Origin of the sequence: Agarivorans sp. Toyoura001, from assembly GCF_005405585.1 — a bacterium.
Classification (GTDB): Bacteria; Pseudomonadota; Gammaproteobacteria; order Enterobacterales; family Celerinatantimonadaceae; genus Agarivorans.
This window is the reverse complement of sequence record NZ_BJEQ01000014.1, coordinates 1-110,138: the sequence shown is the minus strand read 5'-3', so window position 1 is coordinate 110,138 and position 110,138 is coordinate 1. Positions and strand designations below refer to the sequence as shown.

The window sequence follows — 110,138 nt, the reverse complement described above, 5'->3', positions numbered from 1 at the left end:
CGGGCTTGTGCTTGTTTGTACGTCATTTCGCCTTTTTCGATGCGCGCTACAACACCTAATTTAAAGGCTAAGGTGTAATCTCGTTGTGTGCGCTTACGGCTTGAGTTAATGGGTGTTGTCATAAAGACGTCCTCTTTATGTCAACCTATTTCCGGACGGGACATACTGACACAAAAAAGCCTATCAATAGATAGGCTTTTTATTTCGCTAGCATCTACTTAACGATAAGCGCAGCTAGTAGTAAGAGTGCTCACCTGCTTGGTGCTCTGTTACGTCTCTCACCCCGGTTAACTCACCTGGGAAAGCTTCAAGCAATTGCTTTTCAATGCCTTCTTTCAGGGTTACGTCAACCATGCTACAGCCGTTACAGCCGCCGCCAAATTGCAGTACAACCACACCTTCTTCAGTGAGTTCCATTACGCTAACTTTACCGCCATGTGAGGCAAGGTTAGGGTTTACTTGGCTTTCGATAACGTATTCAACACGTTCGATAAGTGGTGCGTCATCTTCAACTTTACGCATTTTAGCGTTTGGTGCTTTAAGGGTAAGTTGCGAGCCCACTTTATCGGTGACAAAATCGATTTCCGCTTCATCTAAAAAGGGCGCGCTTGCGGTATCTACCATGGCTTTAAAGCCATCAAATTGCAGTGCAGTATCGTCGTCTTCAACCGATTCTGGTGGGCAGTAAGATACGCCACACTCTGCACTAGGGGTACCTGGGTTGACCACAAATACACGAATGTGGGTGCCTTCAGGCTGTTGTTCTAGCAGCTTAACAAAGTGTTGTTGAGCCGTTTCTGAGATCGATACCATCTGCTTCCTCGATACCTGACTAAATTACTAAGGTTTATTGTACGGCTTTTTTGTGAGCTCTGCTAGTGTTGCTGGCTGGCGATTTTTTATGTTTAGGTTTATCGGTTCGGGCAATTGCCCAAACATCGACTTGTTCGGCCCCCGCTTGCTTGAGCATCTTGGCTATCACGTTGGCAGTGCTGCCAGTGGTCACCACGTCATCTACTAATACCCAATGTTTAAATTGGATTTTGTTTTTAAGGCTAAAACTGGCGGCTAAAGCATGCTGGCGTTGTTGCCGATTAAGACTTGCTTGGCTTATACCATAGTGTTTACGTACTAGCGGTGTGCACATCGGTTTATTTAGTTGCTTAGCAACACTGCTGGCGAGCAATTCACTTTGATTAAAGCCTCGTCGCCATTTTTTTAACCAATGTAGAGGCACTGGTAAAAAAGCTTCAGGCAATCCTGAGCTTTGTTGCTTGGCGTGATTCAACAGTAGCCGACTTAAGGGTTTTGCTAGGTATTGTTGTTTGCCGTATTTGTAGGCTTTGATGACAGGTTCAAGCGGCCATTGGTAATCATTTAAACAAATGACTTGGTCGAAGTGGGGCGGCTCTGTTTGGCATTCTCCGCAAATACCTGGTTCTGCCAAGGGCAAATAACAGGTTTGGCAACGTTCACCATGCTGCCCACGTAATATGGCGTAGCAGCTCGAGCAACAAGCTTGCCTAGTGTTTTTACATTGTAAGCAAAAAACACATTGGGTTGATTGCAGCAACGGATGGTTTAAAGCCTTGGAAAAACTGGTTAACATTGGCTCCCCTTATAAACAAGTAGTTAAGTGTAGATGAGCAAATTGCATTTTGAGCGGCAAGGCAGTGGGCCAGCGTTAATTCTTATTCACGGTTGGGGTTTAAACGGCGCTGTTTGGCAGCCTGTGAGTGAATTATTGAGTCAGCACTTTACCGTTTATCGTTTTGATTTACCGGGTTTTGGCCACTCTACAGCTATCGAAACCTTAAGCCTTGAGGGAATGGCACAAGCTATTGCAAAACAAGTACCGGAAAAAGCACTGTGGCTGGGCTGGTCGTTAGGCGGCTTAGTGGCAAAACATGCCGCTATTCATTTGCCTGAGCATGTTGCCGGCTTGATTACCGTTGCCAGTTCCGCCCACTTTGTCGCGGGGGAAGATTGGCCGGGCATTCAAGACAAGGTGCTAAGCGGTTTTGCTCTAGGGTTGCAGCAAGACTTTAATAAAACGCTACAACAGTTTTTGGCTATTCAAGCCATGGGCAGCGCTCACGCTAAGCAAGATATCAAACAATTGCGTGACCTGTTGGCCGATAAACCTTTGCCTAAGTTAGACGCCTTGCAGCAAGGTTTAGCCTTACTGCAGAGCCAAGACTTACGAGCGCAAGTTGCTCAAATAAACATGCCATGGTTACAACTTTATGGGCGCAGTGACGCTTTAGTACCAAAAGCCGCTATGGAGCAACATGCCGCATTACATAGTGAGGCTCAGCAGTACCAATTTGAAAGCTCATCACATGCTCCATTCATCTCTGAAAAAGTTTTGTTTGCAGATAAGATTATCGAGTTTGGGCAGTCAGTAGTGGTGTAAAAGTGTACGATTTGCTAAAATTAGCTTTAATCACAGGTGGCTTTTTGCGGATTTAGTTGGAGGGCATATGCAAGTTGGAGCAGCGAACAGCGGTTATCAAATTATTGCTAACGCAAATCAACAAGTTAGCGAAAGTGCCCAAACCTTGGCTGAGGTCGCAGCAAAGCGGGAACCTCAGCAAAATGAAGTGGTGGATGCGCTAGTCAGTTTGAGCCAAGCCGAACTTTACGCCAAAGCGGGCGCTAAAGTGATTCAAACAGAATCAAAAATGTTAGGTACTTTATTGGATATAGAGGCCTAATATGAATATCAATGTTAGCTTACCTAATGTGTTCCCCAATACGCTTTCGCCGCCCACAGATGCGGCGCGTCGCGACAACCAGTTGCGCCAAGTTATTGCCCAACCTAAAGAAGTTGCTAGTTTTGCCAAAGAGCCAGAGGTAGGCGCAGAAAAAGATCGCTCTAAACCACAAGTTACTGCTCAATACCCACAAGTTCAAGAACAGCAAAACGCTAAAATTAGCGAGCGAGAAACTCAGCAAGGTCGCGAGCAACAGGGTGATCAGCAAGGTAAACAGGGCGATCAAGCCAAAGACGGTGAGCAAGCGGGGTCGGGTCAATCAGGATCAGAGCAGCCAAGCGCCAGGCAAAAAAGTCAAAATGAACTTAGCGAAGGCGAACAAAAGAAGGTTGATGAGCTCAGTTCTCGTGACCGTGAAGTGAGAACCCATGAAGCTCAACACCAAGCTGTGGGTGGCCAATACGCCAGCGCCGCTTCTTTTGAGCTAGAGCGTGGCCCTGATGGTAAACAATATGCGGTAGGTGGCGAGGTATCAATTGATGTCAGTGAGATTCCTGATGATCCTCAAGCAACCATTGCTAAAATGGAACAAGTTCAGCGCGCAGCCTTAGCGCCAGCAGAGCCGTCGAGTCAAGATAGGCAAGTTGCCGCACAAGCTCAACAAAAGGCCGCTGAAGCGCAGCAAGAGCTTAACCATAGCCAACCTCCTGGCTTGTTAGCCTCGGACGAACAACCGTCGGCATTTGAAACAGGTTTAAGTCCAACCGTTGAAGAGCGACAGTCTGCACAAGCTCTGCAACAACAAAATGCGCAAGTCTTGCAGCAACGTTACCCCGACATTGCGCAACAAATGGCGCAACGCAATGACCACATTCAGCAGCGTTATGCTAGTGCTGCAGCCTTTCGGCCGCAGTCTCAGTTAAGTTTACAAGCTTAAACCAAGTAAGCGTAAGTCTACTTAGTCTTCCCATGTTACTTTTTAGCTTTAGCAAAGGCATCTGCAAAGGCACTATTAATAGGCGCTGTTTTTTGTGGTTTAGCTTCGTGCCTAGGTGTTGCTCTGCTGGTGGTTGCTTGCTTAGGTTTGCCCTGATGGGTATTTCTGGGCTTGTTGTTATTTGCTGCAGTTTGAGGAATGTCTTCATCCAAACGCATGCTAAGGGCAATGCGTTTTCGCTGTGGCTCTACTTCCAGTACTTTCACTTTTACAATATCACCGGCTTTTACGACTTGGTGAGGGTCTTTTACAAAGTGATTGGCAAGACAAGAAATATGCACCAAACCGTCTTGATGCACGCCTACATCAACAAAAGCGCCAAAGTTAGTCACGTTGGTCACCACGCCTTCTAGCAACATTGCAGGCTTTAAGTCACCGATGGTATTCACACCTTCTTTAAAGTTAGCCGTGGCAAACTCTGGGCGTGGATCGCGGCCGGGTTTTTTCAGCTCAGCGATAATGTCGGTTACGGTCGGCAAACCAAATTTATCGTTAGTGAACTGTTTTGGGTCTAAGTTACTTAAGCGCTCGTTATTGGCAATTAATTGGCTTACTTGGCACTGGCTGTGTTTGGCTATCGCTTCAACCACCGGGTAGGCTTCGGGGTGCACAGCTGAGCCATCTAAGGCATTTTTTGCTTGATGGATACGCAAGAACCCGGCGGCTTGTTCAAAGGCCTTAGGCCCTAAACGCGCTACTTTTTTAATGGCTGCGCGCGATTTAAACGCTCCATTTTCATCACGATAAGCCACAATGTTTTGCGCGATGGTGGTGTTTAGCCCTGCCACAAAACTGAGTAAAGGTGCCGATGCCATATTGATATCAACACCCACTGCGTTTACACAGTCTTCTACTACGCTATCCAGTTGCTGCGATAGTTTGCTTTGGCTTACGTCGTGTTGGTATTGACCAACACCAATGGCTTTGGGTTCAATTTTTACCAACTCAGCGAGAGGGTCTTGTAGGCGGCGAGCAATAGATACCGCGCCACGAATCGATACATCTAAATCAGGAAATTCCAAAGCGGCTAGTTGTGAAGCCGAATACACCGACGCACCCGCTTCACTTACCATTACTTTTTGAATACCTCGCGGAGGTAACATGTTAATGAGGTCTGCGGCTAGTTTGTCGGTTTCACGAGAAGCCGTACCATTACCCACACTGATCAGTTTTACATCATACTTAGTAACTAAACTGGCCAAGGTTTTTAGCGAGTCTTGCCACTGATTACGTGGCGCGTGAGGGTAAATAGTGTCGTAGGCCAGCATTTTTCCGGTAGCGTCTACTACGGCGACTTTCACACCAGTGCGTAAGCCGGGGTCTAAACCTAAGGTCGCTTTAGCGCCAGCAGGGGCGGCCATTAGTAAGTCGTTTAGATTTCGAGAAAATACCGTGATGGCATCATCTTCGCCGTGTTCACGAATTTGGTTGAGTAGCTCAGTATCTAGCTGTAATTTTAGTTTTACTCGCCATGTCCATTGCACTACAGACGCCAACCAACGATCACTGGCAACACCCTTGGGATTGAGTTGTACGTAGTCTCGAATAATTTGCTCTGCTGGGTGGCTTAAGGCCTCGTCTTGTTCGACTTCAACGCTAAGGTTTAGGATACCTTCATTACGGCCTCGAAGAATCGCTAAAGCGCGATGCGATGGAATTTTGCCTATCGCTTCTTGGTAATCAAAGTAGTCTTGAAATTTTTGGCCGTTTTGTTGCTGGCCTTCTATTACCTCGGCTTTAACCACGGCGTTCTGCTGCAGAAACACTCGTAAGCTGGCAAGTAAAGGCGCTTGAATAGCAAAGCGTTCCATTAGTATGAACTTTGCGCCATCTAATACCGCTTTACTATCGGCAAAGCCAGCCTCTACATTGATATACTTTTCAGCTAAAGATTCCGGCGCGGTATCGGGCTGTAGAAGCAAAGCCTCGGCTAAAGGCTCTATGCCTGCTTCAATGGCTATTTGACCTTTAGTGCGGCGCTTTTTCTTGTAAGGCAGGTATAAATCTTCTAATTCGGTTTTGCTGGTCGCGGCATTAATGGCTTGCTCAAGTTGTGGAGTCAATTTGTCTTGTTCGGTAATTGACTTAAGAATGCTGATTTTGCGTAGCTGCATTTCTCGCAAGTAACTTAAACGCTGCTCTAGCAAACGCAGTTGCCCGTCATCGAGTCCGCCAGTGGCTTCTTTTCGGTAGCGGGCAATAAAAGGTACTGTAGAGCCTTCGTCGAGCAGTGCAATAGCAGCGCTAACTTGCTGTGCATTAGCATTAATATCTATGGCAATTTGTGGTTCAATATTTGACATGTGCTTGCTTATCTCAAGACGCCGCATCCTACGGCGGTGGTGGCACTATCTTATTCAGTTATTGTGTGGCTTCAAGAAGAAATTAACTGTTTAAAAAGTTAATAATGTGAAAACAATTTCACAACGTGAGTTTTTTTTCATAACTGGTTCATAGATATGTTTGGTTGCATCCATTTGGTCATGGATATGTGAGCTCAAGCCTTAAATAAACAAAGTTTACTGATTACAGTGATAGTGATTTTAATGCCTCAGTTCAAGGAGAGCGAAATGAGCGCGAGCAGAAAGCCCCTATTCAGTTTAAACGTTAGTTCTTTAAGCCAAGGACTCATCTTGGCGAGTTTAGTTAGTACCTCAGCCCATTCAGCGGGTGATGAAATGTTGCAAAATGCAGCGTTTGGCGGTGGCACCAATGGTTGGTGGTCTACTGGCGCAGAGCTTGTTATTAAAGATGGCGAAGCCTGTATGGATATTAAACGTGCCGGGTCTAACCCATGGGATGTTATTTTAGGTCAGCGTGGTTTTGGTTTGGAGGAGGGCGAAAGCTATTCGATTGATTTTACCGCCCGAGCCAATAAAAACACTGCCTTTACTACGCTTATTCAACATGAAGGTGCACCTTACACTCAATACTTCAATCAAGCTATTGAGGTATCTACCGAGCCAAAAGCCTTTAGCTTTACGTTTACTCAAGAGGTTTCCAGTGATGCGAAAACAGAGTTTCAATTTCAGTTAGGCGCTCAGCAAGAAGCCAATGTCTGCTTTAGTAACATTTCGGTGAAGGGCAAATCCTTTGTCATTGTGAACAATATCCCCAAGGTGCGACTTAATCAGTTGGGCTTCTTTCCAACATCTGAGAAGTTTGCCGTTATTAACAGTGACTCGCAGCAACCTATTTTTTGGCAGTTGAAAGATGCTAAAGGGGAAGTACTGGCGAACGGTAAAACACAAGTATTTGGAGAGAACAAAAGCTCTGGAGAGAATGTGCACCGGGCTGACTTTAGCCGAATCAACACACCACAAACAGGTTTAACCTTAGAATCTGCTGGCCAATCAAGCCATCCCTTCAGTATTACCGAGGATCTGTACGGTAAATTAAAACATGACGCATTAGCTTACTTTTACCAAAACCGCAGCGGTATTGAGGTAAAAGCTGATTTCGTACAGCGCGCTAATCTAGCGCGCCCAGCGGGTCACCCCTCAGATGTTGTGAGCTGTTTTGATAAAGCCGATGACAAAGGGAATCAATGGCCAGGCTGTGATTTTGATATGGACTTAACCGGCGGTTGGTATGATGCTGGCGACCATGGCAAATACGTGGTGAATGGTGGTATTAGTACCTGGACCTTAATGAACCTTTACGAGCGTTCGTTATGGATTGATGACGCACCAGAGCCCTTTGCTGATGGCAAACAAGCCATTCCAGAAGCTGGTAATGGAGTAAATGACCTCTTGGATGAAGCTCGCTGGAACATGGAATTCATGTTGGCAATGCAAATTCCTGAAGGCAAAAAAGTATTTGTGCCGGTCGGTAACCAGCAAGATAATTTAAGTGCCTTAAAGCTGACTGAAATTGATGCCTCAGGATTAGCCTTTCATAAAGTGGCCGATGAAAAGTGGACCGGCATGCCGCTACCTCCACATAAAGATACTCAAAAGCGCTATGTTGGCCAACCAAGTACAGCTGCCACACTTAACTTAGCGGCTACCGCTGCCCAGTGTGCGCGTATATGGAAAGAGATTGATGCTGATTTTTCTGCGCAGTGCTCAACTGCCGCTAGCCGCGCATGGCAAGCCGCAGCTAAGCACCCAGAAGTGTACGCTTACGATAACTTTACCGGTTCAGGCCCATATGGCGACACGGAATTAGCCGATGAGTTTTACTGGGCAGCCGCCGAGTTATTCATTAGCACTGGCGAAGCTCAGTATCTAGAAGCCCTAAAAGCATCGCCTGCTTTCTTAGCGGCTCCTCTAGGAGATGAAACCGCTAAAGGTGATTTGTTCTGGCAGGATTTAAGCTCGGCCGGTACTTTAAGCCTTGCGCTCGTGCCAAGCAAATTAGATGAGGCCACCCGTGATAAGGCACGCGCTAAGATCATTGCTACAGCCGACGGTTATTCGGCGCAATTGGCAAAAGAGGGTTACCACATTCCCTATACTGCCGAACAATACCCTTGGGGATCTAACTCCAATTTAGTGAACCGTGGCATATTCTTAACTTATGCTGCAGATTACAGTGGTGACAGCAAGTATATGCAAGCTTTAGTGCATGCCATGGACTACATTCTAGGGCGTAATCCTTTGGATCAGTCTTACATTACTGGCTACGGCAGTAACCCACTAAAAAATCCTCACCATCGTTTTTGGGCGCATCAAGCTGATGAAAACTCGCCAAAACCTGCTCCAGGAGCATTGTCGGGTGGACCAAACTCTATTAGCTTTAGTGACCCTGTTGCGGCCGGTATGAAAGGTAAATGTATTGGCCAAACGTGTTTTGTTGACGAAATCGGTGCTTGGACATTGAACGAAATTACCATCAACTGGAATGCACCATTAGTCTGGGTAAGTAGTGTGTTAGATGAGCACCGCTTAGCGAAATAAGCTCAATAAAAGCAAGTAACTAGGCCAACCTAAGGTTGGCCTTTATTTATCTTTTACTAAAGCAAATGCTTTAACTAAGCGCTGGTGCGTTCAGATAATGTGATCTGCGACGTCGTTTTGGGGCTCAAATTCATTCAAAGCAAGTTCTTAGCTAAGTAGACGTATATAGTGGGGCAGGAATTTTGTCTCTTTGGTATACCACCATATGACCTGGCAAAGAGGAGATAAAATGCAAACTCGGGTTAGTTGTCAGAGAATAACAGTGAAAGATAAAAGCAAATTGGAACAACGCTCTACAGTATATGACGTTGCAGCGTTAGCGGGCGTTTCGCCGAGTACCGTGTCTCGGTTTATGAACCAGACTACCTATGTGTCTGATGCTAAACGTAAACAAATTCAAGCGGCTATGGTTGAACTAGGTTACAAGCCTGGCCAGCAAACAGGTGCCAGTGCTAGCAGCCGCACCATGACGATTGGGGTATTGGTACAACATCCAGATAGCCCATTTTATGCCTCTATTTTGCGCGGTATAGAAGAAGTATTACTGGCTCAAGGTTACTCACATATTATTGTTACAGGGCACTGGAATACCGAAGAAGAAACCGAGTCGATGCAGCTATTACTGTCGCGTTCGGTAGACGGTATTATTATTGTTACAGGTGGTTTAAGTGATGATCAGGTGCTTGAGTTTTCTAAGAAGCGCCCAATTGTGGCCCTAGGCCGTGAACTTGAAGCAGCACGCTTACGTTCAATCAAAATTGAAAATTCGGTGGGCGCTTACATGGCCACCAATCACCTGATTCAATTAGGCCATCGAGAAATTGTTCATATCAAAGGTAATGCCGATCATCCTGATGCTCAACAGCGTTACGAAGGTTATTGCCAAGCGATGGAACATGCAGGTTTGCCAGTTAAATTGCAGCTGGTGGAGCAGGGTGACTTTACCGAGCAATCTGGTTTTGATGCTGTGCAGCGTTTATTGGCCAACAAGCGCCAGTTTAGTGCAATTTTTGCCGCCAACGATTTAACCGCCTACGGTGCTATGCAAGCCTTGTATCAAGCTAAGCGGCCAGTGCCAGAACGTGTTTCTGTGATTGGTTTTGATGATGTGCCAAGTTCGGCGTTTTTCATTCCGCCTTTAACCACGGTTCGCCAACCTATTTTTGATACTGGTTATGCCGCAGCGCTAGCCATATTGGATATGTTAAACGGCGGAGCTAATCAACAATTTAGGTTACCGCCAGTGGAATTAGTGAAACGCGAAACCACTCAAGCCCACATCATGTAACAAACTCTTGCCGTTATCCTGCCTAAGTCGTTTATAATTACCGGCTTAGGCAGAGACTATAAAACACCATGAAAACCAACTTAATTACCCGCGCCGGCTGGCACAAATTAGACAAAGAACTTAAATACTTATGGAAGGTAAAACGACCAGAAGTCACTCAAGCTGTTTCGGAAGCCGCTGCGCTTGGCGATCGCTCAGAAAATGCCGAGTATAAAGAAGGTAAACGCGAGTTACGCCGTATCGACTCTCGGCTGCGGTTTTTAAATAAACGTCTCGACGCATTAGAGATTGTTGATCATTATCCACAGCAAATTGGCAAAGTGTTTTTTGGCGCATGGGTCGAATTAGAAAACGACGATGCTACCGTGGTGCGCTACCGTATTGTTGGCACCGATGAAATAGACCCTAAGTTGGGTTACATCACTATCGACTCCCCCATGGCTCGCGCATTAATTGGTAAGCAAGTAGACGATGATGTGTTTGTAAAAACGCCTGAAGGCACCAAAGAATGGTGGATTAATCATATTCGTTACACGCCTTTTGATAGCGAATAAAGAGGTAAATAGTTACCACTTCTCCCTCTGCTAAGGTTTTATTTACGGGTTAGTTTTAGATAAATCATAGATATTAATCGTTAAGCGGTGATTTACTTGATGTTGAAAATATTTCATCTAAAGCTAAGTACAACATGAATAGCGTTGACTTCATTAGCCATCTCTTTAGTATCTAGCGGTATAGACGTCTAAAAGTCTTTAACGGAGAAGGTCAATGGGATTTCACAACGCGCAACAAATCGAAACACTGAATCAAAGCTTAAGCGAGCTTAACCGCGATATTAACGTGTCCTTTGAGTTCTTTCCGCCTACCACAGAAACGATGGAGCAAACGCTTTGGTCGTCTATCGAGCGTTTACAAACCTTAAAACCAAAGTTTGTATCCGTGACTTATGGCGCCAACTCGGGAACACGAGATCGCACTCACAAGGTAATCAAAGCCATTAAAGATCGTACCGGCTTAGCGGCGGCGCCGCACTTAACCTGCATTGATTCTACGCCCGATGAGTTGCGCCAAATTGCTCGTGACTACTGGAACAGTGGTATTAAAGATATTGTTGCTTTACGGGGAGATTTGCCAGAAGGTTCGGCTAAACCGCAAATGTACGCGAGTGATTTGGTGGCGCTACTTAAAGAAGAAGCTGACTTTGATATTTCGGTGGCGGCCTATCCAGAAGTGCACCCAGAAGCAAAAAGTGCTCAAGCTGATTTGCTTGCGCTTAAACGTAAAATGGATGCGGGCGCTAATCGCGCGATTACGCAGTTTTTCTTCGACGTTGAAAGCTATTTACGCTTTCGAGATCGCTGCGCGGCCATAGGCATTGAAGGCGAAATTGTACCGGGAATTTTGCCGGTATCGAATTACAAAACTCTGAAAAAGTTTGCTTCGTTTGCCAATGTAAAAGTACCTAGTTGGCTACATGGACAGTTTGCAGGTTTAGATAACGACCAAACAACCCGTAACCTAGTGGGAGCGAGCGTTGCCATTGAGATGGTGAAAGTATTGTCTCGCGAAGGAGTGAAAGACTTCCACTTCTATACACTTAATCGCTCTGAGTTATCTTATGCTATTTGCCATACGCTAGGTGTGCGCCCGGCAGAGGCAATCCCAGCTTAAGTATTGGCTCTGATTTATCTATTAAGGCTTAGCAAACGCTAAGCCTTTTTTATTTTGAGCAACTTGGCTGGCTACATTAACAAGGCATTTACCGCGGAACAAATCAGCCACATACTCAACGCGTAATACCAGTTGTTTTTTAGGATTTGCGAAGTTGAAAACTGATAACGCCCAATCATAGTTAAGCCTACACCCGACAAAGGACTGCTACCGGTAGAGATTGCCCAAGAGCTAAGGAATAAAAAGCCTAACTGGCTTGGTTCTGGGTTAAGGGGTAATAACAATGGGCTGGCTAAAGAGATACTAATCACTGGATGAATACCAAACATGCAGGCCACAATCATCAGAGCCAATACTACTGCAAAGGTTTGATGTGAAAATTCAATGTTATGTAAGCTCAAGGTTTCAGGATAGGCCAATAACAAGGCTTTAATGCCAGCAGAGAATACCCCCGCCGCTAAAAACAGCACATATTGGCTACCTACGTTAGATAGGCGGTGCGTAATGAACTGCCGAGCGATAATTACCTTCGACTTACCTTTGGCAAAGGTGAGCGCTGCAATAGGCGCTAAACAGGTAATCATCAAAATAATACTGACATCAGGAAAGGCAAAATGTAGCCCGATAACCGTGACCGCCAATACAAAAGGAATGGTTAAACTCTCGCGGCGCAATGGGTAGCCGGCAAAACTGTCTTTATCGCGTAGCGAAACTTCTGCGGTGGTAAAAATAAGTGCAATCAAGGCCATTAAGGCCCCTGGCAATAATACATCTAACCACTGCATGCCTGGCGCGTAGGTAATGGATACTGCGGTGGCAATGAAAAAAGGAGACCACCAGGCAGCCGCACAAAAGCAACGCATAAGTACCTTTTGCTGAGCGTTGGTGAGTTGCTTTTGCTTCGCTAATCGGTCGCCAACAATAAAGATTATCGACAGGTTGATTATAGCGCCAAGCAAGTTCACCCCTAAGGCGGTAGAGGCGATGCTGCGTTTACCGGTGGGTAGTGGGTTTTGCTGGTTTTCTGGATTGGCTAAGGCGAGGAAAGACACCGCACTAAACATGGCTAATAAGGGGAGGTTAATAGACAAAACGTCTATTGGGCTTAGCAAGGTATTTTGGCTAGCGGCGAGCAACAACAAAACAATGCCTATACTTAACAAACAGCCCGCCTGAATGCGTATTGCGCGGCTTAACTGTGGCAAGTACGCCAGTGCCGCCGCCCAAGTCACTACAGTGGCTAAGCCAACGCCTATTACTTCAAAAGCATGCAGTAGATAAAGCAGTAATGAGGCGAGAAATAACCATCCTTTGTATTGTTGCATTGAAGACATCCTAAGGATCAATGAGCGACGCCGTGAAGCCTAGCGGCTTCTTGCTGTAAATAGTTAAATAGAGTGTTAGCTTAGCCTAAGAACAAACAACCCCGCGTAAAGCGGGGTTGTTATTACTCAAGTTTATTACTTAGCCGGTATTACGCATGCCGGCTGCGATACCTGCAATACTCACCATCAAGGCTTGGTCTACAACTGGGCATAGTTCTTCGTTGGCACGAGAACGATTAAGCAGTTCAACCTGCAATACATGTAGAGGATCAATATACGGGTTACGTAAATTAAGCGATTCTACTACCCAAGCTTGATTCGCTAACAAGCGATTATCTGGTGCTAGCGACACAATAGCGGCTTTGGCTGTTTCTAGCTTAGTACGTAGTTTTTCACCAAGTACTTGCAGCTCTGGCTCAACCAAGCGGTCATCATAGATTTTAGATAGCCAAGTATCAGCTTTCATAAATACCATTTCTAACATTGCTAGGCGATTATCAAAGAATGGCCACGCGCGCATCTCGGTTAATAATTCACTCTTACCGTCTTTAATCAAACCTTCGAACGCTGCACCACTGCCTAACCAAGCAGGAAGTAGCAAACGGTTTTGACTCCATGAGAAAATCCATGGAATGGCGCGTAAGCTTTCTACACCACCGTCGGAGCGGCGCTTCGCAGGGCGACTACCTAATGGCAGTTTAGCCAGTTCACGTTCTGGAGTGGCTGCGCGGAAGTAAGGCACAAAATCTTCTTCGCCCCAAACAATGCCACGGTAGGCTTCGCAAGAGGTCTCAGCGATTTGGTCCATCACGCCGCGCCATTCATCCTTTGGCTCCATCGGTGGAACTAAGTTAGCTTCTAGTACCGCACTGGCGTAAAGATTTAAGCTGTCTAAGGCTACTTTTGGTAAACCAAACTTAAAGCGAATCATCTCGCCTTGCTCGGTCACACGTAAGCCACCTTTTAATGAACCCGGAGGTTGCGACAACAGTGCGGCGTGTGCCGGAGCACCACCACGACCAATAGTACCGCCACGACCATGGAACAAGGTTAAACTAATAGAATGGCCTTCGCAGATAGAGACTAGGGCCTCTTGTGCGCGATACTGTGCCCATGAAGCAGCAAGTACGCCAGCATCTTTAGCGGAATCAGAGTAACCAATCATTACATGTTGCTGACCCGAGATATAACCGCGATACCAGTCAATAGATAACAGCTTGCTCATAGTCGCTGGAGCGTTGTTCAAATCGTCTAGCGTTTCGAACAATGGGGCAACAGGTAAACGGAATGGACAACCAGCTTCTTGCAGCAATAGTTGAACCGCCAATACGTCTGATGGCTCACTGGCCATAGAAATAATGTAAATACCTAAGGCTTCGCGTTCTTGCTTGGCAATAACGGCACAGGTATCTAGTACTTCTTGAACCGACTCACTAGGCTCCCAAGCGCGCGGGAATAATGGACGTTTTGAATTCAATTCTTGTAATAAAAAGTGCTGTTTATCGGTTTCGTTCCAATGTGCGTAATCACCCATGCCTAAGTAGCGAGTGATTTCCGAAAATACTTCCTCGTGACGACCGCTATCTTGGCGAATGTCTAAGCGCAGTAAGTTGATACCGAAACAGGCAATACGACGCAGTAAATCTAGCAAGGTACCGTCGGCAATAATGCCCATGCCACAGTCTTGTAGCGAATAGTAACAAAGCTCTAAAGGCTCGCGCAGTTGCTCGGTATTGGTAATAAGGTCACGGGCTTCGGTGTATTGGCCTTTTAATTTAGCCGTTAAGTAGTCGTGAGTTTCTTGCAACTCGCTACGTAATACTTTTAGTAGCGCGCGGTAAGGTTCGCTTTGGTCGCCAGTTTGCTCAAGCAGTGCTTCATTGGCATCGCTCATCGACAATTCGCTAACCAAGGTTTGTATTTCTTTTAAGTACAAATCTACCGCTACCCAGCGGCTAGAAAGCAATACTTCTTCGGTAACATTTGCGGTAACAAAAGGATTACCGTCGCGGTCACCACCCATCCACGAAGAAAATACTACTGGCGCAGCATCGAGTGCCATACGCATGTCAAAGTGTTGGCCTAGTTTGTTGTCCAGCTGGCGAACAAAATCAGGTACGGCATGCCATAAAGAGTTTTCGATTACTGCGAAGCCCCATTTAGCTTCATCTACGGGAGTAGGGCGTTGCTGGCGAATCTCATCAGTATGCCAAGCTTGATTAACCAATTGCTCTAAGCGGCCAAGTAATTGGCTACGTTCTCGGTCAGGCAGATCTAGTTCCAACCAATCTAAGCAATTGTTAATGGCAACGTGTTTGTTAATTAAGGTGCGGCGAGTTACTTCGGTAGGATGAGCAGTAAGTACTAGCTCTATATTCAGTTGCGCTACAGCATGATGAATTTCAGCTTCGCTCAAGTTTTCGCTTTTTAGTTTTTGAAACACCAAGTCGATAGGATCTTGTGCGCAGGTACTGCCTTCGCAATTGCGCGAAATAGTGTGAAACTGTTCGGCAATATTGGCAAGATTCAAAAATTGGCTAAAGGCGCGGGTTACCGGCAGTAGCTCGTCATCACTTAGGTTACGCAATAACTCTAGTAGTTGCTCGCGGGCTTGGTCATCATCATTTCGTGAAGCTTTAGCTAGCTGGCGAATGGTTTCTACTTTTTCTAGAAACGCTTCTCCCATGTGGCTCTTAATGGTGTTGCCAAGTAGTTGTCCGAGTAAGTTAACATTTCCTCGTAACGACCCATTGATTTCTTGAGGCATTGTTTGGCTCATTCTTTTTCCTTCACTTGTGTTTGCTAGCGATTATTGAAATTTTTTTACTAAATCACCCTAGTCCTGATGCAAAAACATACCTAAGACTGGCCATATAGTCAAAATACATGTAATTAAATTACAGTTAACGACGAATCCTTTGCTTAGGATCAAGCGCTTCCCCATAGATTATTGTCGATATTTGTAGAACTGCGACTTTGTTTTCGCTTCTTTTTAGTCGATGTTTATAAAATCAAAGGTAAATAAAAATTCATTTTTATTGCATAAAGAATTGCCTGTGGTATGCTCCGCTTATAGTAGATAAGCACCAAAAAAATTGTGCTTAAAAAAGTGACTTTTTGTTTAATTGGTCAGTAAAATAGCCTCTTACAAAAAACACTATGCCATAAGATTTCAAGGGAACAAGAAACGATGTTAAAGGCTGCGATTGTTGGAGCAAGTGGGTACACCGGTGCAGAGTTAGCGGCTTATGTTAGTCGCCACTCTCAATTAATGCTTGCGGGTTTGTACGTATCAGAGCGTAGCTTAGACGCAGGCAAGGCACTGTCTGCCTTGCACGGTAAATTACGCGGCGTGGTAGATGCGCCGGTACAACCGTTAATTGTTGCTGATATTGCCAATACCTTTGCCGATGTTGACATTGTTTTACTGGCGACCGCACACGAGGTAAGTCACGATTTAGCCGAGGCGTTTTTGGCGGCCGGCTGTCAGGTGTTCGATTTGTCGGGTGCCTTTCGTGTTCAAAGTGCAGAGTTCTACGAAAAATTCTATGGTTTTACTCATCAATTTCCTGAGTTATTAGAAAAAGCCGTATACGGTTTAGCTGAATGGAACGCCGAGCAAATTAAGCAAACCGATTTAGTGGCTGTTGCTGGTTGTTACCCTACCGCCTCTCTTACTGCACTTAAGCCTTTGGCCGAGGCAGGGCTGATTGATGAAAGCAGCAAAGCGATTATTAATGCCACCAGTGGGGTGAGTGGGGCTGGGCGTAAAGCATCTTTAACCAGCTCATTCTGCGAAGTTAGCTTAGCGCCTTACGGCGTATTTAATCATCGTCATCAGCCAGAAATTGCTGCGCACTTAGGTCACCCGGTTATTTTCACTCCTCATCTCGGTAACTTTAAGCGCGGTATTCTAGCCACCATTAATGTTTGCCTAAAAGTGGGAACTACCGAAGAACAAGTTAATGAGGCTTATCAGCAAGCTTACGCCGGACAAAACATTGTGCGTTTGCTAAGCGGTGAGTGGCCATCAATCGCTAAAGTTGAAAGCACGCCATTTATTGATTTAGCTTGGCAGCAACAAGGCGATGACTTAATTGTGGTATCGGCCGAAGACAACTTATTGAAAGGGGCCGCTAGCCAAGCCATTCAATGTTTAAACATTCGTAACGGCTTTGCCGTTAGCGAATCGCTAGTTTAAGGGCTAATTATGAAACCATTAGTGATTAAATTAGGCGGCGCGGTATTGAATAATGCTCAAGCCTTGGATAACTTGTTTGCTGCGCTTCAGCAAGTTTCGCAACCTATTGTATTGGTGCATGGCGGTGGCGTGGTGGTTGAAGACGTATTGGCTAAAACCGGCTTTGTATCAGAAAAGCTAGACGGCTTGCGTATTACCCCAAAAGAACAAATCCCTTATGTGGTTGGTGCCCTTGCAGGTACCAGTAACAAATTGCTATTAGCCCAAGCTTTAAAAGCAGGTTTATCGGCTGTGGGTTTATGTTTAAGTGACGCTGGCAGTTGCAAGGTTGTGCAAATGGACCCACGGTTGGGCCATGTAGGTGAAGCATCACCAAGCAACCCTGCTTTGTTAAGCAGCTTAATCAGCTTAGGCCATGTGCCAGTGTTGAGTTCCATTGGTATTGGTGAAGACGGCGAGTTATATAATGTAAACGCTGACCAAGCGGCTTTAGCTGTGTGCAAACTATTACAAGGCCAATTGGTATTGTTGTCTGATGTTGCTGGTGTGCTTGACCAAAATAAGCAGCTGGTGGCTGAGTTAAATAGCCAATTAGCTGAGAAATTAATTGCCGACGGTGTGATTACCGATGGCATGACGGTAAAAGTGAATGCCGCTTTAGATGCTGCAGCATTTTTACAAACACCAGTAGCGCTAGCATCATGGAAAGATCCAGCGAAACTGGCCAGCTTGTTAGCTGGACAAACACACAATGGTGAGTCGGTAGGGACTCAGGTTACCGTTTAAGGAAAGAAGATGAGTGATTTTAAACACCTGCTGAGCTTGCAGGACTTAACTCAAGAGCAAATTTTAGGGCTACTGGAATTGGCCGCTAAAATTAAGAAAGCACCAAAAGATTACGGCCAAACCTTGGCCGGGAAAAGTGTGGTAACCCTTTTCGAAAAACCGTCGTTACGTACTCGCGTCACCTTTGATATTGGCATTAACCGCTTAGGCGGCCATGCGGTATACCTAGATCAACAAAACGGTGCCATGGGCGAGCGTGAAAGTGTAAAAGACTTCGCATCAAATATTACTCGCTGGGCCGATGCCATTGTTGCACGCGTGTTTTCGCACAAAACATTACAAACCCTGCGAGATAATTCGTCGGTGCCTATCATCAATTCCCTGTGTGATTTATACCATCCTTGCCAAGGGCTTGCCGATTTTCAAACCATTAGCGAGCAATACTCAGATTTAAGCAAAGTGAAGTTAGCTTATTTGGGTGAAGGTAATAACGTCACCCATTCGTTGTTATTGGGCGGAGCCATTTTAGGGATGGAAGTCGCTGCTGTGTGCCCACTGGGCGCAAGCCCAGACGCTCAAATTGTACAAAAGGCCAACGAGCTAGCTAAAATCCACGGTGGCAAAATTATTGTTACCAACAATGTGGAAGACATTAAAGGCTACGATGTGGTTTACGGCGATACTTGGGTATCGATGGGCGACGATACGCCGCTGCAATCTGTAAAAGATAAGTACATGGCTTATCAGATTAACCAAAATTTGATGCAATCATGTGGCATTAACCACGTACTGCATTGCCAACCTGCTCACCGCGAGTTGGAAATTACTTCGGAAGTGATGGATGGGCCTCAGTCGTTGATCTTTGATCAAGCTGAGAACCGCATGCATGCACAAAACGCCGTATTAGTGAGTTTATTAAGTTAGTGGCTATTCAGCTAAAAGCTGAGTTGAACAAGGAATTTTAAGAATGTCAGATATCAAAAAAGTTGTATTAGCATACTCAGGTGGTTTGGACACGTCGGCCATCATTCCGTGGTTAAAAGAAACCTACAACGATTGTGAAATTGTTGCCTTTTGTGCCGATGTAGGCCAAGGCGAAGAAGAGTTGGTTGGGCTTGAAGAAAAAGCCTTAGCGTCTGGTGCTTCAGAGTGTTACATCGTTGACCTTAAAGAAGAGTTTGTTGCTGACTACATCTACCCAACTATCGCTACTGGTGCTGTATATGAAGGTACTTACTTGTTAGGCACTTCAATGGCGCGTCCTATTATTGCTAAAGCCCAAGTAGAAGTAGCCCGTAAAGTGGGTGCCGATGCGGTATGTCATGGTTGTACTGGTAAAGGTAACGACCAAATTCGTTTCGAAAGCTGCTTTGCAGCCCTTGCTCCAGAGCTAAAAGTGATTGCACCTTGGCGTGAATGGGAAATGGAAAGCCGTGAAGATTTGCTCGATTACCTAGCAGAGCGCAACATCGAAACCACTGCTTCTGCTACCAAAATCTATAGCCGTGACGCTAACGCGTGGCACATTTCACATGAAGGTGGCGAGCTAGAAGACCCATGGAATGAGCCAAGTAAAGGTGTGTGGACATTAACGGTTGATCCAGTAGATGCGCCAAACGAGCCAGAATACGTAAACCTTAAAGTTGAAAATGGCCGTGTTGTTGCAGTAAACGATGAAGCATTAAGCCCTTACCAAGTAGTCATGAAGCTGAACGACATTGCCGCAGCTCATGGTGTTGGCCGTATCGACATTACCGAAAACCGCACCGTAGGTATGAAGTCTCGTGGTTGTTACGAAACGCCAGGCGGCACGGTAATTGTGGCTGCTTTACGTGCGATTGAAGAACTAGTACTCGATAAAACGTCACGTGTTTGGCGTGAAAAAGTGGGTCAAGAAATGGCACACTTGGTGTATGACGGTCGTTGGTTCACGCCTTTATGTACTTCACTAATCGCCGCTTCTGAAGCAATGGCTGCAGATGCTAACGGTGACGTAGTGATTAAGTTATACAAAGGCCAAGCGGTAGCGGTACAAAAACGCTCACCAAATAGCTTGTACTCAGAAGAGTTTGCCACTTTTGGTGAAGACCAAGTGTACGATCAAAAGCACGCTGAAGGCTTTATTCGTTTATACTCTCTAGCCAGCCGGATCCGTGCTTTAAATAGCAAATAAGATTGGCCGACGTATAAGCAGGAAATACACAGACCTCAGAGGCAATTTGCTCTGGGGTCTTTGCAATAATAAATGGAGAGTAAAATGGCATTGTGGGGTGGGCGTTTTAGCCAAGCTGCAGATACCAGATTTAAGCAGTTCAATGATTCGTTACGTTTTGATTATCGTTTAGCGGAGCAAGACATAACCGGATCAATTGCATGGTCGAAAGCATTGTTAAGTGTGGGCGTAATTACCGCCGACGAGCAACAGCGCTTGGAATCGGCCTTATTGGATTTGGGTAAACAAGTTGCTGAAAACCCGCAACAGATTTTGGGCAGTGATGCTGAAGATATTCACTCATGGGTAGAGATTCAACTTATCCAACGAGTGGGCGACTTAGGCAAAAAGCTTCACACAGGCCGTAGCCGTAATGACCAAGTTGCTACCGATTTAAAATTGTGGTGTAAAAGCCAAGGTGTTGAATTACTCGAGCACCTAGACAAGCTGCAACAAAAACTGGTTAAGTTTGCTCGCCAACAGCAAGACACTGTGCTGCCAGGTTACACTCACTTGCAACGCGCTCAACCGGTTACTTTTTCTCACTGGGCAATGGCCTACGTAGAAATGTTTGAACGTGATTACTCTCGTTTGCAAGATGCCCTAAGCCGTTTAGATGTATCACCACTTGGTTGTGGCGCATTAGCCGGTACTGCCTACCCAATGGATCGTCAGCAAATTGCTAAAGATTTAGGCTTTCGCCGTGCTACGCGTAACAGCTTGGATTCAGTGTCTGACCGCGACCACGTGGTTGAGCTTATCTCAACTGCCTCTATTAGTATGATTCACCTAAGCCGCATGGCTGAAGATTTAATCTTTTATAACTCGGGTGAGTCGGCATTTTTAGATTTGTCAGACCAAGTGACCTCTGGCTCATCATTGATGCCACAAAAGAAAAACCCAGATGCACTAGAGCTTATCCGTGGTAAAACCGGCCGAGTATACGGAGCATTGTCGGGCATTATGATGACCCTTAAAGCATTGCCTTTGGCTTATAACAAAGACATGCAAGAAGACAAAGAAGGTTTGTTTGACGCGCTAGATACTTGGGGTGACTGCTTAGCCATGGCTGAGTTGGTGCTTGATGATATGGATGTGCATGAAGAAACCACTACTGAGGCCGCTAAAGGTGGTTACTCAAATGCTACTGAACTGGCCGATTACTTAGTGGCTAAAGGTATTCCTTTCCGCGAAGCGCACCATATTGTGGGCATTGCAGTGGTTAAAGCCATTGAGAAAGGCGTTCCGCTTGAAGACTTAAGCCTAACTGAATTTAAAGAGTTAGCGCCAGAGATTGAAGATGACGTTTATCCAAACTTGTCCCTAGAATCAACGCTAGCTAAACGCCAGGCCTTAGGCGGCGTAGCGCCAGAGCAAGTTGAGCATGCCTTAACCGAAGCCGAAACTCGCTTGTCGAAACGTAACGTAAAAGGTTTATACGTTCGCTCTGCTCGAATGACCGACTTAGATACCATTGAAACTATGGTTAACTACTGGGCGCAAGCGGGTGAAAACTTACCGCGACCACGTCCTGAATTAGTACAAGCCGTTGGAGATTTCACGGTAAGCGAGCAAGCTGGCAAGGTGACTGGGTGTGCATCGCTATACTTGTACGATACTGGCCTAGCAGAGATTCGTTCATTAGGCGTTAACCCTGGCTCACAGCGTGCTGGCCAAGGCCGAGCCATGGTGCAACACTTAATGAAGAAAGCCAAGAAGATGGAAATTGAGAAGGTATTTGTACTGACTCGTGTTCCAGAATTCTTCATGAAGCTTGGCTTTAGCCCTACCTCTAAAAACATGCTGCCTGAAAAGGTAATGAAGGATTGTGATATTTGTCCTCGTCAGCATGCTTGTGATGAAGTGGCATTAGAATTTATTCTGGATAACAACACCCTTATTCATAAGCAAAATGTTGCTTAGTTAAGTGCATCCACTGATCATTAAGCCTCGTTTAACGAGGCTTTTTTATTGGCTGGAATTTAGTGTTTCACTCAGCTTTATCAGGCTGATTACTGGGCGATGATCACTAAGGGTATTTGGGCCCAGCTCATAGTTAATAAATTGGAGGTCTTTACTGATAAATATCCAATCTAAGCGTTTGTTTTTATAGCTGGCAAGTTGAGTGCTTTGCGGTTGATAAACACGATAGCGGCTGTTGTTTTCAAACTGGCTAACTACGCTTTCATCTTTTTCCCACTCACTATTAAAGTCACCCATTATAATGGCGCTACCTTCATGCTGGTTAAAACGCTCTCTTAGTTCCGCCATCTGTTGGCGCCTTTTGCTAGCGCGAGAAAAATCTAAGTGCAGTGATACTACATCCACGCTTTGCGTAGCAGTAATGTGTATTTTGGCTGCGGTAAAACCCTTAGTAGTGGTAGGGGGCGTTGGCATAAAGTGATAAGCATAGGCTTCGCTTATTGGGTATTTAGATAAAATGGCAGTACCGTAATTGGCAAGTTTTCCGTTGCTATGTAAGCTGTGTGCGTGCCACGAGTATCCAGCGTGCTGTGCGATATATTCAACATGGTTGAAAGAACCTGACCAAGCAGATGAGGCATCGGCTTCTTGCAGAGCAACTACATCAATGTTTTGCTGTTTTAAGTAGGCCGCAATATCTAGCAAGTTTTGCCGAGTAGTTGTACTACTTACTAGCAGTTGGTTTAAGACATTTTTTCGGCCGTGGGCAAGGTTAATACTTGCAACTCTAAGTTGTGGAAGCGGCGTTGTTACTACGTTTGAGTGAGGCCAATAATCTACTTTTAAAGGCACCGCTTGAGAGTTTTCTGTGAGGGCGTTGTTGGCACAGCCACTTAGCATCAAACCTAATAAAAGTAGAGTCAGTAAACGAACAGTGCTGGTGGTGCGCAATGCACTGTTCCTAAGTGTTTTCTTGGGCTGCAAGGAGTTCAGTTTGGGCTTTTTTGCTCATGCCTTTAACCACTAACTCGAAAGAATTATCGATTAAGCGAAACGCTTCGTTTTCTGCATCGCTGCCATCAAAGTGAATAGTGAGCCAATGGCGTTTGCTCATGTGGTAGCCACGAGTAATCGCGGGATAGATATCGATAAGCGCATCTATTTGCTCAGGCTGGCATTTCAGGTTCATACTCATCTCGCCCTCTTTCCAACTCACTAGCGCGAACATTTTACTACGAACCTTAAACACTGGTACGTCAGGCGCGAAGGGCAAATCCTGAGTTACCTCTGGTTTCGCCATTAAATAATCTTTTAGTTGCTGATATTCCATATCATTGCGCTTCAGTTGATTTGCTTATGCTCAATAGTAGCCAGAAAATACAACTATGCGAATACTTTGCTGCTTGGTATCAGTTACCGATATCCATGCGATGCTGTGACACATGGCTAAATATTCGTTCGCCGTCTAATACTTGAGCAAAAGGCATGGGGTTGCCGCAATGTTCAAGCACATAATCGGTGAGCTTCTCTTTAACAATGCTTAATAGTTGATCTTCTGACCAAGGCTTGGCTAGGTAATAATTGAGTCCGCCGCGATTAATGGCCTCAATGGTATCGTGCAGGCCAGCTTGCCCTGTGAGCAGAATTTTTTTAGCTGCTTCGCTATTGTCGGCGTGATTAAGATCGATAAGAAAATCGATGCCGAGTTCGTCGGGCATGATGTGATCGGCAAGAATGAGGGCGAGTTGACCACCTTGCGCTTCAAAGTCTTTTATCACTTCGCGGGCTTCAGCTACGCTCTCGGCACCGTCGATGGTAAAAGGTGGGCTTAAAGAGGCGATATCGTGTAGTACACTGTCGAGCACTTCGCGTTCATCATCAACACATAAAATCAATAATTGTTCCATGGTGCGGCTCCTTAAAGTCCTAGGTCTGATTCAATGGTAAGGTAATTATGAAACGGGTAAATTGTCCTAGCTCAGATTCCACTTCGATTCTGCCTAAATGCTGTGCAACTATTTGTTGGCACACCGTTAAACCTATTCCCAAGCCGAAGTTACTTTCATGCTTGGTGGTGAAATTAAGTTGGAATATCTTTTCTATAATCTCTGGTTTGATGCCGGGGCCATTATCTTCAATACAAATGGAGATATAGCTGGGTGAGGCTTCGATATATTGGCTGCTTACGCTGAGTTTTCCATGAGTCCCCATTGCGTCTAGAGCGTTGGCAATAAGGTTTGTCCACACTTGCTGCAACGCGATAGGGTGGCAGCGGTAAACCGGTAACAGGCCGTAACTACACTCAACCTCGAAGCCACGTAAACGATTCTCTAAAATCACAAGGGTTTCTGCTATGCCTTCGTTCAAGTCGGCCAGTACTGGTTGCTCAGGATCGCGACCTGCATAGTGTTTTAAGCCTTTTACCAGTTCAGCTATTCGTGAAGCGCAAACTTGAATATTGCGAAGGAAGTTACCGATTTGATGGTAACTCGCCAGCGTTGCGATTAACTGAGAATTATCTACTGTGTCGCTGCACTCCAAATATTGTTGGCGCAAGCTGGGGCCGTCTAGGCCTATAGTTACCGCTTTTCTTGCAGTAATGGCATCACCAAAAAGTTCTATCGAGTTTTTGCTGTGCTGGCGTATCTCGCTGGTGGACATAGGTTTTAAAGTAAACGCTGCCTTGAGCAATTCATGGCCAAGTTGCTGTTGTGGATGGGTTAACTCATTGTTTAATACGGTGGGTAATTGCTTGGCGATGGTGTCGCTACCGCGAATGATTGCGGCCACAGGGTTGTTTAACTCATGAGCAATGCCGGAAATGAGCTGGCCAAGCACTGCCATTTTCTCTTTTTCTATAAGCTGTTCGTGAGCGGAGTCTAGAGAATTAAGGGTACTCTGCAAGGTAAGTTTGGTATGAATGCTCTTTTGCAAACGTCGGTTAAAATGGCGCAATAGCAGGTTAGTAAATAGAGGCAGCAATTGACTGCTCGAATCGAGTACTTTGGCAAAGGTTGCCCGGTCAAGTTTTATCACGTCGGTTCGCTGCGTGGTGACCGCACTGGTAAAACCAAGCTCACCGGTAACAAAAGACATACCTCCCACTAATGAACCGGCTTGCATGCGGGCTACTTCGAGTATGTGTTGACCCTGTTGCTTCTTAAGCACCACTTCACCTTTAGCGATAAACCATAAGAAGCGGTTGGCTTGGCCTTCTTGTGTTAACACATGATTTGCGCTGTAAGTACGACAGAGGTGGTCTTCATCATTGTCTTGGAAAAAACCATACAGTGCCGAAATCACTTTATCTGAAAGTTGTTGGTCGCTTAAGGCGGTATAGTCAAAGAAGTTAGCCCTAATCTGTGCAACTTGTGCTGCTAGCTGTTTTTCTAACCAACGTTGTTGAGCGGTTTGCTGTTGGTGAATAGGCCATTTGTTGTGCATTAGCTGCGTGATTTCGCTGTCACTGCTGTTAGGGGGGATTATCGCATCTGGGCTAAACTGATTTATCCAGTGGAACACTTGTTCGGCACTGGGCATTTGCTGAGTATGATGCAATACCAGCTTAAGGTTTTCGTAAACGGGCTGCTGTAATAAGGCCTGTAAGGCTAATGCATTGTTCGGCTGGGCTAGTCGCTCTGTATCAATCACAATCAGTGCTACATGGTGAAGTTGCAATTGCGAGTTATCGGGTACGTCTTCACTGCACCAGTATCGCCAAGGGGCATTCGCTTGCTCAAGCATTGTTGACCAAGGCTGCTGGCTTATGATTAACAGGCTGTGGTGCTGAGTCATGGCAATCCAAGTTAACGCTTGTTGTTGAATATTATAGACTTACAATGATTAAGGTTTTGCGAGCTATCTAACGCTTGGTGAGACTTCTTTTGCTGTGGGTGATTACCTATTGAACAATTATTTTGGTTTAACTTGTTTTTTAACCTCGCTTGAGTATAATACGCCAGCTCACTAATTTAGTGGGTTGAGTTGTTTAGGCAATTCATTTAGTTAGCTTGGTTTAAGTTAACTACTAACAGTGTTTCCGATTTGGAAGCAAACGTTACTCGTCGCATGCACTACCATCCCCAAATTTTGGATAAGGATGTCGTTGGTGTGTGTTAGGTTCTTTAATTTTTTATTTGGAGCTCTGTCAATGCAGAACCAAAGAATTCGAATCCGCTTGAAAGCATTTGATCACCGTCTGATCGATCAATCTACTGCGGAAATCGTAGAAACTGCCAAACGCACTGGCGCTCAGGTTCGTGGTCCTATTCCACTGCCTACTCGTAAAGAGCGTTACACCATTCTGGTATCTCCGCACGTTAATAAAGACGCGCGTGATCAGTATGAAATTCGCACCCACAAGCGTCTAGTAGACATCGTTGAGCCAACTGATAAAACAGTTGACGCTTTGATGCGCCTTGACCTTGCTGCTGGTGTAGATGTGCAAATCAGCTTGGGCTAAGCCTGAGTCTGACTAATAAGAGGTTTTTACAATGATTGGTCTAATCGGTCGTAAAGTTGGAATGACTCGCATCTTCACTGAAGATGGCGCATCAATTCCAGTTACCGTAATCGAATGTGAGCCAAACCGCGTTACTCGTGTTATCACTGAGGACAGCGACGGTTACCGTGCTCTACAAGTGACCACCGGCGCTAAAAAAGCAAGTCGTGTTAGCAAACCAGAAGCGGGTCAATTCGCTAAAGCTGGTGTTGACGCGGGTCGCGGCCTGTGGGAATTCCGTCTAGCAGACGGTGAAGGTGAAGAAGTTAACGTAGCTGATGAGCTAAAAGTTGACTTGTTCAATGAAGTTAAAAAAGTAGACGTTACTGGTACTTCTAAAGGTAAAGGTTTCCAAGGCGGTGTTAAACGCTGGAACTTCGCTACCCAAGATTTTACTCACGGTAACTCTTTGAGCCACCGTGCTCCTGGTTCTATTGGTCAAAACCAAAGCCCAGGTAAAGTATTCAAGGGCAAGAAGATGGCCGGACATATGGGTGCTGAGCGTGTAACTACGCAAAACCTAGATGTTGTACGTGTTGATGTTGAACGTAACCTAATTTTGGTTAAAGGTGCCGTACCAGGTGCTACCAATGGTAACGTGATCATTAAACCTGCTGTTAAAGCGTAACGCTAGGAGATAGTAATGGAATTGGTATTGAAAGACGCGCAAAGCGCTCTTGAAGTTTCCGAAACTACCTTCGGACGTGACTTTAACGAAGCGTTGATTCACCAGGTAGTAACTGCATACGCTGCAGGCGCTCGCCAGGGTTCACGCGCTCAGAAAACACGTTCTGAAGTATCAGGTGGTGGTAAGAAGCCATGGCGTCAGAAAGGTACAGGCCGAGCTCGTGCCGGTACAATTCGTAGCCCAATTTGGCGTAGCGGCGGGGTAACCTTTGCAGCTAAGCCACAAGATCACAGCCAAAAAGTTAACAAGAAAATGTACCGCGGCGCAATCCGCAGCATCTTGTCTGAACTTGTTCGTCAAGAACGTTTGATTGTGGTTGAGAAATTCAGCGTTGAAGCGCCAAAAACTAAAGAATTAGTTGCTAAGTTGAAAGACTTCGATTTGAACGATGTATTAATCGTTACGCCTGAAGTTGATGAAAACTTATTCTTGGCCGCACGTAACCTCTATAAAGTAGACGTTCGTGATGTAGCTGGTATTGATCCAGTTAGCTTGATTGCTTTTGATAAAGTGTTGATAACTGCTGATGCAGTGAAACAAATTGAGGAGTGGTTAGCATGATCAGCGAAGAACGTTTGTTGAAAGTACTAGTAGCTCCACATATCTCTGAAAAGAGCACTATGTCTGCTGAAGCCGATAACACTATCGTATTCAAAGTTGTTTCTACAGCAACTAAAGCAGAAATCAAAGCTGCAGTTGAAAAACTATTCGAAGTTGAAGTGACTGGCGTTACTACCTTGAACCAAAAAGGTAAAACTAAACGTCACGGAGCTCGTTTCGGTCGCCGTAACGACGTGAAGAAAGCGTATGTAACCTTAGCTGAAGGTTCAGACATCGACTTCACCGGTGCCGCAGAGTAATAGGAGTATTCTTAAATGGCTATTGTAAAATGTAAGCCTACATCTGCTGGTCGTCGCCACGTTGTTAAAGTGGTTAACACTGACCTGCACAAAGGCAAGCCTTACGCTCCTTTGTTGGAAAGTAAGTCGAAATCTGGTGGTCGTAACAACCGCGGTGTAATTACCGTGCGTCATATTGGTGGTGGTCATAAGCAACACTACCGTATGATTGACTTCAAACGAAATGATAAAGATGGCATTCCTGCGAAAGTAGAACGTCTTGAATATGATCCAAACCGCAGTGCTCACATTGCTTTGGTATTATTTGCAGACGGTGAACGCCGTTACATTTTGGCACCAAAAGGTGTTAAAGCAGGCGCAGCTATTGCTTCTGGTGTTGATGCACCAATCGAAGCAGGTAACTGTTTGCCAATGCGTAACATGCCAGTAGGTTCTACTGTTCACGCGATTGAAATGAAGCCTGGTAAGGGTGCCCAAATGGCACGTTCTGCTGGTGCTTACGCTCAAATTGTTGCGCGTGATGGTGCATACGTAACTCTACGTCTACGTAGTGGTGAAATGCGTAAGATATTATCTGATTGTCGCGCTACATTAGGCGAAGTAGGTAATGGCGAGCATATGCTACGTAAACTTGGTAAAGCTGGTGCAACGCGCTGGCGTGGTGTTCGTCCTACCGTTCGCGGTGTGGTAATGAACCCAGTTGATCACCCACATGGTGGTGGTGAAGGTCGTACATCTGGTGGCCGTCATCCAGTTACTCCTTGGGGTGTTCCAACCAAAGGTTACAAAACTCGTAAAAACAAGAGTACGGATCAATATATCGTACGCCGTCGTTCTAAGAAATAAGGGGAATCGCCATGCCACGTTCTCTCAAGAAGGGTCCATTCATTGACCTACACTTGTTGAAGAAGGTAGAGAAAGCGGTGGAAAGCGGGGACAAGAAACCATTGAAAACTTGGTCTCGTCGCTCAATGATCATTCCACAAATGATCGGTTTGACCATCGCTGTCCATAATGGTCGTCAGCACGTTCCAGTATTTGTTACCGATGAAATGATCGGTCATAAACTGGGTGAATTTGCGCCAACTCGTACTTATCGCGGCCATGTCGCAGATAAGAAAGCGAAGAAGAAGTAGGAGTATAAATTATGGAAGCTTTAGCTAAACATCGTTTTGCTCGTGGTTCTGCGCAGAAAGCTCGCCTGGTTGCAGATCAAGTACGTGGTCTACCAGTAGAAAAAGCACTTGTTACGTTGCAATTCAGCAGCAAAAAAGCAGCAGGACTTGTTAAAAAAGTTCTAGAGTCTGCTATTGCTAACGCTGAGCACAACGAAGGTGCTGATATTGATGAGTTGAAAATTACCAAAATCTTCGTTGATGATGGTCCAACTCTAAAGCGTATTCGTCCTCGTGCTAAAGGCCGAGCCGACCGTATTATCAAGCGTACCAGCCACATCACTGTGGTTGTATCTGATAACTAGGAGATAAGCAATGGGTCAGAAAGTACATCCTAATGGTATTCGCCTAGGTATCGTAAAACCATGGAATTCAACCTGGTATGCCGATAAAGGTGAATACGCAGACAACCTTTTCAGTGACCACAAAGTACGTCAGTTCTTAACTAAAGAATTGAAAAGTGCTTCTGTGTCTCGCATTACAATTGAACGTCCTGCTAAAAGCATTCGTGTGACTATTCACACTGCTCGCCCAGGTGTTGTAATTGGTAAGAAAGGTGAAGATGTTGAGAAACTTCGCAAGAACGTAGCTAAATTAGCTGGCGTACCTGCGCAAATCAATATCTCAGAAGTTCGTAAGCCTGAGTTAGACGCGAAATTAGTAGCAGACTCTATCTCTAGCCAACTAGAGCGTCGTGTTATGTTCCGTCGCGCTATGAAGCGTGCCGTGCAAAATGCAATGCGTCTAGGCGCTAAAGGTATCAAGGTTCAAGTTAGTGGTCGTTTAGGCGGAGCAGAAATTGCTCGTGCTGAATGGTACCGTGAAGGCCGTGTACCTCTACACACTTTACGTGCTGACATCGATTACTCAACTTCAGAAGCGTTGACTACTTACGGTATCATCGGCGTTAAAGTTTGGATCTTTAAAGGCGAAGTTCTTGGCGGTATGCCATTGGCTGTAGCTCCTGAAGCTCCTTCTAAGCCGAAGCGCGGCAACAAGCGCAACGCTAAATAGGAGAATCGGGAATGTTACAACCAAAACGTACTAAATTCCGTAAGCAGCACACTGGTCGTAACCGTGGTTTAGGCAAAGGACAAGATGTGTCTTTTGGCGACTTCGGTCTTAAAGCGACTGGCCGTGGCCGTCTTACTGCTCGTCAGATCGAAGCAGCACGTCGTGCGATGACTCGTCACATTAAACGTCAAGGTAAAATCTGGATCCGTGTATTCCCAGACAAACCTATTACTCAGAAGCCTCTTGAGGTTCGTATGGGTAAAGGTAAAGGTAATGTGGAATATTGGGTAGCCCAAATTCAGCCAGGCAAAGTCCTGTATGAAATGGACGGTGTATCAGAAGAACTTGCTCGTGAAGCGTTTGAACTAGCTTCTCGCAAGTTGCCTATTAGCACTACTTTTGTAACGCGGACGGTAATGTAATGAAAGCTAACGAACTTAAAGATAAAAGTGTTGAAGAGCTTAAAGCTGAGCTACTAAACCTGCTTCGTGAGCAATTCAACTTGCGTATGCAAGCAAGTACTGGTCAATTAGCCCAATCTCACTTGCTTAAAAACGTACGTCGCGACATCGCGCGTGTGAAAACAATTCTGAATCAGAAGGCAGGTGCGTAATGAGCGATATCCGTACATTGCAAGGCAAAGTAATTAGCGACAAAATGGACAAGTCTATTGTTGTTGCTATTGAGCGTCAGGTTAAACACCCTATTTACGGTAAATACACCAAACGCACTACTAAGCTACATGCACATGATGAAGCTAACGTTGCCGCTGAAGGCGATGTAGTAACTATCAAAGAATGTGCTCCAATTTCTAAGACTAAGTCTTGGACTTTGGTAGACGTAGTAGTTAAAGCCTAAGCTTTAAAAACGAATGAAAAGGCTCCTGTTTAGGGGCCTTTTTTCTATAATTAGCTTATAAATACTAATGTTATTAGTTGATTTTGTAGCACAATTACTCAATTCCCCCCTCAATTTCTATATTTCCCAATTGCATGTCCTGGCATGAGCTGGCAATATCATTTAGTTATATGAGTTTTAGATCTAATGGAGCAGTCGTTTAGGTTCATGGAAGAGCAGAAGCCGTCACAGTCTAGAGAAGGAAAAGAAGTCGATTTACGACAGCTTTTTGTTACCTTGTGGCAAGCCAAATTAAACATAATCCTTGTAGTGATGGTGACATTACTGCTGAGTATGCTTTATGTAAAAGCACTGCCTTCTTTGTATCAAGCCTCCTCAAAATTGATGATAGGTTACAGCCAAGCAAAAATGGTGGCTGTAGAAGATGTCTATAATTTTGATACTCAAGCAGAGTCTTACTTTAATACTGAAATGGAGATTTTACGTTCAGAACGTATTGCTCTAGCAGTGATTAACAAGCTCGATTTACAGCACCACCCCGAATTTTTGCGCGCCCCAATCGCACCTTGGCGATACTGGTGGCAAGTGGTTACTCTCGGCTACAGCAGTCAGTTTAGCCCTTCTGCAACCCCAAGCGAGGCGCGGCTACTGAGGGTATTTAAGCAGCGCCTTTCGGTAACCCCTCTTCCTAAAAGTCGCTTGGTTGAAATTGGTTTTAGAAGCTGGGATAGATTGTTAGCGCAGCAAGTATCGATTGCTGTCGCCGAGGCCTATATTGAATACCATCGCAGCTCTAGTGAAGCAGCCACCGACCAAACTATTGGTTGGTTATTGCAAGAACTGAATCGCTTAAAAACGGCATTGCAAAGCTCAGAAGTTGAATTGCAGCTTTACAGAGAAGAAGAAAATTTAGTAGACCAAGAAGGTATTCTTGGACTTATTGGTAAAGAGCTACAACAGCTCACTACCCAACAATTAGAAGCCCAGCGTCTAAAAAGTGAAGCCAGTGCCTTATGGTCCATCGTTAAACGCGCTTCAAAAGGGGACTTGGATAAACTTACTTCTTTAAGCGAAATTCAACGGGACCCGATGGTGCAGAATATTAAGCGCCGACGCATTGAACTAGAGCTTGAACAAGCTGATCTCGCCAAGCGCTATGGCCCTAAACACCCTAAACGGGTGTCGCTGTCTGGAGAAATAGCTCGAGTAGAGTTAGAGCTTCGTAGCCAAACTAATTTTATCATTTCAGGTATCGAGAAAAGCTATCAATCGGCAGTCGCTCGCGAAGCCGCTTTGGCTGAGTCTTTACGTTTAGCTAAAGTTAAGTACCAAGACCTTAGTCGAAAAACCACCCGTTTTAATCAGTTAACTCGCGAAATAGACAGTAATACCCGTTTATACAATACTTTCTTAGAGAAGTTCAAAGAAGCTGAAGCTGCCGAGGGCTTCAATCGTGGTTATGCTCAGTTAGTTGATAGTGCTCGTTTGCCCGAGTCAGCCATTAAGCCGAAGAAAGCGATTATTGTTATTTTGGCGGGAATGTTAGCGGGCATACTTAGTGTTGTGTTTGTATTATTGAAACAAGCGATGTCGAGAACTTTCGCAACTGTTGAAGAGCTAGAAACAGCAATGAGCGTCGAAGTCATTGCTGAAGTACCTAAAGTGAAAGTACGCAGTAATAAGTGGTTACGGCAAGGTGTGCACCCTTGGTTGGGCGAGCCTTTGCGTTCCTTGAGGGCACGTTTGCAAATGCGCCCAAATCGCGGGCAAGTGGTATTGTTCACATCTGCTTTAGAAGGCGAAGGTAAAACCAGTTTAACTATTCAAACTGCAGCAGCTTGTAGTGACGTTGAAAAAGTACTGCTAATTGATGCCGACTTGCGTCGCGCGTCGGTTTCTACTTACTTGAATTATCCCTTAACCCAGCCGGGTTTAACTCACCTGTTATCTAGAACTCATACGGTATCCCAGTGTATTTATCGTGATAACCAACTCGGCTTTGATGTGCTTACGGCCGGTCTTATCGACCGCCATTCAACTTCCCTCTTAGCCTCTAAGAAATTCAAGCTCTTGCTTAAAGGTTTGCGCCAGCATTATGACCGTATCGTGATTGAAACAGGTCCTTTGATGCAAGTAACTGATGCTGTGATGGTTGCGCCTGTAGTAGACGCCACGTTAATGGTGGTACAAGCTGAGCGCACAGACGGAAAATCGATAGAAAGCGCATTAAACAAGTTGTCTCGTATGGACATAGAGATTGCCGGGGTTGTGTTTAACAAGGTTGCACGTAATCGTCGTGCCTATGATTACGACCTACCGTCAGTGCATCTTGTAGAGCGCAGCCCTAAAGTTGTTCCTATTCACGAAGATAAGTTTCGTCAGCATGGCTAATTCCTGCCGGAAGGTGGAGAGTTAAACAGTTTTGGTATATGGTTGTGCCGCACTATATAGGAAGGGCCCATGCCAGCAACACAAAGCACCACGCAGCATGCATTTAGTTACTTAGATTTTGAACGCGAAGCTTGGTCAACACTCCGAAAATCTGTACCACTCACCTTAACTGAAGATGATCTAGAGAGCATTCGTGGTATTAACGAAGCGCTATCATTGCAGCAAGTGTGCGATATCTATTTACCCCTATCGAGATTACTTAATCTTTATGTGAAAGCACGACAAGATCGTCGTGAAGTACTGGCCAATTTCTTAGGCAGTAATAAACATGTTCCATACATTATTGGTGTTTCGGGCAGTGTCGCAGGCGGCAAAAGTACCACGTCGAGAATCTTGCAGGCGCTATTACAACGTTGGCCAGAACATCCTAAAGTAGACATTGTTACTACCGACGGCTTTTTGTACCCCAATGAAGAGCTTGAAGCTCGTGGTTTGATGCAACGAAAGGGTTTTCCAGAAAGTTATGACCAAAAGGGACTGGTAGAGTTTGTGTCTGCACTAAAAGCAGGCGAAGCTAAAGTGTCTGGCCCGATATACTCACACCTTTCGTATAACATTGTTAAAGACAAACAAGTTGTGGTTGAACAACCCGATATTGTTATTTTGGAAGGTTTGAATGTACTGCAGTCTTCTGGGGATTACCCCAAGCAACAGGCTAGGCAAGTATTTGTTTCTGATTACTTAGATTTCTCAATTTTTGTGGATGCTAAACCAGATCTTTTAGAAACGTGGTACGTTGAGCGTTTTCAAAAGTTTAGGGCGAGCGCCTTTACTAATCCCAATAACTATTTCCACCATTATGCCGGCTTAGACGAACAACAAGCTGACCAAGTGGCTAAACAAATCTGGTCGAGCATTAACCAAGTTAACTTGATGGAAAATATTTTACCTACTCGGGAGCGTGCTGATCTCATTTTAGAGAAAGGGCAAAACCACGAAGTTAGCCGAGTTCGCCTACGAAAATGACCTTACCTTTTCCACTTCTAGAAAACGTGTGTTTACGCCGTTATAACAGCTTTGGTCTTAACGCCAACGCTCGTTACTTATTTGAATTGAATAATGCGCAAGACCTACCACAGTTGTTTACTTGGATAAACCAACAACAGTTACCATGGATAACTATAGGTAGCGGTTCAAACTTATTATTACTCGAAAATTTTAAAGGGGTGGTGATCGTAAACCAACTCCAAGGCATAGAGGTTGAGGAGCAAGCGCAACACTTCAACATTAGTGTTGCTGCTGGTGAGGACTGGCATGAGTTTGTAAAGTGGACGATTGAGCATGGATACTTCGGGCTAGAGAATCTCGCCCTCATACCTGGCACCTTAGGGGCTTCTCCAGTACAAAATATCGGTGCTTATGGACTGGAACTGGCTGATGTGTGCAGCGAGGTAGAGTTTTTTCACTTAGAGACTCAATCATTAAAGCGCTTGAATAGTGAACAATGTGAATTCAACTACCGAGACAGTATCTTTAAGCAAAGCCTAAAGGGAAAGGTTGTTATTACTAATATTACCCTTTGCTTAGCTAAACAGTGGTCAGCTAAGCTTAGCTATAGTGGTCTTAATCAGTTGCCTGTTACAGCAAGTGCTAAACAAGTCTTTGATAAGGTCTGCGAGCTTCGCAATAGCAAGCTACCAGATCCAAGTAAGCTAGGAAATGCCGGAAGCTTCTTTAAAAACCCGATAATCAGTCGTCTGCGCCTAGAAGAATTGTTGACGCGGTTCCCAGCTCTTCCTCATTATTCAACTACAACGAGCGATGTTAAGGTTGCTGCAGGTTGGTTAATTGACCAATTAGGACTAAAAGGGCATCGCATTGGCGATGCAGCAGTACATCAAGAACAAGCCTTGGTATTGGTGAATATTCAGCAAGCATCTGCCAATAATGTCCTCGACTTATGTCGGCATATTAGGCAACAGGTTTGGCAGCAGTTCAGTATTTTACTGGAACCTGAAGTGCGCTTTATTGGAGAGCTTGGAGAGGTTCAACCAAATAGTGTTTTAGGGTTGCCCAATGCGAGAGAATAAACCTTATAAGCTTATTCAAGCATTGGCTAGCGGGCAGTTTTGTTCGGGTGAGCAACTCGCTCAACTGCTTGGGGTCTCACGCACTACTGTTGCAAGCTATTTAAACAAGTATACCCAGCTAGGTTTAGATATTTATAAAGTGAAAGGTAAAGGCTACCGGCTTGCCGCTCCTATCTCTTTGCTTGACTTAGAACGGTTAACCTTAACGTTGCCAGAAAATTCACCGGTGGTGATCGAACAAGTGGATTCAACCAACGCATGGTTGATGAAAAAACTCGATCAACTTCCTCATGGGCAGGTTGTTTTCGCTGAATTTCAAAGTGCTGGTCGAGGCCGTCGTGGCCGCACTTGGCAAACACCTTATGCTGGCCAGCTTTGCATGTCGCTGTTGTGGCGTCTACAAGATGGCATCGAAGCGGCAATGGGTTTGAGCCTTGCTGTTGGTCTTGCTGTGGTGGAAGCCCTTGAACAAGCGGGTTATTTCAACCTTGGGCTAAAATGGCCTAATGATATTTACCTCGATGGTAAAAAGCTGGGCGGTGTATTGATAGAACTGCAAGGCCATGCAAATAGTGAAGTGAGTTTAGTGGTAGGCGTTGGTGTAAATGTTCGGGTCGACGATGAAAGAGCTAAGCACATCGATCAGCTATTTACCCAATTAGAAAATGATCCGAGTCAAATACTTGATCGCAGCCAACTAGCCTGTTTAATTGTTCAATCCTTAAATCAAATGTACGCAGTGTTTCGTGAACAAGGATTTTCAGCCCTGCAAGAACGCTGGAACCGCTACGACGTATTTAAGAACCAGCCAGTGAGCCTTCGTTTTTCTGAAGACAAAGTGCTGTTCGGTCTTGCTAAAGGCGTAGACCAGCAGGGACAACTGATACTAGAAACTGACGCAGGCGAGCAAGTGTATATGGCGGGTGAAGTCTCTCTACGTGGCCAATAATTGAGCCTGCTGGCTGATTTTTGCGCGTTCAATGCTTTCCTTAGGTTTTTTTTCCATTTGCTTGTTGCATTTAATAAATGCATTACATAGAATGCGCAGCACTTAAGCGATGCCGATTTAGCTCAGTTGGTAGAGCAACTGACTTGTAATCAGTAGGTCGCCAGTTCGACTCCGGCAATCGGCACCATCTCTTAAGTGTAAGGCTTCATCTAGTTTTAGGTGACAGTGTGGGGGGGTTCCCGAGTGGCCAAAGGGAGCAGATTGTAAATCTGCCGCGAAAGCTTCGATGGTTCGAATCCGTCCCCCCCCACCATTATTTTGGTAGTAGGTCGTCTTCCAAAGGTTTGATGCGGGCATCGTATAATGGCTATTACCTCAGCCTTCCAAGCTGATGATGCGGGTTCGATTCCCGCTGCCCGCTCCACGTTGCTGATATAGCTCAGTTGGTAGAGCGCACCCTTGGTAAGGGTGAGGTCGGCAGTTCGAATCTGCCTATCAGCACCACATTCCTTTAAATTCTCCCTATTACTCTTTACCGTTTGGTAAACGCAAACCAATGGTGCTTTTGTGCCAATAACCTTTATCCAGAGGGACTATTATGTCTAAAGAAAAATTTGAACGTAATAAACCGCATGTAAACGTTGGTACAATTGGCCACGTAGACCACGGTAAAACTACACTAACAGCCGCTATTACTAACGTACTTGCAAAAGTATACGGTGGTGAAGCTAAAGATTTCGCAGCAATCGATAACGCTCCAGAAGAGCGCGAGCGTGGTATTACGATTTCTACTTCACACGTAGAGTACGATACTCCAAGTCGTCACTACGCACACGTAGACTGTCCTGGACACGCCGATTACGTTAAAAACATGATCACTGGTGCTGCACAAATGGACGGCGCTATCTTAGTAGTAGCTTCTACAGATGGCCCAATGCCACAAACACGTGAGCACATCCTGCTTTCACGTCAGGTTGGTGTACCTTACATCATCGTATTCATGAACAAATGTGACATGGTAGATGACGAAGAATTACTAGAATTAGTAGAAATGGAAGTTCGTGAACTTCTATCTGAATACGAATTCCCTGGTGATGACATTCCAGTAATCCAAGGTTCAGCGCTTAAAGCCCTAGAAGGTGAAGAAGCATGGGAAGCTAAGATTGTAGAGCTTGCAGAAGCCCTAGATACTTACATTCCTGAGCCAGAGCGTGACATCGACAAGCCATTCCTACTACCTATTGAAGATGTATTCTCAATTTCAGGTCGTGGTACAGTTGTTACTGGTCGTGTTGAGCGTGGTATCGTTAAAGTTTCAGAAGAAATTGAAATTGTTGGCGTAAAAGAAACCACCAAAACAACTTGTACTGGTGTTGAAATGTTCCGCAAGCTTCTTGACGAAGGTCGTGCTGGTGAGAACTGTGGTATTTTGTTACGTGGTACTAAGCGTGATGACGTACAACGTGGTCAAGTACTTGCAGCTCCTGGCTCAATTACTCCACACACCAAGTTTGAAGCTGAAGTATACGTACTAAGCAAAGACGAAGGTGGCCGTCATACTCCTTTCTTCAAAGGTTACCGTCCACAGTTTTACTTCCGTACAACTGACGTAACAGGTGCTGTAGAGCTTCCTGAAGGTGTTGAAATGGTAATGCCAGGCGACAACTTGAAGTTTGTTGTAGAGCTAATCTGCCCAATCGCGATGGACGAAGGTTTACGCTTCGCAATCCGTGAAGGTGGCCGTACAGTAGGTGCGGGTGTTGTAGCTAAAATCTTCGAATAAGAAGACTTAGTGCAATAGAAAGAAAGGTCGCTTAGGCGGCCTTTTTTGTTTTTAGCCGATAGAAATTAACGGCACATTGCTTGTTGATGAAAATGTAGCGGTTTTATTGCCAATTGAGTCGCGTTTTTTCGACATTCAAGGGTTACAATCTTGAAACAAAGTGCCTATAATGTCGGGCTTCGTGCTATAGGGGTGTAGTTCCAATGGCAGAACGTCGGATTCCAAATCCGAATGTTGGGAGTTCGAATCTCTCCACCCCTGCCACTATCCCTTGATAAAGGGATTTATGATTTTGTGGGATTATTTGTAGGTTGTTTGATGAGTACCAGTACTGAAAACCAAAGTGGGTCGTTAGATGGCCTAAAATGGGCATTAGCTGCTCTAATTTTAATCGCCGCTGTAGTAGGTAACTACCTATATACAGATATGTCGGTATTAGTGCGTGTTCTAGGTGTTGTTATTGCCTTGATCGCTGCATTAGGCATTGCTTCGCAAACCGCTAAAGGCAAGCAAGCCTTCGAATTTGCTAAAGAATCGCGTATGGAAGTGCGTAAGGTTATCTGGCCTACTCGTCAAGAAGCCATTCAAACTACCATGATTGTATTAGCTGCTACTGCATTCATGTCGCTAATTTTATGGGGACTAGACGCTATCTTGGTTCGTTTAGTTGCCTTTGTAACAGGGGTGAGTATCTAATGACTGAAGAGCGCAAATTACGTTGGTATGTGGTTCAAGCCTTTTCCGGCTACGAAGCTCGTGTATCTAAATCTCTTAAAGAATATATTCAAATCCATTCTATGGAAGAGTCTTTCGGTGAGATCTTAGTACCAACTGAAGAAGTGGTAGAAATGCGCGCCGGTCAGAAACGTAAGAGTGAACGCAAGTTCTTCCCTGGTTACGTTTTGGTTCAAATGGATCTAAACGACGAAAGCTGGCACTTAGTGAAAAGTGTGCCTCGTGTTTTAGGTTTTATTGGTGGAACGGCAGAACGCCCAGCGCCAATTTCTGATAAAGAAGCAAAAGCTATCCTTGATCGCCTAGACGAAACGAGTGATAAGCCAAGACCAAAAACATTGTTCGAACCAGGCGAAGTGGTTCGAGTTACCGACGGTCCTTTCGCCGACTTCAACGGTACTATCGAAGAAGTGGATTACGAGAAAAGCCGCGTAAAAGTATCAGTGTTGATTTTCGGACGTGCTACGCCAGTAGAGTTAGAGTTCGGACAAATCGAGAAAGGCTGATAAAAAATAAACAATCAGTTGTTTTTAGGGCAGGGGATCGACTATAATCCGCTGCCCTTTGTTCTATCGGGAAGCTAATCGCATTTGCGAAAGGCGTTTGAACCCACAATAAGGTAAATTTAAAATGGCTAAAAAAGTCCAAGCTTATATTAAGCTTCAAGTTGCTGCGGGTGCCGCAAACCCGTCACCACCAGTTGGTCCTGCTCTAGGTCAACATGGTGTAAACATCATGGAATTCTGTAAAGCATTTAACGCTAAAACAGATTCAATTGAAAAAGGCGCGCCAGTTCCAGTAGTAATTACTGTTTATTCTGACCGTTCTTTCACTTTTGAAACCAAAACTCCACCTGCTTCTTTCTTATTGAAAAAAGCGGCTGGCATTAAATCTGGTTCTGGTGTTCCAAACAAGAATAAAGTTGGCACGGTTACTCGCGCTCAACTAGAAGAGATTGCAAACGCTAAAGCAGTTGATATGACTGGTGCAGACGTAGACGCAATGTGTCGTTCAATTGAAGGTTCTGCCCGTTCTATGGGCTTGGTTGTAGAGGGCTAATACGATGGCAAAACTTTCGAAGCGCATGCGTGCGATCAACGAAAAAGTTGATTCAACAAAAGAATACTCAATTAACGAAGCTGTAACTCTACTTAAAGAATTAGCATCTGCTAAATTTCTTGAGAGCGTTGACGCTGCCGTTAACCTAGGCGTAGATCCTCGTAAATCAGACCAAAACGTACGTGGCGCAACTGTGCTACCTCACGGTACTGGTCGTAACGTTCGCGTTGCAGTATTTACTCAAGGTGCAAACGCTGAAGCCGCTACAGAAGCCGGTGCTGACATTGTTGGTATGGACGACTTAGCCGCTCAAGTTAAAGCTGGTGAGATGGACTTTGACGTAGTAATTGCTTCTCCAGATGCAATGCGCGTTGTAGGTCAACTAGGTCAAATCCTAGGTCCACGTGGTTTAATGCCTAACCCTAAAGTGGGTACAGTTACACCTAATGTAGCTGATGCAGTTAAACTAGCTAAAGCTGGTCAGATTCGCTACCGCAACGACAAAAACGGCATCATCCATACTACTATTGGTAAAGCTGATTTTGACGCTGACAAGCTTAAAGAAAACTTAGAGTCGTTGGTTGTAGCTCTTAAGAAAGCTAAACCTGCTCAATCTAAAGGTCAATTCATCAAGAAAGTTAGCTTGTCTACCACTATGGGTGCAGGCTTGTCTATTGATGTAAATACTTTAGATACTCAAGCGTAATTATTTACAACGCGTGAAATTTATACTAAAATTTCGCGCTTTGTAATTATGGGTAAGGGCTTCGGCCCTCATCCAAGACCGTAGGTGCTTAATCGCTTAATTCCCTACGTAGATGGTGAGGAAACCCAAGAATAAATTTTTATTCTGGAACGCCAAACCGTAACGGCCTCTAAAGCTTAATGATTTAGAGGGAAGTAAACACCAGATTTATCTGGTATTGGATCCAGGAGTAAAGCCAATGGCCTTAAGACTCGAAGACAAAAAGCAAATTGTTGCTGGCGTCAACGAAGCTGCCAAAGGTGCACTTTCTGCAGTAGTTGCTGATTCACGTGGCGTAACTGTAGATGCGATGACTTCACTTCGTGCTAAAGCACGTGAAGCTGGCGTATCTATGCAAGTGGTACGTAATACCCTTGCTCGCCGTGCAGTAGCTGGCACAGACCTAGAATGTCTTACCGATTCATTCTCTGGTCCTACTTTGATTGCCTTCTCTAACGAGCACCCAGGTGCTGCAGCGCGTCTGTTAACAGATTTCGCTAAAGAGCAAGACAACTTTGAAGTACGTGCAGCAGCATTTGAAGGTGCATTAGCAGACGTTAACGTTCTTGCAAAACTACCAACTTACGACGAAGCAATTGCCAAGTTAATGGCAACTATGAAAGAAGCTTCTGCAGGCAAGCTGGTACGCACTCTGGCCGCATTACGCGACCAAAAAGAGTCAGAAGCAGCATAACTTGCTTGTTGCTACATTATTTTATAAATTTAATTGAATTTAGGAATTTGAGTCATGTCTATCACTAAAGACCAAATTATCGAAGCTGTTGCTGAAATGTCAGTAATGGACGTTGTTGAACTAATCGAAGCTATGGAAGAGAAGTTCGGTGTTTCTGCAGCTGCAGCTGTTGCTGTTGCTGGTGACGCTGGTGCTGCTGCTGAAGAGCAAACAGAATTCGACGTAATCTTAACTGCTGCTGGCCCTAACAAAGTTGCTTCTATTAAAGCAGTTCGTGGCGCTACAGGTCTTGGCCTGAAAGAAGCTAAAGGTTTAGTTGATTCAGCTCCTGCTACTGTTAAAGAAGCAGTATCTAAAGAAGAAGCTGAGACGCTTAAAGCTGCTCTTGAAGAAGCTGGTGCTTCTGTTGAGCTTAAGTAATCTACCTATAAGTAGATTACAGCCTTTATAGGCTATGGCTGGTGGTTAATTGACCACCGGCCTTTTTGCGCTGTAAGACGCCGTCTTTTTTATCACCGTTTTAGATGGTGCGTCTAGCAAAAAACGTTGGGATGTATTTCCAGCGAAAACCGACAAACGGTATGTAAGAACTGTCCCAGATATTGAGGACAGAGTGGGTCACTTATCAGCGAGCTGAGGAACCATATGGTTTACTCTTATACAGAGAAAAAACGCATTCGTAAGGACTTTGGAAAACGTCCTCAAGTAGTGGACACGCCTTACCTGCTTTCAATACAGCTTGACTCTTTTGAGAAATTCATAGAGATCGATCCTGAAGGCGAGTATGGGCTGGAAGCTGCATTCCGCAGTGTATTCCCGATTGCCAGTTATTCAGGATATTCAGAGCTACAATATGTTAGCTACCGTCTTGGCGAGCCGGTTTTTGACGTTAAAGAATGTCAAATTCGTGGAGTCACCTACTCTGCTCCCTTGCGCGTTAAACTGCGCTTAGTGTTATTTGATCGTGAAGCTCCGGCTGGCACGGTTAAAGACATCAAAGAGCAAGAAGTTTACATGGGTGAAATCCCATTGATGACAGGTAACGGTACTTTTGTAATTAATGGTACTGAGCGTGTTATCGTATCCCAATTACACCGTAGTCCTGGTGTGTTCTACGATCACGATCGTGGTAAAACGCACTCTTCAGGCAAGGTGTTATATAATGCTCGAGTTATTCCTTACCGTGGTTCATGGTTAGACTTCGAATTCGATCCTAAGGACAACTTGTTTGTTCGTATCGACCGTCGTCGTAAACTTCCAGCATCTATTATCTTGCGCGCGTTAGAAATGACTACGCAAGAAATTCTAGAAACCTTCTTCGATACCACCGCTTTTGAACTAAAAGACGGCAAGGTAATGATGGAGTTGGTTCCTGCGCGTTTGCGTGGTGATACTGTTTCTTTCGACGTGATGTTAAACGGCGAAGTATTAATCGAAACAGGTCGTCGTGTAACTGCACGCCACATTCGTCAGTTGGAAAAATCAGGCGTCGAGCAAATCGAAGTGCCGGTTGAGTACCTAGCCGATAAAGTATTGGCTGAAGAATATATTGATGAAACTACTGGTGAAGTAGTTGCAGAAGCGAACAGTGAATTAAACCTAGAGTTAATTGCTGCGTTATCTGAAGCGGGCCACAAGGTTCTAAAAACCATTTACACAAATGATTTAGACCATGGTTCATTTATCTCAGATACCTTACGCGTAGATTCTTCAACTAACCGCCTTGAAGCGCTAGTAGAAATTTACCGCATGATGCGTCCTGGTGAGCCACCAACAAAAGACGCTGCAGAAGCCTTGTTCGAGAACTTGTTCTTCAATGGCGACCGTTATGACTTGTCTACGGTTGGTCGTATGAAGTTCAATAGCCGCGTTGGCCGTGAAGACGGTTCAGTAGCTGGCGTGCTTGATAAAGACGACATCGTTAAGGTAATGCAAACACTGATTGAAATTCGCAATGGCCGTGGTGAAGTTGATGATATCGACCACCTTGGTAACCGTCGAATTCGTAGTGTTGGCGAAATGGCTGAAAATCAATTCCGTGTTGGTCTAGTGCGTGTAGAACGTGCAGTTAAAGAACGCCTAAGCCTTGGTGACCTAGACGCGCTAATGCCACAAGACTTGATTAACGCTAAGCCTATCTCGGCTGCGGTTAAAGAGTTCTTTGGTTCAAGCCAGTTGTCTCAGTTCATGGACCAAAACAACCCGCTTTCTGAAGTAACACACAAGCGTCGTGTTTCTGCATTAGGTCCGGGTGGTTTGACTCGTGAACGTGCTGGCTTTGAAGTACGTGACGTACACCCTACGCACTACGGTCGTTTATGTCCGATCGAAACTCCGGAAGGTCCAAACATTGGTTTGATTAACTCGTTAGCGGTTTATTCGCGCACCAACGAGTTTGGTTTCCTAGAAACCCCTTACCGTAAAGTTATCGATGGCCAAATTACTGACGAGGTAGATTACTTGTCGGCAATTGACGAAGGTACTTACGTAATCGCTCAGGCGAATGCTGAAGCCGACGTAAATGGCAAAATGGTAGAAACAGATTTAGTACCTTGTCGCCACAAGGGTGAATCAACTTACATGCCTACTGACCAAATTCAGTACATGGACGTAAGTCCTCAGCAGATTATTTCTGTTGCTGCATCGTTGATTCCATTCTTAGAACACGATGATGCAAACCGTGCATTGATGGGTTCAAACATGCAACGTCAAGCTGTACCAACCCTACGAGCTGATAAGCCATTAGTAGGTACTGGTATTGAGCGAGCGGTTGCAGTTGACTCTGGTGTAACTGTTGTGTCTAAACGTGGCGGTACGGTTGATTACGCTGATGCGAGTCGCATCGTAGTTAAAGTAAATGAAGACGAAATGCTTCCTGGCGAAGCGGGTATCGACATTTACACCTTAACTAAGTACACCCGTTCAAACCAAAATACCTGTATTAACCAACGTCCAGTGGTTAAAGCTGGTGAACCGGTTTCTAAAGGCGACGTACTAGCAGATGGTCCTTCAACTGACTTAGGTGAGTTGGCGCTTGGCCAAAACATGCGCGTAGCGTTTATGCCTTGGAATGGTTACAACTTTGAGGATTCAATTGGTATCTCTGAGAATGTAGTAAAAGAAGATCGCTTTACTACTATTCATATTCAGGAGCTAAGTTGTATCGCTCGTGATACCAAGTTAGGTACTGAAGAGATTTCTGCAGATATCCCTAACGTAGGTGAGTCAGCGCTAAGCAAGCTTGATGAGTCAGGTATTGTTTATGTTGGTGCAGAAGTTAAACCTGGCGACATTCTGGTTGGTAAAGTTACACCTAAAGGTGAAACACAATTAACCCCTGAAGAGAAACTCTTGCGAGCCATCTTTGGTGAGAAAGCGTCTGATGTTAAAGATACATCACTACGTGTACCGAACTCTGTATTTGGTACCGTAATCGACGTTCAAGTCTTTACTCGCGATGGCGTAGAAAAAGACAAGCGTGCTCAAGAAATTGAGTCTATGCAGCTTAAAGAAGCGAAGAAAGATTTAACCGAAGAATTCAAGATTCTTGAAGAAGGTATCTTTGCTCGTGCTAAGTCTGTATTGATTGCAGCCGGTAAATCAGAAGCTGATTTAGATCGCCAGCAACCAGCAGATTGGCTAGAAGCAGCATTAAGCGATGAAGACGCTCAAACGCAGCTAGAGCAAATTGCTGCGCAATATGACGAAATCAAAGCTGAATTCGACAAACAGTTCGACATCAAGCGTCGTAAGATCACTCAAGGTGATGACTTAGCGCCTGGCGTACTGAAAATTGTTAAAGTTTACCTAGCGGTTAAACGTCGCATTCAACCTGGTGACAAGATGGCGGGTCGTCACGGTAACAAAGGTGTAATTTCTACCATTGTTCCACGTGAAGATATGCCGTATGACGAAACTGGTCGCCCAGTAGACATCTGCTTGAACCCACTAGGTGTACCATCGCGGATGAACATCGGTCAGATCCTAGAAACCCACTTAGGCTTAGCGGCTAAAGGTGTTGGTGAGAAAATCGACGAAATGCTGAAAGTTCAGCGTGAAATCGAAATGGATAAACTGCGTGATTTCATCCAAAAAGTGTACAACGTAGGTGATGACGCGCTTAAAGTTGACGTTGCAAGCTTCACTGATGAAGAAGTAATGACACTGGCGAAGAACTTACGTGGCGGTGTGCCTATGGCAACACCGGCATTTGATGGTGCTAAAGAAGCTGAAATCAAAGAGCTATTACGCTTAGCCGATTTGCCTGATTCAGGTCAAATCGTGTTGTGTGATGGCCGTACCGGTCAAGAATTTGAGCGCCCTGTAACTGTTGGTTACATGTACATGTTGAAACTTAACCACTTGGTTGATGACAAGATGCACGCTCGTTCTACTGGTTCTTACAGCTTGGTTACTCAGCAGCCTCTTGGTGGTAAAGCACAGTTCGGTGGTCAGCGCTTCGGTGAGATGGAAGTATGGGCACTTGAAGCATACGGTGCTGCTTACACCTTGCAGGAAATGCTAACGGTTAAATCAGATGATGTTAACGGTCGTACTAAGATGTACAAAAATATCGTTGATGGTAATCATCAGATGGAACCAGGCATGCCTGAGTCGTTCAACGTGTTGCTTAAAGAGATCCGTTCTCTTGGTATCAACATTGAGTTGGACGAGCTGTAAGCACAGGACTTCACCTGATTTAAAAGCAAGGCGGGCGTTTCATTAGAAACGCCCCAGGTTTAACTCCAACTTGGAGAGAAACGTGAAAGATTTACTTAAGTTTCTTAAGCAACAAAGCAAGACCGAAGAGTTTGAAGGCATTAAAATTGGCCTAGCTTCACCTGATCAGATCCGTAGTTGGTCTTTTGGTGAAGTTAAAAAACCTGAAACGATTAACTATCGTACCTTCAAGCCAGAGCGTGACGGTTTATTCTGTGCCCGTATTTTCGGCCCAGTAAAAGATTACGAATGTTTGTGTGGTAAATACAAACGTTTGAAGCACCGTGGTGTTATCTGTGAGAAGTGTGGCGTAGAAGTTACACAGTCTAAAGTTCGCCGTGACCGTATGGGACACATTGAGCTAGCGTCTCCTGTGGCACACATCTGGTTCCTTAAGTCGTTACCATCGCGTATCGGTTTATTACTAGATATGACGCTACGTGATATTGAGCGCGTACTTTACTTCGAATCATTTGTAGTGACTGAGCCTGGCATGACCAGCTTAGAGCGCGGCCAAATGTTGACCGAAGAAACGTACTTAGACTCTCTTGAAGAATATGGCGATGAGTTCGAAGCTAAAATGGGTGCTGAAGCTGTACTAGCTTTACTACGTCATTTAGACCTTGATCAAGAAATCGAAGTAATGCGCGAAGAGTTACAAACCACTAACTCTGAAACTAAGCGTAAAAAGACCACTAAACGTCTTAAGCTTATGGAAGCGTTCCGCGATTCAGGTAACAAACCTGAGTGGATGATTATGACCGTATTGCCGGTTCTTCCACCAGATTTGCGTCCTCTAGTTCCACTAGATGGCGGCCGTTTTGCTACGTCTGATTTGAACGACTTATACCGTCGTGTAATCAACCGTAACAACCGTTTGAAGCGTCTATTAGACCTAGCTGCTCCAGACATCATTGTACGTAACGAAAAGCGTATGCTGCAAGAAGCAGTAGATGCCTTGTTAGACAACGGTCGTCGTGGTCGCGCAATTACCGGTTCTAATAAACGTCCGCTTAAATCTTTGGCTGATATGATCAAAGGTAAGCAAGGTCGTTTCCGTCAGAACTTGCTAGGTAAACGTGTAGATTACTCTGGTCGTTCGGTAATTACCGTTGGTCCTACACTGCGTTTACACCAGTGTGGTTTACCTAAGAAAATGGCACTTGAGCTGTTCAAGCCATTCATCTACGGCAAGCTAGAGCTTCGTGGTCTTGCGACTACGATTAAAGCTGCTAAGAAGATGGTTGAGCGTGAAGGTGGTGAGGTTTGGGATATTCTTGAAGAAGTTATCCGTGAACACCCGGTATTACTTAACCGTGCACCAACCTTGCACCGTTTGGGTATTCAAGCCTTTGAGCCAGTGTTAATTGAAGGTAAAGCGATTCAATTACACCCGCTAGTATGTGCGGCTTATAACGCCGACTTCGATGGGGATCAAATGGCGGTACACGTACCGTTAACCCTAGAAGCACAGTTAGAAGCACGTTCGTTGATGATGTCTACCAACAACGTACTATCGCCAGCTAACGGTGAGCCAATTATCGTACCTTCGCAAGACGTTGTATTGGGTCTGTACTACATGACCCGTGAACGTGTAAATGCTGAAGGTGAAGGTATGTACTTGTCTGGCCCTAAAGAGGCAGAGAAGTTATACCGTGCTAAGCAAGCCAGTATTCATGCCCGTGTAAACGTGCGTATTACTGAAGTTGTGGTAGCTGAAGATGGTTCAAAAATCGAAAAGACTGAAATCAAGCAAACCACCATTGGTCGTGCCATTTTATGGTTAATCGTACCTAAAGGTCTGCCTTTCGAACTTGTTAACCGTTCAATGGGTAAGAAGCAAATCTCAGGGTTGCTGAATACTTGTTATCGTAAACTTGGTCTTAAGCACTCAGTTATTTTTGCTGACCAATTAATGTACACCGGTTTCCATTATGCAACCTTGTCTGGTGCCTCTGTAGGTATTAACGACATGGTTATCCCTGATGCTAAGAAAGACATCGTGGAAGAAGCCAGTGACGAAGTAAGCGAAATCCAAGAACAGTTCTTAGCTGGTTTGGTTACCGCGGGTGAGCGTTACAACAAAGTTATCGATATTTGGGCTTCGGCCAACGAAAAAGTATCGAAAGCGATGATGGACAATCTGTCTACTGAAACGGTACTAAATAAAGACGGCGAAGAAGAGAGTCAAGACTCTTTCAACAGCATCTTTATGATGGCCGACTCTGGCGCACGTGGTAGTGCCGCTCAGATTCGTCAGTTAGCGGGTATGCGTGGTTTGATGGCTAAACCGGATGGTTCGATTATCGAAACTCCGATTGTGGCTAACTTCCGTGAAGGTTTGAACGTACTTCAGTACTTCATCTCTACTCACGGTGCGCGTAAAGGTTTGGCCGATACTGCATTGAAAACAGCGAACTCGGGTTACCTAACTCGCCGTTTAGTGGACGTTGCACAAGATTTAGTTGTTACCGAAACCGACTGTGGTACCGAAGAAGGTATCTTGATGACGCCTCATATCGAGGGTGGTGATGTTGTTGAGCCACTACGTGAGCGTGTTCTTGGTCGTGTATTGGTTGGTGATGTCATTAAGCCTGGTACAGACAATGAAGTACTGCTTAAAGACAAAACCTTGCTTGACGAGAAACTGTGTGACCTTCTTGAAGAAAACTCAGTGGATACCGTTAAAGTTCGCTCAGTAATTAGCTGTGCTAACGACTTCGGTGTTTGTGCACTTTGTTATGGTCGTGACCTAGCTCGAGGCCACTTGGTTGGTCGCGGTGAAGCGGTAGGTGTTGTTGCAGCTCAATCTATTGGTGAGCCAGGAACACAGCTTACCATGCGTACCTTCCACATTGGTGGTGCGGCATCGCGTGCGGCAGCCGAGAACAGCATTCAAGTTAAAAATGCGGGTTCAATCAAGCTACATAACGCTAAAGTTGTTACCAACAACGCTGGCAAGCTAGTAGTTACATCGCGCTCTACGGAATTGACCATCATTGATGAAATGGGTCAAACCAAAGAAAGCCATAAACTACAATACGGTAGTATTTTAGAAGTGATTGATGGTGGTGCAGTTAAGTCTGGTGACGTTGTTGCCAACTGGGACCCGCATACACACCCAATTATTACTGAAGTACCTGGTAGTCTTAAGTTCGTAGATATGGTTGAAGGCATCACTGTAAGCCGTCAAACCGATGAACTTACCGGCCTTTCAAGTATTCACGTACTGGACCCTAACGAGCGCCCAGGCGCTGGTAAAGAAATGCGTCCAATGGTGAAACTGGTTGACGGTTCTGGAAACGATGTACTGATTGCTGGTACTGACATTCCTGCTCAATACTTCTTACCGAGTAAAGCCATTGTTAACTTGGAAGACTCTGCAGAAGTGGGTGTTGGTGATGCGATTGCTCGTATCCCTCAAGAATCAAGCGGTACTAAAGATATTACCGGTGGTCTACCTCGCGTAGCCGACTTGTTTGAAGCGCGTCAGCCTAAAGAGCCTGCTATTCTTGCCGAAGTCAGCGGTACCATTAGTTACGGTAAAGAAACTAAAGGTAAACGTCGCCTGGTGATTACTCCTAGTGATGCCGACGCTTATGAAGAGATGATTCCTAAGTGGCGTAACTTGAACGTGTTTGAAGGTGAGAAGGTTCAAAAAGGTGAAGTTATCGCCGATGGTCCTGAGTCTCCGCACGACATCTTACGCTTACGTGGTATTAGCCCTGTAGCAAACTACATCGTAAACGAAGTACAAGACGTATACCGTTTACAAGGTGTGAAAATTAACGATAAGCACATTGAAACTATCGTGCGTCAAATGCTTCGTAAGTGTTTGATTCTTGATGCCGGCGATTCTAGCTTCTTGCTAGGTGAGCAAGCTGAAGTAGCGCGAGTGAATATTGAAAATCGTCAATTAGTTGCTGATGGCAAACGCCCTGCGGTTTATCGCCGTGAGTTGTTAGGTATCACTAAAGCTTCTCTATCAACAGAATCGTTTATTTCTGCTGCTTCATTCCAAGAAACGACTCGCGTGCTTACTGAAGCTGCAGTGGGTGGTAAACAGGATGAGCTACGAGGCTTGAAAGAAAACGTTATTGTTGGTCGCTTGATACCTGCGGGTACTGGTTATGCTTACCACGAAGAACGTCGTAATAAAGCAGAAGCCCCTGCGCCTATCACTGCCGATGAGGCTGCTGATAACTTAGCTGCTTTATTAAACGCAGCGCCAGACGCAGAGTAACTTGCTCTAGTGAAAAAAAGGCAGCCATTGGCTGCCTTTTTTTATGCCTTTTGTTTCCGCTTCATTCGTAAAAAATTTGACAAGTTTGCTTGTTAGTCACAGACTCCGATTTTAAAAGTGATTAAAAATAAGAGCATATTATGAGCAAGCAAATTGTATCTACCGAGTCAGCTCCAGCTGCTATTGGCCCATACTCGCAAGCAACTAAAATTGATGAGTTAGTGTTTACTTCTGGCCAAATTCCACTAGACCCTGCCACTATGGAAGTAGTTGCCGGTGGAATTAGTGAACAAACCAAACAAGTGATGGAAAACCTGATGGCAGTGCTAGCCGCAGCGGAAGCTGATGCATCTACAGTGTTCAAAACAACGTGTTTTCTTAGTGATATGGCTAATTTTGCTGCTTTCAACGATGTATATGCCAGTTATTTCCCTGAAAGTGCGCCTGCTCGTTCATGCGTAGAGGTTGCTCGCTTGCCTAAAGATGTTTTGGTTGAAGTTGAAGCTATTGCTCATATTAAGTAATCCAAAATGAGCCTCTCTTATACCTTAGTTGTTACCAGCCCCCTTTATGGCAAGCAAGGCAGTGCTACCGCGCTTAACTTTGCCAATGCGCTAGTGGCCGAAGGGCATCAACTCAAAACGGTATTCTTTTATTTAGACGGCGTAACTAATAGTCTCAGTACTAGCTTGCCTGCAAGTGACGAAGTGGACATACATCAATGCTGGATTGAGCTTAAAAACAATAGTGGTTGTGAATTATTGGTTTGCAGCGCTGCGGCATATCGTCGTGGCGTAGTGGCCAAAGAAGACCTTGAAAATCAAGCTGTCGAGTCGTTTAACATGAGTCATCAGTTTACTATGTCTGGGTTGGCTGAAATGGCCACCGCTATGTTAAGTAGCGACAGGGTGGTGCAACTATGAGTAAGTCCTTGGTGTTTGTATTAGGTGCCGCTCCTCACGGTTCTAGCCTGGGGCGTGAAGCCTTAGATGCGGCTTTAGCATCTTCTGCGGTATCTGAAGATGTTGTGGTTTTCTTTGAAGGCGACGGAGTTTGGCAGCTGGTTAATAATCAAGACACTGCTGCCATTCTGCAACGTGACGTATTGCCTACATATGGCTTACTGGATTTATACGACGTAGAAGAGATCTTTATAGATACAGCCTCTATGCAGGAGCGAGGCTTAGCCTTAGATCAACTTGCTATTACAGTGAGAGCTTTAGATTCCAAAGAGTTCTATTCACGTCACTGTAACGCCCATGCAATATTGAGGTTTTAGCATGCTGCATATTATGAGACATCCTTACGCAAGTGAAGTGTTTGAGCGTTGTTTGAGCGAGCTTGATGGCAGCGGTCACCTCGTACTAACTGAAGACGCGGTGTACGCTTGGCTGCGCAGTGACCCGCGTTTGCTGGAACTAGAGCAGCAAAGTAGGTTATCGGTGCTAAGTGCCGATGTGAGTGCCCGCGGTATAGAAGTACGCGATAAAGTGTTAGTGGATTACCAAGCCATGGTGCAACTAAGCGTTACACATCACCCTGCCTTAACGTGGTGAGCGAAGCTCTCAACCATGAAAAATATTAGCCTGTAAGCTTGAGCAAGCCTTGACACTTTTCCTGCGAGCGCATAAAATTTCGCCTCCCCAAAATTGGGGTAGATTTTTCACACGTTAAAAAGTAATTTCAGGAGCTATTTAAAATGGCAACGATTAACCAGTTGGTTCGCAAGCCACGTGCAAGTAAGGTTGCTAAAAGCAACGTACCAGCACTAGCTGCGTGTCCTCAACGCCGTGGTGTATGTACTCGCGTATATACTACCACTCCGAAAAAACCTAACTCAGCACTACGTAAAGTTGCTCGTGTTCGTTTAACTAACGGATTCGAAGTAACATCTTACATCGGTGGTGAAGGTCACAACCTACAAGAGCACAGCGTAATTTTGATTCGCGGTGGTCGTGTTAAAGATTTACCAGGTGTGCGTTATCACACCGTACGCGGCGCATTAGACTGTGCTGGCGTAAGTGATCGTCGTCAAGGACGTTCAAAGTACGGCGCTAAACGTCCTAAGTCATAACGGCTCTCCGTTAAGTAAGGCCAAACATTTAGTTATAGCGAAATTTTTTTAAAATTCGTTTTGGGGAAACCTGAAGCATACCGGAGATATTCAAATGCCTAGACGTCGAGTGATCGGTCAACGCAAAATCTTACCAGATCCTAAGTTCGGATCAGAACTTCTGGCTAAGTTCATCAACGTAGTAATGGTTGATGGGAAAAAATCTATTTCAGAAAAGATTGTATATGGTGCATTAGACGCTGCCGCTGAGAAATCAGGCAAGTCTCACCAAGAGATCTTTGAAATGGCTCTTGAAAACGTGCGCCCAACGGTAGAGGTTAAATCTCGCCGTGTTGGTGGTTCTACTTACCAAGTACCTGTTGAAGTACGCCCAGTACGTCGCAACACATTAGGTATGCGTTGGATGGTAGATGCAGCACGTAAACGTGGTGAAAAATCTATGGCTTTACGTCTAGCGGGTGAAATCCTAGACGGAGCGGAAAACAAAGGTTCTGCGGTTAAGAAACGTGAAGACGTTCACCGTATGGCTGATGCAAACAAAGCGTTTGCACATTACCGCTGGTAATTGGTTGCACAGCTGCTTAACGCAGCTGTGCGGCTTTCTATGTGAGACTAAGGATGTTTCCTTAGCAAGAGGATAAGAATGGCTCGTACAACTCCTATTGAGCGCTACCGTAATATTGGTATTGTTGCTCATGTTGACGCTGGCAAAACAACAACCACAGAGCGTGTTCTTTTTTATACCGGTCTATCTCACAAAATAGGTGAGGTGCATGATGGCGCAGCCACCATGGACTGGATGGAACAAGAACAAGAGCGCGGTATTACCATTACCTCTGCGGCTACCACTACTTTTTGGCGTGGTATGAACGCACAGTTCGATGAACACCGTGTAAACATCATTGATACTCCAGGGCACGTAGACTTCACTATTGAAGTTGAACGTTCGTTGCGCGTATTAGATGGGGCAGTAGTTGTGTTTTGTGGTTCATCAGGTGTTGAACCTCAATCAGAAACAGTCTGGCGCCAAGCTGATAAATATTCAGTTCCACGAATGGTATTCGTGAACAAGATGGATAGAGCTGGTGCAGATTTTGAGCGAGTAATCGAGCAAATCCGTGATCGCTTAGGCGCAAATTGCGTGCCTATTCAACTTAACGTAGGTGCTGAAGACGGATTCGTTGGTGTAATTGACCTGATTAAAATGAAGGCAATTAACTGGAACGAAGCTGATCAAGGTACCACCTTCAACTACGAAGATATCCCTGCAGATCTGCTTGGCCGCGCTGAAGAGCTACACGAAGAACTCGTGGAAGCTGCAGCAGAAGCTAATGACGAGCTGATGGATAAGTACTTAGAGGAAGGCGAGTTAACTGAAACCGAAATCAAGTTTGGTTTGCGTACGCGCACGTTAAACAATGAAATCGTGTTAGCGACTTGTGGTTCGGCATTCAAAAACAAAGGCGTTCAAGCAGTGCTTGATGCTGTTGTAGAATATTTGCCAGCACCAAATCACGTTGCCGCAATTAAAGGTTTGGACGAAAAAGACAACGAAGTTGCCTGTCCAGCTGACGACGATGCGCCATTTGCAGCATTGGCGTTTAAAATCGCAACCGACCCATTTGTGGGAACGTTGACCTTTATGCGGGTTTATTCGGGGACGGTGGAAACCGGCACTGCGGTGTATAACTCGGTTAAACAAAAACGTGAGCGTTTAGGTCGTATGGTGCAAATGCACTCAAACGACCGTAAAGAGATCAAAGAAGTTCGTGCCGGTGATATCGCCGCTGCGATTGGTCTAAAAGACGTAACCACGGGTGACACTTTATGTGATATGAACAATAAAGTTGTTCTTGAGCGAATGGAATTTCCTGAGCCAGTAATTCAAATTGCTGTAGAGCCTCGAACCAAAGCAGACCAAGAAAAAATGGGTGTTGCTTTAGGTAAATTGGCCGCTGAGGATCCATCGTTTCGCGTAGAAACTAACGAAGAATCTGGACAAACCCTTATCTCAGGTATGGGTGAGTTACACTTAGATATCATCGTAGATCGCATGAAGCGCGAATTCAGCGTGAATTGTAATGTAGGTAAACCTCAAGTTGCTTATCGCGAAGCGATTCGCAAGCAAGTTGAAGTGGAAGGAAAGTTCGTTCGTCAATCTGGTGGTCGTGGTCAATACGGTCACGTTTGGTTGCGTATGGAACCTCTAGAGCCAGGTGCTGGTTACGAATTTGTCAATGAGATTGTGGGCGGTGCGGTTCCTAAGGAATACATCCCAGCAGTAGACAAAGGCTGTAAAGAGCAAATGGATCAGGGTGTGCTGGCAGGGTACCCGCTACTTGATGTTAAAGTCACTTTATTCGATGGTTCATTCCACGATGTTGACTCTAACGAAATGGCGTTTAAAATTGCCGGTGCAATGGGCTTCAGAAAAGGCGCATTGGATGCTGATCCAGTACTGCTCGAGCCGATGATGAAAGTAGAAGTTACTACCCCTGAAGATTGGATGGGCGATGTAGTGGGTGACTTGAATCGTCGTCGTGGCATAATTGAAGGCATGGACGATGGGGCTGCGGGCTTAAAGATTATTAAGTCTAAAGTGCCGCTGTCTGCAATGTTCGGCTATGCTACAGATCTACGTTCGGCTACTCAGGGGCGAGCCTCTTACTCTATGGAATTCCTAGAGTATAATGAAGCGCCGAAAAACGTTGCTGATACTATCGTAGAAGCAAAGTAAACTAATTCAACTATGATTGATCTGTCTCGAGTGAGGCAGGTTGGAATGGAAAAGAAGGTACATATCGTGTCTAAAGAAAAATTTGAACGTAATAAACCGCATGTAAACGTTGGTACAATTGGCCACGTAGACCACGGTAAAACTACACTAACAGCCGCTATTACTAACGTACTTGCAAAAGTATACGGTGGTGAAGCTAAAGATTTCGCAGCAATCGATAACGCTCCAGAAGAGCGCGAGCGTGGTATTACGATTTCTACTTCACACGTAGAGTACGATACTCCAAGTCGTCACTACGCACACGTAGACTGTCCTGGACACGCCGATTACGTTAAAAACATGATCACTGGTGCTGCACAAATGGACGGCGCTATCTTAGTAGTAGCTTCTACAGATGGCCCAATGCCACAAACACGTGAGCACATCCTGCTTTCACGTCAGGTTGGTGTACCTTACATCATCGTATTCATGAACAACTGTGACATGGTAGATGACGAAGAATTACTAGAATTAGTAGAAATGGAAGTTCGTGAACTTCTATCTGAATACGAATTCCCTGGTGATGACATTCCAGTAATCCAAGGTTCAGCGCTTAAAGCCCTAGAAGGTGAAGAAGCATGGGAAGCTAAGATTGTAGAGCTTGCAGAAGCCCTAGATACTTACATTCCTGAGCCAGAGCGTGACATCGACAAGCCATTCCTACTACCTATTGAAGATGTATTCTCAATTTCAGGTCGTGGTACAGTTGTTACTGGTCGTGTTGAGCGTGGTATCGTTAAAGTTTCAGAAGAAATTGAAATTGTTGGCGTAAAAGAAACCACCAAAACAACTTGTACTGGTGTTGAAATGTTCCGCAAGCTTCTTGACGAAGGTCGTGCTGGTGAGAACTGTGGTATTTTGTTACGTGGTACTAAGCGTGATGACGTACAACGTGGTCAAGTACTTGCAGCTCCTGGCTCAATTACTCCACACACCAAGTTTGAAGCTGAAGTATACGTACTAAGCAAAGACGAAGGTGGCCGTCATACTCCTTTCTTCAAAGGTTACCGTCCACAGTTTTACTTCCGTACAACTGACGTAACAGGTGCTGTAGAGCTTCCTGAAGGTGTTGAAATGGTAATGCCAGGCGACAACTTGAAGTTTGTTGTAGAGCTAATCTGCCCAATCGCGATGGACGAAGGTTTACGCTTCGCAATCCGTGAAGGTGGCCGTACAGTAGGTGCGGGTGTTGTAGCTAAAATCTTCGAATAAGAAGACTTAGTGCAATAGAAAGAAAGGTCGCTTAGGCGGCCTTTTTTGTTTTTATTGTTTACATTTATTCGACTAAGGGTTACAGGCATAAGTTATTATAAAGATAACCCAGCGCTTTTCGGGGGCGATAAAACTTCCTTTATACGAATTAATTCTTTGCTAATACTGTATTAGGTCATTTTTTTTGTATATGCTGGTTTAATAACAAACTGATTTGTAGTAGATTTCTTGGCAAATTTGTTAGTAGTTACACTTGGAACGGTGTAGCTAAAATATACAGGGAAAAGTATGTTTAAGAGCAGTAGAGCGAATTTAGCCGCGTTATTTATTATTGCATCAACTCTTGGTGCGTGTGGAGGCGACGGTGTCGACCTAGGAGGCGGAAATAGCGGTTCAGAAGGTGGTGTCCCTAAAGAAGCGGGTACAGCTGTAGCCCTATTAAATTTATATCATTCAACCGTAGAATTGCTTCCATATTATTCGTATCTTCCAAATTTATTTAACCATATTGGTGAAAAAGACAAAGGTTTAGCTTTCTATACAAGTAGTACATCAACGATTTTCTCTGAAGATATATGGAAAGAGGTTGATTCTTACCCTGTTTACTTTGCTGTAAACGATGCCAATAGTAACCAGCCCTTAGGTAAAGCTGGATCAACCTTTGATATTCCTGCAAGAAAGTTTAGCCTTATTACCACATATGGCAGTGACCGCTCTGATGAAGGGCTGAGGTTTATGCATGTTCCATTTTTGGACAGTAAGCCAGCGAATGACAAAGTGAATGTGAGATTAGCTAATACTTATAGTTCTGAAAGTTTTGAAGGTCCTGTCGATTTTTATTTGACCCCTGAAGATGGCGGGAACTTAGTATTAGTAGCCGCTTCGGTTGAAGTAGGAGAAATCAGTTCTGTTATTACTATTAACGCCCACCCAGATGGTAACAAATTAGCGCTTCTTCCCGCTGGTTATGACTACCCGTCAGACCCTCTGAATGAAGACAATTGGCTATTCTACAATGATGCAACTGACGGCCACCGTTTGAATGGTGGCAGCAATTACGTGATTTATCCAGTAAACGTTGGAGCGCCGACTATACCTACACAACCTGAAAACGAATCTCGTTTTTTGTATCCATTATTTGAATTTGTAATCGAAGCAAAATAGTGTTTAATAAATAGGTGGTTAAAGAGAGGCTTGTTGATTGAGTCTCTCTTACATAGTTTTACAAGTATGTGATTAGCTCCGCATACGGATTAAGTTAAAGAAGTATTTAAATTCCCTCTCAGCTATAGCTAATAATCATAAAGTCTTACATAGCTTCTGGTTTGTTTTACTTTCTCTCTATATTTAAAAAATCATTTCTATTCATAGGTGTTTACTCTATTCCCGTTATCAACTTATGATTGCATAGATAAGCATGGGGTTGTGGTTTTTTAGTTCTCCTGCATACTCATAAGTATAAAAGTGCCTTCCATTTATTTATCCAAGCAACCTTTGAGTAACGGCGTTAAGGAGGACGCGTTATGAAAATATTGATAGCCCTAAGTTTATTGTTGTGTACCTCTTTGGTAGCCGCTGAGCTGCCAAAACCAACCGACGAGCCTATCCTTACCATTGCCGGTTTAATTCAAAATAGTAATAGCGAAGGGGCGGCAGATTTTGATTTGAAAATGCTGCAAGCTATGCCGCAACACACTATTGTTACTCGTCATCCTTGGGTTGAAAGTCGTCATCACTATAAAGGCCCTAAAGTCTCTGATCTGCTTGAAATGGCAGGGGCTCGTTCTACTAAGCTCACTTTGGTTGCATTAAACAATTACGAAGTGGAGATTGAGTTTGACGATATTGCGGAATTTGAGCCTATTTTGGCTTGGTCTGATAACGACCGTGTGATGCGGGTACGTGACAAGGGACCGCTATGGTTAATGCTACCGATTGATAAACACCCAGAGCTTTTACAGATGCCATATAACGACTTTATGATTTGGCAGCTACGTAGCATTATTGTTAAGTGAGTTTAATTGTTGATGAATTGGCTTACTAGGCTTCCTCAAAAATACAAAAAAGGTTTAATTTCGCTGGTTGTTTCACTGTTCATTGTTAGTGCGGTGATCTGTGTTTATCAACTTAGGCAAATTATTCAGCTATTAGAGTCGCCCAAGTCCACAAGCTCTTGGTCTGTCGTCCAATTGCAAATGGAGCATCGACGCTTTGTTAATGCCTTACAGCTTTACCGCTTGAATGGCGTTAGCCAATCAGAGCTGATGCTGCGCTACGATATTTTGTGGAGCCGCTTCCCGGTTTTATTGGAAGGCCAGGAAACTGCAGGCTTTCAGAGCATTCAATCAGCTAAGCATTTAGTGCGGGAGTTGTTTCAAGAGGTGCAGCGTATCGAGCCGCTGTTGCGCGCTTTACCACCATCTCATGAAAAGTTCGAGCGTTTGGTCGAGCGCCTTGATCTGTATGCAGCTCCAATCAACACTTTGGTAAATCGTGAGTTTCAGCGTAATAGTGAATTTGATAAGAAAACCGACTTTAGGTTACTGCAGCTGCAACTGATTTTGTCCTTTGCGATTGGTGCGTTATTAATTAGCGGTTCTATTCTGATTGTAATGATTGTGCGCGAGAATCACATAAACCGTTATTTGGCTAATCACGATGTGCTTACTGGTTTGCCTAATCGCGCAGGTTTACGTGAATTTATCGATAGCCTAGAAGATAACCGCGGTGATTACGCCATTATGGTGTTGGACTTAAATGGTTTTAAAAGCATTAATGATAATTACGGGCATGAGTACGGCGATCGAATACTCAATTTGGTCGCGCAACGTTTAGGTGGCCAAATGCGCCACTGTGACTTTGCTGTGCGCTTAGGTGGGGACGAATTTGCCATCGTACAAACACGCGTGCGCTCTAATGAAGATTGTTCTGGTTTTGCTGAACGCTTAATCAATGTAATAGAAAAACCAATGTCTTTAGAAGGGCGTGAGTGTTTTGTTGGTACCAGTATTGGTATCAGCTTGGCCTTAGACAATGGCGAGGATTGGTTAACGATATTGGGACAGGCTGATACTGCGATGTATCAAGCTAAGCAGCAATTTCGATGCAGTTCTTGGCAGTTTTTTGAAGGCGAAATGCAGTTGGCTAAAGAGCGCGAACAACAATTGCTGAGCGAACTGCGAGCAGCGCTAGAACAACAAGATTTGAGTTTGTTTTACCAACCTATTGTAGATCTTACGAGTGATAAAGTAGTTGGAGCAGAAGTTCAAGCACGTTGGAAACATCCGATTTATGGCTGGATTGAGCAAGACGAACTAGTAAGCATTGCACATGCCAGTGGCTGTGTGGTCACGTTAGAGTCTTGGGTACTACGAGCTGCCACCCAACAGCTTAAACGCTGGCACCACGCGGTTGATCCTCACCTGCAATTGGCGGTGTCTATTTCCTCATCTACTTTACATACTGATTTATTAGTATTAGTGAATAAGGTACTGATAGAGAGTCGTATTCTGCCGCATCGATTAATCATTAATATCATTGATAGTGACCAGCAAATGCTGCTGGATTGTGTCGACGCTATTAGAGAATTACGCAGAATTGGTGTGAGTTTATCGCTGGATAATTTTGGCAGTGCAGAATGTCCTTTGGAGTTGCTAAATCACCTACCGGTGCAATATCTGCGTGGGGCCAAGTCTTTAATGGCTGAGTTACTAAATTCAAACGATAAACAGCCTATGTTAACGGCTACGGTGATGTTTGCTAATCGCTTAGGGGTGAAGCTGATGGTAGATGGCGTGGAGAACGAACAGCATCTAAATCAGCTTAAAGGCATTACCAAGGAAGTGTTTGTATTAGGGGCGGCCATTGCTGCTTGGGCGCAGGCCGAGGAATTTTCCCCCTATTTACGCGAAACCATTAAGCCGGCTATTGGCGAGTAAGTTGTTTAAATTCAACTAATAACTTATGCATTTGCTCAAGTTTAGCCACCATTACTTTTAGTTGAGTGACAAAGTGCTCATCGTCTTGGCATTCTTGTAACAATACCAAGTCACTGGCTAACTCTTCTACATAAGGTAAAAACTGGCGATGTTGGTCTTTAAACAAGCTACCTTTGAACAGCGCACTAAACTTGGCTTTACCTTGCTCTTGCTGCTGCTTTAACACGCTATCGGCATCAATGGCTTTATGGTAAATGTCTTTTAAGTTTTCTTGTATTTGCTCAACGAGCTTGGTTTTATCCATTGAAAAGGTCACTGTGTCTAGTTGAATGTGTGCTTGCTGGCTTAACCTAAAGTGTAGCCAACAAGCCCTATGGTTTTAGTTTAGCTCAAGCCGATGTCTATCGGTGTTTTACTGTTTTTACCGGCTTGCTCACGTGCTAAGCGTGGAACAAGAAAACCAGGTAAGCGTTGGTATAAGTCACGCATTATCAACACTGCTTGCTGTTCGTCAATATCGTAGTGACTCGCACCGGCTACTTTGTCCAACAAAAATAAGTAGTAGGGCAGAATGTTGGCAGAGAACAGTGCTTCGCTTAACGCTGTTAAGGTATCTACATCGTCATTGATGTCTTTTAATAACACCCCTTGATTCAACAGCGTTACGCCGGCTTGCTGCAGCTTGGAAAAGGCTGTTCGAAGTGGTTCGTTCACTTCGTTGGGGTGGTTAATGTGGCTCACCATAATGCTTTGTAAACGCGTATTGCTCAGCAATTCAACAAGTTCGGTGGTTATGCGGTTAGGTAACACTACCGGTAAGCGGCTATGGATACGTAATCGTGTTAAGTGGCTAATTTGCTCAAGTTGCTCTACCAGCCACGCCAATTGCTCGTCATTAGCCATTAAAGGATCGCCACCGCTCAAGATCACTTCGTTAATATTGCTATCGTTGGCGATGTAGTCAATGGCTTGCTGCCAACCTGCCTTGCTAGGGCTGTTGTCTTGGTAAGGGAAGTGGCGACGAAAACAATATCTGCAGTTTACCGCACAGCCCCCGCGTAAAATAAATAATACTCGGCTTTTATACTTGTGCAGTAATCCCGGTACGGCAGATTGGTGTTCTTCAAGCGGGTCTTCGGTAAAACCTGCGGCTTGAATAAACTCTTCTCGCTGTGGCAATACCTGCAGTAATAATGGGTCTTTAGGGTCGCCTACTTGCATGCGTTGTACAAAGCTGAGCGGTACTCGCATTGGGAATAATTTACGTGCTGCGATGTCTAACTGATAGTTTTCAGGGTCTAATTGTAAGTATTGCAGCAGATCTTTGGGATCTGTGATGGCGTTTGCCAGCTCTTTTTGCCAATTACCCTGCACAGCAGCGTCGTTTCGCGGTATTATTCGCAGCATTGAAATTGATATTACCTTGTAAGTAGAGGACCAAATGGCGTCATATAGTACCAGTGAATTCAAAGGCGGGCTAAAAATTATGCTCGACGGCGAGCCTTATGCAATTCTAGAAAATGAATTTGTAAAACCAGGCAAAGGCCAAGCATTTAGCCGCGTTAAATTGCGCCGTTTGTTAACCGGTAAAGTATTAGAGAAAACCTTCAAATCTGGTGAGTCAGTTGAAGCAGCAGATGTGATGGATTATGAATTAGCCTACCTGTATAACGATGGCGAATTCTACCACTTCATGAACAACGATACCTTTGAGCAAATTGCTGCAGATGAAAAAGCAGTGGGCGAGACGGCTAAATGGTTAGTTGAGCAAGACGTATGTGTTATTACCACTTGGAATGAAAACCCAATCTTAGTAACGCCTCCTAATTTTGTGGAATTAGAAGTAACAGAGACCGACCCTGGTCTGAAAGGCGATACCGCCGGTACGGGTGGTAAACCTGCTACGCTAACTACCGGTGCGGTAGTGCGTGTACCGTTGTTTATTCAAATTGGTGAAGTAGTAAAAGTTGATACACGCAGTGCTGAATATGTGGGCCGTGTAAAATAAGCGCTACAGTTAAGAAAAAGGGAGCCCTAGGCTCCCTTTTTTATTTGTTAATTTTTAGCAAAACTAGCGAATTTAGCTGTGTTTAAAGAACAAAATTATGTTTGCCAGTTGAATAAATCTTATGGTTCAATCGCTTTGATTTAAATCAAATTTTCACTTTGCGTAATCGCAATTTGTCTGCAATGCTTAATCTACCACATTGTTAATGATAGAAAGGTTATCAATATGAATGTAGTTGCAGATGCTCCCGTGGAACATGTAGACAGACGTTATTCGAATCGACTTCGTTTTGCTAAAGGCTCAGGAGATTACCCAACCGGTGTTTTTGAGCTATTGGCTAGTAAAGAAGCCGAGCTCGATTTATTAAAACAACGAGAACAGCAGTTAGAGCTAGAAATTAGTTCGCTAAAACGTAACTGCCAAAAAGATTTAAAAGCGGGCTAGCCTTAGCCCGCTTTTTTTTTAGATTAAGCCTAGTAATAGCAGTGTAGCGCAAGCTACCGAGCCAGCAAATGCCACCCCGTAGAATAGTGCTTTTACTAGGTTACCAGCATGGATCCCAAAGTCGTGTAAGGTATGGTAGAGGCGATGCATGCACAACCACAGCGGTAAGCTTACAATCACCCAAATTACTGCCGCGCCTAACCAGTGTTGTGAGAAGGCTAAGACTCTTTCATAAGAAAACTGCTCGGCAGGAATAATTCCCAGAGGTACCAGTAGGCCAGTGATTAATATAGCAATAGGTGTGAACAGCGCAGCTACCATGCCGCCAGCGCCAAACATTCCCCAAAACACCGGTTCGTTAGAACGTTTCATCTGTTTCTCCTAAATCAATACCAATACTAGGCCAACTACACTTATACCCGCTAACGCGCCGTACATACTGTTAACTATCCAGCTGTCTGGCACTCGCTTTTGTCCAAGCCATAAGTTGGCGGCTTTAGGCGCTAGGCTAAACCAAGTAATGCTGTGATACAGCGTCCATACTAGGGTGAGCAAGTGAAAGGCAAGCCAAGCAGGTTGGCTCATTGCGCCTAACCAGCCATTGAATGCGTCAGTCCCTTGGCTTAAGCGGAACAAGCCAAATAGCAGCACCATGCTGTAAATAGCGATGACTAAGCTGGAGCCTTCGCGAATGATGTACTTGGTATGAAACGCGTTTTTAAGCCACCAAGTTGCGCCCATTTTGCGTTCGTAAGGTTTACGTTTAGTCATGCTTACTCTCCTGGCTTGAACATGGCAATTACATAGTCTTTAGCGCTATCTACTTTTCCAAGTTGAATTGCTGCTGCAGGGTCTACGTCTTTGGGACACACTTGTGAGCAGTAACCTACAAAGGTGCAGCCCCAAGCGCCTTCTTCGGCGTTAACTATCTTCATTCGCTCTGCTTTACCAGCGTCACGATTATCTTGGTTATAGCGATGCAATATGGCTAAAGCGGCAGGACCAGTGAATGATTTATCCAAACCATACTGCGGACACGCTGCATAACAAAGGCCACAGTTAATACACATGGAAAACTGCTTGTATTGCGCCATGTCTTTAGGTGATTGAGTGTGGCAACCATCGTCTAGCGACTTAGGATTATCGTTAATGATGTAAGGCTTAACTGACTCAAGCTTCTCGATGAAGTCGCTCATATCAACTACCAAGTCACGCTCGATAGGGAAGTTGGCTAAGGCTTCAACCTTCATTCCTTTTGGGTAATCACGAAGGAAGGTTTTACAACCTAACTTAGGTATCCCATTCACCATCATGCCGCAGCTACCACAAATCGCCATTCGGCAAGACCAGCGGTAGCTTAAGGTTGGGTCTAGTTCATCTTTAATGTAAGCCAAAGCTTCTAATAGCGACATCTCGCGAGTAAAAGGCACATCAAAGGTTTGCCATACCGGTTCTTTATCAGTTTCTGGACGATAGCGTAAGATCTCAATTTTCATCACTTCAGCCATTTTACTTCGCCTCCGCTTGTTTTTTAGCTGCTTCTTGAGCATCGGCGGCGGCGCCGTATACTCGTTCTGCAGGTTGAGATTTAGTGATTTTCACATCGCTGTAGCTAATTTCGGGCGCCATATCGGGGCGGTAATTCGCTAAGGTGTGTTTTAAAAAGTTCACATCGTCTCGTTGCTCAAAGCCATCAATGCGTTGATGAGAACCGCGACTCTCTTTGCGGTTAATCGCCGAAACAGCCATCGACTCTGCCACATCTAACAAATACCCAAGCTCTACGGCATACAGCCATTCGGTATTAAATACTTCACTGTTGTCGACTAACTTAATGTTTTTATAGCGCTGTTTTAACTCGGCGATTTTATCGATAGTTGTCTGCATTGCTTCTTCGGTTCGATAAATACCTACGCCATCTTCCATGGTGCGACCGAGTTCGTTGCGAATATCAGAAGTCTTTTCATCACCTTGATTGGTTTTTAAGGCTTGATACTTCGCTAAAGTCTGTTCCGCTTGGGCAAGTAGTGAAGCGCTATCGCTATGGGTTGATACTAGCGCATTACGTGCTGCAGATTCTCCAGCGACTTGGCCAAATACGGTAATCTCGGTTAAGGAGTTAGACCCCAAGCGATTAGCGCCATGTAAACCTACCGAGGAACACTCACCAGCGGCGTATAAGCCTTTTAATGAGGTGGCACAGCGGCCGTCAGTTTCAATTCCACCCATGGTGTAATGCACAGTAGGGCGAACAGGGATTGGCTCTTTCACTGGGTCTACACCCATGTAAGCTTTGGCTAACTCACAAATAAACGGCAGGCGTTCTAATAAGTAATCTTCGCCTAAGTGAGTGAGGTCGAGGTGAACATAATCGCCATTTGGCCCTTCAATGGTGCGACCTAGCTGGGCTTCTTGCCAGAAACATTGGCTTAAGCGGTCGCGTGGGCCAAGCTCCATGTATTTGTTTTTAGGTTCGCCGACTGGCGTTTCAGGTCCCAAGCCGTAATCTTGCAGGTAACGGTAACCGTCTTTATTGGTAAGAATACCGCCTTCACCACGACAACCTTCTGTCATCAAAATCCCTGAACCAGGTAAGCCCGTTGGGTGATATTGCACAAACTCCATGTCTCGCAGTGCTACACCATGGCGATAGGCCAAAGCCATGCCGTCACCGGTAACAATGCCGCCATTGGTATTAAAGCGATACACTCTGCCTGCGCCACCGGTAGCAATAATCACCGATTTGGCTTGAATCAATTTGGCTACGCCTTCGGCGATATCAAGGGCAATCACGCCTTTTACTTGGCCGTCTTCTACGACTAAATCTAAAACAAAGTGCTCGTCGTAACGTTTAATGCTGGGGTATTTAGTCGAGGTTTGAAATAAGGTGTGGAGAATGTGAAAGCCACTTTTGTCTGCAGCAAACCAGGTGCGCTCAATTTTCATTCCACCAAAGCGGCGAACATTAACGCTGCCGTCTGGTCGGCGAGACCACGGACAACCCCAGTGCTCAAGTTGAGTCAGTTCTTTGGGGGCTCGCTCAACAAAAAAGTCCACTACGTCTTGCTCACATAACCAATCGCCACCGGATACGGTGTCGTTAAAGTGGTTATCAAAGCTATCGTGGTCTTGGGCTACACCAGCAGCACCACCCTCGGCGGCAACCGTGTGGCTGCGCATTGGGTATACTTTTGAAATGAGAGCCACTTCTAACTCGGGGTGTTGCTCGGCAACTTCAATAGCAGCACGTAAGCCTGCTCCCCCAGCGCCAACAATGGCGACATCAGTTTTGATTACTTCCACGCTTTTCTCCATACGAAATAAGCCTACAATGATTGTGCGGGTATTCGCTTTTTGATGTTTGACTAAAATCAAATATTGGCGCTACTTTGAGCAGGCTTCCGAGATAATTTGTCTTTTGAGATATAACTCCCGCTTTTGTTAGCAAAGTGGTATAAAACCTCGCGATAAAAACTAACTCAATGCAGGAAAAAATTTGCATGTCTGAAACACTTTGGCAACCCTCTGCAAGTATCGAGACTCTTCAAGCTAGAGCAGAAATCATTAACAAAATCAGATGCTTTTTTGCTGCGCGAAAAGTGATGGAAGTAGAAACGCCAAGCATGAGCCAAGCGTGCGTGAGTGATGTTCATTTACATAGCTTTGCCACTACCTTAACTGGGCCGGCTGCGCCTCACTCCATGAGCTTGTATTTGCAAACCTCGCCAGAGTTTCATATGAAGCGCTTACTGGCGGCAGGTAGCGGCTGTATTTATCAAATCGCTAAGGCATTTCGCAATGAAGAAGCTGGGCGCTTTCACAACCCAGAATTTACAATGCTGGAGTGGTATCGCGTGGGTTTTGACCATTTCGCTTTAATGGACGAAATGGACACGCTGATAGACTTAGTGCTGGCTTGTGGTAGCGCTGAACGGTTAACTTATGTTGAGGCCTTTGAGCAAAGCCTAGGCATTAACCCATTAGGTGCTAGCCATGCCGATTTTGTTGAAGTAGCGAAGGGTTTGTCGGTAGCCGATTTAGTTGAGCAGGAAACTGATCGAGACACGATTTTACAATTGCTATTCTCTTTAGGAGTAGAGCCGTATATCGGCCAGCAGCGGCCTTGTTTTGTTTATCACTTCCCTGCTTCGCAAGCTGCTTTAGCTAAAATTTCAGCTACCGATCCCCGAGTGGCTGAGCGCTTTGAGCTTTATTTTAAAGGCGTAGAGCTAGCCAATGGTTTTCATGAACTAACCGATGCAGAAGAACAAGCACGGCGTTTTGCTAAAGACCAGCAAGTGAGAGAGCAACATGGTTTAGCCCCCGCGCAGATAGATAAACGCTTTTTAGCTGCCTTGGCTGCAGGTTTGCCAGAGTGTGCTGGCGTGGCCTTGGGCATTGACCGTTTATTGATGCTAGCGCTAGAAACCGACAATATTCAGCAAGTGCAAAGTTTTAGCATCGAGCGAGCTTAGTATTTCGCAGGGAGAGCAGGGAGCAATCGCTCCCTTTTTAGTTGGGCTGTTACAAAATAACCATCATGGCAATGTATAGCAATGCCAAGCCGGTGGTTCCCATAACCCCGCCAATTTTGATCAAATCTTTAGTTTCAATAAAACCGGTAGAATAGGCGAGGGCGTTGGGCGGAGTACTGACAGGCAACATCATGCCTAACGACGCCGACAGCGCGACAATAATCAACAATGTGGTGATTCCACCATCGCCATCTAAGCCACTTAAGCTGGTAGCTACCGCCGCTGCTATAGGCATAATTAAGTTAGCTGTTGCAGTATTTGACATAAAATTAGCCATAACCACACAGACTATCGATAGCACTACAATCACCGCTAAAGTCGGCATGCTAGAGAAGTCGATTGAGGTGGCGATTTTTGCGGCTAAACCGCTTTTTTCTAAGGCCATGCCCATAGCGATACCACCGGCTACTAACCACAATACATCCCAGTTAAATAGCTTTAAGTCGTCTTTACCGATTACGCCGGTAAGGGTGAACACAGCGAGTGGAATAATCGCCACCACGTAGCTGTTCATGCCATGCCAAGCGGTACTTAACCACAATAAAATAGTTAAGGCGAAAGTAGCGTAAACAATGTAGGCGCGAGTACTTTTTTGAAAAGTCCCTTTAAGATTTAGCTCCAAAACTCCGGTTTTTGATGGGTAAAGTTTACATAGTAAAAACCAAGCAATAGCGAGCTGAATAATCACAAAGGGAATACCAAAAGCCATCCAAGACGCAAAGGTAACTTGGCCTTCAGGAATATATTGCAGGGCGATGGCGTTAGGTGGAGTACCAATAGGAGTACCAATACCACCGGTATTGGCAGCAACTGGAATCGCCAAAATAAGCCCTTTCATGCCGAGATCGTTGCGCGGGGCTGCGGCAATAAGTGGGCCTACAATAGCGAGCATCATGACCGTGGTGGCAGTATTACTCATAAACATGCTGAAGATGGCGGTAATCAGCATAATGCCTAACATAATCATTGGGATGCGTTTGCCGAACGGTTTGAGTAGCACTCGTGCAAGGTTGTTATCTAGTTCAAACTTAGATGCCGCAATGGCTAAAGCAAAACCCCCCATGAATAAGATAATGATGGGCGAAGAGAAGGCATTAAAAATACTGGTGTAAGGCAGTAAGTCGCCCATTGGTGCGCTGCCATTATCGGCGATAAACACACTAATCCCTTGATTGGAAATAAGTACTAACTCAAGGGTAATGATCAGTAATGAGGTGGCAAATACCGGCACTGGCTCAAAAATCCACAGCAAAGCCGCCATTACAAAAATGGCAATGATTCGATGCTGTACTATGGTGAGGTCAGCTAAAGGAATTGCGCTGGTAGGCAGCGCCAAAATAAGTAGGGGAACAATTAAACAAACCAACAGCTTAAGGTGTTTATGCAAGGCCATGTTCTAAGATCTCTGAGCTAATTATTTGAAATAACGGTTTTTTTAAAGCTCTACGATACCCAAAGCCTCAACTAAGAATTGAGAGATACATCTAATTGTGGGTAGGCGATGTCTATGCTATTCGCCTTAAACTTGTCGTTGATCAAAGTGTACAACTCATGGGTCATCGGTAAGCGATAACGCATCTCACTTACATAGACTCGCATCTCGAATTTCATGCCGTTGTTAGTATATTCGGTGAAGTAAATTTCAGGTTGTGGGTTGGTTAATACTAAGCTGTTTGCTTCCACCGCTTCTTGCAATATCTGTGTCACCAAGTTGTTGTCGGAACCTTGTTTAACTTGCACCATGAGTACCACACGAGTTATTGGATCGGTCAATGACCAGTTAATAAACTGCTCGGTGATAAAGGCCTTGTTGGGCACAATAATCTCTTTTCTGTCCCAATCCACAATGGTGGTCGCGCGAGTTTCAATGTTGGAAATAGTGCCTGTTAGTTCGCGAATGGTGACGGTGTCGCCAATTCGAATGGGTTTTTCAAATAAGATGATTAAACCAGAAATAAAGTTGGCAAAAATTTCTTGCAAGCCAAAACCCAAACCAACGGTGAGAGCTGCCACTAACCACTGTAATTTAGACCATTCAATACCGAGTAATCCAAAGCCACTGAAGATACTAAATAGAATCACCATGTAATTGATCATTGTGGTGATGGCAAAGCCCGTTCCTGGGTTTAACGACAAGTGCTGCAATACCATTAGCTCTAACAAGCCTGGCAGGTTGCGAATCAACAGCATGGCAAAGAAGAATACTAATAGGGCTGAACCCAGTGAGCGTAGAGTAATTTCGTTGACCGCTGCCACGCCCGCGCGGCTGGTATTACTTTCCCATAAGGTAATATTATCTAGGAAGGAGAAAGCGCTGGTCATTTCAGACCAGCTAAACAGCAGTACTAATACCAGCGCTAAGATTAACGCGGCGCGCAACAACCCTAAAGATTGAGCGCTAATGGTATCTAGATCGATGACGGGTTCTTCAATCGCTTCAACAAAGCCTTCACTAGATATACTTGGATCTTCGTCTTCGGCGTGGCGTTGGGCAATCATCTCTGCGCGGCGCACCTTGGCGCGGTCAAAGGCAATTCGGCGACGTTGCAGTAACATCCAGCGATGAATAAGCAGGTAGCTAAGCATAAATACCACGGCAATAATAAAGCTCAGCACCACTTGCCAATATACGGTAAACGCAGTGGCAAAAAAGCCTGCGGCAGATGCCAAGGCCGCCATTAAAGGAATACTAATTGCCGCTCCCCAAATAAGCTTTTTGGCCAGTTGTGGTGCTTTAAAAATATCTAAACGGTAGTTAACCGGAAGCTCGATACGGTAAATACTGTGAAAGCCGTAAGCTACCCATAACAGCAGCCCGATAAAGGCTAAACGGGCTAGACCACTGTAAGCTGGTTGGCTGGTTTGTAGAATACAAAGGTTAAGAACAAAAACCAGCGGCAGGCTAATGTAAACTAAACGGCGAATAAGGGTAATAGCCTGCTGAATGTTGACCAGTGGCCACTTAAAGTGGGTATTGAGCAGACCGTTTTTCTGGCAAAACTGCTGCAGCAAATGGAATAGCCATAATACTAGTGCTACGTTGATTAGCGCATCACCAACATCCCGAGAAAAGGCATATTCCCACTTGTAGTTTAGGGCGAATCCAACACTTCCAATAAACAGGGCTAAGGGAGTGGCTAGCGCTGCACTAAGTAATAGATTCGACAAGGTATAGTGAAATTTATCGCGGGTAATGTTGCCGGTTTTAGAGTCAATACGTTGTAAATAGCCCTTTAACCAGTGCATTTTTAAATGACGCACATACACCATGCTTGCCGCCACCAAACTTAACCAAACCAGCCATAACCAAGATAAGTTTTGAATCGAGAGTTTCAGCTGTTTGAGTTGTTGGATATTCAATAACCAAATAACAGATTGGCGAACATCACTAAAAAAGCTGAGGTCGATGGCTTTTACATCTGCAGTCCAAAACAGCTCTTGATTGGCTTCTTGGTTAATAATGCGCAGTTCGTCATTGAGTTTGGAGTAATCTAGCTTTAGACGGGCTAATTCAAATAAACGAGAATCTAATTCAAGTTGATATTTATCGGATAGTTGCTGATTGAGTTTGAGGTGTTTGCGCAGTATCTGTTGCTGTTCGTCACTGAGGGATGCAATAAGCTGCTGTTTAGCCTGTTGTTGGGCTTGGCTACGCAAAGTGTAAATTAAGTTTTGGTGGCGATGTTTGCTAATCCTCACTTCAATAATTTGTTGTTCTATGGGCGCTAAGGTTTTTGCCTTGGGTAAGCTGCTGATCTGTTCACGCAAATATTCGCCATAAGAGCGGGTTACTTTTAGCCACGATACCTGTTCTTTGAAGTTGGCAAAGGTGAGTTTAATGTGCTCTAACTCGTTGTTAGCGTGTTGCTGCAGCAGAGCAATTTGCTCGCTTTGGTCAAACAAGGCCGACAATTGGCGTTGAATATGTTGGTTTTGATCCACGACCTCTTTCACGAGGGGCAGTTCTAAAAGCTCGGGCGCGGTAAAGGCTAACTGCTCTGATAAACGTTTTGCTTCGGCGCGATGTTCTTGAGATAGGCGATTTTTTAGTTCTTCAACAATCCGTTTTTGAGAAAATTGTTGGCGCTGTAACAGGCTTATCTCTAGTTGCAGTAGTTCATTACGTTGGTTGGCACTTTGTGCGGCTAGCTCTAACATGGCTAATTGAGCAGTTAAGCTTGCTTCGTTCACTTGTGTGCGAACGCGTTGGGCTTCTTCTACTTCGCTAAGCACACCAAATTGCAGAGCCTCTAGCTTGCTTCGCAAGGAGCTTAGTTGCTGACGCAGTGGACCACTGCGCTGGTGGTGCTCACTAACATCTAAATCTATGGCGAATTGGCGCTGTTTAAGTTCATCAATACGGGCACTGCTGCTGTTAAGTGTGGCTTGCCAAGTGTTTAGTTGTTCGGTGAGTTGATTAGAATTTAGCGTATCTAGCTGACTTATTTCAGGTGCTTGATACTGGTTAAGCTGGTCTTGTAAATCTTTACGCAGCCGCGAAAAATTATTAATAATGCTACGGTAATATTTGGCTTTTTCTCGGTAGTCATTGCCTTCTTTAAGCAAAGCTAAAGATTCTTCATAAATCAGCTGTTGCTGCTGAGTATTGAGGTTACTGGGTTGGGTATCTAAGGAACCAATTAAGCTTTTTAAGTGGTTTTCGCCACCCACGTTCGCTTGAGCCGCCATACAAAATATCAGTAAAGGTAAAGCAAGCCAGCGGAGTAAAAGCGTTGGTTTCATTCGTTAGGAGCCAAATTAAGTGCGCTAGTGATTGTTATTTATTTTATATTAAATAATTGAATTAGCGTAATAATAAGCAGAATTGAATCAGTCTTGAAGGGCTAGCCTTCAAGACTTGGTAGTATTTTACTGGGCTTTACTGGCGAAATGAGTGCCCATTACGGTGCTCACTGTTGGCGCGAGTGACTGTTCAAACTCAATGGCATCTTTAGCAAATAGCATTACCACGGTTGAACCCAGCTTAAAGCGACCCATTTCAGCACCTTTGTCTAGGCTAATATCTTGATCAGAGTAGTCCCAAGTAAACACCTGCTTGCTGCCTGGTGGCGTTACTGTGCCAGACCAAATGGTTTCAATGCTAGCAACAATAGTGGCGCCGACCAATACCATGGCCATAGGGCCAAACTCAGTATCAAAAATAGCCACTACGCGTTCATTGCGGGCAAACAAGTTAGGCACATTAGCGGCAGTTAGCGGGTTAACCGAAAACAGTTGGCCAGGCACATAGACCATTTTTCGCAGCTTACCCTTACAAGGCATATGAATGCGGTGGTAGTCTTTTGGGGCTAAATAAATAGTGGCAAAGTCACCATCGTTAAATGCTTCGGCAAGCTCTTTATCACCACCAAGTAACTCTCGCGCACTGTAATCATGGCCCTTAGCTTGAATAATTCGGCCATGCTGAATAGGTCCTAATTGGCTTACTGCGCCGTCTACTGGATGGGCCAAATTAGAGTCGCCATCTACTAAAGGGCGAGTGCCTGGTTTTAGTGGACGAGTAAAAAACGCATTAAAACTGGGATAGGCACTAGGTTCGCTGTTTACCGCATCGTTCATGTCTACTTGGTAACGATTAATAAACTTTTTAATCACCCAATGAGTGAGTTTTCCTGCTTCGGCTTGGGCCAGTTTACCCACTAAGCGAGATAAACCATGCTGTGGAAAGCAGTACTGGGCGGCAATTTTAATTTTGTCTAACACTCTATATTCTCATGGTCTGGTGAATTATTTTTTCCCGGGAATCGCCCGTGAAGGTTTGTTACTTTCCATTGTTTCTAATAAACGCTGGTAACTATCAAATCGCTGCTGCGAAATTTTGCCAGAGTCTATCGCTTCTTGCATAGCACAACCAGGATCACCTTGGTGCTTGCAGTCACGAAAACGGCATTGATTCAGCCAAGGACGAAACTCAATAAAGCCCCACGCAACACGTTCATTTTCTAAGTGCCACAATTGGAATTCGCGAACGCCGGGGGAGTCAATTAATCTGCCGCCACATTCTAAATGATACAAACGCGCGGTAGTGGTGGTGTGTTGGCCAAGCCCAGATACTTCTGAGACTTCTTTGGTATCAATGCTTTGTTCAGGCAATAAGCTGTTAACCAATGAGCTTTTACCAACACCCGACTGGCCAACAAAAATGTTGGTTTTGTTGGTCAGTTGTTGAGTGAGATCGTCTAAGCCTTCGGCTTGCTTGGTACTGGCAAAAATGACTGTGTAACCGAGTTTTTGGTAGTTTTCGAGCTGGGCCTCAATGGCTTGACGCTGCTCTAGATCTAATAAATCAACTTTATTGAGCAAAATGATCGGCTTTAAATCAACATCTTCTACTGCCACTAAATAGCGATCGACAATGTTAGTAGAGAACTCGGGCAGTACTGCAGAAACAATCACGACTTGGTCGATGTTAGCGGCAATGGCTTTAATTCCATCGTAAAAATCTGGGCGAGTGAGTACTGAGCGGCGCTCATGGCAGGCTTCAATAACGCCTCGAATGCCAGATTGCTCTTCGTTACCAGCGCGCCATACCACTTCGTCTCCGCTGACTAAGGAGCCAATTGAGCGGCGCATATTACAACGAAAAATTTCCCCACTGTTTGATTCAACATCGGCATGTTGACCAAAGCGGCTGATAATAGTTCCTTCTTGTTGGGGACCTAATTGGTCGTCCAACCATTGGTGACTATCTTCTTTTTTGAGGCGCTTTTGTTGGTTGCTTCGCACGCGGCGAAGTTGACCTTGGCTCAGTTTCTTTCTCTTGGTCACGAAAACTACTATTCAAGTAAGTGTAATAAATCGCTATGATACCGCTTATCAAAAAGATTTGCGGAAAATATTTCCACATATAAATAGGGTCAACATGACTGTTAGCGAACAGAATTTAGTTTGGGTTGATATGGAGATGACTGGTCTCGAGCCCATCAGCGATCGCGTATTAGAGATTGCTACCATCATTACCGATGCTCAATTAAACATACTTGCAGAGGGGCCAGTGATTGCTGTGCATCAATCTGATGAAGTATTAGCGGGTATGGATGAGTGGTGTACTAATACTCACACTGGCTCTGGTTTAGTTGACCGCGTGCGAGCTAGCACGGTAAACGAGCAGCAAGCTACAGAGCAAACTATTGCTTTTATTAAGCAATGGGTGCCTAAAGGAGTTTCGCCGATGTGTGGTAATAGCATTGGTCAAGACCGCCGTTTTATGCACCAGTACCTGCCTGAGTTAGAGCAGTTTTTTCATTACCGAAATATTGATGTAAGCACGGTGAAAGAATTAGCGCGCCGCTGGCAGCCAGAAATTCTTGATGGCTTTACTAAAAGCGGAACTCACTTAGCGCTAGATGATATTCGAGAATCTATTGCTGAAATGCAGCACTATCAAAAAACCTTCTTTAAACTGGGCGAAAACTAAACAAACAGTTTAAGAGCTGTAATTTTTTTAATTGCAGCTCTTGCAAAGGTAAAAATTCCTCGTATAATTCGCAGCCCTAAACAACGTGAAGCCACGGCTTAATGCTTGTTTAGTTGTAACACCTTGGGTGTTGCAAGAAAGAATAAAGCGGCACTAGCTCAGTGTGGATATAAAGAGTAGCGCAACCTTGGTTGAACTCTCTGCACACTAAATAGTGATTAAAGCGGCACTAGCTCAGTTGGTAGAGCGCAACCTTGCCAAGGTTGAGGTCATCAGTTCGAACCTGATGTGCCGCTCCAAATTAAAAGCTTTAGTCATCACCAAATGATTGAGGTTTAAAAAGCAGCACTAGCTCAGTGTGGATAACAAGAGTGGCACAACCTTGGTTGAGCACTTAAACACACTAAATAGTGATAAAGAATAAAGCGGCACTAGCTCAGTGTGGGTATTAAGAGTAGCGCAACCTTCGTTGAGCACTTGAACACACTAAATAGTGATAAAGAATAAAGCGGCACTAGCTCAGTTGGTAGAGCGCAACCTTGCCAAGGTTGAGGTCATCAGTTCGAACCTGATGTGCCGCTCCAAATTAAAGCTTTAGTTATCACCAAATGACTGAAGAAGTAAGAAAGATTCCAGCTAAAATATACTTAGCGAAGAATTAAGCAGCACTAGCTCAGAGTGGGTATAAAGAGTAGCGCAACCTTGGTTGAGCATTCTTACACGCTAAATAGTGATAAAGAATTAAGCGGCACTAGCTCAGTTGGTAGAGCGCAACCTTGCCAAGGTTGAGGTCATCAGTTCGAACCTGATGTGCCGCTCCAAATTAAAGCCCTGCATCATTGATGCGGGGCTTTTTTATTGCCAGGAATAAACATTTTTGGCTCTTTGCATTAAGCTAGCAGAATACCTTTCTTTAATAACTAGGCATTCGATGGTTCAGCTTGCTCAAATAAAACAAGCGCTTCGCAAACATGCCGATGCTGAAAAGGCCGCTTTTATCCCTCGATACTTTCAAGCCTACGCGGGTGGATATGGCGAGGGTGATCAGTTTCTCGGAATTCGGGTGCCAGATATTCGCAACGTAGCTAAAACTTATCCGCTGGCCATAGAAGAGTTGGATGAGCTCATTAGCTCGGCGTTTCATGAAGAACGCTTTTTTGCCTTAGTGGTGTTGTGTAGCCATTACCAAAAATCAAAGACACTGAGTCAGCAACAGCAGGTAATTGATTTTTATTTGCAGCATGTCCAATGGGTGAATAATTGGGATTTGGTAGATTGCTCGGCGCCCAAAATCGTTGGCCCGTATATTTGGCAACAGCAAGATAAGGATTTGTTAGAAAGGTTCGCTGCCAGTGACAGTATGTGGCAGCAACGCATTGCCATGGTGAGTTGTTTTTATTACATTCGACAAAATGACAGCCAGCTGACGTTATCTTTAGCCGAACGCTTTTGCACTCATTACCATCCATTAATGCATAAAGCGGTGGGCTGGATGCTGCGAGAGTTAGCCAAACGGAATCAACATGCTGTTGAAAGATTTTTGCAGCAACATCTCAATCAACTGCCTCGAGAGTTGCTGCGATATAGTATAGAGCGCTTTGATGAACCTTTGCGTAAGGCCTATTTAAGTGGAGACATTCTTAAATAGTTAACATTGATGCTGCGCGTACATGGCCGCGCCTACAATGCCTGCTTGGTTTAATCCTTGAGCTGGCAGAGCTTCCGCTTTAAGGGCCAGTTGCTCTGAGTACTTATCAAACTTTTTGCTGGCTCCACCGCCAATAATGAAACAATCGGGCGACATTAAAAACTCTAAGCGCTGTAAATATAAGTTGAAGCGCTTGCCCCACTTTTTCCAGCTAAGCTCTTCGGTTTCTCGCACTCGGGCACTGGCATAATGCTCAGCCACTTTTCCCTCAAGAATAATATGGCCAAATTCGGTATTAGGTAATAGCTCGCCATTGACAAAAACGGCGCTGCCTAAGCCGGTACCTACGGTAATAATGGCCACCACACCTTGATGATTTACACCCGCACCAAACGCCATTTCAGCCATGCCTGCGGCGTCTGCGTCGTTTACCACATAGCAGGGGCAATCGGTATACTCTGAAAACAAGGCTTCAACATTGGTACCAATCCAGCTTTTATCGATGTTAGAAGCGGTTTGCGCCACGCCATGACTCACCGTAGCTGGGAAGCCGCAGCCAATAGGCCCTTGCCAGGCAAAGTGCTCAACCATTTCTTTTAAGCAGGTGGCAACCGCCTGAGGAGTGGCTGGTTGTGGTGTTGCGATGCGGTGTCGTTCACTAATCAACTGACCCGTATTTGAATCAACGATGGCGGCCTTAATGCCTGTGCCACCTATATCAACGCCAAGTAAGTGCATGAGCTGCTTCCCATTATTTTATTCTAAAAAAGTGTAACAGAACTTAATGGCTCAGGGCATTAAGCATCTCGAGTTAATCCTTTTTCTATAATACGGATCAAACGTGCGGTTTTTCGTGAAGCTTTGCTGGCTTTGGCCAATTGTTGCTTAATGGCCCAATCAATATGCTCTTGTACAACGTCGCTAACATCTTGTTTTGACTGTAAGTCTTGAATGGCTTGTTCTGAGTAACTGGCATTACCTAAGGCAATGGCTATGTTTCGCAACCATTGCTGGTGGCCAATACGACGAATGGGGGAGCCTTCGGTTTTCTTAAGAAACTCTGTTTCTGTCCATGCAAAAAGTTGTAATAGCGTTGGTTGGTCGAGCTGTTCGCGGGCAGCAAAGTCGGCTTCTTGGGTTAGTTGTGCGTAACGGTTCCAAGGGCAGGCCAATTGGCAGTCGTCGCAACCATAAATACGATTGCCCATCAGGGGGCGCAGTTCTTCGTCTATCACACCATCGTATTCGATGGTGAGGTAAGAAATACAGCGACGCGCGTCTACTTGATATGGCTCAACAATCGCTTGAGTTGGGCAAATGGTGATACAGGCTACGCAATCTCCGCACTGCTCTTTAACTGGTTGGTCAATGGGCAGCGGTAAATCTACAAATAGCTCACCTAAGAAAAACCAAGAGCCCGCATCTTGATTAATCACCAAGGTGTGTTTACCGGTCCAACCCAATCCTGCTTTGCTGGCTAACTGGCGTTCCATTACTGGCGCAGAGTCCACAAAAGGACGCATATTTAGCTGCTGTTCACAGTAATCATTAATCGCTTTACCTAGGTGGTTCAGGCGTTTTCGCATTAGCTTGTGATAGTCGCGGCCCAATGCATAACGGCTTATGTAGGCTTGTTCGGTGTTACTTAGGCTTTGGGCAAATTTGGCATCTTCGGGCAAGTAATCCATGCGCACAGAAATAATTCGTTGAGTGCCTTCGTGTAATAGTTCGGGGTGTTTACGTAACTCAAGGTTTCGCGCCAGATAGTCCATTTCGCCGTGGTAGTCTTTAGCTAGCCATTGCTCCACAGATTGATGATGTTGACTAAGATCCACATCTGTTATGCCGATCTGTTGAAAACCTAGCGATTTAGCTGTCAGCTTGATATGTTGAACAAGCTGTTTTAGGTCAATTTCGGTTGGTATGGGCATGGCTCAAAAGCACGATTTATTTTCTTACAGTTTACCACAGACTTTATGGCGCGCCGAAGTAGTGAAAAGCCAAGAGGCCGTGATTGCCGATAAGTTAGGTATCAGCTTGTCACTGCTGATGGAGCGGGCTGGACAAGCCGCTTTTGATTATTTGCAGAGTGCTTGGCCAGGTGCGCAAAAACTATTGGTTTTAGCGGGTGGCGGCAACAATGGTGGCGATGCTTACGTAGTTGCTCGTTTAGCGAAACAGTCTGGTCAGCAAGTTCAAGTGATTGATCTTGGTAGCACAACAGGCAAGCCCAGTGAAGCTGGTGCGGCAAAAGAAGCTTGGGTAACTGCTGGCGGTAAGCTTGAGACATTGGATGAGCTTGACTGGCAGTGCGATGTGATTATTGATGGTGTGTTAGGTACCGGTATCACTGGCTCGCTTCGCCAGCCTTTATGTGACTTATTTGCCAAGGTTAACCTCGCTACAGCGCCAGTGTTGAGTTTAGATTTACCCTCAGGTTTGTGTGCCAATACTGGTCGCAACTTAGGCGCAGTTATTAAAGCGAATGCCACCATTACCTTTATTGCCGCCAAACAAGGTTTGTTTACCGGCCATGCAGCGGAATATGTCGGTGAGTTGGTATTTGCTGGTTTGGGCATTGACCAACAATTTGATAAATATAATGTAAGTGATGTTTCGCGGGTTGAGGTGAGCGAATTAACTCAAATGCTGCAGCGCCGTTCTAAAACAGCACATAAAGGACAATTTGGCCAGTTGGCTGTGGTGGGCGGAAAAAAAGGCATGCCAGGGGCTATTCGCATGGCCGCCGAAGCCAGCTTGCGAGCCGGTGCTGGTTTGGTCAATGTATTCACTCACCCTGATAATTCACCAGTCGTTAGCGCTGGTCGCCCTGAATTAATGGTAGCGGGTATAGGGCTTGAACACACAAAGCCGTTGGCTGAATCACTGAAGCCAGCCCGCTGTGTCGTGATAGGCCCAGGGCTCGGCCAAGATCAATGGGCAAAATTGCTGCTAACTGAAACCTTTAAGCAAACTGTACATTGTTTGGTTGATGCCGACGGGCTTAATCTTTTAGCACTAGCGCCGCTGCGTCGAAATGATTGGGTTTTGACTCCACACCCTGGTGAAGCTGCGAGACTGTTAGCTTGCTCTGTGGAAGATATTGAGGGTGATAGAATTGCAGCTGCACGCCATATCCAGCAAGCTTTTGGCGGCGTTTGTGTGCTTAAAGGTGCTGGAACCATCATTGCTGGGAATGACGGCAAAGTAAAAATTTGTAATGTTGGTAATCCAGGCATGGCATCTGGTGGGATGGGAGATGTTTTGTCTGGTATAATCGGCGGCTTAATGGCCCAATTTGCAGTGCAGCATTCGTTATTTGATATCGCCTGCCTTGGGGTGAGTATTCATGGAATGGCTGGAGATCTAGCCGCAGCGCAAGGCGAGAGAGGCATGTTAGCCTCAGACTTGATGCCTTATATAAGACAATTAGTGAATCCAGAACTGTAATGAAAACGTGGCAAATTGAACTAAACGACGCAGATGCAACCGTTGCTTTAGGTGAGTTACTGGCAAAAGCCTGCCAGAAAGCAAGTGTTATTTACTTAGAGGGCGAGCTTGGCGCGGGTAAAACCACCCTTACTCGAGGTTTTATTCAAGGAAAAGGGCACAAAGGTAAGGTGAAAAGTCCCACTTACACTTTGGTGGAACCTTATCAACTAGATACTTGGCGGGTTAATCACTTTGATTTGTATCGCTTGGCCGACCCTGAAGAGTTAGAGTTTATTGGCATTCGAGATTATTTTGCCGACGACTGTCTATGTTTGGTGGAGTGGCCAGAAAAAGGACAAGGCTTTTTGCCTGAGGCAGATTTGCAGGTTGAGCTGGTCTACCGCGGAGAGCAACGCAGCGCCGTAGTAAAAGCTTTTAGTGAGCAAGGAATAGAGATTGTGGAGTGGTTAAGTAAACATGGTGCATAGCCTTAAATTGAGCCCTTGGATGGGCTTATTTTTGTATTTTGTATGCGGCTTAGCGATGGCTAATGCAAATGTATCTGGGGTACGAGTGTGGAGCAGCCCGGATAATACGCGTATTGTATTAGACTTGTCGGGCGCTCCTGAATTTAAACACTTCAACCTCACCACGCCGAATCGTTTGGTACTGGATTTAGAAAACAGCAAAATGCTGGCTGAGCTAAGTAAGGTAGAATTATCGGGCTCATTGGTTAATAAAATTCGAGCCAGTACTCCAAAGGCGAAAGGTGATTACCGTTTAGTCATTGAGCTTAGTCAGGCGGTTAACCCTACTATCTTTGCGTTAAAACCTACCGGCAACTACGGCCACCGCTTAGTGATTGATTTACCAGACAAAGTAGGTACAGCTCAAACCAAGAAAAAACAGCAGCAAATATCCAAAGCGAAAAACCAACAGCAGTTAGCGGGAAATAGGGACATCATTATTGCGATTGATGCAGGCCATGGTGGCGAAGACCCTGGTGCTATTGGTAACCGTAGAACCTACGAGAAAAACATTACTTTAGCGATTGCTAAGCGCGCTCAGCGTTTGATTAATCAAGAAAAAGGCCTAAAAGCGGTGTTAGTTCGCGAAGGCGATTACTTTGTTAATCTGAATAAACGCTCGCAAATTGCCCGCAAAAATAAAGCAGACTTTTTAGTCTCTATTCATGCTGATGGCTTTACCTCTTCACAACCTAAAGGCGCGTCTGTTTGGGTGGTGTCTACTCGCCGAGCTAAAAGTGAAGTAGGCCGACATTTAGAAGATCACGAAGCTGAGTCAGATTTGCTAGGCGGAGTAGGCGAGGTAATGGGCAGTGTAGAAAATGATGCCCACCTTAACTTTGCATTAATTGATATGCAGATGGACTACTCGATGAATACCGCCTACGAGGTGGCCAAAAAAGTATTGAGTGAGCTGGGTAAGGTAACTAGTTTGCATAAGAAGCGCCCTGAACATGCAAGCTTAGCGGTGCTTAAGTCTCCTGATATTCCTTCTATCTTGGTAGAGGCTGGCTTTATTACCAACCATAACGAAGAGAAGCTGCTTAAAACTGGCAATCATCAAGAGCGCATTGCTAAAGCCGTGGTTAAAGGTATTAAAGCCCATTACCGTGCCAAGCCTCTTGCCGGGACGCTGTATGCGCAAACCTACGGGGTGAGAAAACACACCGTGAAAAAAGGTGAGTCTTTGTCGGTATTAGCTGCACGTTACAACACCAGTGTGGCAGGCTTGAAAAAAGCCAATAAACTATCTTCTAATACTTTAAAAGTTGGTCAAGTGCTGACCATTCCTAACAGTTAAATGGCTATTCAAATACTGCCCGCGCAGTTGGCTAACCAAATAGCCGCAGGTGAAGTGGTTGAGCGCCCGGCGTCAGTGGTTAAAGAGCTGATTGAAAACTGCTTGGATGCCGGTGCCACTCGTATCGATATAGAAATAGATAAAGGCGGCGCTAAACGCATTCTTATTCGAGACAACGGTTCAGGCATTGTAAAAGACGAGTTAAGTCTTGCATTAAGTCGTCACGCTACCAGTAAAATAGACAGCCTTGATGATTTAAGTGCCATTGCAACGCTAGGTTTTCGTGGTGAAGCGCTAGCCAGTATTAGCTCGGTATCGCGCTTGAGTTTAAGTTCGCGCACTTTAGAGCAAGAACAGGCTTGGCAGGCGCAAGCTGCCGGTCGAGACATGCAGGTAAGCTTGCAGCCCTGTGCTCACCCGGTGGGCAGTTCTGTAGAAGTATTAGACTTGTTTTTTAATACGCCCGCACGACGTAAGTTTTTGCGCACCGAAAAGACCGAATTTTCTCATATCGATGAGTTGTTAAAGCGCTTAGCCTTGAGCCGTTTTGATGTGGCGGTAAGCTTAAAACACAATGGTAAATTGATTCGCCAATACCGTATTTCTAAAGAGCTCTATAAGCAGTTAAAGCGAGTAAGTACTGTTTTGGGTGTGCCATTTACTCACCATTGTTTGCATCTAGACAATCAACATGATCAGCTACGTTTACATGGCTGGTTGGGTTTACCTGAAGTGGCTCGCGCCCAAAACGACCAGCAGTACTTTTATGTAAATGGTCGAATGATGCGTGACAAGCTACTACAACACGCAATTCGCCAAGCTTTCGCGCCGTATCTGGGTGATGACCAGCATGCTTGTTATGTTTTGTATTTAGAGCTGCCTTTAGACCAAGTCGATGTAAATGTTCATCCCGCTAAGCACGAAGTGCGATTTCATCAAGCTCGTTTGGTGCATGACTATATTGTTCAAGTATTGGGATCGGCCTTAAGCAAAATTCCTCAAGCCAATCAAACCGCAGAGCTATATTCTCACTGGACGAATGAAACAAGTGATAATGATTTTTCTACGCCAAGTGTTTCTCATGGCTACACCGCAACACCCGCTCCACGGGCGTCGTCACCAACAAGTGTCAGCACGGGCGGAGATAATCGTCATGCTTACCAATCTAATTTACATCGTGCAGAGCCGCCTAGCGTTCAAGAGCTAAATGCGAACAATCAATGGCTAAATACCAGCGCTAGTTTTACATCCAACTCAGCTTCACCGGCTGTAAAGCCTGCGGCTGAGTCAGTACTATACCCGCTGCATTTAGAAGCTAATGGCTACTTATTGGCTCGCCACCAACAGCAACTTGTGATGATTGATGTGTGGGCAAGCCAGCAGCATTTAGCGTTTAAGCAGGCGTTAGAGCAATGGCAGCAAGGTTTAGATAGTGTTCCGCTGTTATTGCCACTAAAGCTAAATATTGAGCCAGATTTACTCAATTTAGTTAAACAACAAAACGATTCACTGCGTCGTTTAGGTTTTAGTTTTAACTTAGTAAACAAGCAACAGCTAATTGTTGCTCAAGTACCCAAGCTATTCAGAAAAGTGGATTTTGCCTTGTTGATACCTAGCTTGTTGTTGGCGATGAGCCAATTACCTGATAGCGAATGGCAACAACCAGAGGCTTTGTTAAGTGGTTTGATCAAACTGCAAAACAAACCTAATGATTTTGCTTGGCAGCAGGCAGTAGAGTGTTGTCAGGGCTTACAACAGATTTATGCCGATGAGCTACCGAGTACATTTTGGCGACTAGTGGATTTATCTCCTTGTATCGCGGGGTTTGCCAATGAGTAATACATTACCGGTTGTTACGTTGATGGGGCCAACGGCGTCGGGCAAAACCGCGCTAGCTATTGAGCTTCATCAACAACAAGGTTTTGAGTTAATCAGTGTCGATTCCGCGCTAATCTATCGTGGAATGGATATTGGCACCGCTAAACCAACTGCAAAAGAGCAAGCCTTGGCGCCTCATGCTTTAATTGATATTTGCGACCCTACTGCGGTGTATTCTGCAGCAGACTTTCGTAAAGATGCGTTAGCAAAAATCAGTGAGATTCATCAGCGCGGTAACATCCCCTTATTGGTGGGGGGAACCATGTTGTATTTTAAAGCTCTAGTGGAAGGCATTGCTGATTTACCTGAAGCAAATCCGTTGTTACGCGAACAAATTCAACAAGAAGCTGCATTAGGCTCTTGGGAGCTTTTGCATCAGCAACTAGCAGGTTTTGACCCAGTAAGTGCGGCCAGAATTAGCGTTAATGATCACCAACGTTTGCTGCGCGCAATTGAAGTTTACCGACTGAGGGGGAAATCTTTAACCGAGATTAATCAGCAGCCACTGCCTGAATTGCCATTTAAAGTGCATCAATTTGCTATTGTGCCGAAAGAAAAAGCGCAGTTGCACAGTCTCATTGAACAACGATTTACAATAATGCTTGAACTTGGTTTCGAAGCTGAGGTCAAAGCGCTGATGCAAAGAGGAGATTTGGATTTAAGCTTACCCTCAATGCGTAGCGTTGGGTATCGCCAAATGTGGCAATACCTCAGTGGTGAAATAGATTACGATGAAATGGTTTTTCGCGGCGTTGTAGCCACCAGGCAGTTAGCCAAGAAGCAAATGAACTGGTTAAAATCGTGGTCATCGTTGACCTGGTTAGAAAGCGCAAACCCGGAAAACAACAAAATTATTACTAAATCGCTAAGTGATACTTGAAAATGTCGCTATAAGGCTCCAACTTAGTGGTATATAATCGAATTTGATCTGTGCCAATTAATTAATAAGAAAAAAGGAACAATAACATGGCGAAGGGGCAATCATTACAAGACCCATTTTTGAATGCGTTACGACGTGAACGCATTCCCGTTTCAATTTATTTAGTAAACGGTATTAAGTTGCAAGGCCAAGTTGAATCATTTGATCAGTTTGTAATCTTGTTGAAAAACACTGTCAGCCAGATGGTATATAAACATGCTATCTCTACTGTGGTTCCAGCGCGCGCTGTTCCACACCACACCCCAGTACCTGGCGAAACCAAAACCGAAGAGTAGAATATTGCGAAGGCACCTTAGCCTTGGTGACTACCAAGGAGTAGAAAAGCTTGTTTGACCGTTATGAAGCAGGTGAACAAGCCATCTTAGTCCATGTAAACTTTAATGACGAAGATGAGCGAGAAGACCTGCAAGAACTGAAGATGTTAGTCAGTTCTGCAGGCGTTAACGCAGTTGCTACCATCACCGGTAGCCGAGTTTCCCCTCATCCCAAATATTTTGTGGGTGCGGGTAAAGCTGAAGAAATTGCCGAATGTGTTAAAAGTGCCCAAGCGGATGTGATTATTTTTAATCACGCTTTATCGCCAGCACAAGAGCGAAATCTAGAAATGCTCTGTGAGGCTCGGGTACTTGATCGTACAACCCTCATATTAGACATATTTGCTCAACGCGCACGTACCCACGAAGGTAAGTTACAGGTAGAACTGGCGCAGTTACGGCATATGTCATCTCGACTGATTCGCGGCTGGACTCACCTAGAAAGACAAAAAGGTGGGATTGGCTTACGTGGGCCAGGTGAAACGCAACTAGAAACAGATCGCCGTTTACTTCGGGCGCGTATTAAACAAATTCAACAGCGTTTAGAGAAAGTAGGTAAACAGCGAGAGCAAGGGCGCAGAGCCAGGCAGCGCGCAGAATTACCCACGGTTTCGTTAGCGGGTTATACCAATGCGGGTAAATCCACATTGTTTAATCAAATCACCGAATCCAAGGTATATGCTGCTGACCAATTGTTTGCAACGTTGGACCCAACCTTAAGAAAAATAGACATTGAGGACGTAGGCAAGGTAATTCTTGCTGATACGGTAGGCTTTATTCGCCACCTTCCTCATGATTTAGTCGCAGCATTTAAAGCGACTTTAACCGAAACAAGAGAAGCTCAACTATTATTACATGTGATTGATTGTAGTGATGAAAGAATGGCTGAGAATATCGAACAGGTTGAGGTAGTATTAGAAGAGATCGGTGCGGGAGAAATCCCATTTTTGCAGGTATTCAACAAAGTTGACCAGCATCCCGATATGGCACCACGCATAGAGCGTGATGAAGAAGGTTTACCCCAAAAAGTGTGGGTATCAGCGTTAACGGGAGAAGGGTTGCCACTTTTATACAAGGCAATCAGCGAACGTTTAGTTGGTGAAATGGTTAACCACACTTTGCGTTTACCACCAAGCGAAGGTCGCTTGCGTAGTCGTCTATATCAGTTAGACTGCGTAGCAGGTGAACGCTTAGACGATGAAGGAAATATCGTTGTTGATATTCGATTAGATGCTATTGCTTGGCAGCGGTTGGATAAGCAATTTGACCATAATTTAGAAAGTTTTATTGCTCAATGTGAGTAGGCATTAACTTTAACTTCTGGAGACACAGATGGCCTGGAATGAGCCTGGCAACAAAGGTGGCGGCGGTGACCGTGACCCTTGGGGCAATAACAATAAAAATGGAAATCAGGGTCCCCCTGATTTAGATGAAGTGATCACCAAACTTACTCGTAAGTTTGGCGGTATCTTTGGCGGCGGCAAGAAACCATCAGTTGGCGGTGGCGGCGGTGTTAGCGGCTTTGGTATTGCTGTTGTGCTAGTGATCTTGGCCGTTATTTGGGTAGCAAGTGGTTTCTACACCATTAAAGAAGCTGAACAAGGCGTTAAGCTTACTTTTGGTAAGTACGATGCGGAAGCGGGTCCTGTTGGACCTGGTCTTAATTGGAAAGCTACCTTTGTTCAAGAAGTTATTCCGGTAGATGTAGAGGCAATTCGTTCATTGCCTGCATCGGGCTTTATGTTGACTGAAGACGAGAACGTAGTTCGCGTTGAAATGGATGTTCAATATAAGGTTATTCAACCGCATAACTACTTATTTAGCGTAACTGCACCAGATGACAGTTTGGCGCAAGCTACCGACAGCGCATTGCGTTATGTTATTGGTCATACAACGATGGATGACATTTTAACAACCGGTCGTGAAGTAGTGAGAAGCGAAACCGAAGAGTTACTGAATAAGATCATCGAACCTTACAATTTAGGTATCGAAGTGGTTGACGTTAACTTCCTACCGGCTCGCCCGCCGGAAGAAGTAAAAGATGCCTTTGATGACGCGATTTCTGCCCAAGAAGATGAGCAACGTTTCATTCGTGAAGCTGAAGCTTATCAACGTGAAATTGAACCACGAGCTCGTGGTCGAGTTCAGCGTATTGAGCAGGAAGCTCAAGGTTACCAAGAGCAGATTGTGTTAAGAGCGCAGGGTGAAGTGGCACGTTTTGAACTGTTACTGCCTGAATATGAGTCTGCACCAGACGTAACTCGCCACCGTTTGTATTTAGAAACGATGGAAGAAATTTATGGTAAGTCGAACAAGGTGTTGATTGATGCGTCAAACAACAGCAACATGTTGTATTTACCTATCGATAAGTTAATGGACCAGGGTCAACAGCCTAATCAGCGCAAGTCTAGCTCTAGCAGCAAGTCTTCAACGATTAGTTCTGAACCAGCCAGTTCAATTCCTTCTCGTCCTTCATCTTCTAATATTAGAAGCAGTGAACGCACTACTTCGGGGAGAAACTAAGCCATGAAACAGTTAGCTATTTTTGGCGTGATTTTAGCCTTGTTAGTGGGCTACTCTTCGATATTTGTGGTTCAAGAAGGTGAGCGCGGGATTGTTATTCAGTTTGGTAAAGTAAAACGTACCGCTGAAGGTGATACCAAGGTTTATTCACCAGGCTTGCAATTTAAAGTACCGTTTATTGATTCTGTACGTACTTTGGATGCGCGTATTCAAACCCTTGATGGGAATGCAGACCGCTTTGTAACCTCTGAGAAAAAAGACTTAATCATTGATTCTTACGTAAAATGGCGAATTGCAGACTTTTCTCAATTCTACCTATCGACTGGTGGTTCGGTTATTCAAGCTGAATCACTATTAAAACGTAAAATCAATAACGGTCTGCGTAGCGAGATTGGTGCGCGTACTATTCGCGACATCGTTTCTGGTGAACGTGGTCAAGTAATGGAAGATGCTTTAAAACGTATGGCGCGTTCTTCAGAGATAGGTATTGAAGTTACCGACGTACGTATTAAGCAAATAAACTTACCAGACGAGGTAAGTAGTAGTATTTACCAACGTATGCGAGCAGAGCGTTTAGCGGTTGCTAAAGAGCACCGTTCGCAAGGTCAAGAGCAAGCCGAAATCATTCGTGCCAATGTTGACCGTCGCGTAAACGTGTTATTGGCTGATGCTGATAAGCGTGGACGTGAAATGCGTGGTGAAGGTGATGCTACCGCTGCTAAAGTTTATGCTGACGCGTTTACTAAGAACCCTGAGTTCTATAAGTTCTGGCGTAGTTTAATGGCTTATCGCACCAGTTTTGATAATGGCGGAGACGTAATGGTATTAGAACCAGACAGCGAATTCTTCCGTTATATGAAAGAACCTGCGAAACCATAACACTGAGGGCCCAGTTTTATACTGGGCTTTTTTATGACTGATTCAATTTTATTAGCGCTGGCTCTAGTATGCCTAATGGAAGGCTTAGGGCCTTTGTTATTTCCTAAGCGCTGGAAACGCCTACTAAAATTAATTTCAGCAATGCCAGCGAGCAATATTAGGCAGATTGGTCTTAGCTTGGTGGGTGTTTCTATTATACTCTTCTATGTGATTAATCTTTGACCTTGGCATAGAAAATCGGTATAACTTGCACCCCTTGACTGTCCGATTTCTGCTAGAATCGCTTTTTAACTGAGACGACAAAAGACAATGGGAAAGAACGTAGTGATCCTTGGCTCCCAATGGGGAGACGAAGGCAAAGGTAAGATCGTTGACTTACTTACCGACAAATCAAGCTATGTGGTTCGCTATCAAGGCGGTCACAATGCTGGTCACACCTTAGTTATTGACGGCGAAAAAACCGTCCTCCACTTAATACCATCTGGTGTTCTTCGCGACAACGTTACCTGTGTTATTGGTAATGGCGTAGTACTGGCTCCTGATGCGCTATTTAAAGAAATGGCTATGCTCGAAGAGCGTGGCGTTCCGGTAAAAGAACGCCTGGTAATCAGTGAAGCTTGTCCTCTTATTTTGCCTTACCATGTTGCCTTAGACATGGCGCGTGAAAAAGCGCGAGGCAAAAACGCAATTGGTACTACTGGTCGTGGTATTGGCCCTGCTTATGAAGATAAAGTTGCTCGTCGCGGTTTACGCATCGGTGATTTGTTCGACATGGAGCAATTTGCTACCAAGCTAAAAGAAGTGATGGAATACCATAACTTCCAACTTAATCATTACTATGACGCACCAAGCGTAAGTTATGCCGAAGTGCTTGAGCAAATGACTAAAATGGCACCAGTGATTACAGCTATGGTAACTGATGTTACTGATATGCTTGATCAGGCGCGCCGCCGCGGTGATTCAATCATGTTTGAAGGTGCTCAAGGTACCTTGCTTGATATTGACCACGGTACTTATCCGTTTGTAACCTCGTCTAATACTACTGCTGGTGGTGTTGCGACAGGTAGCGGGTTTGGTCCTTGCCACTTAGATTACGTATTAGGCATTACCAAGGCTTATACAACGCGTGTAGGTTCAGGTCCATTCCCTACCGAGCTAGACGATGATATTGGCCAACACCTAGGTGTTAAAGGTCATGAGTTTGGTGCAACAACTGGCCGTAAGCGCCGTTGTGGTTGGTTGGATGCGGTAACTATGCGTCGTGCTGTACAAATCAATAGTTTATCTGGTTTATGCCTAACTAAATTAGATGTTCTAGATGGTTTAGAAGAGCTTAAAATCTGTACTGCTTACAGAATGCCTGATGGCAAAGAGCTTCGCGTACCGCCAATGGCTGCTGAAGGCTACGAAGTTGCTGAACCAGTGTATGAATCAATGCCTGGCTGGTCTGAAAACACCTTTGGTGTAACCACTCGTGAGCAATTGCCACAAGCTGCGTTAAACTATATTGCACGTATCGAAGAACTGTTAGAAGTGCCGGTTGATATTATTTCAACAGGGCCTGACCGTGTTGAAACGATTATTTTACGCCATCCATTTGCGTAGTTAATCGAGAGCAATAAAAAAGGCTGCCATCGGCAGCCTTTTTTGTGTCTAGCTATTTTAGTTTAAGCGGCGCGGTCTGCGGCAATATTGGCTAAACTCATTAAGGCTTGCTTATACTCGCTATCTTCGATGATGCTCAAGGCATCAATCGCTTTTTGCGCTTCTTCAGCAGCGCGAGCTCTGCAGTACTCTAGGGCTTGGGTTTTGTCTAAAATGGCCAATATTGTCTCTAGCTGATCGCGTGAACCACCTTGAGTGATGGCATCGGCGATCACTGCTTTATCGGCTGGCTCAGCCTTATCCATTGCATAAATAAGCGGAAGGGTGGGTTTGCCTTCTGCAAGGTCATCACCCACGTTCTTGCCCATTTCCGCTTGGTCTGCCACGTAATCGAGAACATCATCCATTATTTGGAAGGCTGTCCCTAAGTACTTGCCATAGTCTTGCATGGCGAGTTCTACCTCAGGGCTCTGTTCTCCGATCACAGCGGCTAAACGCGTGGCTGCTTCAAACAGTTTTGCCGTTTTACAGTAGATGACTTCAAAGTAACGTGCCTCGTCCGTGTCGGGGTCGTTACAGTTGATTAACTGTAAAACTTCGCCTTCAGCAATGACATTGGTAGCGTCAGCCAGAATGTCCATTACTTTGAGGTTTTGCAGTTGGGTCATTAGCTGAAAGGAGCGAGAATAGAGAAAGTCGCCAACCAACACGCTGGCCGCATTACCAAATCGTGCATTCGCAGTATCTTTGCCGCGGCGCAACTCGGATTCATCCACTACATCGTCGTGTAACAAGGTAGAGGTATGGATAAACTCAATGATAGCGGCTAGCTTTACGTGTTGCTGTTGTTGGTAACCTAAGGCTCTAGCAGTCAATACCGTCAATAAAGGACGGATTCGTTTACCGCCGCTATTTACGATATAGAAAGAGATTTGGTTAATGAGAGCAACATCTGACTCGAGCTCTTTAAAGATCAACTCGTTTACTGCAGACATGTCTTGATCAGACAGCTTTTTTATCGCATCCAATTGCATAGTATCTTATTAGAGGTTAATGCCGATGATTCAGCAATTTATTTTGATAATTTAATGTTGCAATAGTATCTCAATTCCCGTGTTTACGCAGCTTTCGCTGGCTAAAATTCTTAGGCTTGCGTGATTTTTAAACTTTTTCAATTTTCCCCTTGCTAGAAGGGATCTTTTTCCGTAGAATCCGCCGTCATTGTTAAGAATTATAGACACCTTGAAATACTAGGTGTACAGCGGAGTTTGAAGAAAATGTACGCGGTTATCCAAAGTGGTGGTAAACAGCACCGTGTGGCCGAAGGTCAAACACTTCGCCTTGAGAAACTAGACGTTGAGACTGGTGAAACAGTTGAATTTGATAACGTATTACTAGTTGCGAATGGCGAAGATGTTCAAGTAGGCGCACCTTATGTAGATGGTACCAAAGTAACAGCAGAAGTTGTTTCTCATGGTCGTGGCGATAAAGTTAAAATCGTTAAGTTCCGTCGTCGTAAGCATTCACGTAAGCAACAGGGCCACCGTCAGTGGTTCACTGAAGTTCGCATTACAGGCATTAACGGTTAATTTAGAGGAATATACTCATGGCACATAAAAAGGCTGGTGGTAGTACTCGTAACGGTCGCGATTCGGAAAGCAAACGCCTAGGTGTTAAGCGTTTCGGTGGCGAGTCTGTATTAGCGGGTAGCATTATTGTTCGTCAACGTGGTACTAAGTTCCACGCGGGCTCAAACGTTGGTATCGGTAAAGACCATACTCTTTTCGCAACTGCCGAAGGCAAAGTGAAGTTTGAAGTAAAAGGTCCTAAAAGCCGTAAGTTTGTTAGCATCGTAGCTGAATAAACTTCCAACTAGATCTTTAAAAAGCCCCGCTACTAGCGGGGCTTTTTTTTTCCAAGAAGCCACTATTTCTATTACTTAATAGATGTGGTGCATTATAGTTAAGCGATAATGCTGGAGTAGAAAATGAAATTTGTAGATGAAGCGGTAATTAAAGTTGATGCGGGTGATGGTGGTAATGGCACCATTAGCTTTCGCCGTGAAAAATATGTCCCTCGTGGCGGCCCAGATGGTGGCGACGGTGGTGATGGCGGCAGTGTTTATTTGGTCGCTGATGAAAACCTGAACACGCTAATTGACTACCGTTTCGAACGTTTCCATAAAGCGGAACGTGGCGAAAATGGCCAAGGCTCGAACTGTACCGGAAGACGCGGTGAAGACTTAGAGTTACCGGTTCCCGTTGGTACTCGAGCACGCGACCGAGACACTGGCGAGTTGTTGGGTGATTTAACCCAGCATAAGCAGCGTTTACTCGTAGCAAAAGGTGGTTTTCACGGCTTAGGTAATACCCGTTTTAAGAGCAGTACTAACCGAGCTCCTCGTCGTAAGTCTAACGGCACGCCAGGTGAAGTAAGACAGCTTCAGTTAGAGCTTTTGCTACTTGCAGACGTAGGTATGTTAGGCTTACCTAATGCGGGTAAGTCGACTTTTATTCGCAGTGTTTCTGCGGCTAAGCCTAAAGTAGCTGATTACCCTTTTACCACCTTAATTCCAAACCTTGGTGTTGTTCGTCAATCTGAGAACCGCGGGTTTGTTATTGCTGATATCCCTGGTTTGATTGAAGGCGCTGCTGACGGAGCTGGACTAGGTGTTCGTTTCTTAAAACACTTGGAGCGTTGCCGAGTGTTATTGCACCTTGTGGATGTATTACCTGCAGACGGCAGTGACCCTGCAGAAAACGCAGTGACTATCATCAATGAACTAGAGCAATACAGTGAAAAACTGTTTGAAAAGCCTCGTTGGTTGGTATTTAACAAAGTGGACTTGGTGCTTGAAGATGAAGCAGAAGAAATCCGCCAGCAGGTGATTGAAGCACTAGATTGGCAAGGTGAAGTTTTCTCTATTTCTGCGCTTGAAAATAGTGGCACTAAAGATATTTGTAAGGCCATTGGACAGTTCATTGAAACGCTGCCTGTGGTTGAAGAAGAAATCGCAGAACGAGAAGAAGTGAAATTCCAATGGGATGACTATCATCAGCAGCAAATCGATCAGGCCAATCAAGAGGACTGGGATGACGAAGATGATGATTGGGACGATGATGATGACGATCATGGTGTAGAGATTATTTACCAACCATAGTAGGCTACTTACAGTGGTAGTATTACTTGGATCGTTAAATGTTACGCTCGTTTAGACATTCTCCGGAGCCTGTTCAGGCTCCGGTTCGTAAACTCTCTTTAGAACAGCAAACTAGTATCTGCCGTGTAGCGGTGCAGGCTGGTCGCATCATGCAGCAGCATGGCGCAGAAAGTAAACTCATTGAAGAAACAACGGTGCGTTTAGGCAAAGCGCTGGGTTTAGACAGCGTAGAGCTGGCCATTACTGCAAACGCTTTAATACTGACGGGTTTGTGCCAAGGGCGCTGTATTACTACTACGCGCAGGGTTTACGATCGTGGTATTAACATGCATATGGTGTGTGAAGTGCAGCGTATTACCATTATGGCCGAGAAGCAGTTACTGGATGAGGCCGATGTGGTAAAGCGCCTCGAGCGCTTGCAGCCTTATAAACATAACCGCTGGTTAGTGGTGTTTATGATTGGCTTGTCGTGTGCGTGCTTTAGTCACTTGTTCGGAGGGGATTGGTCAGTATTTGGCATGACCTTTATTGCCTCTGCAGTGGCCATGACATTTCGCCAAGAAATGGCACACCGACACCATAACCCCATTCTGAATTTTGGCATGACCGCATTTGTAGCCACCACCATCGCAGGCTTGGCTGTACGTTATGATATTGGTAATCAACCGCAAACGGTAATGGCTGCTTCTGTGTTACTTCTGGTGCCTGGTTTTCCACTCATTAATGCAGTGTCTGACATGGTAAAAGGGCACATTAGTATGGGGATTTCACGTTGGTTTTTTGCTTCATTACTCACCTTGGGTGTAGCGATGGGCATTGCGTTGTCGATGTGGGCTACCGGTGTGAGTGGGTGGTTATAGAATGGGTGACTTAATCAAACTTCTTCTTGAAGATGCCTTATTCTCTGCGGTTCCTGCTGTGGGGTTTGCCATGGTGTTTAATGTACCAACACGCATGTTAGGTTTTTGCGCCATTGGCGGCGCTTTTGCGCACAGTTTGCGAACCCTATGCATCTATTGGGGCGTTCCTCTGGAATGGGCGACCCTCGTTGCTTCCACCAGTGTAGGTTTATTAGGAGTGTATTGGTCTAGGCGCTATTTAATTCCTAGGCCGGTGTTTACCGTGGCGGCCATTATCCCGATGATCCCAGGAAGTTACGCCTTCACTACCATGGTGGGCATTATTAGCTTATACAGTAATGGTTTTAGTGAACCCTTGCTCGCAACAATTATCGAAAATGGCCTAAGAACGATGTTTATACTTATGGCCTTGAGTTTTGGTTTGGCTATACCTTCGGTAGTGATATACCGAGGAAGGCCAATTGTTTAACAGATGTTTTAGAAAAAGGTAGAGCAGTGAAAGTAGCAATGATCGCCGCAATGGCAAAACAGCGTGTGATTGGTAAAGATAACCAAATGCCTTGGCACTTACCCGCCGATTTGAAACATTTTAAAGCGGTAACGATGGGAAAACCGGTGATAATGGGTCGGTTAACCTACGACTCAATTGGGCGCCCTTTACCTGGCCGTTTGAACATTGTGATTAGCCGCAATCCAGATTTAAACATTGAAGGTGTTACGGTAGTTAGTAGCGTAGAAGCCGCCTTAGACTCGGTTAAAGAAGAAGTTGAAGTGATGGTGATCGGTGGGGCTAACATATACCAACAGTGTTTAGCGTTTGCCGATGTGCTTTACCTTACCTTTATTGATAAAGATGTAGAGGGAGATGCTCATTTTCCTGATTACCAACAGCACCAATGGACTGACATTTCCTCTGAGAAACACCTCGCTGATGAGAAAAATCCTCATGACTATGAGTTTGTTACCTTAGCGAGAGCCTAATTTAGCCGGCGGCATTCCCAGTTAAGCAATCTTGAGTATACATGCGCTGGTCTTCCCAGCGCAGCATTGATAAATGGTTGCCCCATACACAGCCTGTATCTAAACCTGAGACTAATTCTTGCTTACTTTTACCCATTAGCGCAGCCCAGTGCCCAAAGACGATATGGGTCTGTTTAAGGTGTTTTCCGGGCAATTCGAACCACGGTTTTAAGTTAGGGTTATTGTTTTTATTAGGTGGTACTTTGCATTCAAAGTCTAAACTAGCATCAGGAAAGCAATATCGCATACGAGTGAAAACATTGATGATATAGCGTAAGCGGTCGTAACCGACTAGCTCGTCACTCCAATGTGCTGGCTCATTGCTGTACATACTTTTCAGTAGTGATAAGTAGTTCTCTCCAGCCAATTCTTTGTGGACTTCTTTACCGAGTTTCAGTGCCTTACTTACTTTCCACTTAGGGTAAATACCCGCATGCACCATTACCACATCGTGCTCAGGATGTTTAACAATCAGTGGTTGCTGGCGTAACCAGTCAAGTAACTCATCTTTATCTGGTGCATCTAATAAATCTTGCAGTTTGTCGCGGCGTTTCGCGCGATGGATACCGTTTGCTACGGCCAATAGATGAAGATCATGATTACCGAGAACAATTTGCGCTGCGTCGCCTAACTCTTTTACAAAACGCAGAGTTTCTAAAGATTTAGGGCCTCGTGCAACTAAGTCTCCGGCTAGCCAAAGCTGGTCTTTTTTCTTGGAGAACTTACACTGATTTAACAGTGCTTTTAGTTCATCTAAACAGCCTTGAATGTCCCCAACAAAATAGGTGGCCATGGCTTGCCTCGGCTAGTGCAGTTTATTGGGTAAGGATAATCGAAAAGGAGGAATTTCGGCCTCAAATTCATTACCTGCCTCATCTACCAAGGTGTAACTGCCTTGCATTACGCCCACTTCGGTGGCTAATACTGCACTACTGGTATAAGAGAAGGGCTTTTCAGGTTTTAGGTGCGGTTGTTTGCCAACTACGCCATCACCTTTCACTTCGTTCACTTTGCCATCACCGTCAGTGATCACCCAATGACGACGCAATAATTGCAGCGCGTGAGCGCTACAATTACGAATGGTGATGGTGTAGAAAAAGGCAAATTGCTGCTTTTCTGGTACTGAGTGTTCAGGTAAAAAACCCGATTCCACTTCAATATCTAAATCATAGTCTTGAGTATTACTGGTCACTATTTGAAGCCTGCAATAATTGTTCTTTATCTATGTAATTAGCAATATCACAAAACTGTTGAATAGTTAAATTTTCTGGTCGAAGGGTTGGCTTAAGTCCCAATATTTCTAAGTGCTCTACGGTAAGTAAATTACCCAAAGCATTGCGAATAGTTTTACGACGCTGATTAAAGGCTTCTTTACACACTCTATCTAAGGTGCTTAAAGAATTGAGCGGGTGCAAGGTACTTTCGTAAGGCTCTAAACGGACCACTGCAGAGTCAACTTTAGGCGGAGGCATAAAGGCTTCTGGCGGTACTTCTAAGGCTGGTAGCACCTTACATTGGACTTGAGTCATTACACTTAATCGGCCATAGGCTTTGCAATTTGGCTCTGCGGCCATGCGCTTAACCACTTCTTTCTGCAGCATAAAATGCATGTCAGAAATGGCACTGGTAAAGCTCAATAAATGGAAAATAAGTGGCGTAGAAATGTTATAAGGCAAGTTTCCAAAAACCCGCATTTTTTGCTCGGGTTTACACAATTGCATGAAATCAAATTTAAGCGCGTCAATTTCATGGATAGTGAGTTTGTCGGCCAAGGTTGGATGCTCACGCAAACGCTGAGCTAAATCTCTATCTAGCTCTACAACTTGCAGGTGACCAGCAGTACTCGCTACTGGATCTGTCAATGCGCCTAGACCTGGGCCAATCTCTACCAAGTTTTCACCTGGTTGTGGGTAAATAGTGGCCACAATTTGGCTAATGACCGAATCGTTGTTTAAGAAATTTTGACCAAAACGTTTACGGGCACGGTGTCCCTGGTGAACTTGTTTATTCATGCTCTCGCTCCACCATGTCAATGGCTTGTTCAATGGCGGTAATCATACTTCCATGATCGGCTTCACCAGTTCCCGCAAGCTCTAAAGCTGTTCCGTGGTCAACTGAGGTTCTAATAAAGGGCAGTCCAAGGGTAATGTTTACCGACTTACCAAAACCTTTATATTTTAGCACCGGTAAACCCTGGTCGTGATACATCGCCAATACAGCGTCTGCTTCGGCCAAGTATTTGTCTTGAAATAAGGTATCAGCCGGTAAAGGGCCAATTAAATTCATATTATGTTCTTTGCGCATCTGCTCGAGCAAGGGGATAATAATGTCTAGCTCTTCTCGACCCAGATGCCCATCTTCCCCTGCATGAGGGTTCAGCCCACAAACAAAAATCTTTGGTTGCTTAATCGCAAACTTGGTTTTTAAATCGTGGTGCAAAATAGTAATAATGTTATGTAAGCGTTCATGGGTAATTGCTTTAGCTACATAGGCTAGCGGCAAGTGCGTGGTTGCTAATGCTACGCGTAACCCTTCGGTGGCTAACATCATCACGACATCGGCGGTACCTGATTGCTGAGCGAAGAATTCGGTATGGCCACTAAACGACACGCCGGCTTTATTGATAATGCCTTTGTGTACTGGGCCAGTGACCACTGCGGCAAACTGCCCATTCATATTGCCATCACTGGCAAATTTAAGCGTATTTAACACATAGTGACCGTTCGCTTCATCTAGCTTACCAGCTATTGCTGGCGTGCTCATCGCTATTGGAGCAACGGTTAAGGTGCCAGCCGCTTGTGGTTTAGCGGCTTGCTCTGGTTGATAAGGAAGTAGGGTGATATTAAGGCCTAGTTTAGCCGCACGCTCTTTAAGTAAACGTGGATCTGCAACTACCACTAGCTCCATTGGCCAATCGCGCTGGCTAATCGCAAGTACTAAATCTGGGCCAATGCCAGCGGGCTCGCCTGGCGTTATAGCAATTCTTGCTACTGGCTGGCTCATGCCTCACCGTCCAAAATTTCTACATAAGCTTCTTCGCGAAGTTCTTCTTGCCAAGCTTGAGTTTCTTCGTTGAATTTACGATTGAAGATCATTTGATAAGCGCGGTTTTGACTGGCTTTATTGGTGGTGTCAGTGGTGCGTTTATCGAGAACCTCTAACAAGTGCCAACCAAAGGTTGAGCGGAATGGCTGGCTGAGTTCACCCACTTCTAATCGGCTAGCTGTATCTCTAAATGCCGGTACGAATACACTTGGATCCGACCAACCAAGCTCGCCACCGCGTACCGCTGAACCTGGGTCCTCAGAATATTGACGAGCCAGCTCTTCAAAGGTCACTTCGCCGAGAATTAATTGTTGGCGAAATTCAGCGAGCAAGCTTTGCGCTTTGTTGTCACTAAGAATAATTGATGGCTTGATTAGAATGTGGCGAGCGTTTACTTCCAGCGTTTCCACTTTTTGTAAACCTTCGGCATCTAGTACCATCAAAATATGTAAACCTGAGTCAGTACGAATTGGCCCTAGTACTGAACCTTGATGTTGGTTTCTTACTACACCTGCAAACAAGGTCGGCATTTCTTCTATGGTCATCCAGCCCCAGTCTCCGCCCTCTAAGGCTTTTGGACCTTGCGAGTGAGTCATTGCCAACTGATTAAAGTTTTCGCCGTCTTTTAACTGTTGCACTAGGCTTTCTGCAAGTTGTTGAGTATTGGTTTCATCGCTACCAAGGCGCAACAAAATGTGCCCCACATGATAGCGAACAGTGCCTTTATCTTGCTCTTCTATAAGCTTCATTAAGGCGTCAATCTCTTGTTCAGAAACATTCACTCGGCGCTGTACTTGACTGCGACCAACTTCGCCTAAAACAATCTCTGTTCGAATGTCTTCGCGAAACTGGTTATAGCTAACATTCTGTTTTTCTAAATCGTCTAAGAATTGCTCACGAGTTTTCTTCTCTCCAGCGATGATGTTATCGATGGTGTTTTCTAATTGGCTATCACTAATTTTAATGCCAAGTCTGTCGGCAAGCTGAAGCTGTAAGCTTTCAAGGATGAGTCGATCCATTACCTGTTCTTGTAGCTCTTCCTCTGGAGGAAGTTCTTGGCCAGAATCTGTAGCATTACGCAATACTTTGTTGGTTAGCTCGTCAATCTGACTTTCTGTAATGACATCGTTATTTACAATCACTACGACTTTGTCGAGTAACTGTTCTTGAGCCTGAACCAGCCCAGTGTTAAGCATTAACATACTTACACTAAGCAAAATTAACTTTTTCATTTCGTTCCTATATTACGGCGTGCAAAGCGCCGGCTACTTTAACATATTTGTACTAAAGGTTTTAATTGTTGAGGTAAAAGGGCTGTCCGTATTTAAAGTTGCCGCCCTCTAACATTTGTTCACGGCTGCTGGTATCACTACCGCCAAGCCCTTTAATTTCGAAATCGAGACGTAGTGAGGTATCAAATTCGCCCACTCGGTCAACACCTGAAGAGTCATCCACATAGGTGCTTTGTAGGCCACGTTGGTAAGTTAAGCGAATCCCCCAACAACAAGAGTTGTATTGAACGCCAAGATAGCTTTCGATGCTTCTATCTAAGATCATATCGCGGTAATAGCTACCTACAGCAGAAATGCTATCGGTAACGGGCCAAGCTACTTTGCTACCAATTTGGTTTACATCGCTCACCATGGTTTCACTGGCTTGTGAATAACGGTAATTAAGCTGTATCAGTTTTTGGATTTCTGGGCGCCACTCTACTGCCGCGTTGGCTTTGTTAATGCGGCCTTCTAAGGTATCGATTTGTATTCCAGTATGCCCGTACCAATCTTGTTGAATGTTAGCATCGGCTTCGAACGCGAGTGCCGAACTTGAATTATTAGTAGGCTCGCTTCCTGGTATCAATGTGGTGCGGCTGGGCTCGATATAAATAATTTGCCCCAGACTTAAGCGTAAGGTTTCTTGGTTACTTGGCGACAAAAATCGTGAATGTACACCTAAAGTAATTTGGTTAGCATCAGCAATGCGATCTAAGCCGCTGTAGCGTTGATCGCGAAACAGGCCGTAATAATCTTGTTGCAGGTTATCAGTATCGTATATGCCTATATCATCTTGATTGGTATATGGGATATATAAATATTTAATCACTGGCTCGAGTGTTTGGGTATAGTTGTCGCCATACCAGCGAGTTTTTCTATCAAAGTTTAAGCCACCCTGAACACTCACCTTAGGCAAGGTACGGTTTACATTCGTAGCCAAGTAATCGTACTCAGAACTATTGCCTTTATCTTGGTTGTAGTAGGTATGCATTAAAGCGAGGTCTGCTTGGAAAAAACCTGCAGGTACCGCATAAGGTAAACTTAAGCTCGGTTCTAAATGAACACGTTGAGCGGTGTAAACAGTGTTATCACTATGAGTGAAATTACTGATTTCGGTATCAAAACCAAATTGTAGGGTTTGCCAGTCGAGATCCCAATCGCCCGCGAATGTAAGTTGTGGCAATAAGGTGTGTGGTTGTTCGGTGTTGCCTAGTACTTGAAAGTCTTGAACTAACAATTGGGTGTACCAGTTTTTGGTGTGGTAACCCACATCACCAGTTTGCAATAGTTGGTTTTCATTCACTTTGCCGAGTTTATCGCCTAAGTCATTGAAATAGTTATCGTCACTGATTTGAGTGTAATCGGTATTAAAGCGCCAGTGGCGTTTATATTGGCCTTGATGGTCCCAATGAAATAGATAGCGGTCTTCATTAATAACGTCGTCATTGGCCAAGTATTCTGCATTGATGGTGCCGTTGTTTTGCCCTTTCAAATATCTAAACTCAGTTTGTAATTGCAAACCTCGGCGTGTCATTAAACGCGGAGTAATGGTTGCATCTAAGTTGGGGGCAATATTCCAGTAATAGGGCGTGGCGATATCTATACCATTTTTAGTTGAGGTAGAGATGGTTGGAAACAAAAAACCACTATGCCGTTGGTCGCCAATGGGATAAGAGAAATAAGGCAAATACATAACCGGCACATCAAATAGCCTTACGGTGGCATTTTTAGTGGTGGCCCATTGTTCTTTTGAATCGATATCAATTTTTTCTGCGCGGATTTCCCAGCTCTTGTCATCGGGTGGACAAGCAGTGTAGCTGGCATCCTCTAGTGAAAGGTTTTGTTCGCCATTGATGGTAAGGTTATGCGCTTCGCCCCGGCCTTGTTGCTCGAAGAGCTGATATTCAGCTGAGTTAAGTGTGGCTTTGTGATCCTTCAAACTTGCGTCAAAGGTATCGCTTTTTACACTCACTAGATTATCTTGAAATTCAATGTCGCCGGTAGCTTTAAGGGTTTGCGCTTGTTCATCAAGCACAGTATTTTCGGCTTTCAGTACACGAGGCCCTTGAGCAAACTCAACATTGCCGGTAAAACTGGCTTTATCGCCCTGCTTTGCATGCAGTTCATCAGCCGCAATAGTGTATGGTGCGAGAGGGTCTACGGGACCGGATTTGATGCGCTCTGGAATATGAGCTCGGCATTGTGGCATGGACAACGGTGTTTCTGCGTGAGCACTGAGGCTAGAAAGCAACGCCGCTAATCCTAGCGAAGTTTGCAGGCACCGTTTAGTTACGAACATATAAATATGAACCATTCCCTGATATAAACAAATTCCAAGCGCGAGACTTCAACGTTGTGCTTAATGAATTCTGTGGTTAAAGTTAGCCGCTTATAATACTGGATTTATTGGTGAGCGGCTATTTAAAGGCTGCTATTAGTATAAGAAATTATAGGTAATTTAGTGCGCGAATCTGCTTTACAGCAATGGCTGTCAAAAACCTTACACATTGTACCTCCTCAGTTAACGATGATAAGTGGTGACGCCAGCTTTCGACGTTATTTTCGCTTCACCTTAAAAACGGGTGAAACAGCGATTGCTGTAGATGCACCGCCCAGCACAGAAAAAAATCAACAGTTTGTTGCGCTGGCTAAAGCGCTATGCGATCAAGGTATTGCCGCACCTAAGGTGCTAGCGGCAAACTTCGATGACGGCTTTCTCTGTATCGAGGATCTTGGCTCTAGCATGTTAGAAGATCAGCTTAATCAAGACTCTGCTCAGCAACTTTATAGACAAGCACTTGATTTAATCGTTCACTTACAAACAGTTAAACGCTCTGATTTGGCGGAATTAGACACATTTGACCGGGCGTTTATCCAGCGAGAGTTAGATATATTTGCTGAGTGGTTTGCCGGAAAAGAGTTGTGCTTAGCTGAAGGTTGGCAAGACAGCGCTGCTTGGGATGAGTTATGTGATTCCGTCAGCCGAGCGATTTTAGAGCAGCCCTATGTGCCGATGCATCGTGATTTCCATAGTCGTAACCTGATGCTGCATAAGCAACAAATGGTGATGATAGATTTTCAAGATATGGTGTGGGGGCCTGTTAGCTACGATGTGGTTTCACTGCTAAGGGATTGTTACATTGCATGGCCAGAGCCATTAGTTGATGGCTTAAATCTAGCGCTCTACCAGACAATTAAAGCTAATTTTAAGCAAGATGTTAGTGCAGAACAATGGCAACGATGGTTTGATTTAACCGGTTTACAAAGACACCTCAAAGCGATTGGTATTTTCTGTCGCTTAGATCACCGTGACGGTAAAACAGCTTACCGAGCGGCTATTCCACAAACCCTTAATTACGTTATGCAAGTAAGTGCTCGCTATCCTGAGTTAGCTAAGTTTAATCAGTGGCTAAAGCCCATATCTGAAGGGTTTAAACAATGAGTCAGATTAAAACCGCGATGATTTTGGCGGCGGGGCGGGGCGAGCGAATGCGACCACTTACTGATAACTGCCCAAAGCCATTGCTAAAAGTAGCAGGCAAATCCTTAATTGAATGGCACATTGATAAATTGGTTAGGGCAGGGATAAGCAAAATTGTTATCAACACCGCCTATTTGGGAGAGCAAATAGAAGCAAGTGTAGGAGATGGTCAGCGCTGGGGAATAGAGATTTTGTATAGCCACGAAGTCGCTGCATTAGAAACCGCCGGCGGAATTGTTAATGCACTCCCCTTAATCGTCAGTAAACAATTTTTGGTGATCAACGGTGATGTATGGAACGATTGGGATTATCGCACGCTTTGCCAAAATACTGCACTTGATGTTGATGTTGATGCTGATGCTTATTTGTATTTGGTAGCGAACCCAGCGCATAATTTGACTGGAGATTTCAGCCTTAACAATGGCAAAGTGCTAGATACACCAGAGTTCACCTTTAGTGGTGTGGCTATCTATCAACAGTGTTTTTTTGAAGATGCAGCAGAGGGTAAGCAAGCGCTCGCTCCTATGTTACGCAAAGCCATGAAAAAGCAGCGTGTAAGTGGTCACTTACAACACGGACACTGGGTTGATGTGGGTACTCCGCAGCGACTGAAAGAACTAGATAAACATTTAACCAATAACAGAGATTAACTATGCGCGTTTGGGGAAAGGTATTAGGGGTATTTTTTGGCTTCCTATTTGGCAATGTTTTTGGGGCCATACTCGGCTTATGGCTTGGTCATCGTTTTGATAAAGCAGTGGGCGGAAACTTTGTTTTTTCTGCTGCTAATAGCCAGGCCGCTCAGCAAGAGTTTCTATTTTCCACTTTTGCAGTACTTGGGCATATTGCCAAATCCAAAGGTGTAGTTACTCAGCAAGAAATTCAGGTAGCTAACTTTTTAATGGATCAAATGCGCTTGCAAGGTGAAGCTCGTCGCCAGGCGCAAGAAGCATTTCGCCAAGGGAAAGATTCTGATTTCCCGCTAGAAGAGCAAGTGTCTCGTTTTGTTGCCGCAGTAAACGGCCGCCGAGATTTATTGCAAATGTTTATGGAAATTCAATTACAGGGCGTATTTGCCGATGGCGTGATTGACGACAGTGAACATGCTTTGTTGGAACGAGTTGCGCTAGCGTTGGGTTTCTCAGAGCAAGAGTTGCAAGCAATGATATCGCGCTGGGAAGCCGAGCTTAAATTTCATCGTCATGGCGGCGGTCAACGTCATAGCACACAAAGCTCTGCTAAACAGCTAGAAGAGGCTTATCAAATATTGGGTGTAAGTGCTGAGGATAGTGACCAACAACTTAAGCGAGCCTATCGTAAATTGATGACTCAGCATCACCCCGATAAACTGGTAGCCAAAGGTTTACCGCCCGAGATGATGGAGCTTGCTAAGCAGCGAACTCAAGATATTCAGCAAGCTTACGAACTGGTTAAGCAGCAACGAAAAGCGGCTTAATCAGGGAATACTTGATGACGGGCTTGGCCAGCGGCAAAGGCATCTATATTGCCAATGAGTTGGTCGGCCAACATTTGCATGTTTTGTTGACTGGCCCAGCCTATATGAGGGCTCATTATAAAATTGTTTAAGTGCATTGCTTGTAACAAAGGGCTATCGGCCTTAGGGGGCTCTGATTCCGATACATCGCTAGCAGCACCTGCTATTTGTTTATTTTGAAGGGCCAGCAATAAGGCCTGCTCATTTACTATGCCGCCGCGTGCGGTATTAATTAACAATGCATTCTTCTTCATTAACAAAAACTCTGGTTCATCGATCAAATCTTGAGTTTGCGGAGTTAAGGGGCAGTGAATACTGATCACATCGGCACAAGAAAGTGCCTGGTTAAAGTCCACTCTTCCCGGCCTAGGCTGTTTGTTTTTGTGCTCTGCAAAGATCACCTTCATGCCAATATTACTGGCTAACTCTGCAGTGGCTTGGCCAAGGTTTCCAGCGCCTATTACCAGTAGCGTTTGACCCGCTAAGTTATCTATCGGATAGTCAAAAAAGCAGAACTGTTGAGATTGCTGCCAGCGCCCTTGTTGAATTGCCTGATGATAAGCCAATAGGTTGCGTCTTAGATTAAACATTAACGCTAGGCTGTGTTCGGCAATGCTTTGCGATGCGTAATCTCTCACATTTGAAACCACAATGTTTAGTTCTTTAGCGGCGTGTAGGTCTACGTTGTTGGTGCCGGTGGCGGCTACTGTAATCATTTTGAGCTGGGGTAATTGCTCTAACAACTGCCTGTTTAATTGCACTTTATTCACGATAATGATGTCGGCATCATTGGCCCGCTCTAATACTTGTTGCGAGGTGCTGCGTGGGTATTCATGCCATTGATGGGAGAATTGTGGACGGCTAAGTTTAATGTTGTTGGAAAGAGTAAGACGGTCTAAAAATACAATTTTCATGTTTAAGCATCAACGTAGGTTCTTTGTGCTTAAGCTTACCAATAAGCGCTGGCTGCGACTACTTGCGGCTAGTACCAGCCTAAAGAGCTAAACCATCCGTAAACGGTTTTGTTTAACTTCGCACTATTCGGCTCGTTGTCGGCGGTGGCAGGCAGGTGTGTTTGTCGGTAGTTTAGTTTTTGATTTTTATTACTGGCGGTTAGCCTTAGTTCCCGTGCATGTTGTTGCCATTGGTTATACTGCTCTGCGTAAATATCTAATACTGGGATAGGCAGCTTGGCAGTTTGTTCTGCCAGCTTTTTGTTGAGTTGTTGGTTTGGGTAGTAGGCACTGATTAGCACTAAACCATCTGGCGGAGTCAGTTGCTGCTGAGACAATAACTCGACCAACCATGCGCCCATTACCCCCTGGGCAACAATCACCTGAAAACCAAATTGTTCTTGTTGATTTTGCTTGGCTGCCTCTATTACCGCTTGTAGGTTTTTTTTGTATTGCTGCTGTTGTTCGGTGTCCTCAGCTTCTATTTGCTGCATTAAACCTTGCATAGGAGCAGGAGGTAGAACAGCACCCGTTTCCCAGCCGAGTTTTGGTAGCGCTTGGCGGAGTGAATCAACACTATTGGGTGCGCTAGGTGATACACCCCAATCGGGTAGCAGAATTACTGTGCCGCGTTTTTGAGGTGTTTCTTCTTCTAGCCATAGGCTAACAAATTGTTGTTGCTCTACGTCAAGCGTCTTAAGCTCGCCATTGACCTGCCAGTGTGAAAAATCTTGAGATTGAACTTGAGCCCATACTCCATTTATCGCCAATAAGCTGGTGAGCACGCAAAGCTTAACAATTTGCACGATAAACGATTCCTTGGCCAAGTTAATACTTATGTATCGGACACACTAGGCGTAAGCTTTAACTAAAACGGTGGCGCGCATTCAAATTCCATAAATTGCTCTGTATCAGGGTGGAAAAAGCCAAGCTTGGCGGCATGTAAATGTAAGCGCTCACTCAAATTTTTAGCTTGCTGATTAGCATAAAAGGCATCACCAATAATGGGGCAATTAATTTGCTGCATATGAACTCTTAACTGATGGGTCCGGCCGGTAATCGGCTTAAGCTCGACCAAACTACTTTGCTCTCGCTGCTCAATGACTTGCCAATGAGTGAGCGCCTCTTTGCCCTGCTCATAATCGACAATTTGTTTGGGACGATTTGGCCAGTCACAGCGTAAGGGTAAGTTAACTTCGCCATTACTGTGTTCTGGGTGACCAAATATTTCTGCGTAATAGGTTTTAGTGGTTCGTCGCTGTTGAAACTGCCGGCTTAAGTGGCTTTGCGCGGGTTTCCCCAGTGCCATAACAATTAAGCCTGAGGTTGCCATGTCTAAGCGATGTACCACTTTTGCATCTGGCCACACCCGCTGTGCGCGATGCCATAAACTGTCTTTCTCAAGGCGACCGGGTACCGATAACAAACCACTCGCCTTATTAAATACAATCACTGCGTCGTCTTTGTATACAACACTAAAATAGGGAGACATTGGCGGACGATAAACAAAATCAGGCATAGCTACAGCTCTAAAAAATAAGGCCTTAGTGTAAGCTAAGGCCTTGGAGAAAATAAAATAGAAAATCGACTAACTAGTTGTGTGACACCAGAATCACTCGCAAAGCGTCCAGTTTTACTTGGGCTTTTTGCAGGTAATTGCCTGCGTTATCACGCAGTTCGCGTAAGGTATTCAACTCATCTTGGCGAATGCTTGGATTAACCGCACTTAATGCCTCTAAGCGTTCCAGCTCTGCATTTAAGCTTTGTTGCATGCTTTGGCTTGCGTTATCAACCACTTCAGAAAGTTGCTGTTGAGCAAGTTCATTGGCTTGCGCTAACAAAGGATGAATTTGTGCTTGAGAGGCGCTAATCAATTTGGCCGCTAAATGGCGATTTACCGCCGAAAGCTGCTGGTTAAATTGCTCAAAGCTCACATTGTTAGATAAGTTTCCACCGTTTTTATCAAGCAGAATGCGTACCGGCGTTGCGGGTAGGTAGCGTTCAATTTGGTATTCAGCGGGGGCACTGGTTTCTATTACAAAGATCCCTTCTACAAATAAACTACCTACGGGTAGCGCGCGGTTTTTAAGTAGCGCTACCGAGGTGGTACCTAAATCGGCGCCCAAAATGGTATCGATACAACTTTGTAATAAAGGGTGCTCCCAAGACATCAGCTGAATTTCATCTCGGCTTAACGCGGTATCTCTGTCGTAAGTAATGGTACAACCGTCTTCCGGTAAGCCATTAAGTGTAGGAACTATCATTTGTTCGCTAGCGTGAAGCACTAGAGCATTTTCGCCTTTATCATCTTGGTTGATCCCAATCGTGTCAAAGAGACGTAAGCTAAAGGTAACAAAATGAGGATCTTGTTCTGCCGCTTGAATTTTTTCAATCAACTCAGCCGCTTTATTACCGCCACTAGAATGAATTTCTAATAATCGATCACGGCCAGCATCCAGTTTTTGTTTTACTGCATGATAGCGTTTTGCGGTTTCACTAATTAGCTGATTCAATTCAGCTTCGTCTGGCTCATTTTGTGCCAACAAACCCATTAAGCTTTCACCGAACTCAGAGTAAATAATCGACCCGGCAGGGCAAGTTTGTTCGAAAGCGTTTAAACCTTCGTGGTACCAGCGTAATAAGGTTTGCTGAGGTGTGCCTTGTAAATAAGGTACATGGATCTGAATATCATTCTGCTGACCAATGCGATCTAAGCGACCAATCCGTTGTTCAAGTAAGTCGGGATTAGTGGGTAAGTCGAATAACACAATATGGTGGGCAAACTGAAAGTTACGACCTTCCGAGCCAATTTCAGAACATACCATGAGCTGTGCGCCAGCTTCATCTTGAGCAAAGTAAGCGGCGGCTTTATCGCGCTCAAGTAAAGACATGTCTTCGTGAAATACCGTACCGCGGATTCCCTCACGAGTTCGCACTGCATCTTCAATAGCCAGCGCTGTGGCTGCTTTGGCACAAATCAGAAGTACTTTCTTTTGTTTGTGCGCCAGTAAGAAGCCTATTAACCATTCAATTCGTGGATCAAATTTGCTCCAACTCGCTTCTCCTTCAGCTTCACCTTCAAATTGCTGATAAAGCTCTTCTGGGTACATCAGCTGGTTAGCCGAGCTAGGTTTACTGCCTTGCATCATTTGATGCACTTTTAAAGCTGTTTGATACTGACTAGGTAAACCTAAAGGGTAGCTCGCCAATTGGCGTAGCGGGAAACCTTCCATCGCGCTGCGAGTGTTTCTGAATAGAACGCGGCCAGTACCGTGGCGATCTAATAAATGCTGCAACAATTCGTCGCGGGCTTGTTGCTGTTGCTCATAACTAGATGCAGCATCATTAATAATGCTGAGTAGCGGCTGGATGTCGTTTTCTGTGAGTAGTTCGGTTAGCTTATTCGCTTGCTCAGGAGTTAACGGCGCGCTATTTAATAGTGATTGCGCGGCATCTGCTACCGGTTGATACTGCTGCTCTTCATCCATAAAGGCTTGGTAATCGTAAAAACGGTCGGGATCCAGCAAACGCAAGCGTGCAAAGTGGCTCTGATGACCAAGTTGGTCAGGCGTTGCCGTTAGTAACAATACCCCCGCTACTTTCTTAGCTAAGGCTTCAATAATTTGGTATTCGCGGCTTGGTGCTTCTTCGTCCCATTGTAGATGATGAGCTTCGTCTACAATCATCAAATCCCAATCAGCTTCAACTACTTGCTCGAAGCGTTTCTTGCTACCTCGTAGAAAGTTTAAGCTACATAAAACCAGCTGTTCAGTTTCAAAGGGGTTATCTGCTTCTGCATACGCTTCAATGCAGCGGTCTTCGTCAAACAAACTAAAGTGCATGTTAAAACGGCGCAGCATTTCAATTAACCATTGAAACTGTAACGCGTCAGGAACCACAATGAGCACTCGCTTAGCCAAACCTGCAATCAGTTGCTGGTGGATAATGAGGCCAGCTTCAATGGTTTTACCCAATCCCACTTCATCAGACAGTAATACGCGAGGAGATATACGGCGTCCAACTTCACTGGCTATATAGAGTTGGTGAGGAATTAAACTGACTTTACCGCCCATTAAGCCTTTAAGGTCTGATTGCTGTTGTTCAAAACGCTTAATTAAGGTTTGGTAACGGACCACAAAACTATCGAAGCGGTCTACTTGGCCTGCAAACAAACGATCCTGTGGTTTATTAAACTTAAGGAAGTGACTCAAAAACATCTCGCGAAGCTGAACTGTTTCTTCAGTGTCATGGCGTACGCCATGGTAAATAATCAGCTCGTCTGCTTGTTCTACCTCGGTAATAGTCATCGACCATTCTTCGGTACTGGTAATATCATCGCCTACATTAAATACCACACGGGTAACCGGTGCTTCGGCCATAGCATAAAAGCGGTTCTCACCACTGGCTGGGAACAGTAAGGTCACCATTCTGCCTTCCATAGCAACTACGGTTCCTAAACCTAACTCAGATTCTGAATCACTGATCCAGCGTTGGCCGATAGAAAATGACATCAGCAAGAGACTCCAAAGGAAAAAGGGCGGCTATGGTATCCAATACATCAGTGAAGTAAACCAAGAATTACAAGATTATTGCTTCTATATAGAGGAAGCTACTCATGTACCATAGCGAAACGCCAAAACTAAACTATAGTTATTGAGCTGAGAACATGCGAATCAAGCTAAAAAAAGCACAATCTGTTTGCTATCTGAACACTTAACTCGATTTCTGTGATTTTCTTCAAAAAACGCTTGCGCCGCCAGCGCGGATCCCTATAATGCGACTCCACTGACACGGCAAGCGGCGCTGCAAAGCGATGTAGAAACGATGTCAGGGTTGGTAAGGCCTGAGGCTTTATTA

The 110,138-nt window shown here is 44.9% G+C and carries 104 protein-coding genes, 8 tRNA genes and 1 pseudogene; 80 read left to right on the top strand and 33 right to left on the bottom strand.

All coding sequences use genetic code 11. From position 1 onward, the window contains the following. From FFR00_RS15880 to FFR00_RS15870, 3 genes and pseudogenes are all read right to left on the bottom strand, one after another. Positions 1 to 122: pseudogene (locus FFR00_RS15880) on the bottom strand (IS3 family transposase); the annotation flags it as partial. Between the two features lie 112 nt (positions 123 to 234). Further along, a complete protein-coding gene (nfuA, locus tag FFR00_RS15875; protein WP_137674394.1) occupies positions 235 to 813 on the bottom strand; it encodes a Fe-S biogenesis protein NfuA in 579 nt (192 codons plus the stop codon). Between the two features lie 34 nt (positions 814 to 847). After that, positions 848 to 1,609 carry a ComF family protein gene (locus FFR00_RS15870; RefSeq protein WP_137674393.1) on the bottom strand — a complete coding sequence of 254 codons (762 nt, stop codon included), beginning with the start codon at positions 1,607 to 1,609 and terminating at the stop codon, positions 848 to 850. A gap of 33 nt (positions 1,610 to 1,642) precedes the next feature. Between FFR00_RS15870 and bioH the strand changes: the two genes are divergently transcribed. From bioH to FFR00_RS15855, 3 genes are all read left to right on the top strand, one after another. Next, complete coding sequence (gene bioH / locus FFR00_RS15865) at positions 1,643 to 2,416, top strand: pimeloyl-ACP methyl ester esterase BioH (RefSeq protein ID WP_137674392.1); 774 nt, start codon at positions 1,643 to 1,645, stop codon at positions 2,414 to 2,416. A gap of 67 nt (positions 2,417 to 2,483) precedes the next feature. Then, positions 2,484 to 2,717 carry a flagellar biosynthesis protein FlgE gene (locus tag FFR00_RS15860; protein WP_137674391.1) on the top strand — a complete coding sequence of 78 codons (234 nt, stop codon included), beginning with the start codon at positions 2,484 to 2,486 and terminating at the stop codon, positions 2,715 to 2,717. A 1-nt stretch (position 2,718) separates the two neighbouring features. Further along, positions 2,719 to 3,654, top strand: coding sequence for a putative metalloprotease CJM1_0395 family protein (locus tag FFR00_RS15855; protein ID WP_137674390.1), 936 nt, complete (start codon positions 2,719 to 2,721; stop codon positions 3,652 to 3,654). 35 nt (positions 3,655 to 3,689) lie between these two features. Here FFR00_RS15855 and FFR00_RS15850 read toward each other — a convergent pair whose 3' ends face one another. Next, positions 3,690 to 6,017 carry a Tex family protein gene (locus tag FFR00_RS15850; protein WP_137674389.1) on the bottom strand — a complete coding sequence of 776 codons (2,328 nt, stop codon included), beginning with the start codon at positions 6,015 to 6,017 and terminating at the stop codon, positions 3,690 to 3,692. A 267-nt stretch (positions 6,018 to 6,284) separates the two neighbouring features. On the opposite strand from FFR00_RS15850, the gene FFR00_RS15845 reads away from it, so the two are divergent. From FFR00_RS15845 to metF, 4 genes are all read left to right on the top strand, one after another. After that, positions 6,285 to 8,615: a glycoside hydrolase family 9 protein gene (locus FFR00_RS15845; protein ID WP_137674388.1), complete on the top strand. Its 2,331-nt coding sequence runs from the start codon at positions 6,285 to 6,287 to the stop codon at positions 8,613 to 8,615. 229 nt (positions 8,616 to 8,844) lie between these two features. Continuing rightward, on the top strand, positions 8,845 to 9,903 hold the full coding sequence (locus FFR00_RS15840) for a substrate-binding domain-containing protein (protein ID WP_235836245.1): 1,059 nt from the start codon (positions 8,845 to 8,847) through the stop codon (positions 9,901 to 9,903). Positions 9,904 to 9,971: 68 nt separating this feature from the next. Further along, complete coding sequence (gene greB, locus FFR00_RS15835; protein WP_137674387.1) at positions 9,972 to 10,457, top strand: transcription elongation factor GreB; 486 nt, start codon at positions 9,972 to 9,974, stop codon at positions 10,455 to 10,457. A 214-nt stretch (positions 10,458 to 10,671) separates the two neighbouring features. After that, positions 10,672 to 11,574 (top strand): methylenetetrahydrofolate reductase, encoded by a 903-nt coding sequence (metF, locus tag FFR00_RS15830; protein WP_137674386.1) that lies wholly within the window; start codon positions 10,672 to 10,674, stop codon positions 11,572 to 11,574. A 71-nt stretch (positions 11,575 to 11,645) separates the two neighbouring features. On the opposite strand, the gene FFR00_RS15825 is transcribed toward metF, so the two are convergent. Continuing rightward, the gene (locus FFR00_RS15825; protein WP_201798757.1) at positions 11,646 to 12,899 is read right to left on the bottom strand and encodes a hypothetical protein; all 1,254 of its coding nucleotides are present in this window, start codon (positions 12,897 to 12,899) and stop codon (positions 11,646 to 11,648) included. A 139-nt stretch (positions 12,900 to 13,038) separates the two neighbouring features. Continuing rightward, the gene (gene ppc, locus FFR00_RS15820; protein WP_235836244.1) at positions 13,039 to 15,678 is read right to left on the bottom strand and encodes a phosphoenolpyruvate carboxylase; all 2,640 of its coding nucleotides are present in this window, start codon (positions 15,676 to 15,678) and stop codon (positions 13,039 to 13,041) included. 411 nt (positions 15,679 to 16,089) lie between these two features. Here ppc and argC point away from each other — a divergent pair, with 411 nt between their 5' ends. The 5 genes from argC to argH all read left to right on the top strand — a co-directional run bounded on the left by argC (position 16,090) and on the right by argH (position 22,021). Next, a complete protein-coding gene (gene argC / locus FFR00_RS15815; protein ID WP_137674384.1) occupies positions 16,090 to 17,100 on the top strand; it encodes an N-acetyl-gamma-glutamyl-phosphate reductase in 1,011 nt (336 codons plus the stop codon). A gap of 9 nt (positions 17,101 to 17,109) precedes the next feature. Next, complete coding sequence (argB, locus tag FFR00_RS15810; RefSeq protein ID WP_137674383.1) at positions 17,110 to 17,886, top strand: acetylglutamate kinase; 777 nt, start codon at positions 17,110 to 17,112, stop codon at positions 17,884 to 17,886. Positions 17,887 to 17,895: 9 nt separating this feature from the next. Then, on the top strand, positions 17,896 to 18,810 hold the full coding sequence (locus FFR00_RS15805) for an ornithine carbamoyltransferase (protein WP_137674382.1): 915 nt from the start codon (positions 17,896 to 17,898) through the stop codon (positions 18,808 to 18,810). 43 nt (positions 18,811 to 18,853) lie between these two features. Further along, positions 18,854 to 20,059: an argininosuccinate synthase gene (locus FFR00_RS15800; RefSeq protein WP_137674381.1), complete on the top strand. Its 1,206-nt coding sequence runs from the start codon at positions 18,854 to 18,856 to the stop codon at positions 20,057 to 20,059. 84 nt (positions 20,060 to 20,143) lie between these two features. After that, positions 20,144 to 22,021, top strand: coding sequence for an argininosuccinate lyase (argH, locus tag FFR00_RS15795; RefSeq protein WP_137674380.1), 1,878 nt, complete (start codon positions 20,144 to 20,146; stop codon positions 22,019 to 22,021). A 45-nt stretch (positions 22,022 to 22,066) separates the two neighbouring features. On the opposite strand, the gene FFR00_RS15790 is transcribed toward argH, so the two are convergent. From FFR00_RS15790 to FFR00_RS15775, 4 genes are all read right to left on the bottom strand, one after another. After that, the gene (locus FFR00_RS15790; RefSeq protein WP_137674379.1) at positions 22,067 to 22,972 is read right to left on the bottom strand and encodes an endonuclease/exonuclease/phosphatase family protein; all 906 of its coding nucleotides are present in this window, start codon (positions 22,970 to 22,972) and stop codon (positions 22,067 to 22,069) included. Positions 22,973 to 22,982: 10 nt separating this feature from the next. Beyond that, positions 22,983 to 23,351 (bottom strand): MmcQ/YjbR family DNA-binding protein, encoded by a 369-nt coding sequence (locus FFR00_RS15785; protein ID WP_137674378.1) that lies wholly within the window; start codon positions 23,349 to 23,351, stop codon positions 22,983 to 22,985. Between the two features lie 79 nt (positions 23,352 to 23,430). Beyond that, on the bottom strand, positions 23,431 to 23,928 hold the full coding sequence (locus FFR00_RS15780; protein ID WP_137674377.1) for a response regulator: 498 nt from the start codon (positions 23,926 to 23,928) through the stop codon (positions 23,431 to 23,433). 19 nt (positions 23,929 to 23,947) lie between these two features. After that, positions 23,948 to 25,816: an ATP-binding protein gene (locus tag FFR00_RS15775; protein WP_137674376.1), complete on the bottom strand. Its 1,869-nt coding sequence runs from the start codon at positions 25,814 to 25,816 to the stop codon at positions 23,948 to 23,950. 355 nt (positions 25,817 to 26,171) lie between these two features. On the opposite strand from FFR00_RS15775, the gene rpsJ reads away from it, so the two are divergent. The 40 genes from rpsJ (at position 26,172) to FFR00_RS15575 (ending at position 60,525) form a co-directional block, all read left to right on the top strand. Further along, positions 26,172 to 26,483, top strand: a complete 312-nt coding sequence (rpsJ, locus tag FFR00_RS15770) for a 30S ribosomal protein S10 (protein ID WP_137674375.1) — start codon at positions 26,172 to 26,174, stop codon at positions 26,481 to 26,483. A 31-nt stretch (positions 26,484 to 26,514) separates the two neighbouring features. Then, a complete protein-coding gene (gene rplC, locus FFR00_RS15765) occupies positions 26,515 to 27,150 on the top strand; it encodes a 50S ribosomal protein L3 (RefSeq protein WP_137674374.1) in 636 nt (211 codons plus the stop codon). A 15-nt stretch (positions 27,151 to 27,165) separates the two neighbouring features. Further along, positions 27,166 to 27,771 carry a 50S ribosomal protein L4 gene (gene rplD, locus FFR00_RS15760; protein ID WP_137674373.1) on the top strand — a complete coding sequence of 202 codons (606 nt, stop codon included), beginning with the start codon at positions 27,166 to 27,168 and terminating at the stop codon, positions 27,769 to 27,771. After that, positions 27,768 to 28,070: a 50S ribosomal protein L23 gene (gene rplW / locus FFR00_RS15755; protein ID WP_137674372.1), complete on the top strand. Its 303-nt coding sequence runs from the start codon at positions 27,768 to 27,770 to the stop codon at positions 28,068 to 28,070. The genes rplD and rplW overlap by 4 nt, the downstream gene beginning before the upstream one ends. Positions 28,071 to 28,085: 15 nt before the next feature. Continuing rightward, the gene (gene rplB / locus FFR00_RS15750) at positions 28,086 to 28,916 is read left to right on the top strand and encodes a 50S ribosomal protein L2 (protein WP_137674371.1); all 831 of its coding nucleotides are present in this window, start codon (positions 28,086 to 28,088) and stop codon (positions 28,914 to 28,916) included. 11 nt (positions 28,917 to 28,927) lie between these two features. After that, on the top strand, positions 28,928 to 29,206 hold the full coding sequence (rpsS, locus tag FFR00_RS15745) for a 30S ribosomal protein S19 (protein ID WP_137674370.1): 279 nt from the start codon (positions 28,928 to 28,930) through the stop codon (positions 29,204 to 29,206). Positions 29,207 to 29,217: 11 nt separating this feature from the next. Beyond that, positions 29,218 to 29,550, top strand: coding sequence for a 50S ribosomal protein L22 (gene rplV, locus FFR00_RS15740; protein ID WP_016403499.1), 333 nt, complete (start codon positions 29,218 to 29,220; stop codon positions 29,548 to 29,550). A 10-nt stretch (positions 29,551 to 29,560) separates the two neighbouring features. Further along, positions 29,561 to 30,259, top strand: coding sequence for a 30S ribosomal protein S3 (gene rpsC / locus FFR00_RS15735; protein WP_137674369.1), 699 nt, complete (start codon positions 29,561 to 29,563; stop codon positions 30,257 to 30,259). Positions 30,260 to 30,270: 11 nt separating this feature from the next. Further along, positions 30,271 to 30,681: a 50S ribosomal protein L16 gene (gene rplP / locus FFR00_RS15730; RefSeq protein ID WP_137674368.1), complete on the top strand. Its 411-nt coding sequence runs from the start codon at positions 30,271 to 30,273 to the stop codon at positions 30,679 to 30,681. Beyond that, the gene (rpmC, locus tag FFR00_RS15725) at positions 30,681 to 30,872 is read left to right on the top strand and encodes a 50S ribosomal protein L29 (protein WP_137674367.1); all 192 of its coding nucleotides are present in this window, start codon (positions 30,681 to 30,683) and stop codon (positions 30,870 to 30,872) included. The genes rplP and rpmC overlap by 1 nt, the downstream gene beginning before the upstream one ends. Continuing rightward, on the top strand, positions 30,872 to 31,117 hold the full coding sequence (gene rpsQ / locus FFR00_RS15720) for a 30S ribosomal protein S17 (RefSeq protein ID WP_137674366.1): 246 nt from the start codon (positions 30,872 to 30,874) through the stop codon (positions 31,115 to 31,117). The genes rpmC and rpsQ overlap by 1 nt, the downstream gene beginning before the upstream one ends. A 207-nt stretch (positions 31,118 to 31,324) precedes the next feature. Then, entirely contained in the window at positions 31,325 to 33,508 is a 2,184-nt protein-coding gene (locus tag FFR00_RS15715; RefSeq protein ID WP_161985188.1) for a polysaccharide biosynthesis tyrosine autokinase, read from the top strand. A gap of 69 nt (positions 33,509 to 33,577) precedes the next feature. Beyond that, entirely contained in the window at positions 33,578 to 34,534 is a 957-nt protein-coding gene (coaA, locus tag FFR00_RS15710; RefSeq protein WP_137674364.1) for a type I pantothenate kinase, read from the top strand. Then, entirely contained in the window at positions 34,531 to 35,598 is a 1,068-nt protein-coding gene (gene murB, locus FFR00_RS15705; RefSeq protein WP_137674363.1) for a UDP-N-acetylmuramate dehydrogenase, read from the top strand. Before coaA ends, murB begins: the two co-directional genes overlap by 4 nt. Beyond that, on the top strand, positions 35,585 to 36,547 hold the full coding sequence (birA, locus tag FFR00_RS15700) for a bifunctional biotin--[acetyl-CoA-carboxylase] ligase/biotin operon repressor BirA (RefSeq protein WP_137674362.1): 963 nt from the start codon (positions 35,585 to 35,587) through the stop codon (positions 36,545 to 36,547). Before murB ends, birA begins: the two co-directional genes overlap by 14 nt. Before the next feature lie 111 nt (positions 36,548 to 36,658). Further along, positions 36,659 to 36,734, top strand: a tRNA-Thr gene (locus tag FFR00_RS15695). 42 nt (positions 36,735 to 36,776) lie between these two features. Next, positions 36,777 to 36,860 (top strand) — tRNA-Tyr (locus tag FFR00_RS15690). 36 nt (positions 36,861 to 36,896) lie between these two features. Then, positions 36,897 to 36,971, top strand: a tRNA-Gly gene (locus tag FFR00_RS15685). Between the two features lie 4 nt (positions 36,972 to 36,975). Continuing rightward, positions 36,976 to 37,051, top strand: a tRNA-Thr gene (locus tag FFR00_RS15680). Positions 37,052 to 37,145: 94 nt separating this feature from the next. Then, on the top strand, positions 37,146 to 38,330 hold the full coding sequence (gene tuf / locus FFR00_RS15675) for an elongation factor Tu (RefSeq protein ID WP_137674361.1): 1,185 nt from the start codon (positions 37,146 to 37,148) through the stop codon (positions 38,328 to 38,330). 188 nt (positions 38,331 to 38,518) lie between these two features. Further along, positions 38,519 to 38,594 (top strand) — tRNA-Trp (locus FFR00_RS15670). A gap of 54 nt (positions 38,595 to 38,648) precedes the next feature. Next, the gene (gene secE, locus FFR00_RS15665) at positions 38,649 to 39,026 is read left to right on the top strand and encodes a preprotein translocase subunit SecE (protein ID WP_137674360.1); all 378 of its coding nucleotides are present in this window, start codon (positions 38,649 to 38,651) and stop codon (positions 39,024 to 39,026) included. Beyond that, a complete protein-coding gene (gene nusG / locus FFR00_RS15660) occupies positions 39,026 to 39,571 on the top strand; it encodes a transcription termination/antitermination protein NusG (protein WP_137674359.1) in 546 nt (181 codons plus the stop codon). The genes secE and nusG overlap by 1 nt, the downstream gene beginning before the upstream one ends. Positions 39,572 to 39,695: 124 nt before the next feature. Further along, the gene (rplK, locus tag FFR00_RS15655; RefSeq protein ID WP_137674358.1) at positions 39,696 to 40,124 is read left to right on the top strand and encodes a 50S ribosomal protein L11; all 429 of its coding nucleotides are present in this window, start codon (positions 39,696 to 39,698) and stop codon (positions 40,122 to 40,124) included. A gap of 4 nt (positions 40,125 to 40,128) precedes the next feature. Continuing rightward, positions 40,129 to 40,830, top strand: a complete 702-nt coding sequence (gene rplA / locus FFR00_RS15650; RefSeq protein WP_137674357.1) for a 50S ribosomal protein L1 — start codon at positions 40,129 to 40,131, stop codon at positions 40,828 to 40,830. Positions 40,831 to 41,068: 238 nt separating this feature from the next. Further along, positions 41,069 to 41,563, top strand: coding sequence for a 50S ribosomal protein L10 (gene rplJ, locus FFR00_RS15645; protein WP_137674356.1), 495 nt, complete (start codon positions 41,069 to 41,071; stop codon positions 41,561 to 41,563). A 54-nt stretch (positions 41,564 to 41,617) separates the two neighbouring features. Beyond that, positions 41,618 to 41,983 carry a 50S ribosomal protein L7/L12 gene (gene rplL / locus FFR00_RS15640; RefSeq protein WP_137674355.1) on the top strand — a complete coding sequence of 122 codons (366 nt, stop codon included), beginning with the start codon at positions 41,618 to 41,620 and terminating at the stop codon, positions 41,981 to 41,983. 225 nt (positions 41,984 to 42,208) lie between these two features. Then, positions 42,209 to 46,243, top strand: coding sequence for a DNA-directed RNA polymerase subunit beta (gene rpoB, locus FFR00_RS15635; RefSeq protein WP_137674354.1), 4,035 nt, complete (start codon positions 42,209 to 42,211; stop codon positions 46,241 to 46,243). Positions 46,244 to 46,325: 82 nt separating this feature from the next. After that, positions 46,326 to 50,525, top strand: a complete 4,200-nt coding sequence (gene rpoC, locus FFR00_RS15630) for a DNA-directed RNA polymerase subunit beta' (RefSeq protein WP_137674353.1) — start codon at positions 46,326 to 46,328, stop codon at positions 50,523 to 50,525. 140 nt (positions 50,526 to 50,665) lie between these two features. Further along, positions 50,666 to 51,049 carry a RidA family protein gene (locus FFR00_RS15625; RefSeq protein ID WP_137674352.1) on the top strand — a complete coding sequence of 128 codons (384 nt, stop codon included), beginning with the start codon at positions 50,666 to 50,668 and terminating at the stop codon, positions 51,047 to 51,049. Between the two features lie 6 nt (positions 51,050 to 51,055). Continuing rightward, on the top strand, positions 51,056 to 51,448 hold the full coding sequence (gene tusD / locus FFR00_RS15620; protein WP_137674351.1) for a sulfurtransferase complex subunit TusD: 393 nt from the start codon (positions 51,056 to 51,058) through the stop codon (positions 51,446 to 51,448). Then, a complete protein-coding gene (tusC, locus tag FFR00_RS15615) occupies positions 51,445 to 51,804 on the top strand; it encodes a sulfurtransferase complex subunit TusC (protein ID WP_137674350.1) in 360 nt (119 codons plus the stop codon). Before tusD ends, tusC begins: the two co-directional genes overlap by 4 nt. Before the next feature lies 1 nt (position 51,805). Beyond that, positions 51,806 to 52,081, top strand: coding sequence for a sulfurtransferase complex subunit TusB (tusB, locus tag FFR00_RS15610; RefSeq protein ID WP_137674349.1), 276 nt, complete (start codon positions 51,806 to 51,808; stop codon positions 52,079 to 52,081). A 143-nt stretch (positions 52,082 to 52,224) separates the two neighbouring features. Beyond that, on the top strand, positions 52,225 to 52,599 hold the full coding sequence (rpsL, locus tag FFR00_RS15605; protein WP_016404065.1) for a 30S ribosomal protein S12: 375 nt from the start codon (positions 52,225 to 52,227) through the stop codon (positions 52,597 to 52,599). Between the two features lie 94 nt (positions 52,600 to 52,693). Beyond that, positions 52,694 to 53,164: a 30S ribosomal protein S7 gene (gene rpsG / locus FFR00_RS15600; RefSeq protein WP_137674348.1), complete on the top strand. Its 471-nt coding sequence runs from the start codon at positions 52,694 to 52,696 to the stop codon at positions 53,162 to 53,164. A gap of 78 nt (positions 53,165 to 53,242) precedes the next feature. After that, complete coding sequence (gene fusA / locus FFR00_RS15595) at positions 53,243 to 55,336, top strand: elongation factor G (RefSeq protein ID WP_137674347.1); 2,094 nt, start codon at positions 53,243 to 53,245, stop codon at positions 55,334 to 55,336. A 66-nt stretch (positions 55,337 to 55,402) separates the two neighbouring features. Continuing rightward, positions 55,403 to 56,587: an elongation factor Tu gene (tuf, locus tag FFR00_RS15590; RefSeq protein WP_137674395.1), complete on the top strand. Its 1,185-nt coding sequence runs from the start codon at positions 55,403 to 55,405 to the stop codon at positions 56,585 to 56,587. 288 nt (positions 56,588 to 56,875) lie between these two features. Further along, the gene (locus FFR00_RS15585) at positions 56,876 to 57,751 is read left to right on the top strand and encodes a hypothetical protein (protein WP_137674346.1); all 876 of its coding nucleotides are present in this window, start codon (positions 56,876 to 56,878) and stop codon (positions 57,749 to 57,751) included. 359 nt (positions 57,752 to 58,110) lie between these two features. Further along, positions 58,111 to 58,602, top strand: a complete 492-nt coding sequence (locus tag FFR00_RS15580; RefSeq protein ID WP_137674345.1) for a molybdopterin-binding oxidoreductase — start codon at positions 58,111 to 58,113, stop codon at positions 58,600 to 58,602. Positions 58,603 to 58,614: 12 nt separating this feature from the next. Beyond that, complete coding sequence (locus FFR00_RS15575) at positions 58,615 to 60,525, top strand: bifunctional diguanylate cyclase/phosphodiesterase (RefSeq protein ID WP_137674344.1); 1,911 nt, start codon at positions 58,615 to 58,617, stop codon at positions 60,523 to 60,525. Here FFR00_RS15575 and FFR00_RS15570 read toward each other — a convergent pair. Continuing rightward, positions 60,512 to 60,829 carry a hypothetical protein gene (locus FFR00_RS15570; protein WP_137674343.1) on the bottom strand — a complete coding sequence of 106 codons (318 nt, stop codon included), beginning with the start codon at positions 60,827 to 60,829 and terminating at the stop codon, positions 60,512 to 60,514. The genes FFR00_RS15575 and FFR00_RS15570 overlap by 14 nt on opposite strands. Before the next feature lie 80 nt (positions 60,830 to 60,909). Next, complete coding sequence (epmB, locus tag FFR00_RS15565) at positions 60,910 to 61,932, bottom strand: EF-P beta-lysylation protein EpmB (RefSeq protein ID WP_137674342.1); 1,023 nt, start codon at positions 61,930 to 61,932, stop codon at positions 60,910 to 60,912. A 34-nt stretch (positions 61,933 to 61,966) separates the two neighbouring features. Between epmB and efp the strand changes: the two genes are divergently transcribed. Together efp and FFR00_RS15555 are read left to right on the top strand one after the other, a co-directional pair. Further along, on the top strand, positions 61,967 to 62,533 hold the full coding sequence (gene efp, locus FFR00_RS15560; RefSeq protein WP_137674341.1) for an elongation factor P: 567 nt from the start codon (positions 61,967 to 61,969) through the stop codon (positions 62,531 to 62,533). A gap of 225 nt (positions 62,534 to 62,758) precedes the next feature. After that, positions 62,759 to 62,977, top strand: a complete 219-nt coding sequence (locus FFR00_RS15555) for a hypothetical protein (protein ID WP_137674340.1) — start codon at positions 62,759 to 62,761, stop codon at positions 62,975 to 62,977. An 18-nt stretch (positions 62,978 to 62,995) separates the two neighbouring features. Here FFR00_RS15555 and frdD read toward each other — a convergent pair whose 3' ends face one another. The 4 genes from frdD to frdA are packed head-to-tail and all read right to left on the bottom strand — an operon-like array spanning position 62,996 to position 66,280. Beyond that, positions 62,996 to 63,349: a fumarate reductase subunit FrdD gene (frdD, locus tag FFR00_RS15550; protein WP_137674339.1), complete on the bottom strand. Its 354-nt coding sequence runs from the start codon at positions 63,347 to 63,349 to the stop codon at positions 62,996 to 62,998. A gap of 9 nt (positions 63,350 to 63,358) precedes the next feature. Then, on the bottom strand, positions 63,359 to 63,748 hold the full coding sequence (locus FFR00_RS15545; protein WP_137674338.1) for a fumarate reductase subunit C: 390 nt from the start codon (positions 63,746 to 63,748) through the stop codon (positions 63,359 to 63,361). A gap of 2 nt (positions 63,749 to 63,750) precedes the next feature. Then, positions 63,751 to 64,485, bottom strand: a complete 735-nt coding sequence (locus FFR00_RS15540) for a succinate dehydrogenase/fumarate reductase iron-sulfur subunit (RefSeq protein ID WP_137674337.1) — start codon at positions 64,483 to 64,485, stop codon at positions 63,751 to 63,753. A 1-nt stretch (position 64,486) separates the two neighbouring features. Beyond that, entirely contained in the window at positions 64,487 to 66,280 is a 1,794-nt protein-coding gene (frdA, locus tag FFR00_RS15535; RefSeq protein WP_137674336.1) for a fumarate reductase (quinol) flavoprotein subunit, read from the bottom strand. Between the two features lie 197 nt (positions 66,281 to 66,477). On the opposite strand from frdA, the gene epmA reads away from it, so the two are divergent. Then, on the top strand, positions 66,478 to 67,452 hold the full coding sequence (epmA, locus tag FFR00_RS15530) for an elongation factor P--(R)-beta-lysine ligase (protein ID WP_137674335.1): 975 nt from the start codon (positions 66,478 to 66,480) through the stop codon (positions 67,450 to 67,452). Between the two features lie 49 nt (positions 67,453 to 67,501). Here epmA and FFR00_RS15525 read toward each other — a convergent pair whose 3' ends face one another. From FFR00_RS15525 to rsgA, 4 genes are all read right to left on the bottom strand, one after another. Beyond that, positions 67,502 to 68,905, bottom strand: a complete 1,404-nt coding sequence (locus tag FFR00_RS15525; protein ID WP_137674334.1) for a DASS family sodium-coupled anion symporter — start codon at positions 68,903 to 68,905, stop codon at positions 67,502 to 67,504. Between the two features lie 71 nt (positions 68,906 to 68,976). After that, positions 68,977 to 72,255, bottom strand: a complete 3,279-nt coding sequence (gene mscM, locus FFR00_RS15520; RefSeq protein WP_137674333.1) for a miniconductance mechanosensitive channel MscM — start codon at positions 72,253 to 72,255, stop codon at positions 68,977 to 68,979. Between the two features lie 126 nt (positions 72,256 to 72,381). Continuing rightward, positions 72,382 to 73,236: an archaetidylserine decarboxylase gene (gene asd, locus FFR00_RS15515; protein ID WP_137674332.1), complete on the bottom strand. Its 855-nt coding sequence runs from the start codon at positions 73,234 to 73,236 to the stop codon at positions 72,382 to 72,384. Between the two features lie 24 nt (positions 73,237 to 73,260). Further along, complete coding sequence (rsgA, locus tag FFR00_RS15510) at positions 73,261 to 74,301, bottom strand: small ribosomal subunit biogenesis GTPase RsgA (RefSeq protein WP_137674331.1); 1,041 nt, start codon at positions 74,299 to 74,301, stop codon at positions 73,261 to 73,263. A 94-nt stretch (positions 74,302 to 74,395) separates the two neighbouring features. Between rsgA and orn the strand changes: the two genes are divergently transcribed. The 5 genes from orn (at position 74,396) to FFR00_RS15485 (ending at position 76,598) form a co-directional block, all read left to right on the top strand. Further along, positions 74,396 to 74,950 carry an oligoribonuclease gene (orn, locus tag FFR00_RS15505; protein WP_137674330.1) on the top strand — a complete coding sequence of 185 codons (555 nt, stop codon included), beginning with the start codon at positions 74,396 to 74,398 and terminating at the stop codon, positions 74,948 to 74,950. 223 nt (positions 74,951 to 75,173) lie between these two features. Continuing rightward, positions 75,174 to 75,249 (top strand) — tRNA-Gly (locus FFR00_RS15500). Positions 75,250 to 75,458: 209 nt separating this feature from the next. Further along, positions 75,459 to 75,534, top strand: a tRNA-Gly gene (locus FFR00_RS15495). Between the two features lie 161 nt (positions 75,535 to 75,695). Beyond that, positions 75,696 to 75,771, top strand: a tRNA-Gly gene (locus tag FFR00_RS15490). Between the two features lie 110 nt (positions 75,772 to 75,881). After that, entirely contained in the window at positions 75,882 to 76,598 is a 717-nt protein-coding gene (locus FFR00_RS15485) for a DNA alkylation repair protein (RefSeq protein WP_137674329.1), read from the top strand. On the opposite strand, the gene ppgK is transcribed toward FFR00_RS15485, so the two are convergent. Together ppgK and queG are read right to left on the bottom strand one after the other, a co-directional pair. Then, positions 76,599 to 77,336 (bottom strand): polyphosphate--glucose phosphotransferase, encoded by a 738-nt coding sequence (ppgK, locus tag FFR00_RS15480; RefSeq protein WP_137674328.1) that lies wholly within the window; start codon positions 77,334 to 77,336, stop codon positions 76,599 to 76,601. Positions 77,337 to 77,395: 59 nt separating this feature from the next. Further along, entirely contained in the window at positions 77,396 to 78,529 is a 1,134-nt protein-coding gene (queG, locus tag FFR00_RS15475) for a tRNA epoxyqueuosine(34) reductase QueG (RefSeq protein ID WP_137674327.1), read from the bottom strand. On the opposite strand from queG, the gene FFR00_RS15470 reads away from it, so the two are divergent. The 11 genes from FFR00_RS15470 (at position 78,528) to FFR00_RS15420 (ending at position 89,996) form a co-directional block, all read left to right on the top strand. Continuing rightward, positions 78,528 to 80,048, top strand: a complete 1,521-nt coding sequence (locus tag FFR00_RS15470) for an NAD(P)H-hydrate dehydratase (RefSeq protein ID WP_137674326.1) — start codon at positions 78,528 to 78,530, stop codon at positions 80,046 to 80,048. The two genes, queG and FFR00_RS15470, sit on opposite strands and share 2 nt — an antisense overlap. Next, positions 80,048 to 80,518: a tRNA (adenosine(37)-N6)-threonylcarbamoyltransferase complex ATPase subunit type 1 TsaE gene (gene tsaE / locus FFR00_RS15465; RefSeq protein ID WP_137674325.1), complete on the top strand. Its 471-nt coding sequence runs from the start codon at positions 80,048 to 80,050 to the stop codon at positions 80,516 to 80,518. Before FFR00_RS15470 ends, tsaE begins: the two co-directional genes overlap by 1 nt. Further along, positions 80,508 to 81,857: an N-acetylmuramoyl-L-alanine amidase gene (locus FFR00_RS15460; RefSeq protein ID WP_137674324.1), complete on the top strand. Its 1,350-nt coding sequence runs from the start codon at positions 80,508 to 80,510 to the stop codon at positions 81,855 to 81,857. The genes tsaE and FFR00_RS15460 overlap by 11 nt, the downstream gene beginning before the upstream one ends. After that, positions 81,858 to 83,696: a DNA mismatch repair endonuclease MutL gene (mutL, locus tag FFR00_RS15455; protein WP_137674323.1), complete on the top strand. Its 1,839-nt coding sequence runs from the start codon at positions 81,858 to 81,860 to the stop codon at positions 83,694 to 83,696. It begins immediately after the preceding gene. Continuing rightward, positions 83,689 to 84,615 carry a tRNA (adenosine(37)-N6)-dimethylallyltransferase MiaA gene (gene miaA / locus FFR00_RS15450; RefSeq protein WP_137674322.1) on the top strand — a complete coding sequence of 309 codons (927 nt, stop codon included), beginning with the start codon at positions 83,689 to 83,691 and terminating at the stop codon, positions 84,613 to 84,615. The genes mutL and miaA overlap by 8 nt, the downstream gene beginning before the upstream one ends. A gap of 86 nt (positions 84,616 to 84,701) precedes the next feature. Beyond that, on the top strand, positions 84,702 to 84,950 hold the full coding sequence (gene hfq, locus FFR00_RS15445) for an RNA chaperone Hfq (protein WP_137674321.1): 249 nt from the start codon (positions 84,702 to 84,704) through the stop codon (positions 84,948 to 84,950). Positions 84,951 to 85,000: 50 nt separating this feature from the next. Continuing rightward, positions 85,001 to 86,293 (top strand): ribosome rescue GTPase HflX, encoded by a 1,293-nt coding sequence (hflX, locus tag FFR00_RS15440; RefSeq protein WP_137674320.1) that lies wholly within the window; start codon positions 85,001 to 85,003, stop codon positions 86,291 to 86,293. A 28-nt stretch (positions 86,294 to 86,321) separates the two neighbouring features. Continuing rightward, positions 86,322 to 87,512, top strand: coding sequence for an FtsH protease activity modulator HflK (gene hflK / locus FFR00_RS15435; protein WP_137674319.1), 1,191 nt, complete (start codon positions 86,322 to 86,324; stop codon positions 87,510 to 87,512). 3 nt (positions 87,513 to 87,515) lie between these two features. Continuing rightward, on the top strand, positions 87,516 to 88,391 hold the full coding sequence (gene hflC / locus FFR00_RS15430; RefSeq protein ID WP_137674318.1) for a protease modulator HflC: 876 nt from the start codon (positions 87,516 to 87,518) through the stop codon (positions 88,389 to 88,391). 33 nt (positions 88,392 to 88,424) lie between these two features. After that, positions 88,425 to 88,613: a DUF2065 family protein gene (locus FFR00_RS21985; RefSeq protein ID WP_137674317.1), complete on the top strand. Its 189-nt coding sequence runs from the start codon at positions 88,425 to 88,427 to the stop codon at positions 88,611 to 88,613. 87 nt (positions 88,614 to 88,700) lie between these two features. Next, positions 88,701 to 89,996 (top strand): adenylosuccinate synthase, encoded by a 1,296-nt coding sequence (locus FFR00_RS15420; RefSeq protein WP_137674316.1) that lies wholly within the window; start codon positions 88,701 to 88,703, stop codon positions 89,994 to 89,996. A 62-nt stretch (positions 89,997 to 90,058) separates the two neighbouring features. Here the strand turns inward: FFR00_RS15420 and ispB are convergent, their stop codons facing one another. Continuing rightward, positions 90,059 to 91,030: an octaprenyl diphosphate synthase gene (gene ispB / locus FFR00_RS15415; RefSeq protein WP_137674315.1), complete on the bottom strand. Its 972-nt coding sequence runs from the start codon at positions 91,028 to 91,030 to the stop codon at positions 90,059 to 90,061. Positions 91,031 to 91,273: 243 nt separating this feature from the next. Here ispB and rplU point away from each other — a divergent pair, with 243 nt between their 5' ends. The 6 genes from rplU (at position 91,274) to folA (ending at position 94,997) form a co-directional block, all read left to right on the top strand. Beyond that, positions 91,274 to 91,585 carry a 50S ribosomal protein L21 gene (rplU, locus tag FFR00_RS15410; protein WP_137674314.1) on the top strand — a complete coding sequence of 104 codons (312 nt, stop codon included), beginning with the start codon at positions 91,274 to 91,276 and terminating at the stop codon, positions 91,583 to 91,585. A gap of 17 nt (positions 91,586 to 91,602) precedes the next feature. After that, entirely contained in the window at positions 91,603 to 91,860 is a 258-nt protein-coding gene (gene rpmA / locus FFR00_RS15405) for a 50S ribosomal protein L27 (RefSeq protein ID WP_137674313.1), read from the top strand. Positions 91,861 to 91,983: 123 nt separating this feature from the next. Next, positions 91,984 to 93,156, top strand: a complete 1,173-nt coding sequence (gene cgtA, locus FFR00_RS15400) for an Obg family GTPase CgtA (RefSeq protein WP_137674312.1) — start codon at positions 91,984 to 91,986, stop codon at positions 93,154 to 93,156. A 38-nt stretch (positions 93,157 to 93,194) separates the two neighbouring features. Next, positions 93,195 to 94,016 (top strand): threonine/serine exporter ThrE family protein, encoded by an 822-nt coding sequence (locus FFR00_RS15395; RefSeq protein WP_137674311.1) that lies wholly within the window; start codon positions 93,195 to 93,197, stop codon positions 94,014 to 94,016. Between the two features lies 1 nt (position 94,017). Continuing rightward, on the top strand, positions 94,018 to 94,485 hold the full coding sequence (locus tag FFR00_RS15390; RefSeq protein WP_137674310.1) for a threonine/serine exporter family protein: 468 nt from the start codon (positions 94,018 to 94,020) through the stop codon (positions 94,483 to 94,485). 26 nt (positions 94,486 to 94,511) lie between these two features. Next, positions 94,512 to 94,997 (top strand): type 3 dihydrofolate reductase, encoded by a 486-nt coding sequence (gene folA / locus FFR00_RS15385; RefSeq protein ID WP_137674309.1) that lies wholly within the window; start codon positions 94,512 to 94,514, stop codon positions 94,995 to 94,997. 1 nt (position 94,998) lies between these two features. On the opposite strand, the gene FFR00_RS15380 is transcribed toward folA, so the two are convergent. The 6 genes from FFR00_RS15380 to lptD all read right to left on the bottom strand — a co-directional run bounded on the left by FFR00_RS15380 (position 94,999) and on the right by lptD (position 101,651). Next, positions 94,999 to 95,829, bottom strand: coding sequence for a symmetrical bis(5'-nucleosyl)-tetraphosphatase (locus FFR00_RS15380; protein ID WP_137674308.1), 831 nt, complete (start codon positions 95,827 to 95,829; stop codon positions 94,999 to 95,001). Between the two features lie 12 nt (positions 95,830 to 95,841). After that, the gene (gene apaG / locus FFR00_RS15375; protein WP_137674307.1) at positions 95,842 to 96,228 is read right to left on the bottom strand and encodes a Co2+/Mg2+ efflux protein ApaG; all 387 of its coding nucleotides are present in this window, start codon (positions 96,226 to 96,228) and stop codon (positions 95,842 to 95,844) included. Continuing rightward, positions 96,218 to 97,048 carry a 16S rRNA (adenine(1518)-N(6)/adenine(1519)-N(6))-dimethyltransferase RsmA gene (rsmA, locus tag FFR00_RS15370; RefSeq protein ID WP_137674306.1) on the bottom strand — a complete coding sequence of 277 codons (831 nt, stop codon included), beginning with the start codon at positions 97,046 to 97,048 and terminating at the stop codon, positions 96,218 to 96,220. The genes apaG and rsmA overlap by 11 nt, the downstream gene beginning before the upstream one ends. Next, complete coding sequence (gene pdxA, locus FFR00_RS15365; RefSeq protein WP_137674305.1) at positions 97,041 to 98,039, bottom strand: 4-hydroxythreonine-4-phosphate dehydrogenase PdxA; 999 nt, start codon at positions 98,037 to 98,039, stop codon at positions 97,041 to 97,043. The genes rsmA and pdxA overlap by 8 nt, the downstream gene beginning before the upstream one ends. Continuing rightward, positions 98,036 to 99,313: a peptidylprolyl isomerase SurA gene (surA, locus tag FFR00_RS15360; protein WP_137674304.1), complete on the bottom strand. Its 1,278-nt coding sequence runs from the start codon at positions 99,311 to 99,313 to the stop codon at positions 98,036 to 98,038. The genes pdxA and surA overlap by 4 nt, the downstream gene beginning before the upstream one ends. 61 nt (positions 99,314 to 99,374) lie before the next feature. Continuing rightward, a complete protein-coding gene (gene lptD, locus FFR00_RS15355) occupies positions 99,375 to 101,651 on the bottom strand; it encodes an LPS assembly protein LptD (RefSeq protein WP_161985186.1) in 2,277 nt (758 codons plus the stop codon). 162 nt (positions 101,652 to 101,813) lie between these two features. Here lptD and FFR00_RS15350 point away from each other — a divergent pair, with 162 nt between their 5' ends. From FFR00_RS15350 to djlA, 3 genes are read left to right on the top strand one after another with little or no spacing between them, the layout of a single operon-like run. Then, on the top strand, positions 101,814 to 102,794 hold the full coding sequence (locus FFR00_RS15350; RefSeq protein ID WP_137674302.1) for an aminoglycoside phosphotransferase family protein: 981 nt from the start codon (positions 101,814 to 101,816) through the stop codon (positions 102,792 to 102,794). Beyond that, entirely contained in the window at positions 102,791 to 103,483 is a 693-nt protein-coding gene (gene murU, locus FFR00_RS15345) for an N-acetylmuramate alpha-1-phosphate uridylyltransferase MurU (protein WP_137674301.1), read from the top strand. The genes FFR00_RS15350 and murU overlap by 4 nt, the downstream gene beginning before the upstream one ends. 2 nt (positions 103,484 to 103,485) lie before the next feature. Then, positions 103,486 to 104,289 carry a co-chaperone DjlA gene (gene djlA, locus FFR00_RS15340; protein WP_137674300.1) on the top strand — a complete coding sequence of 268 codons (804 nt, stop codon included), beginning with the start codon at positions 103,486 to 103,488 and terminating at the stop codon, positions 104,287 to 104,289. On the opposite strand, the gene FFR00_RS15335 is transcribed toward djlA, so the two are convergent. From FFR00_RS15335 to rapA, 4 genes are all read right to left on the bottom strand, one after another. Beyond that, positions 104,286 to 105,242 (bottom strand): D-2-hydroxyacid dehydrogenase, encoded by a 957-nt coding sequence (locus tag FFR00_RS15335; protein WP_137674299.1) that lies wholly within the window; start codon positions 105,240 to 105,242, stop codon positions 104,286 to 104,288. The two genes, djlA and FFR00_RS15335, sit on opposite strands and share 4 nt — an antisense overlap. 68 nt (positions 105,243 to 105,310) lie before the next feature. After that, positions 105,311 to 106,087 carry a DUF3530 family protein gene (locus FFR00_RS15330; protein ID WP_137674298.1) on the bottom strand — a complete coding sequence of 259 codons (777 nt, stop codon included), beginning with the start codon at positions 106,085 to 106,087 and terminating at the stop codon, positions 105,311 to 105,313. 62 nt (positions 106,088 to 106,149) lie between these two features. Then, complete coding sequence (locus FFR00_RS15325) at positions 106,150 to 106,800, bottom strand: pseudouridine synthase (RefSeq protein WP_137674297.1); 651 nt, start codon at positions 106,798 to 106,800, stop codon at positions 106,150 to 106,152. Positions 106,801 to 106,873: 73 nt separating this feature from the next. Beyond that, positions 106,874 to 109,792 (bottom strand): RNA polymerase-associated protein RapA, encoded by a 2,919-nt coding sequence (gene rapA / locus FFR00_RS15320; RefSeq protein ID WP_137674296.1) that lies wholly within the window; start codon positions 109,790 to 109,792, stop codon positions 106,874 to 106,876. Positions 109,793 to 110,138: the final 346 nt, after the last annotated feature.

What these genes read in the sequence shown, in the direction of transcription:
- rplJ (WP_137674356.1), top strand. Translation starts at nt 41,069, where the DNA reads ATGGCCTTAAGACTCGAAGACAAAAAGCAAATTGTTGCTGGCGTCAAC.
- orn (WP_137674330.1), top strand. Translation starts at nt 74,396, where the DNA reads ATGACTGTTAGCGAACAGAATTTAGTTTGGGTTGATATGGAGATGACT.
- FFR00_RS15580 (WP_137674345.1), top strand. Translation starts at nt 58,111, where the DNA reads ATGAAAATATTGATAGCCCTAAGTTTATTGTTGTGTACCTCTTTGGTA.
- fusA (WP_137674347.1), top strand. Translation starts at nt 53,243, where the DNA reads ATGGCTCGTACAACTCCTATTGAGCGCTACCGTAATATTGGTATTGTT.
- ppc (WP_235836244.1), bottom strand. Translation starts at nt 15,678, where the DNA reads ATGAGCCAAACAATGCCTCAAGAAATCAATGGGTCGTTACGAGGAAAT.
- secE (WP_137674360.1), top strand. Translation starts at nt 38,649, where the DNA reads ATGAGTACCAGTACTGAAAACCAAAGTGGGTCGTTAGATGGCCTAAAA.
- cgtA (WP_137674312.1), top strand. Translation starts at nt 91,984, where the DNA reads ATGAAATTTGTAGATGAAGCGGTAATTAAAGTTGATGCGGGTGATGGT.
- FFR00_RS15540 (WP_137674337.1), bottom strand. Translation starts at nt 64,485, where the DNA reads ATGGCTGAAGTGATGAAAATTGAGATCTTACGCTATCGTCCAGAAACT.
- FFR00_RS15460 (WP_137674324.1), top strand. Translation starts at nt 80,508, where the DNA reads ATGGTGCATAGCCTTAAATTGAGCCCTTGGATGGGCTTATTTTTGTAT.
- hflC (WP_137674318.1), top strand. Translation starts at nt 87,516, where the DNA reads ATGAAACAGTTAGCTATTTTTGGCGTGATTTTAGCCTTGTTAGTGGGC.
- queG (WP_137674327.1), bottom strand. Translation starts at nt 78,529, where the DNA reads ATGCCCATACCAACCGAAATTGACCTAAAACAGCTTGTTCAACATATC.
- murB (WP_137674363.1), top strand. Translation starts at nt 34,531, where the DNA reads ATGACCTTACCTTTTCCACTTCTAGAAAACGTGTGTTTACGCCGTTAT.
- FFR00_RS15860 (WP_137674391.1), top strand. Translation starts at nt 2,484, where the DNA reads ATGCAAGTTGGAGCAGCGAACAGCGGTTATCAAATTATTGCTAACGCA.
- rplV (WP_016403499.1), top strand. Translation starts at nt 29,218, where the DNA reads ATGGAAGCTTTAGCTAAACATCGTTTTGCTCGTGGTTCTGCGCAGAAA.
- rplL (WP_137674355.1), top strand. Translation starts at nt 41,618, where the DNA reads ATGTCTATCACTAAAGACCAAATTATCGAAGCTGTTGCTGAAATGTCA.
- ispB (WP_137674315.1), bottom strand. Translation starts at nt 91,030, where the DNA reads ATGCAATTGGATGCGATAAAAAAGCTGTCTGATCAAGACATGTCTGCA.
- FFR00_RS15850 (WP_137674389.1), bottom strand. Translation starts at nt 6,017, where the DNA reads ATGTCAAATATTGAACCACAAATTGCCATAGATATTAATGCTAATGCA.
- greB (WP_137674387.1), top strand. Translation starts at nt 9,972, where the DNA reads ATGAAAACCAACTTAATTACCCGCGCCGGCTGGCACAAATTAGACAAA.
- FFR00_RS15525 (WP_137674334.1), bottom strand. Translation starts at nt 68,905, where the DNA reads ATGGCCTTGCATAAACACCTTAAGCTGTTGGTTTGTTTAATTGTTCCC.
- rplC (WP_137674374.1), top strand. Translation starts at nt 26,515, where the DNA reads ATGATTGGTCTAATCGGTCGTAAAGTTGGAATGACTCGCATCTTCACT.
- murU (WP_137674301.1), top strand. Translation starts at nt 102,791, where the DNA reads ATGAGTCAGATTAAAACCGCGATGATTTTGGCGGCGGGGCGGGGCGAG.
- nusG (WP_137674359.1), top strand. Translation starts at nt 39,026, where the DNA reads ATGACTGAAGAGCGCAAATTACGTTGGTATGTGGTTCAAGCCTTTTCC.
- FFR00_RS15785 (WP_137674378.1), bottom strand. Translation starts at nt 23,351, where the DNA reads ATGGAATATCAGCAACTAAAAGATTATTTAATGGCGAAACCAGAGGTA.
- nfuA (WP_137674394.1), bottom strand. Translation starts at nt 813, where the DNA reads ATGGTATCGATCTCAGAAACGGCTCAACAACACTTTGTTAAGCTGCTA.
- FFR00_RS15395 (WP_137674311.1), top strand. Translation starts at nt 93,195, where the DNA reads ATGTTACGCTCGTTTAGACATTCTCCGGAGCCTGTTCAGGCTCCGGTT.
- rpoB (WP_137674354.1), top strand. Translation starts at nt 42,209, where the DNA reads ATGGTTTACTCTTATACAGAGAAAAAACGCATTCGTAAGGACTTTGGA.
- FFR00_RS15775 (WP_137674376.1), bottom strand. Translation starts at nt 25,816, where the DNA reads ATGACTCAGCACCACAGCCTGTTAATCATAAGCCAGCAGCCTTGGTCA.
- argB (WP_137674383.1), top strand. Translation starts at nt 17,110, where the DNA reads ATGAAACCATTAGTGATTAAATTAGGCGGCGCGGTATTGAATAATGCT.
- FFR00_RS15325 (WP_137674297.1), bottom strand. Translation starts at nt 106,800, where the DNA reads ATGCCTGATTTTGTTTATCGTCCGCCAATGTCTCCCTATTTTAGTGTT.
- FFR00_RS15800 (WP_137674381.1), top strand. Translation starts at nt 18,854, where the DNA reads ATGTCAGATATCAAAAAAGTTGTATTAGCATACTCAGGTGGTTTGGAC.
- rsmA (WP_137674306.1), bottom strand. Translation starts at nt 97,048, where the DNA reads ATGAATAAACAAGTTCACCAGGGACACCGTGCCCGTAAACGTTTTGGT.
- FFR00_RS15870 (WP_137674393.1), bottom strand. Translation starts at nt 1,609, where the DNA reads ATGTTAACCAGTTTTTCCAAGGCTTTAAACCATCCGTTGCTGCAATCA.
- FFR00_RS21985 (WP_137674317.1), top strand. Translation starts at nt 88,425, where the DNA reads ATGACTGATTCAATTTTATTAGCGCTGGCTCTAGTATGCCTAATGGAA.
- FFR00_RS15715 (WP_161985188.1), top strand. Translation starts at nt 31,325, where the DNA reads ATGGAAGAGCAGAAGCCGTCACAGTCTAGAGAAGGAAAAGAAGTCGAT.
- hfq (WP_137674321.1), top strand. Translation starts at nt 84,702, where the DNA reads ATGGCGAAGGGGCAATCATTACAAGACCCATTTTTGAATGCGTTACGA.
- rplW (WP_137674372.1), top strand. Translation starts at nt 27,768, where the DNA reads ATGATCAGCGAAGAACGTTTGTTGAAAGTACTAGTAGCTCCACATATC.
- argC (WP_137674384.1), top strand. Translation starts at nt 16,090, where the DNA reads ATGTTAAAGGCTGCGATTGTTGGAGCAAGTGGGTACACCGGTGCAGAG.
- lptD (WP_161985186.1), bottom strand. Translation starts at nt 101,651, where the DNA reads ATGTTCGTAACTAAACGGTGCCTGCAAACTTCGCTAGGATTAGCGGCG.
- FFR00_RS15390 (WP_137674310.1), top strand. Translation starts at nt 94,018, where the DNA reads ATGGGTGACTTAATCAAACTTCTTCTTGAAGATGCCTTATTCTCTGCG.
- FFR00_RS15485 (WP_137674329.1), top strand. Translation starts at nt 75,882, where the DNA reads ATGGTTCAGCTTGCTCAAATAAAACAAGCGCTTCGCAAACATGCCGAT.
- metF (WP_137674386.1), top strand. Translation starts at nt 10,672, where the DNA reads ATGGGATTTCACAACGCGCAACAAATCGAAACACTGAATCAAAGCTTA.
- FFR00_RS15470 (WP_137674326.1), top strand. Translation starts at nt 78,528, where the DNA reads ATGGCTCAAAAGCACGATTTATTTTCTTACAGTTTACCACAGACTTTA.
- FFR00_RS15840 (WP_235836245.1), top strand. Translation starts at nt 8,845, where the DNA reads ATGCAAACTCGGGTTAGTTGTCAGAGAATAACAGTGAAAGATAAAAGC.
- ppgK (WP_137674328.1), bottom strand. Translation starts at nt 77,336, where the DNA reads ATGCACTTACTTGGCGTTGATATAGGTGGCACAGGCATTAAGGCCGCC.
- tusD (WP_137674351.1), top strand. Translation starts at nt 51,056, where the DNA reads ATGAGCCTCTCTTATACCTTAGTTGTTACCAGCCCCCTTTATGGCAAG.
- tusB (WP_137674349.1), top strand. Translation starts at nt 51,806, where the DNA reads ATGCTGCATATTATGAGACATCCTTACGCAAGTGAAGTGTTTGAGCGT.
- rpsG (WP_137674348.1), top strand. Translation starts at nt 52,694, where the DNA reads ATGCCTAGACGTCGAGTGATCGGTCAACGCAAAATCTTACCAGATCCT.
- djlA (WP_137674300.1), top strand. Translation starts at nt 103,486, where the DNA reads ATGCGCGTTTGGGGAAAGGTATTAGGGGTATTTTTTGGCTTCCTATTT.
- rpsQ (WP_137674366.1), top strand. Translation starts at nt 30,872, where the DNA reads ATGAGCGATATCCGTACATTGCAAGGCAAAGTAATTAGCGACAAAATG.
- FFR00_RS15380 (WP_137674308.1), bottom strand. Translation starts at nt 95,829, where the DNA reads ATGGCCACCTATTTTGTTGGGGACATTCAAGGCTGTTTAGATGAACTA.
- tuf (WP_137674361.1), top strand. Translation starts at nt 37,146, where the DNA reads ATGTCTAAAGAAAAATTTGAACGTAATAAACCGCATGTAAACGTTGGT.
- rpmA (WP_137674313.1), top strand. Translation starts at nt 91,603, where the DNA reads ATGGCACATAAAAAGGCTGGTGGTAGTACTCGTAACGGTCGCGATTCG.
- FFR00_RS15780 (WP_137674377.1), bottom strand. Translation starts at nt 23,928, where the DNA reads ATGGAACAATTATTGATTTTATGTGTTGATGATGAACGCGAAGTGCTC.
- rapA (WP_137674296.1), bottom strand. Translation starts at nt 109,792, where the DNA reads ATGTCATTTTCTATCGGCCAACGCTGGATCAGTGATTCAGAATCTGAG.
- FFR00_RS15855 (WP_137674390.1), top strand. Translation starts at nt 2,719, where the DNA reads ATGAATATCAATGTTAGCTTACCTAATGTGTTCCCCAATACGCTTTCG.
- epmA (WP_137674335.1), top strand. Translation starts at nt 66,478, where the DNA reads ATGTCTGAAACACTTTGGCAACCCTCTGCAAGTATCGAGACTCTTCAA.
- mscM (WP_137674333.1), bottom strand. Translation starts at nt 72,255, where the DNA reads ATGAAACCAACGCTTTTACTCCGCTGGCTTGCTTTACCTTTACTGATA.
- efp (WP_137674341.1), top strand. Translation starts at nt 61,967, where the DNA reads ATGGCGTCATATAGTACCAGTGAATTCAAAGGCGGGCTAAAAATTATG.
- tusC (WP_137674350.1), top strand. Translation starts at nt 51,445, where the DNA reads ATGAGTAAGTCCTTGGTGTTTGTATTAGGTGCCGCTCCTCACGGTTCT.
- rplU (WP_137674314.1), top strand. Translation starts at nt 91,274, where the DNA reads ATGTACGCGGTTATCCAAAGTGGTGGTAAACAGCACCGTGTGGCCGAA.
- rplD (WP_137674373.1), top strand. Translation starts at nt 27,166, where the DNA reads ATGGAATTGGTATTGAAAGACGCGCAAAGCGCTCTTGAAGTTTCCGAA.
- tsaE (WP_137674325.1), top strand. Translation starts at nt 80,048, where the DNA reads ATGAAAACGTGGCAAATTGAACTAAACGACGCAGATGCAACCGTTGCT.
- FFR00_RS15845 (WP_137674388.1), top strand. Translation starts at nt 6,285, where the DNA reads ATGAGCGCGAGCAGAAAGCCCCTATTCAGTTTAAACGTTAGTTCTTTA.
- rplP (WP_137674368.1), top strand. Translation starts at nt 30,271, where the DNA reads ATGTTACAACCAAAACGTACTAAATTCCGTAAGCAGCACACTGGTCGT.
- FFR00_RS15625 (WP_137674352.1), top strand. Translation starts at nt 50,666, where the DNA reads ATGAGCAAGCAAATTGTATCTACCGAGTCAGCTCCAGCTGCTATTGGC.
- FFR00_RS15575 (WP_137674344.1), top strand. Translation starts at nt 58,615, where the DNA reads ATGAATTGGCTTACTAGGCTTCCTCAAAAATACAAAAAAGGTTTAATT.
- FFR00_RS15825 (WP_201798757.1), bottom strand. Translation starts at nt 12,899, where the DNA reads ATGCAACAATACAAAGGATGGTTATTTCTCGCCTCATTACTGCTTTAT.
- rpsC (WP_137674369.1), top strand. Translation starts at nt 29,561, where the DNA reads ATGGGTCAGAAAGTACATCCTAATGGTATTCGCCTAGGTATCGTAAAA.
- argH (WP_137674380.1), top strand. Translation starts at nt 20,144, where the DNA reads ATGGCATTGTGGGGTGGGCGTTTTAGCCAAGCTGCAGATACCAGATTT.
- rpsJ (WP_137674375.1), top strand. Translation starts at nt 26,172, where the DNA reads ATGCAGAACCAAAGAATTCGAATCCGCTTGAAAGCATTTGATCACCGT.
- rpmC (WP_137674367.1), top strand. Translation starts at nt 30,681, where the DNA reads ATGAAAGCTAACGAACTTAAAGATAAAAGTGTTGAAGAGCTTAAAGCT.
- FFR00_RS15545 (WP_137674338.1), bottom strand. Translation starts at nt 63,748, where the DNA reads ATGACTAAACGTAAACCTTACGAACGCAAAATGGGCGCAACTTGGTGG.
- miaA (WP_137674322.1), top strand. Translation starts at nt 83,689, where the DNA reads ATGAGTAATACATTACCGGTTGTTACGTTGATGGGGCCAACGGCGTCG.
- FFR00_RS15585 (WP_137674346.1), top strand. Translation starts at nt 56,876, where the DNA reads ATGTTTAAGAGCAGTAGAGCGAATTTAGCCGCGTTATTTATTATTGCA.
- FFR00_RS15420 (WP_137674316.1), top strand. Translation starts at nt 88,701, where the DNA reads ATGGGAAAGAACGTAGTGATCCTTGGCTCCCAATGGGGAGACGAAGGC.
- mutL (WP_137674323.1), top strand. Translation starts at nt 81,858, where the DNA reads ATGGCTATTCAAATACTGCCCGCGCAGTTGGCTAACCAAATAGCCGCA.
- birA (WP_137674362.1), top strand. Translation starts at nt 35,585, where the DNA reads ATGCGAGAGAATAAACCTTATAAGCTTATTCAAGCATTGGCTAGCGGG.
- bioH (WP_137674392.1), top strand. Translation starts at nt 1,643, where the DNA reads ATGAGCAAATTGCATTTTGAGCGGCAAGGCAGTGGGCCAGCGTTAATT.
- FFR00_RS15555 (WP_137674340.1), top strand. Translation starts at nt 62,759, where the DNA reads ATGAATGTAGTTGCAGATGCTCCCGTGGAACATGTAGACAGACGTTAT.
- FFR00_RS15805 (WP_137674382.1), top strand. Translation starts at nt 17,896, where the DNA reads ATGAGTGATTTTAAACACCTGCTGAGCTTGCAGGACTTAACTCAAGAG.
- frdD (WP_137674339.1), bottom strand. Translation starts at nt 63,349, where the DNA reads ATGAAACGTTCTAACGAACCGGTGTTTTGGGGAATGTTTGGCGCTGGC.
- rpsS (WP_137674370.1), top strand. Translation starts at nt 28,928, where the DNA reads ATGCCACGTTCTCTCAAGAAGGGTCCATTCATTGACCTACACTTGTTG.
- rplB (WP_137674371.1), top strand. Translation starts at nt 28,086, where the DNA reads ATGGCTATTGTAAAATGTAAGCCTACATCTGCTGGTCGTCGCCACGTT.
- FFR00_RS15570 (WP_137674343.1), bottom strand. Translation starts at nt 60,829, where the DNA reads ATGGATAAAACCAAGCTCGTTGAGCAAATACAAGAAAACTTAAAAGAC.
- hflK (WP_137674319.1), top strand. Translation starts at nt 86,322, where the DNA reads ATGGCCTGGAATGAGCCTGGCAACAAAGGTGGCGGCGGTGACCGTGAC.
- rplA (WP_137674357.1), top strand. Translation starts at nt 40,129, where the DNA reads ATGGCAAAACTTTCGAAGCGCATGCGTGCGATCAACGAAAAAGTTGAT.
- surA (WP_137674304.1), bottom strand. Translation starts at nt 99,313, where the DNA reads ATGAAAAAGTTAATTTTGCTTAGTGTAAGTATGTTAATGCTTAACACT.
- FFR00_RS15335 (WP_137674299.1), bottom strand. Translation starts at nt 105,242, where the DNA reads ATGAAAATTGTATTTTTAGACCGTCTTACTCTTTCCAACAACATTAAA.
- pdxA (WP_137674305.1), bottom strand. Translation starts at nt 98,039, where the DNA reads ATGAGCCAGCCAGTAGCAAGAATTGCTATAACGCCAGGCGAGCCCGCT.
- rplK (WP_137674358.1), top strand. Translation starts at nt 39,696, where the DNA reads ATGGCTAAAAAAGTCCAAGCTTATATTAAGCTTCAAGTTGCTGCGGGT.
- rpsL (WP_016404065.1), top strand. Translation starts at nt 52,225, where the DNA reads ATGGCAACGATTAACCAGTTGGTTCGCAAGCCACGTGCAAGTAAGGTT.
- coaA (WP_137674364.1), top strand. Translation starts at nt 33,578, where the DNA reads ATGCCAGCAACACAAAGCACCACGCAGCATGCATTTAGTTACTTAGAT.
- epmB (WP_137674342.1), bottom strand. Translation starts at nt 61,932, where the DNA reads ATGCTGCGAATAATACCGCGAAACGACGCTGCTGTGCAGGGTAATTGG.